99 protein-coding genes, 1 tRNA gene and 1 other RNA gene (2 of these 101 only partly in view) are annotated in these 113,325 nt (G+C 63.2%); 61 read left to right on the top strand and 40 right to left on the bottom strand.

Features of this window, described 5'->3' with window-relative positions; genetic code table 11:
- Nucleotides 1–1,643, bottom strand: the 5' portion of a protein-coding gene (locus ACX3OZ_RS02790; protein WP_459094954.1) for an aminopeptidase P family protein. 181 nt of this gene lie to the left of the window's left edge; 1,643 of the gene's 1,824 nt are visible here — the first part of the coding sequence; it begins with the start codon at nt 1,641–1,643; its stop codon lies beyond the left edge, outside the window.
- Nucleotides 1,644–1,758: 115 nt separating this feature from the next.
- On the opposite strand from ACX3OZ_RS02790, the gene ACX3OZ_RS02785 reads away from it, so the two are divergent.
- Together ACX3OZ_RS02785 and ACX3OZ_RS02780 are read left to right on the top strand one after the other, a co-directional pair.
- Nucleotides 1,759–1,890, top strand: coding sequence for a hypothetical protein (locus tag ACX3OZ_RS02785; RefSeq protein ID WP_459094955.1), 132 nt, complete (start codon nt 1,759–1,761; stop codon nt 1,888–1,890).
- 126 nt (nt 1,891–2,016) lie between these two features.
- Complete coding sequence (locus ACX3OZ_RS02780) at nt 2,017–2,148, top strand: hypothetical protein (protein ID WP_459094956.1); 132 nt, start codon at nt 2,017–2,019, stop codon at nt 2,146–2,148.
- Nucleotides 2,149–2,278: 130 nt separating this feature from the next.
- On the opposite strand, the gene ACX3OZ_RS02775 is transcribed toward ACX3OZ_RS02780, so the two are convergent.
- Nucleotides 2,279–3,148 carry a 50S ribosomal protein L11 methyltransferase gene (locus ACX3OZ_RS02775; protein ID WP_459094957.1) on the bottom strand — a complete coding sequence of 290 codons (870 nt, stop codon included), beginning with the start codon at nt 3,146–3,148 and terminating at the stop codon, nt 2,279–2,281.
- 105 nt (nt 3,149–3,253) lie between these two features.
- On the opposite strand from ACX3OZ_RS02775, the gene ACX3OZ_RS02770 reads away from it, so the two are divergent.
- A complete protein-coding gene (locus ACX3OZ_RS02770) occupies nt 3,254–3,553 on the top strand; it encodes a putative quinol monooxygenase (protein WP_459103768.1) in 300 nt (99 codons plus the stop codon).
- Here the strand turns inward: ACX3OZ_RS02770 and ACX3OZ_RS02765 are convergent.
- Entirely contained in the window at nt 3,540–5,879 is a 2,340-nt protein-coding gene (locus ACX3OZ_RS02765; protein ID WP_459103767.1) for an ATP-dependent helicase, read from the bottom strand. The two genes, ACX3OZ_RS02770 and ACX3OZ_RS02765, sit on opposite strands and share 14 nt — an antisense overlap.
- 201 nt (nt 5,880–6,080) lie before the next feature.
- Here ACX3OZ_RS02765 and ACX3OZ_RS02760 point away from each other — a divergent pair, with 201 nt between their 5' ends.
- Nucleotides 6,081–8,252, top strand: coding sequence for an esterase-like activity of phytase family protein (locus ACX3OZ_RS02760; protein WP_459103766.1), 2,172 nt, complete (start codon nt 6,081–6,083; stop codon nt 8,250–8,252).
- Between the two features lie 112 nt (nt 8,253–8,364).
- Nucleotides 8,365–12,039, top strand: a complete 3,675-nt coding sequence (locus ACX3OZ_RS02755) for an AsmA family protein (RefSeq protein ID WP_459103765.1) — start codon at nt 8,365–8,367, stop codon at nt 12,037–12,039.
- A 27-nt stretch (nt 12,040–12,066) separates the two neighbouring features.
- On the opposite strand, the gene ACX3OZ_RS02750 is transcribed toward ACX3OZ_RS02755, so the two are convergent.
- The 3 genes from ACX3OZ_RS02750 to ssrA all read right to left on the bottom strand — a co-directional run bounded on the left by ACX3OZ_RS02750 (nt 12,067) and on the right by ssrA (nt 13,253).
- Complete coding sequence (locus ACX3OZ_RS02750) at nt 12,067–12,288, bottom strand: ribbon-helix-helix domain-containing protein (protein WP_459094962.1); 222 nt, start codon at nt 12,286–12,288, stop codon at nt 12,067–12,069.
- Nucleotides 12,289–12,297: 9 nt separating this feature from the next.
- Complete coding sequence (locus ACX3OZ_RS02745; RefSeq protein WP_459094963.1) at nt 12,298–12,786, bottom strand: SspB family protein; 489 nt, start codon at nt 12,784–12,786, stop codon at nt 12,298–12,300.
- A gap of 109 nt (nt 12,787–12,895) precedes the next feature.
- Nucleotides 12,896–13,253: a transfer-messenger RNA gene (gene ssrA / locus ACX3OZ_RS02740) on the bottom strand.
- Between the two features lie 124 nt (nt 13,254–13,377).
- On the opposite strand from ssrA, the gene ACX3OZ_RS02735 reads away from it, so the two are divergent.
- A complete protein-coding gene (locus ACX3OZ_RS02735) occupies nt 13,378–13,920 on the top strand; it encodes a thermonuclease family protein (protein WP_459094964.1) in 543 nt (180 codons plus the stop codon).
- Nucleotides 13,921–13,924: 4 nt separating this feature from the next.
- Here the strand turns inward: ACX3OZ_RS02735 and ACX3OZ_RS02730 are convergent, their stop codons facing one another.
- Nucleotides 13,925–14,164, bottom strand: a complete 240-nt coding sequence (locus ACX3OZ_RS02730; RefSeq protein ID WP_459094965.1) for a YdeI/OmpD-associated family protein — start codon at nt 14,162–14,164, stop codon at nt 13,925–13,927.
- Nucleotides 14,161–14,559, bottom strand: coding sequence for a RidA family protein (locus tag ACX3OZ_RS02725; protein WP_459094966.1), 399 nt, complete (start codon nt 14,557–14,559; stop codon nt 14,161–14,163). Before ACX3OZ_RS02725 ends, ACX3OZ_RS02730 begins: the two co-directional genes overlap by 4 nt.
- Before the next feature lie 164 nt (nt 14,560–14,723).
- Here ACX3OZ_RS02725 and ACX3OZ_RS02720 point away from each other — a divergent pair, with 164 nt between their 5' ends.
- The 7 genes from ACX3OZ_RS02720 to hflC all read left to right on the top strand — a co-directional run bounded on the left by ACX3OZ_RS02720 (nt 14,724) and on the right by hflC (nt 20,472).
- Nucleotides 14,724–15,308: a DUF1003 domain-containing protein gene (locus tag ACX3OZ_RS02720; RefSeq protein WP_459094967.1), complete on the top strand. Its 585-nt coding sequence runs from the start codon at nt 14,724–14,726 to the stop codon at nt 15,306–15,308.
- A gap of 9 nt (nt 15,309–15,317) precedes the next feature.
- Nucleotides 15,318–16,112, top strand: a complete 795-nt coding sequence (locus ACX3OZ_RS02715; RefSeq protein WP_459103764.1) for a thymidylate synthase — start codon at nt 15,318–15,320, stop codon at nt 16,110–16,112.
- A 72-nt stretch (nt 16,113–16,184) separates the two neighbouring features.
- Entirely contained in the window at nt 16,185–17,192 is a 1,008-nt protein-coding gene (locus ACX3OZ_RS02710; protein WP_459094969.1) for a DUF4424 domain-containing protein, read from the top strand.
- Between the two features lie 21 nt (nt 17,193–17,213).
- A complete protein-coding gene (locus ACX3OZ_RS02705; protein ID WP_459103763.1) occupies nt 17,214–17,699 on the top strand; it encodes a GNAT family N-acetyltransferase in 486 nt (161 codons plus the stop codon).
- Entirely contained in the window at nt 17,699–18,220 is a 522-nt protein-coding gene (locus ACX3OZ_RS02700; RefSeq protein ID WP_459103762.1) for a dihydrofolate reductase, read from the top strand. The genes ACX3OZ_RS02705 and ACX3OZ_RS02700 overlap by 1 nt, the downstream gene beginning before the upstream one ends.
- Before the next feature lie 59 nt (nt 18,221–18,279).
- Nucleotides 18,280–19,386 carry an FtsH protease activity modulator HflK gene (hflK, locus tag ACX3OZ_RS02695; RefSeq protein ID WP_459095464.1) on the top strand — a complete coding sequence of 369 codons (1,107 nt, stop codon included), beginning with the start codon at nt 18,280–18,282 and terminating at the stop codon, nt 19,384–19,386.
- Nucleotides 19,387–19,389: 3 nt separating this feature from the next.
- Nucleotides 19,390–20,472, top strand: a complete 1,083-nt coding sequence (gene hflC, locus ACX3OZ_RS02690; protein ID WP_459094972.1) for a protease modulator HflC — start codon at nt 19,390–19,392, stop codon at nt 20,470–20,472.
- Nucleotides 20,473–20,538: 66 nt separating this feature from the next.
- Here hflC and serB read toward each other — a convergent pair whose 3' ends face one another.
- Nucleotides 20,539–21,411 (bottom strand): phosphoserine phosphatase SerB, encoded by an 873-nt coding sequence (gene serB / locus ACX3OZ_RS02685; RefSeq protein WP_459094973.1) that lies wholly within the window; start codon nt 21,409–21,411, stop codon nt 20,539–20,541.
- Nucleotides 21,412–21,435: 24 nt separating this feature from the next.
- Between serB and miaA the strand changes: the two genes are divergently transcribed.
- A complete protein-coding gene (gene miaA, locus ACX3OZ_RS02680) occupies nt 21,436–22,314 on the top strand; it encodes a tRNA (adenosine(37)-N6)-dimethylallyltransferase MiaA (protein WP_459103761.1) in 879 nt (292 codons plus the stop codon).
- A 144-nt stretch (nt 22,315–22,458) separates the two neighbouring features.
- Here the strand turns inward: miaA and ACX3OZ_RS02675 are convergent, their stop codons facing one another.
- Nucleotides 22,459–23,871 carry an MATE family efflux transporter gene (locus ACX3OZ_RS02675; RefSeq protein ID WP_459094975.1) on the bottom strand — a complete coding sequence of 471 codons (1,413 nt, stop codon included), beginning with the start codon at nt 23,869–23,871 and terminating at the stop codon, nt 22,459–22,461.
- A gap of 146 nt (nt 23,872–24,017) precedes the next feature.
- Here ACX3OZ_RS02675 and ACX3OZ_RS02670 point away from each other — a divergent pair, with 146 nt between their 5' ends.
- The 4 genes from ACX3OZ_RS02670 to ACX3OZ_RS02655 all read left to right on the top strand — a co-directional run bounded on the left by ACX3OZ_RS02670 (nt 24,018) and on the right by ACX3OZ_RS02655 (nt 25,854).
- Complete coding sequence (locus tag ACX3OZ_RS02670; protein WP_459094976.1) at nt 24,018–24,386, top strand: DUF423 domain-containing protein; 369 nt, start codon at nt 24,018–24,020, stop codon at nt 24,384–24,386.
- An 87-nt stretch (nt 24,387–24,473) separates the two neighbouring features.
- Entirely contained in the window at nt 24,474–24,749 is a 276-nt protein-coding gene (locus ACX3OZ_RS02665) for a glycine zipper domain-containing protein (RefSeq protein ID WP_459094977.1), read from the top strand.
- Between the two features lie 297 nt (nt 24,750–25,046).
- On the top strand, nt 25,047–25,262 hold the full coding sequence (locus tag ACX3OZ_RS02660; protein WP_459094978.1) for a cold-shock protein: 216 nt from the start codon (nt 25,047–25,049) through the stop codon (nt 25,260–25,262).
- A 124-nt stretch (nt 25,263–25,386) separates the two neighbouring features.
- A complete protein-coding gene (locus ACX3OZ_RS02655) occupies nt 25,387–25,854 on the top strand; it encodes an NUDIX hydrolase (RefSeq protein ID WP_459094979.1) in 468 nt (155 codons plus the stop codon).
- Nucleotides 25,855–26,172: 318 nt separating this feature from the next.
- Here ACX3OZ_RS02655 and ACX3OZ_RS02650 read toward each other — a convergent pair whose 3' ends face one another.
- The gene (locus tag ACX3OZ_RS02650) at nt 26,173–27,675 is read right to left on the bottom strand and encodes an inorganic phosphate transporter (protein WP_459094980.1); all 1,503 of its coding nucleotides are present in this window, start codon (nt 27,673–27,675) and stop codon (nt 26,173–26,175) included.
- 363 nt (nt 27,676–28,038) lie between these two features.
- On the opposite strand from ACX3OZ_RS02650, the gene ACX3OZ_RS02645 reads away from it, so the two are divergent.
- The 3 genes from ACX3OZ_RS02645 to ACX3OZ_RS02635 all read left to right on the top strand — a co-directional run bounded on the left by ACX3OZ_RS02645 (nt 28,039) and on the right by ACX3OZ_RS02635 (nt 31,384).
- On the top strand, nt 28,039–29,808 hold the full coding sequence (locus tag ACX3OZ_RS02645; protein WP_459094981.1) for an acetolactate synthase 3 large subunit: 1,770 nt from the start codon (nt 28,039–28,041) through the stop codon (nt 29,806–29,808).
- Nucleotides 29,809–29,947: 139 nt separating this feature from the next.
- Nucleotides 29,948–30,502, top strand: a complete 555-nt coding sequence (gene ilvN, locus ACX3OZ_RS02640; protein WP_459094982.1) for an acetolactate synthase small subunit — start codon at nt 29,948–29,950, stop codon at nt 30,500–30,502.
- A gap of 90 nt (nt 30,503–30,592) precedes the next feature.
- Nucleotides 30,593–31,384, top strand: a complete 792-nt coding sequence (locus ACX3OZ_RS02635; protein ID WP_459103760.1) for a pyridoxine 5'-phosphate synthase — start codon at nt 30,593–30,595, stop codon at nt 31,382–31,384.
- 211 nt (nt 31,385–31,595) lie between these two features.
- Here the strand turns inward: ACX3OZ_RS02635 and ACX3OZ_RS02630 are convergent, their stop codons facing one another.
- Entirely contained in the window at nt 31,596–31,922 is a 327-nt protein-coding gene (locus ACX3OZ_RS02630) for a hypothetical protein (protein ID WP_459103759.1), read from the bottom strand.
- A gap of 327 nt (nt 31,923–32,249) precedes the next feature.
- On the opposite strand from ACX3OZ_RS02630, the gene ACX3OZ_RS02625 reads away from it, so the two are divergent.
- Entirely contained in the window at nt 32,250–32,864 is a 615-nt protein-coding gene (locus ACX3OZ_RS02625; protein ID WP_459094985.1) for an NADPH-dependent FMN reductase, read from the top strand.
- Nucleotides 32,865–33,170: 306 nt separating this feature from the next.
- Entirely contained in the window at nt 33,171–35,105 is a 1,935-nt protein-coding gene (locus ACX3OZ_RS02620; protein ID WP_459094986.1) for a potassium transporter Kup, read from the top strand.
- A 9-nt stretch (nt 35,106–35,114) separates the two neighbouring features.
- Here the strand turns inward: ACX3OZ_RS02620 and ACX3OZ_RS02615 are convergent, their stop codons facing one another.
- Nucleotides 35,115–35,543 (bottom strand): hypothetical protein, encoded by a 429-nt coding sequence (locus ACX3OZ_RS02615; protein ID WP_459094987.1) that lies wholly within the window; start codon nt 35,541–35,543, stop codon nt 35,115–35,117.
- Between the two features lie 83 nt (nt 35,544–35,626).
- The gene (locus tag ACX3OZ_RS02610; protein ID WP_459103758.1) at nt 35,627–36,757 is read right to left on the bottom strand and encodes an NADH:flavin oxidoreductase/NADH oxidase; all 1,131 of its coding nucleotides are present in this window, start codon (nt 36,755–36,757) and stop codon (nt 35,627–35,629) included.
- Nucleotides 36,758–36,942: 185 nt separating this feature from the next.
- On the opposite strand from ACX3OZ_RS02610, the gene ACX3OZ_RS02605 reads away from it, so the two are divergent.
- Nucleotides 36,943–37,845 carry a hypothetical protein gene (locus ACX3OZ_RS02605; protein ID WP_459094989.1) on the top strand — a complete coding sequence of 301 codons (903 nt, stop codon included), beginning with the start codon at nt 36,943–36,945 and terminating at the stop codon, nt 37,843–37,845.
- A 3-nt stretch (nt 37,846–37,848) separates the two neighbouring features.
- A complete protein-coding gene (locus ACX3OZ_RS02600; RefSeq protein ID WP_459094990.1) occupies nt 37,849–38,733 on the top strand; it encodes an alpha/beta hydrolase family protein in 885 nt (294 codons plus the stop codon).
- 60 nt (nt 38,734–38,793) lie between these two features.
- Here the strand turns inward: ACX3OZ_RS02600 and ACX3OZ_RS02595 are convergent, their stop codons facing one another.
- Entirely contained in the window at nt 38,794–40,227 is a 1,434-nt protein-coding gene (locus ACX3OZ_RS02595; RefSeq protein WP_459094991.1) for a glucose/sorbosone family PQQ-dependent dehydrogenase, read from the bottom strand.
- A 520-nt stretch (nt 40,228–40,747) separates the two neighbouring features.
- On the opposite strand from ACX3OZ_RS02595, the gene ACX3OZ_RS02590 reads away from it, so the two are divergent.
- The 6 genes from ACX3OZ_RS02590 (at nt 40,748) to ACX3OZ_RS02565 (ending at nt 45,915) form a co-directional block, all read left to right on the top strand.
- Nucleotides 40,748–41,395, top strand: a complete 648-nt coding sequence (locus tag ACX3OZ_RS02590) for a TetR/AcrR family transcriptional regulator (protein WP_459094992.1) — start codon at nt 40,748–40,750, stop codon at nt 41,393–41,395.
- Nucleotides 41,396–41,418: 23 nt separating this feature from the next.
- The gene (gene ilvC, locus ACX3OZ_RS02585) at nt 41,419–42,438 is read left to right on the top strand and encodes a ketol-acid reductoisomerase (RefSeq protein WP_459094993.1); all 1,020 of its coding nucleotides are present in this window, start codon (nt 41,419–41,421) and stop codon (nt 42,436–42,438) included.
- A gap of 112 nt (nt 42,439–42,550) precedes the next feature.
- Nucleotides 42,551–43,042, top strand: coding sequence for a heme-degrading domain-containing protein (locus ACX3OZ_RS02580; protein ID WP_459094994.1), 492 nt, complete (start codon nt 42,551–42,553; stop codon nt 43,040–43,042).
- Between the two features lie 72 nt (nt 43,043–43,114).
- Nucleotides 43,115–44,002, top strand: a complete 888-nt coding sequence (locus ACX3OZ_RS02575) for a PhzF family phenazine biosynthesis protein (protein WP_459094995.1) — start codon at nt 43,115–43,117, stop codon at nt 44,000–44,002.
- Nucleotides 43,999–44,241 (top strand): hypothetical protein, encoded by a 243-nt coding sequence (locus ACX3OZ_RS02570; protein WP_459103757.1) that lies wholly within the window; start codon nt 43,999–44,001, stop codon nt 44,239–44,241. The genes ACX3OZ_RS02575 and ACX3OZ_RS02570 overlap by 4 nt, the downstream gene beginning before the upstream one ends.
- A 114-nt stretch (nt 44,242–44,355) precedes the next feature.
- Nucleotides 44,356–45,915, top strand: coding sequence for a 2-isopropylmalate synthase (locus tag ACX3OZ_RS02565; RefSeq protein ID WP_459094997.1), 1,560 nt, complete (start codon nt 44,356–44,358; stop codon nt 45,913–45,915).
- A 350-nt stretch (nt 45,916–46,265) separates the two neighbouring features.
- On the opposite strand, the gene ACX3OZ_RS02560 is transcribed toward ACX3OZ_RS02565, so the two are convergent.
- Nucleotides 46,266–47,369: a pyridoxal phosphate-dependent aminotransferase gene (locus ACX3OZ_RS02560; RefSeq protein WP_459094998.1), complete on the bottom strand. Its 1,104-nt coding sequence runs from the start codon at nt 47,367–47,369 to the stop codon at nt 46,266–46,268.
- A 354-nt stretch (nt 47,370–47,723) separates the two neighbouring features.
- Between ACX3OZ_RS02560 and ACX3OZ_RS02555 the strand changes: the two genes are divergently transcribed.
- Complete coding sequence (locus ACX3OZ_RS02555) at nt 47,724–47,930, top strand: hypothetical protein (protein ID WP_459094999.1); 207 nt, start codon at nt 47,724–47,726, stop codon at nt 47,928–47,930.
- A gap of 48 nt (nt 47,931–47,978) precedes the next feature.
- On the opposite strand, the gene ACX3OZ_RS02550 is transcribed toward ACX3OZ_RS02555, so the two are convergent.
- A complete protein-coding gene (locus ACX3OZ_RS02550) occupies nt 47,979–48,812 on the bottom strand; it encodes a mechanosensitive ion channel family protein (RefSeq protein WP_459103756.1) in 834 nt (277 codons plus the stop codon).
- Nucleotides 48,813–48,963: 151 nt separating this feature from the next.
- Here ACX3OZ_RS02550 and ACX3OZ_RS02545 point away from each other — a divergent pair.
- From ACX3OZ_RS02545 to ACX3OZ_RS02530, 4 genes are all read left to right on the top strand, one after another.
- A tRNA-Lys gene (locus ACX3OZ_RS02545) sits at nt 48,964–49,039 on the top strand.
- Nucleotides 49,040–49,293: 254 nt separating this feature from the next.
- Nucleotides 49,294–49,998, top strand: a complete 705-nt coding sequence (locus tag ACX3OZ_RS02540; protein WP_459095001.1) for a YjbE family putative metal transport protein — start codon at nt 49,294–49,296, stop codon at nt 49,996–49,998.
- A 111-nt stretch (nt 49,999–50,109) separates the two neighbouring features.
- Nucleotides 50,110–51,288, top strand: a complete 1,179-nt coding sequence (locus ACX3OZ_RS02535; protein ID WP_459103755.1) for a lipid II:glycine glycyltransferase FemX — start codon at nt 50,110–50,112, stop codon at nt 51,286–51,288.
- Nucleotides 51,285–52,610, top strand: a complete 1,326-nt coding sequence (locus ACX3OZ_RS02530; protein ID WP_459103754.1) for a lipopolysaccharide biosynthesis protein — start codon at nt 51,285–51,287, stop codon at nt 52,608–52,610. The genes ACX3OZ_RS02535 and ACX3OZ_RS02530 overlap by 4 nt, the downstream gene beginning before the upstream one ends.
- Here the strand turns inward: ACX3OZ_RS02530 and ACX3OZ_RS02525 are convergent, their stop codons facing one another.
- A complete protein-coding gene (locus ACX3OZ_RS02525; protein ID WP_459103753.1) occupies nt 52,611–53,228 on the bottom strand; it encodes a GNAT family N-acetyltransferase in 618 nt (205 codons plus the stop codon).
- A 191-nt stretch (nt 53,229–53,419) separates the two neighbouring features.
- Here ACX3OZ_RS02525 and acs point away from each other — a divergent pair, with 191 nt between their 5' ends.
- From acs to ACX3OZ_RS02500, 5 genes are all read left to right on the top strand, one after another.
- The gene (gene acs / locus ACX3OZ_RS02520) at nt 53,420–55,363 is read left to right on the top strand and encodes an acetate--CoA ligase (RefSeq protein ID WP_459103752.1); all 1,944 of its coding nucleotides are present in this window, start codon (nt 53,420–53,422) and stop codon (nt 55,361–55,363) included.
- A 449-nt stretch (nt 55,364–55,812) separates the two neighbouring features.
- On the top strand, nt 55,813–56,904 hold the full coding sequence (locus ACX3OZ_RS02515; protein ID WP_459103836.1) for a glycoside hydrolase family 3 N-terminal domain-containing protein: 1,092 nt from the start codon (nt 55,813–55,815) through the stop codon (nt 56,902–56,904).
- Between the two features lie 110 nt (nt 56,905–57,014).
- Nucleotides 57,015–57,812, top strand: a complete 798-nt coding sequence (locus tag ACX3OZ_RS02510) for a UDP-2,3-diacylglucosamine diphosphatase (protein WP_459103835.1) — start codon at nt 57,015–57,017, stop codon at nt 57,810–57,812.
- 251 nt (nt 57,813–58,063) lie between these two features.
- Nucleotides 58,064–59,245 carry an MFS transporter gene (locus ACX3OZ_RS02505; protein ID WP_459095007.1) on the top strand — a complete coding sequence of 394 codons (1,182 nt, stop codon included), beginning with the start codon at nt 58,064–58,066 and terminating at the stop codon, nt 59,243–59,245.
- 95 nt (nt 59,246–59,340) lie between these two features.
- Complete coding sequence (locus ACX3OZ_RS02500; RefSeq protein WP_459095008.1) at nt 59,341–60,543, top strand: MFS transporter; 1,203 nt, start codon at nt 59,341–59,343, stop codon at nt 60,541–60,543.
- Nucleotides 60,544–60,636: 93 nt separating this feature from the next.
- On the opposite strand, the gene ACX3OZ_RS02495 is transcribed toward ACX3OZ_RS02500, so the two are convergent.
- Nucleotides 60,637–66,102, bottom strand: coding sequence for an apolipoprotein A1/A4/E domain-containing protein (locus ACX3OZ_RS02495; RefSeq protein WP_459103751.1), 5,466 nt, complete (start codon nt 66,100–66,102; stop codon nt 60,637–60,639).
- A gap of 361 nt (nt 66,103–66,463) precedes the next feature.
- Between ACX3OZ_RS02495 and ACX3OZ_RS02490 the strand changes: the two genes are divergently transcribed.
- The 10 genes from ACX3OZ_RS02490 to ACX3OZ_RS02445 all read left to right on the top strand — a co-directional run bounded on the left by ACX3OZ_RS02490 (nt 66,464) and on the right by ACX3OZ_RS02445 (nt 76,637).
- Complete coding sequence (locus ACX3OZ_RS02490; protein ID WP_459095010.1) at nt 66,464–66,856, top strand: Hpt domain-containing protein; 393 nt, start codon at nt 66,464–66,466, stop codon at nt 66,854–66,856.
- Nucleotides 66,857–66,976: 120 nt separating this feature from the next.
- Entirely contained in the window at nt 66,977–68,578 is a 1,602-nt protein-coding gene (locus ACX3OZ_RS02485) for a peptide chain release factor 3 (RefSeq protein ID WP_459095011.1), read from the top strand.
- Nucleotides 68,575–69,753 carry a class I SAM-dependent methyltransferase gene (locus ACX3OZ_RS02480; RefSeq protein ID WP_459103750.1) on the top strand — a complete coding sequence of 393 codons (1,179 nt, stop codon included), beginning with the start codon at nt 68,575–68,577 and terminating at the stop codon, nt 69,751–69,753. The genes ACX3OZ_RS02485 and ACX3OZ_RS02480 overlap by 4 nt, the downstream gene beginning before the upstream one ends.
- Nucleotides 69,754–69,834: 81 nt before the next feature.
- Nucleotides 69,835–70,155, top strand: a complete 321-nt coding sequence (locus ACX3OZ_RS02475; RefSeq protein WP_459095013.1) for a 2Fe-2S iron-sulfur cluster-binding protein — start codon at nt 69,835–69,837, stop codon at nt 70,153–70,155.
- Between the two features lie 235 nt (nt 70,156–70,390).
- The gene (gene cysG / locus ACX3OZ_RS02470) at nt 70,391–71,785 is read left to right on the top strand and encodes a siroheme synthase CysG (RefSeq protein ID WP_459103749.1); all 1,395 of its coding nucleotides are present in this window, start codon (nt 70,391–70,393) and stop codon (nt 71,783–71,785) included.
- Nucleotide 71,786: 1 nt separating this feature from the next.
- On the top strand, nt 71,787–72,110 hold the full coding sequence (locus ACX3OZ_RS02465; protein ID WP_459095015.1) for a DUF2849 domain-containing protein: 324 nt from the start codon (nt 71,787–71,789) through the stop codon (nt 72,108–72,110).
- Complete coding sequence (locus tag ACX3OZ_RS02460; RefSeq protein ID WP_459095016.1) at nt 72,097–73,755, top strand: nitrite/sulfite reductase; 1,659 nt, start codon at nt 72,097–72,099, stop codon at nt 73,753–73,755. Before ACX3OZ_RS02465 ends, ACX3OZ_RS02460 begins: the two co-directional genes overlap by 14 nt.
- Before the next feature lie 191 nt (nt 73,756–73,946).
- Entirely contained in the window at nt 73,947–75,215 is a 1,269-nt protein-coding gene (locus tag ACX3OZ_RS02455; protein WP_459095017.1) for a phosphoadenylyl-sulfate reductase, read from the top strand.
- A 72-nt stretch (nt 75,216–75,287) separates the two neighbouring features.
- Nucleotides 75,288–76,313 carry an NAD(P)/FAD-dependent oxidoreductase gene (locus ACX3OZ_RS02450; RefSeq protein ID WP_459095018.1) on the top strand — a complete coding sequence of 342 codons (1,026 nt, stop codon included), beginning with the start codon at nt 75,288–75,290 and terminating at the stop codon, nt 76,311–76,313.
- A 3-nt stretch (nt 76,314–76,316) separates the two neighbouring features.
- Nucleotides 76,317–76,637: a 2Fe-2S iron-sulfur cluster-binding protein gene (locus ACX3OZ_RS02445; protein ID WP_459095019.1), complete on the top strand. Its 321-nt coding sequence runs from the start codon at nt 76,317–76,319 to the stop codon at nt 76,635–76,637.
- A gap of 30 nt (nt 76,638–76,667) precedes the next feature.
- Here the strand turns inward: ACX3OZ_RS02445 and ACX3OZ_RS02440 are convergent, their stop codons facing one another.
- The 5 genes from ACX3OZ_RS02440 to ACX3OZ_RS02420 all read right to left on the bottom strand — a co-directional run bounded on the left by ACX3OZ_RS02440 (nt 76,668) and on the right by ACX3OZ_RS02420 (nt 81,748).
- Entirely contained in the window at nt 76,668–77,240 is a 573-nt protein-coding gene (locus tag ACX3OZ_RS02440; RefSeq protein ID WP_459095020.1) for an NADPH-dependent FMN reductase, read from the bottom strand.
- An 82-nt stretch (nt 77,241–77,322) separates the two neighbouring features.
- Nucleotides 77,323–78,336: a YcjF family protein gene (locus ACX3OZ_RS02435; RefSeq protein ID WP_459103748.1), complete on the bottom strand. Its 1,014-nt coding sequence runs from the start codon at nt 78,334–78,336 to the stop codon at nt 77,323–77,325.
- Nucleotides 78,333–79,784 carry a YcjX family GTP-binding protein gene (locus ACX3OZ_RS02430; protein WP_459095022.1) on the bottom strand — a complete coding sequence of 484 codons (1,452 nt, stop codon included), beginning with the start codon at nt 79,782–79,784 and terminating at the stop codon, nt 78,333–78,335. The genes ACX3OZ_RS02435 and ACX3OZ_RS02430 overlap by 4 nt, the downstream gene beginning before the upstream one ends.
- A gap of 117 nt (nt 79,785–79,901) precedes the next feature.
- Nucleotides 79,902–80,813 carry a homoserine O-succinyltransferase gene (locus ACX3OZ_RS02425; RefSeq protein WP_459095023.1) on the bottom strand — a complete coding sequence of 304 codons (912 nt, stop codon included), beginning with the start codon at nt 80,811–80,813 and terminating at the stop codon, nt 79,902–79,904.
- Nucleotides 80,814–80,881: 68 nt separating this feature from the next.
- Nucleotides 80,882–81,748 (bottom strand): ATPase, encoded by an 867-nt coding sequence (locus ACX3OZ_RS02420; RefSeq protein ID WP_459095024.1) that lies wholly within the window; start codon nt 81,746–81,748, stop codon nt 80,882–80,884.
- A 262-nt stretch (nt 81,749–82,010) separates the two neighbouring features.
- Between ACX3OZ_RS02420 and ACX3OZ_RS02415 the strand changes: the two genes are divergently transcribed.
- The 3 genes from ACX3OZ_RS02415 to ACX3OZ_RS02405 all read left to right on the top strand — a co-directional run bounded on the left by ACX3OZ_RS02415 (nt 82,011) and on the right by ACX3OZ_RS02405 (nt 87,687).
- Entirely contained in the window at nt 82,011–83,762 is a 1,752-nt protein-coding gene (locus ACX3OZ_RS02415) for a flagellar hook protein FlgE (protein ID WP_459095025.1), read from the top strand.
- 71 nt (nt 83,763–83,833) lie between these two features.
- On the top strand, nt 83,834–85,666 hold the full coding sequence (flgK, locus tag ACX3OZ_RS02410; protein WP_459095026.1) for a flagellar hook-associated protein FlgK: 1,833 nt from the start codon (nt 83,834–83,836) through the stop codon (nt 85,664–85,666).
- Between the two features lie 14 nt (nt 85,667–85,680).
- A complete protein-coding gene (locus ACX3OZ_RS02405) occupies nt 85,681–87,687 on the top strand; it encodes a hypothetical protein (protein WP_459103747.1) in 2,007 nt (668 codons plus the stop codon).
- Nucleotides 87,688–87,816: 129 nt separating this feature from the next.
- On the opposite strand, the gene flaF is transcribed toward ACX3OZ_RS02405, so the two are convergent.
- From flaF to ACX3OZ_RS02370, 7 genes are all read right to left on the bottom strand, one after another.
- Nucleotides 87,817–88,188 (bottom strand): flagellar biosynthesis regulator FlaF, encoded by a 372-nt coding sequence (gene flaF / locus ACX3OZ_RS02400; RefSeq protein WP_459095028.1) that lies wholly within the window; start codon nt 88,186–88,188, stop codon nt 87,817–87,819.
- A complete protein-coding gene (gene flbT / locus ACX3OZ_RS02395) occupies nt 88,139–88,564 on the bottom strand; it encodes a flagellar biosynthesis repressor FlbT (protein WP_459095029.1) in 426 nt (141 codons plus the stop codon). Before flbT ends, flaF begins: the two co-directional genes overlap by 50 nt.
- A 116-nt stretch (nt 88,565–88,680) precedes the next feature.
- Nucleotides 88,681–90,420, bottom strand: coding sequence for a flagellin N-terminal helical domain-containing protein (locus ACX3OZ_RS02390; protein WP_459095030.1), 1,740 nt, complete (start codon nt 90,418–90,420; stop codon nt 88,681–88,683).
- Nucleotides 90,421–90,709: 289 nt separating this feature from the next.
- On the bottom strand, nt 90,710–91,057 hold the full coding sequence (locus ACX3OZ_RS02385; RefSeq protein WP_459095031.1) for a hypothetical protein: 348 nt from the start codon (nt 91,055–91,057) through the stop codon (nt 90,710–90,712).
- 105 nt (nt 91,058–91,162) lie between these two features.
- The gene (locus ACX3OZ_RS02380; RefSeq protein ID WP_459095032.1) at nt 91,163–91,630 is read right to left on the bottom strand and encodes a flagellar protein FlgN; all 468 of its coding nucleotides are present in this window, start codon (nt 91,628–91,630) and stop codon (nt 91,163–91,165) included.
- Nucleotides 91,627–91,944, bottom strand: coding sequence for a rod-binding protein (locus ACX3OZ_RS02375; protein WP_459095033.1), 318 nt, complete (start codon nt 91,942–91,944; stop codon nt 91,627–91,629). Before ACX3OZ_RS02375 ends, ACX3OZ_RS02380 begins: the two co-directional genes overlap by 4 nt.
- Complete coding sequence (locus ACX3OZ_RS02370) at nt 91,944–93,023, bottom strand: flagellar basal body P-ring protein FlgI (protein WP_459095466.1); 1,080 nt, start codon at nt 93,021–93,023, stop codon at nt 91,944–91,946. The genes ACX3OZ_RS02375 and ACX3OZ_RS02370 overlap by 1 nt, the downstream gene beginning before the upstream one ends.
- 292 nt (nt 93,024–93,315) lie before the next feature.
- Here ACX3OZ_RS02370 and ACX3OZ_RS02365 point away from each other — a divergent pair, with 292 nt between their 5' ends.
- From ACX3OZ_RS02365 to pbpC, 4 genes are all read left to right on the top strand, one after another.
- Nucleotides 93,316–93,735 carry a flagellar assembly protein FliX gene (locus tag ACX3OZ_RS02365; protein ID WP_459095034.1) on the top strand — a complete coding sequence of 140 codons (420 nt, stop codon included), beginning with the start codon at nt 93,316–93,318 and terminating at the stop codon, nt 93,733–93,735.
- Between the two features lie 152 nt (nt 93,736–93,887).
- Entirely contained in the window at nt 93,888–94,307 is a 420-nt protein-coding gene (gene dksA / locus ACX3OZ_RS02360) for an RNA polymerase-binding protein DksA (RefSeq protein ID WP_459095035.1), read from the top strand.
- A gap of 187 nt (nt 94,308–94,494) precedes the next feature.
- The gene (locus ACX3OZ_RS02355; RefSeq protein WP_459103746.1) at nt 94,495–99,990 is read left to right on the top strand and encodes an alpha-2-macroglobulin family protein; all 5,496 of its coding nucleotides are present in this window, start codon (nt 94,495–94,497) and stop codon (nt 99,988–99,990) included.
- The gene (gene pbpC / locus ACX3OZ_RS02350; RefSeq protein ID WP_459095037.1) at nt 99,987–102,128 is read left to right on the top strand and encodes a penicillin-binding protein 1C; all 2,142 of its coding nucleotides are present in this window, start codon (nt 99,987–99,989) and stop codon (nt 102,126–102,128) included. The genes ACX3OZ_RS02355 and pbpC overlap by 4 nt, the downstream gene beginning before the upstream one ends.
- A gap of 3 nt (nt 102,129–102,131) precedes the next feature.
- Here pbpC and ACX3OZ_RS02345 read toward each other — a convergent pair whose 3' ends face one another.
- The 9 genes from ACX3OZ_RS02345 to flgF form a co-directional block, all read right to left on the bottom strand.
- Complete coding sequence (locus ACX3OZ_RS02345; RefSeq protein WP_459095038.1) at nt 102,132–102,551, bottom strand: curlin; 420 nt, start codon at nt 102,549–102,551, stop codon at nt 102,132–102,134.
- Between the two features lie 179 nt (nt 102,552–102,730).
- Nucleotides 102,731–103,117, bottom strand: coding sequence for a curli-like amyloid fiber formation chaperone CsgH (csgH, locus tag ACX3OZ_RS02340; RefSeq protein ID WP_459103745.1), 387 nt, complete (start codon nt 103,115–103,117; stop codon nt 102,731–102,733).
- Nucleotides 103,118–103,184: 67 nt separating this feature from the next.
- Nucleotides 103,185–103,619, bottom strand: coding sequence for a curlin (locus ACX3OZ_RS02335; RefSeq protein ID WP_459095040.1), 435 nt, complete (start codon nt 103,617–103,619; stop codon nt 103,185–103,187).
- Nucleotides 103,620–103,715: 96 nt separating this feature from the next.
- Nucleotides 103,716–105,302 (bottom strand): ABC-F family ATP-binding cassette domain-containing protein, encoded by a 1,587-nt coding sequence (locus ACX3OZ_RS02330; protein ID WP_459103744.1) that lies wholly within the window; start codon nt 105,300–105,302, stop codon nt 103,716–103,718.
- A gap of 265 nt (nt 105,303–105,567) precedes the next feature.
- A complete protein-coding gene (locus ACX3OZ_RS02325; protein ID WP_459103743.1) occupies nt 105,568–107,058 on the bottom strand; it encodes a carboxypeptidase M32 in 1,491 nt (496 codons plus the stop codon).
- Nucleotides 107,059–107,795: 737 nt separating this feature from the next.
- Nucleotides 107,796–108,533 carry a flagellar basal body L-ring protein FlgH gene (gene flgH / locus ACX3OZ_RS02320; RefSeq protein ID WP_459103742.1) on the bottom strand — a complete coding sequence of 246 codons (738 nt, stop codon included), beginning with the start codon at nt 108,531–108,533 and terminating at the stop codon, nt 107,796–107,798.
- A 21-nt stretch (nt 108,534–108,554) separates the two neighbouring features.
- Nucleotides 108,555–109,496, bottom strand: coding sequence for a flagellar basal body P-ring formation chaperone FlgA (gene flgA, locus ACX3OZ_RS02315; protein ID WP_459103741.1), 942 nt, complete (start codon nt 109,494–109,496; stop codon nt 108,555–108,557).
- A 13-nt stretch (nt 109,497–109,509) separates the two neighbouring features.
- Nucleotides 109,510–110,295, bottom strand: coding sequence for a flagellar basal-body rod protein FlgG (gene flgG, locus ACX3OZ_RS02310; protein ID WP_459095045.1), 786 nt, complete (start codon nt 110,293–110,295; stop codon nt 109,510–109,512).
- A 15-nt stretch (nt 110,296–110,310) separates the two neighbouring features.
- Entirely contained in the window at nt 110,311–111,048 is a 738-nt protein-coding gene (gene flgF, locus ACX3OZ_RS02305; protein WP_459103834.1) for a flagellar basal-body rod protein FlgF, read from the bottom strand.
- A 290-nt stretch (nt 111,049–111,338) separates the two neighbouring features.
- On the opposite strand from flgF, the gene ACX3OZ_RS02300 reads away from it, so the two are divergent.
- The 3 genes in view from ACX3OZ_RS02300 to ACX3OZ_RS02290 are tightly spaced (each overlapping or abutting the next) and all read left to right on the top strand, a layout consistent with a single transcriptional unit that may run on beyond the window.
- Nucleotides 111,339–111,848, top strand: a complete 510-nt coding sequence (locus ACX3OZ_RS02300; RefSeq protein WP_459095046.1) for a flagellar basal body-associated FliL family protein — start codon at nt 111,339–111,341, stop codon at nt 111,846–111,848.
- Complete coding sequence (fliM, locus tag ACX3OZ_RS02295) at nt 111,848–113,023, top strand: flagellar motor switch protein FliM (RefSeq protein WP_459095047.1); 1,176 nt, start codon at nt 111,848–111,850, stop codon at nt 113,021–113,023. The genes ACX3OZ_RS02300 and fliM overlap by 1 nt, the downstream gene beginning before the upstream one ends.
- On the top strand, nt 113,023–113,325 hold the 5' portion of the coding sequence (locus ACX3OZ_RS02290) for a DUF6468 domain-containing protein (protein WP_459095048.1). Its footprint extends 126 nt past the window's final position; only the first 303 of its 429 coding nucleotides appear in the window; the start codon lies at nt 113,023–113,025; its stop codon lies beyond the right edge, outside the window. The genes fliM and ACX3OZ_RS02290 overlap by 1 nt, the downstream gene beginning before the upstream one ends.

Below are 113,325 nucleotides of genomic sequence, written 5' to 3'. Positions count from 1 at the left end.
TAGCCGGGGAATTCGGTGCTCTCGATCACGGTGATCAGGTTTTCGACGCGGATGCCGTATTCGCCGGTCTTGTAGTAGCCCGGCTCGTTGGAGATGACGTTGCCCGCTTCGAACGGGATGGTGTAACGCGGCGAAATCCCCACCGGGCCTTCATGTACGCCGAGATAGGCGCCGACGCCGTGGCCGGTGCCGTGATTATAGGTGACGCCCGCCTGCCAGAGAAACTGGCGCGCCAGAATATCGAGCTGGGCGCCGGTGGTGGCCTTGGGGAAGCGCGCCATGGAAATGGCGATCATGCCCTTGAGCACCCGGGTGTAGCGGTCGCGCTGTTCCGCGGTCGGGGTGCCGGTGGATAGGGTGCGGGTAATGTCGGTGGTGCCGGCCAGATATTGTGCGCCGCTATCCACCAGCATGAGTTCGCCGGGGTTGAGCCGGCGGTCGGTCTTGGTGGTCACCCGGTAGTGGACGATGGCGCCATTGGGGCCGGCGCCGGAAATCGTATCGAAGCTGGCGTCGACGCAGCTCTCGTCCTCGCGGCGGAAGGCCTCCAGGGCGGTGACGATGCCGATTTCAGTCAATTCGCCGCCCGGCGCCGTCGCATCGAACCAGGCGAGGAATTTGGCCATGGCCACCCCGTCCAAAACATGCGCTTCGCGCATGCCGGCCAGCTCGGCCGGGTTCTTGCGCGATTTCGGCAGCAAGACCGGGTCGCGCTTTTCGACCAGCGTTGCGCCGGCCTCGCTCAGCGCTGCTACGATGGCCTCGGGCGCGCTGGCAGGGTCGATCAGCACGGTCTTGCCGGCCTTGCCCAGCTTGGCCAGCGCGGCTGGCAGGGACGGGCTGCTGGCCAGCTTGGCCACGCCGTCCAGTGCGGTATGCACCGCATCGGTGATCTTGGCCGGGTCGAGATAAAGCGTCGGCTGGCCCTTTTGCGGCACGATGGCAAAGCCGAGCACGAAGGGGGTGTTAGGCACGTCGCGGCCGCGCATGTTGAACAGCCAGCAGATCGATTCCGGCAGCGTCAGCACGGTTGCGTCGGCATGGTCGGCGGCCAGTGCCGCCTGGATTTCGGAAATCTTGTCGGGGGCAGCCTGGCCGGCCCGGTTGTGGCCGAGAAATTCGATGGTCGAGACTGGGGGGGCCGGGCGGTCGGGCCAGACGGTGTCAACCAAATTGGGGCCGGGCACTAGTTTCGCCCGGCCCTCGAGCTTGGCGGCCAGGTCGCGGATTTCGCCGGGCGTATGCAGCCAGGGATCATAGGCAATGGTGCCGAGCTTGGGCACATAGTCGGCCACCTGGGGCGACAACCCGCCCAGCAGCCACTCATGAACGGTGAATTTAGCGGTATCGGTCTGGGCCGGAGCCTGCAGCGTATAGCGGCTATCGACGAACAAGCCGGCCTTCTTGGCGCCCACCATGGCCAGCCCGGCCGAACCGGTAAAGCCGGTAAGCCAGGCCAGTCGTGCTTCGCTGGCCGGCACCGATTCGCCACGATGCGCGTCAGCGCGGGGGATGAGGAAGCCATCCACCCCGGCCTGACTCATCGCTTCGCGCAATGCGGCAAGACGCGGAGCGACTGTCTTGCTGTCGGTTTTTTCCTCAAAGCTCTGGAAAATGGTGGCTGGAAAGCTCTTTGCGGTCATGAACGGATCGGTTCCTTGCGCCGGGCTGCGCCCCGGACATGGCTGTTGTGCGGCTTTGGGCATGGCATATCGCCCACTACCGCCTACCTTAGTCGCAGAACCAAGGAGAACGAAGATGGGCAAGGACAAGAATTTCGTAGCGCGGGCATTTGACGCGCTGATCGCCGGCCGCGAGCGCGAAGCACGCCTCTATGTCGAGCGCTTCGAGCGCAGCTACCCGCGCCTGAACAACAAATTTACCAAATAGTAACGGGACTTGCGGGGGACGCAGGGCTGGTCTGAGACAAAGGACCTAACCAAATCCTACCCGCCAGCCTAAACAGAGCATGACGGCGGCAACAGACTTCCGTCATCGCGTGCATGGAGACAGAAAATGACCGAGAGCAAGAACGATTTCCGCAAGGCCCTGGGCTCCGTCCTCGACGCCCGTGGTCGTGAATCGAACCGCCAGGTCAGCTATCGCATGCAGCACCAGCTGATCGGCGCGTTCACCAAGCGTCCGTAAGGATGCCGCAGGAATTGCTGACGACACTGTCGATCCCCGGAGCCCGCTTCGGGGATTTTGCTTTTTAGGCAGGGTGATCTGGGGATGGGCCCCGGCTCAAGGCCGGGGTGACACTGTGGGTGGAAAGGCGTCAGGGCCGTTCGAGGATCAGCGTCGACCATTCCTTGCGCTGCAACTGCTCGTTCAGCACCAGCCCTTCGCGCGTATAGGCATCGATGACGCCGGGGGCCTGATGCTCCAAGATACCGGACAGGATTACCGTCGCGCCGGGCTGGGCCACAGCGGCCATGGCCGGGGCCAGCGCCATTAGCGGGCCGGCCAGAATATTGGCCACGAGCAGATCATAAGGCGCATTTTTCTGGATTTCGGGGTGGTCGACGCCGGTCGCTTCCAGCGCGACGATCTGCGGACCGACACCGTTGTGGACGGCATTGTCGATGGTGGTGGTCACCGAAATTGGGTCGATATCGCTGGCGATCACCGTCAGCTGGGTCCGCTTGGCCAGCGCGATGGCGAGCACGCCGGTGCCGGTGCCGACGTCGATCATGCGCTGCGGCGAGCGGCGCTTGAGCACTTTGTCGATGGCTTCGAGGCACCCGGTGGTGGTTTCGTGGTGACCGGTGCCAAAGGCTTGTGCCGCATCGATTTTCATCGGGGTCAGCCCTTCGGGAATTGGCCCGGTTTCATGGCTGCCATAAACGTAAAAGCCACCCGCGATGACCGGTGCCAGGCCTTCCAGCGACTTGGCGACCCAGTTGATGTCGGGATCGATGGGGGCGACGGAAAATTCCACCACGCCGCCCAGGGTCTGCCGCGCCAGCTCAACAAAGGCATCTACATTGGGCGGGCTCTCGCAGGTTGCTTCGAAAAACCATTCCCCGGTCTCTTCATTCTCATGCGCCGAGGCGGTCAGCGCCAGATCGTCCCGCTCCATGACGGCATCGACCAGGGCATAGGCCTGATCCTTGGTGAGCGGGGCGGAGAGCTGGTCGACGGCCATGGGGAAATCCTCTGTTCAGCGCCTAGTTGCGATAAGTCCATCGCTAGGTCAATCTGACTTATCCCCGCATCGGCCGGGATGCGCCAGATTTGATGGAGGCAGGCAATGTTTGGATTGATGGGCAGGATGCTGGCACCGCCGGGCAAGCGCGAGGAATTGCTCACGATCATGCTTGAGGGCAACGCGCCCATGCCGGGCTGCCGTAGCTATGTCATCGCTCGCGATCTGGTCAGCGCTGAGGGCATCTGGATCACCGAAGTTTGGGACAGCAAGGACAGCCACGCCGCATCGCTCAAGCTGCCGCAGGTGCAGGCCACTATCGCCAAGGCGCGGCCGCTCATTGCCGGCTTTGACCAGCAGATCGAAACCGAGCCGCTGGGCGGAATCGGGCTTATGCCTTCTTGATAAAACTCTCCAGCACCTTCTTGCGGCCGGCCTTTTCAAAATCGATGGTCAGCTTGTTGCCCTCGATATCGGCAATGGCGCCGTAGCCAAATTTGAGGTGGAACACCCGCTCGCCCATGCCGAAGGCCGAGCGGTCATTGCCCAGGTCAACCGAGCGGGCTACGAGATCGCCATCGATGGTCAGCGGGCCGCCGCCCTTGCGGCTGGCCTGTTGGGCGCGGGCGCGAGCCCAGCCGGGGGTTTCGTAGACACTCTCGAATGGGTCGGCCTTGTTGAAGCGGCTGCTGGCGCCGCCGCCATAGCCATAGCCGCCATAGGATGAGCCGGTATCGGTGACTTCCACCGCATCGGCGGGGAGTTCATCGAGAAAGCGGGAAGGAATGGCCGATTGCCAAAGGCCGTGGATGCGGCGGTTTTGCGCGGCGGAGATGCGCACGCGCTTGCGGCCACGGGTGATGCCGACATAGGCGAGACGACGTTCCTCCTCGAGCCCAGCTCGGCCGCTTTCATCCATCGACCGCTGGCTGGGGAAGGTGCCTTCTTCCCAGCCGGGCAGGAAGACAGTGTTGAACTCAAGCCCCTTGGCGCCATGCAGGGTCATGATGGTGACGGCGTCGGCGGCATCGGCGTTATCGCGGTCCATGACCAGGGCGATGTGTTCGAGGAAGCCACCAAGGGTGTCGAATTCTCCCATGGCGCGGCTCAGTTCCTTGAGGTTTTCCTTGCGGCCCTCGGACTCAACGGATTTGTCGGCGCTGAGCATGTCGGTGTAGCCGCTCTCTTCGAGGATCTGCTCAACGAGTTCGAAAGGCTGCAACGTCGCGGTGCGGAACGCCCAGTCTTCGAACTGGCCTACCAGGCTACCCAAGGTCGTGCGCTGCTTGGACTTGAGTTCCTCGGTTTCGAGCAGCAGGCGGGTGGCTGCCAGCAGCGGCATGTTCTGGTGCCGCGCCGTCTCCATCAGCATTTTTAGCGTGGCGTCGCCTATGCCGCGCTTGGGAACATTGATGATGCGTTCGAAGGCAAGATCGTCGGCAGGTTGGGCGACGAGACGCAGATAGGCCAGAGCGTCCCGGATTTCCTTGCGCTCGTAAAAGCGCGGGCCGCCGATGACGCGGTAATTGAGGCCGAGGGTAATGAAGCGCTCTTCGAACTCGCGCATCTGAAAGGAGGCACGGACCAGAATTGCCATGGAGTTGAGGCTCTCGCCCCCGCGCTGATATTGTTCGATCTCTTCGCCGACCGTGCGCGCCTCTTCCTCGCTGTCCCAGACTTGGGTGACAGAGACTGGCTCGCCAGTTTCGCCCACATCGGTCTGCAGCGTCTTGCCGAGGCGGCTTTCGTTGAAGGCGATGATGTTGGAGGCGGCCTTGAGGATGTTCGAGGTCGAGCGGTAGTTGCGCTCGAGCTTTATGACCTTGGCGCCCGGAAAGTCCTTTTCGAAGCGCAGGATGTTGTCGACCTCGGCGCCACGCCAGCCATAGATCGACTGATCGTCGTCGCCCACGACGCAGATATTGGCTTCGCTGGCTGGTTTCCCCTGAGCCAGCAGGCGCAGCCAGAGATATTGGGCGACGTTGCTGTCCTGATATTCGTCCACCAGCATGTATTTGAACTTGCGATGGTACTCCGCCAGCACGTCCGGATTTTCCTTGAACAGCCGGATACACTCCAGCAGCAGGTCGCCAAAATCGGCGGCGTTCAGCGCTTTAAGCCGGGCCTGGTAGGCGGCGTAGAGCTTGCCGCCACGACCATTGGCATAGCTGCCGCTATCGGCCGGCGACACATCCTTTGGCAGCAGGCCCTTGTTCTTCCATCCATCCATCATTCCGGCGAACTGCTTGGCGGGCCAACGCTTCTCATCGATATTGTCGGCGACGAGCAACTGCTTGATCAGCCGGATTTGATCGTCGGTATCCACGATGGTGAAGGAGCTGGTCAGGCCCACCAGCCCGGCGTGCTGACGCAGGATGCGGGCGCCGATCGAGTGGAAGGTGCCCATCCAGGGCATGGCATCGAGCCGCGGCACGAGCTTTTCGATGCGCTCCTTCATTTCCCGGGCGGCCTTGTTGGTAAAGGTCACCGATAGGATCTGGCCTGGCCAGGCGCGGTTGGTATTGATGATGTGGGCGATGCGGGTGGTCAGTACCCGTGTTTTGCCGGTGCCGGCGCCGGCCAGCACAAGCAACGGGCCTTCGATGGACTCCACGGCATCGCGCTGTTCCTCATTGAGGCCGCTCAGATAGTCGGGCGCCTGGTTCCGTTTGAACTGGCTGGTAATCGACCCGGCAGCGGGGCGATCGAGTGGGTGAGCATCACCGGACATTGAGGGCCTTTCCATCGCGGCGTCCGGGGCAGGACGCACTGCGCGGGCATTGACGAATCTTATTTTGTTCTCGTTGGGCAATATAGGGATTGGCGGGTGCGGTGTATAGAACGCGGGCGCTGTCACCGATCCGTCATGGTGGCGTCATGGGACTGTCTCGTGCCCACCCTATGCGGAGCCTATTCCAACCGAGGCTCCATCATGTTCAAGCCAAAATACCTGGCCGCCATCACGGCGGCGTTGCTGGCCACGACCGGTACGGTCGCCGCTGCCGAGTATTTCAACCGCATTGCCAGCTTCCCGGTCGCACTGAATACGCCCGATGCCGAAGAGGGGGCCGAGAACTCGGCCGAAATCATCACCGCAACCGAAGACGGCATGACGCTGGTTTATTCCAATGCGCTGCTGGGTGGCATTGGCTTTATCGATATCACCGACCCGACCGCGCCCAAGCCGGCCGGCTTCGTGGCGCTGGATGGCGGCCCTACCTCGGTGGCGGTGATCGGCGGCAAGGCGCTGGTGACCTCGGACACCACGACAGACTTCACCGCCCCTACGGGTTATCTGGCGATCATCGACATTGCCACCAAGACCATCGAGGCGACCTGCGATCTGGGCGGCCAGCCCGACGCCATTGCCAAGAATTTCGACGCGTCGCTGATTGCCATTTCGATGGAAAACCAGCGCGACGAAGACCTCAATGACGGCGTGATCCCGCAACTGCCCAGCGGCAATATCACCTTCTTCGACGTGGCCGGCGGCAGCGTCGATTGCGGCACCATGCGGGTCACCGAACTGGCCGGTGTTGCTGATTTCGCCGGCGATGATGCCGAACCGGAATATACCGACTTCAACAGCCTCAACGAATTGGCGGTGACGCTGCAGGAAAACAACCACATCGTCATCCTCAATGGCGAAACCGGCAAAATCATCAGCGATTTCAGCGCCGGCAGTGTTGACCTGGACGGCATCGACGCCACCGAAGATGGTCGTCTGAGCTTCACCGAGAGCCAGCATGGCCGCAAGCGCGAGCCCGACGCAATCCAGTGGCTCGATAGTGACCGCGTCGTCATCGCCAATGAAGGCGACTACGAAGGCGGCTCGCGCGGTTTCACCATCTTCCACAAGGACGGCACCGAACTCTATGAGAGCGGGTCGTCGATGGAATATATCGCCGCCCAGCTCGGCCACTATCCGGAAGGCCGCTCGGACGCCAAAGGTGTCGAGCCCGAAGGCATGGAAGTGGGCAAGTTCGGCGACACCAACTTCATCTTCGTCAACCAGGAGCGTTCCTCGCTGGTGGCGATCTACAAGGACACCGGTGGCGAGCCCGAATATTGGCAGTCCGTGCCCTCGGGCATTGGCCCGGAAGGCGCCTTGGCCATTCCGTCGCGCAATCTCTATGTCACGGCCAACGAGACCGATCTGTCGCCCGACGGGCTGGCTGGTTCGCATGTGATGATCTTTGAACTCGCTGAAGGCGAGCCGGCCTATCCCCAGATCATGTCGGATCTCGATGCCGACGGTAAACCGATCGGCTGGGCCGCGTTGTCCGGCGCCGTGGGTGATGCCGAACAGCCGGGCATTCTCTATGCCGTCAGCGACAGCGCGTTCAGCGAAGCGGCGGTCTACACCATTGACGCGACGGCCAAGCCGGCCCGCATCGTCAAGAAGACCGTGGTTACCCGCAATGGCGTGCCGGCCCAGAAGCTCGACCTGGAAGGCATCACGCTGGACGGCGAAGGCGGTTTCTGGCTGGCTTCGGAAGGCGACACCGCCAAGTTGACGCCGCATGCGCTGTTCCACGTCAATGCGGATGGCGAGATCGAGGATGAGGTCGCTTTCCCGGCAGCGCTACTGGCCGGCGAGACCCGTTCGGGTTCGGAAGGCATTGCCAAAATTGGCGACACGCTGTGGATCGCCATTCAGCGCGAATGGAAGGATGATCCCAAGGGTCTGGTGAAGCTGGTTTCCTACAACACCGAAGCCAAAGAATGGGGCGCGGTGCATTATCCGCTCGAGGCGGCCGCCGAAGGCACCTGGGTCGGGCTCAGCGAAATCACCGTGCAGGGCGACTACGCCTACATCATCGAGCGCGACAACCAGATCGCCGACAATGCAGCCCTCAAGGCAATCTACCGCGTGCCGGTAAGCGAACTGGTCGCGGCCCCGCTGGGCGGCGAGTTGCCGACCGTCAGCAAGGAACTGGTGCGAGACCTGGTTCCCGACCTCAAGGCCAATAATGGCTATGTGGTCGACAAGGTGGAGAGTTTCGCTGTCGACGCCGCCGGCCATGGCTATGTCATCACCGACAATGATGGCGTGGACGACTCCTCGGGCGAGACCTTCTTCTGGTCGATCGGCGCGCTCTGATCCTGCCGAATTGCCATGGATGGCCGGGCGGCGACGCCCGGTCATCGCTATTTAATCGCCGCCGCCATTTCGTGTCGTGTATTCAAGGCAATGGCGGGGTTGCGCGGGGCGCGTGCTTGCCTACACTCTGCCGCGGGAAATCGGGTGGCCGCGTGCAGTGCTGAACCGCATCTACATCATTGTCGGAACGCTGGCGATCATCGTGCTCGCCGGGGCTTTCATCGTGCCGTACTTCATCCAATGGAGCGATTATCGCACCCGGATGGAGGAACTGGCGACCAGCGTGCTGGGCACGCCGGTGACGGTGCGCGGCGATATTGAGTTCACCCTGCTGCCGCAGCCGCGCCTGCTGTTTTCCAATGTGCTGGTGGGCTCGCCCGAGGAGCCGGCGGCGACCGTCGACAGCGTCGAAGCCGAATTCTCGCTGATGGATTTCCTGCGCGATAATTACAACGTCACCCGTCTGGTGCTGCGCCAGCCGGTGATCGATTTCACCATTGATGAAAGCGGCTTTTTCGGCAGCGGCGTTTCGGTGGTTGGCGGCAATGGCAGCGTCGGGTTGGGGCAGGCCAGCGTCGTCGGGGCCACCATTCGGCTGATGGATCGCCGCTCCGGCGAGACTTTTGTGGCCGACAAGGTCAGCGGCGAATTCAAGCTTGGCAATTTGAACGGCCCGTTCGCATTTCAGGGCACAGGCGCCTTTCGCGGCCAAAGCTATGGCCTGCGCTTCAACTCGGCGGCGGCAGATGCGAGTGGCAAGGCGCAGGTGTCGATGTTCGTGCAGCCGGTTTCGGCGGCGTTTTCGCTGTCTGCCGAAGGCACGCTGGCGCCCGGCATGGCGCCCAAATTTGACGGCGCCGTCACCTATCGCCAGAAGCCGCCGGCTACCACGGTGGCCACCGATATTCGCGGCGATCTGGTGCTGGAAAGCAAGGTCACCGGCTCGACCGACCGCATCGTGCTGTCCGGCTATACGCTGCGCCCCGACGAGAACCGCGCCGGCACGCGGCTGACCGGGGCGGCGAGCATTCAGCTGGGTGCAGCCCATAGTTTCGATGCGGTGATTTCGGGCGGCGTCTTCTCGCTGCCGCCGCGCGACGCCAAGGAAGATGCATCGACATTGCCCTATGAGGCGGTGCGGCTGCTGGCGGAACTGCCGGCGCCGATCATCCCGCCGATGGCGGGGCGGGTGGGTATCGATCTGGCTGAAGTGACCCTGCGCGGCTTCGCGCTGCGCAATGTGCGGATGGACGCCAGGACCGATGGCCGGGTCTGGCAGATCGAGCAGTTTATCGGCCAGTTGCCCGGCGATACAGAGCTGCGCGCCAGTGGCCAATTGACCAGCGAGAAGGAGCGCCCGGCCTTCCAGGGTCAGGTCTCGCTGAACAGTGCCCGGCTCGACGGGCTGGCGGCGCTGTGGCGCAAGCCGTCCGATGACAATCCACTGTTCAACCAGCCGGGCAGGCTGGATGGCAAGGTGATGCTGGCCGGGGACGCGCTGGGGCTTGTCGGCGGCGTGGTGACGCTGGCCGAGCGCAGCCATGGCGTCGAAATCCGGCTGGGGTTTGGCGAGGAAAAGCGCCTCGATCTGGTGGCGCATTTCGACGCGCTGGGCCGGCCGGGCAGCGCCATGCTGGCGGCGCTGCTGCCCAATGTTGCGGCCGAGCCATCCTTTGGCATCAGTTTTCCCTTTGGCAGCTTTTCGCTGACCGGCAAGGAAGCGCGCGTGCTGGGCTTCGACGGCAGGGAATTGGTGGCTGAGGGCCAGTGGCGCAACAACATGGTCAGCTTTTCGCGGCTGGCGGCCGAGGCATGGGGCGGCATCGGTCTTGATGCAAAGCTGACCGCCGGTGGCACCGCGGTGGCGCCGGACCTCTCGGGTTCGGGCACGCTGCGCATTGCCGTCGCTGATGCGCCGGCGCTGCTGGGGCTGTATGATCTGCTGGACATGCCGCAAAGCTGGCGCGATTTTCTGGCGCTGTCGGCGCCGGCGGATTTGACCGTCGATATCGGCGGCATATTCGACCGCGCGCAAACGGTGACCTTGGGCGGCAAGCTCGGCGCCAGCGATCTCAATCTGCGGGCTGAACTCGGCGGGGGCATTGGCGGCCTGATCACGGCGCCGCTCAGCATCATCGGGGCGCTGGAATCGACCGACATTGCCGGGCTGACCCGGCAGATCGGCTTTGGCGATACAGCGCTGTTTGGCGGCGATGGCTCGATGCTGGTCAGTCTCGGCTTCGAGGGCACGCCTCGCGACAGCCTCCAAACCAGCCTGACCGCCAGCCTGGGCGATGAGAGCGTCAGCTATGCCGGCACGCTGCTGGCGGCCGGCAATGGCGAAATTCAGGGCACCGGTCGGCTGGATATCGCGCTGGCCGATGCCGGCGGTCTGGCGCGGATTGTTGGCGCGCGCGGGCTGAGCCTGCCGATGGCCACGGGCACGGCGCAGTTGCATTTTGAAGGCAGCCGGTTGGCGCGGCTGACCGACATCACCGGAACTTCGGGCGACACCGGCTTTGCCGGCGAATTGTCACTGTCGCGCACTGGCACCACAGCCGCGGTGGCGGGCGATGTGGCGATTGATACCGTCTCTGTAGAGGGGCTGGCGGCGACGTTGTTTGGTCGGGCGGCGCTGGTGAGCGGTGGCGGGATATGGCCGGAAGGCCCGATTGCGCTGGGCGATCAGGCGCGCCAGACGCGTGGCACCGTGGCGGTGACGGCAGGGGCCGTTTCGGCTGGCGGCATCGAGCGGCTGGGCAAGACCAGTTTTGAATTGAGTTGGGACGAAACCAGGCTGCGGCTGGCGCGGTTTGAGGCGGTGGCCGGCGCGGGGCAGTTGGGCCTCGATATGGTGGTGTGCTGCGCTGGGCCGTTGGTGGACAAGACGGTCAGCGGCCGGATGACGATCACAGGCATGCCCGTCGACGCGCTGGCGCCTGCACCGGTCGGCACGATGCTCGATGGAGTGCTGGCCGGTGGCATGCGCTTTGAGGGCACCGGCGCCAGCATTGGCGAGGTGTTGGCAGTGGCCTCGGGCGAGGGCAATTTCACCCTGAGCGATTTTTCGGCCACGCAATTGTCGCCCAATGTGTTCCCTACCGTCGCCCGATTGACCGACGTGCTCAATTTGGACGCCGACGCCATGGCGGCAATCATGGGGCTGGCGCTGGGGCAGGGGCCGTTCAATGCGCCCGCTGCCACCGGGGCCTTCACCATTGCCGGCGGCGTGGTCCGGCTGGCCAATTTCATTGTCGAGGGCGATGGTGCCGGGCTGGCCGGAAGTGTCAATCTGGCGCTGAATTCGCTCGGCCTCAATGGCAGTTTCGTCATGACGCCGCGCGGTTTTGAGGACGAAAATGGCCTGGTCGGGCCGGACACCTCGCGCATTATCACCCGGCTGGGCGGCACGTTGCCGGCACCGGAGGTGACGCTGGATCTGGGCGAGATGATCGGGGCTATTCTGGTCCGCGCCAACGAGCTTGAGGTTGATCGCCTCGAAATCCTGCGCGCCGAGGATGCCGAGCGGCAACGCGCCGCCGCCGAGGAGCGCAATCGGCTGATCGAGGAACAGCGGCGCAAGGCAGCTGAGGCCGCCGCAAAACTGGCCGCAGAGGAAGCCGCAAGATTGGCCGCCGAGGAAGAGGCAAGGCGGCTGGAGCAGGAACAATTGCAACTGCAGCGCCCGCCGCCTCCGACGCCGTTCAATCTGTCGGTCCAGCGCCCGCTGGACCTTGGACTCCAGCCGATGGGCCCATCCTCGGGAATGGGGCAGCCGCTGTTTTAGGGGGGAGAGGGTTGGTCGGCGATCAGGCTAAAGCCCGCCCGCTTCAATCTTGCTCTGATACCAACTTAACACCGCCAGCCGCGCGGCCGACGACAGATTATTGGTCTGCCGGTTTTCGTCGATGTGGCGGATCAGGCCGGCCATGGTCTGGGCCTGCTCGGCCGCCATGGCGTCGAGCGCGGCCCAGAATTCAGGCTCAAGCGCGATGGAGGTGCGGTGGCCGGCGATGGACAGGGAGCGCTTGTCCATCGGTGCAGGTCAGGGCTTCTTGCGGAAAGCGTCGAGGCTGACGACTTTTTCGCCGGCGTTTTCTTCGGTACCGCTGGGCGCGCTGGCGGTGGCTTCCAGCTCGGCGTCGGCGCCGGCTTCAACCGCAGCAGCGCCGGGCGCGGTTGCGGGATCGAACTGCAGGCCGAACTGCACGGACGGATCGAAGAAGCCTTTGACGGCTGAGAAGGGGATCACCAGCGTTTCGGGGATGCCGTCAAACGACAGGCCGACTTCAAAGCCGGTTTCGGAAACCCTCAGGTCCCAATACTGGTTCTGGATGACGATGGTCATTTCCTTGTCATACTGGCCGAGCAGTTTCTCGCTCAGGCGCACGCCAGGGGCGCGAGTGACGAAGGAAATGAAGAAGTGATGTTCACCGGGCAGTCCGGTTTTGGCAACCTCGGCCAGCACCTTGCGCACGACGCCGCGCAGGGCTTCCTGGGCGAGAATGTCGTATCGCATGTGATCTTCGGCCATGAGCAATCTTCCAGGTCGTAGGTTAGTCTTGGGCATCGAATCCCGAACGATCCATATCAGCCTCACGTTCCGCGAGAATTCAAGGATAAAGGCATCGAAAGGGAGGTTAGGTGCAGGCTTCTGTTGCCAGGTGCCTGCGGACCCCGCCTGTCGCCCGGCTAGGAGCGGAGGACTTAATTTCCCAATGCTAGCACTGCTTACGCAGCGAGAGCGACTGGAGCCTTATGGTTGTCATTTGCAACTATAAGTTTCGGACCGATAACGGTGGTACCTCACCGAGCAAAAGCACACCCTTTACGCCCTCGTCGATCCTGTTTCGCCCCCATTGGCTGCCCCGTTTCCGGGGAAGATGGTGGAGGCGCCGGGTACTGCCCCCGGGTCCGAAAGGTTTATTACGATGACAATTTATCGCCATAGCTCTTGCGAGCACTCCCTATATAGGCCGGACCGGGCGGGGCTGAAAGAGGGTATGGGCATTTTTGTGCCGGCTGCCGCTACGCGCTGATGCGATTGGCGCTTTTCCCACAGGTGTTCAACCGGGCTTAACGCCTGCTCGCCATGCTGTCACCCAACTGACAGGAGGGCCGGGGCATGGCGATATCGAGAACAGTCAGGCGTTGGCGCAACGGCACGCGGCGTGGCGCTACGGCCGGCTGGCCGCTGCTGCTGCTGGCCTTTGCCATCGGCGGCGGGGTGGGCGGAATCGCTTTGGGGGCGCTGCCTGGCCTCAATCTGTCCGATTGGTTGCTCGAGGCGCCCGCACCTAGGGCGTTGGTGGCGAACGTGCCGTCCCGGAGCTTCCCGATTTGCTCGGGCGGCGGCCGCATCAATTGCGTGGTCGACGGCGATACCTTCTGGCTCGATGGCACCAAGATCCGCATCGCCGATATCGATACGCCCGAAGTGGGCCAGCCGAGCTGCGCGGCCGAGAAGGCGCTCGGACAACGGGCTACGACACGGCTGCAGGAACTGTTGAATGCCGGGCCGTTCGACTTGCAGGCGGCCGATCGCGATGAAGACCGCTATGGCCGCAAGCTGCGGATCGTCGAGCGCCAAGGGCGGTCGCTGGGCGATACCCTGGTAGCCGAGGGACTGGCGCATCGCTGGGGTGGGCGCCAGCAAAACTGGTGCTGAATGCTCAGCCGTTCCAGGCCATGCACATATAGACGCCACCGGCCTCCAGCTCATCGAGCATCTGCGCCAGGTGTTTTTGCTTGGTGTCGTCGCGTCTGACCTTGTTGATCCACAGCAGATAATCGTTGCGCTGATAGGGCGGCCTCGCATCATATTGCTCGCGCAGGCCGCGCGCTTCCAGCGCCTCACGGACGAAATCGGGCATGTCCTGGCGCGGCCGCAACGGGCGCAGCACCGGGCTCATGGCAAGACGGCCTGCGCCTCGATCTCGATAAGGAAATCGGGGTTGGCGAGGCCGGCGACGCGCATGCCGGTCACGGTCGGCGGGTTGGTGCGCTGGCCCCACACCGCCATCCAGCTGCGAAACGCGGCCTGCAGATCCGCATCCTGATGGATGATGACAGTCACCTTCACCAGATCCTCCAGCCCCGCCCCGGCGGCGGCCAGCACCAGCTGCATATTGCTCAGCGCCTTTTGGGCTTGCGCGGCCACGTCACCCTTGCCGACAATCTGCCCATTGGCGTCGACAGCGTTCTGCCCGCCGATCAGCAACAGCCGCGCACCCGCCGGCAGGATGATGCCCTGCGAGAACACCGGGCTGCGGTACATTCCGGCAGGATTGAGATGTTCAATGCTCATGCTCGTCTCTCCTTGGTTTCGGGGCGATGCTAGACCGTCCTGCTGACACCGCCTGTCAGGACGCGATGGGGTATTCTATTACCTGAGGCGGCGGGGCGCTTTCCGTTTTCCGCTGCAAACAGAAAATCGGTGTAGGCTGACGATGACAAGCCAAGAGAAGCACCATGACCGACAATTCGACTGACAGATTGATCCACGCCGCCGAGCGGTTTCTGGGCAAGGGCGAGACAGCGCTGTCGAAGACAGAGCGGCAGGTGCTGCAGCAGGCGCTCAGCAAGAAGGCGCTGGCGCTCGATACCAGTGCGGTATTCGATGAGAAATCGACCTTTGGCCAGCGCCTGGCCGATGGGGTCGCCGCCTTTGGCGGGTCGTGGACCTTTCTCATCAGCTTTGGCGTGGTGCTGCTGGCCTGGGTGGGGTTCAACCTGCTGCTGACCCAGACGGCGCCTGACCCCTATCCGTTTATCTTTCTCAATCTGCTGCTGTCGATGCTGGCGGCGGTGCAGGCCCCGGTGATCATGATGAGCCAGAACCGGCAGGCGGCGAAGGACCGGCTGGTGACCGGCCATGATTATGAGTGCAATCTGAAGGCCGAAATCGAGATCATGGCGCTGCATGACAAGGTCGACCAGATGCGCAATGACGATCTCAAGCAGCTGATCGCCAAACAGCAGGAGCAGATCGACCTGCTATTGCGGATCGTGGAAACTCGGCTCGGCACGGGGGCAGCGCCGGGCGAATCGCACTAGGGTGAGGCCATGCAGCCCTATCTGAAACTTCTCGCCGACATTCTCGAAACCGGGACCGACAAGTCCGACCGTACCGGCACCGGCACGCGCTCGCTATTCGGCTACCAGATGCGCTTTGATCTCAGCCAGGGTTTTCCCCTGCTGACGACCAAGAAACTGCACCTCAAATCCATCGTCTATGAATTGCTGTGGTTCATCCGCGGCGAGACCAATGTGCGCTGGCTGCAGGAGCATGGCGTCAAGATCTGGGACGAGTGGGCCGACGAAAACGGCGATCTTGGGCCGGTCTATGGCAGCCAGTGGCGCAGCTGGCCGGCGCCGAATGGCCGCAAGATCGACCAGATCGCCAATGTCATTGAATCCATCAAAACCAAGCCGGATTCTCGGCGTCATATCGTGTCGGCGTGGAATCCCGCCGAAGTCGACGAGATGGCGCTGCCGCCCTGCCACTGCCTGTTCCAGTTCTATGTGGCCAATGGCAAATTGAGCTGCCAGCTTTACCAGCGCTCGGCCGATACGTTTCTCGGCGTGCCGTTCAACATCGCCTCCTATGCGCTGCTGACCCATATGGTGGCGCAGGTGACCGGGCTAGAGGTCGGCGATTTCGTCCATACCTTCGGCGACGTGCATCTCTACTCGAACCATTTCGAGCAGGCCCAGCTGCAACTATCGCGCGAGCCTCGGCCGCTGCCGACCCTCAAGATCAATCCGGCGGTGATGCGGCTGGAGGATTTCGTGTTCGAGGATTTCACCTTCGAGGGCTACGATCCGCATCCCCATATCAAGGCAGCGGTGGCGGTGTAAGCTCAGGTATCGGAGGAGAGTCTGCGGCACCTAGCAAGTTATTGAAACGACTTGATGATCTGGAGGCGGGCGATGAAGTCCATAGCAGTTTTGGGGCTGTCGCTGCTGGTCAGCGCGCCGGCGCTTGCCAACGATACCTCGGCCGTTTTGACCACCGGCGGGCTGGAGTTTATCAGCAGCCAGGACATCGTGATGGAGCGGGAAGACCTTTTCATCTCGCAGGACGAAATCCGCGTGGTCTATCAGTTCCGCAATAGCGGCGAGACCGACCAGGACATCCTGGTCGCCTTCCCGATGCCCGATATCGTGCCGAATTTCTTTTCGCCGGTGGCCTTTCCCAGCGGGCCCGACGACAATCTGTTCGAGTTCAAAACCACCTTCAACGGCACGCCGGTCGAGGCGACGCTGCATGAATATGCCTATGCGCATGGCGTCGACCGGACCAAGACCATCAAGCAACTCGGCCTGCCGCTGGTGCCGATCTCCGAACGGGCGAGCGACGCGACCGATGCGCTCGACGCCGAAACCCGCGACCGCCTGCTGCATCTGGGACTGCTGGTGCCGGATGCATATGATGCCGGGCAGGGCTGGGAAAAGCACTATTATCCGGCCTGGACCTATAAGGCGACCTACACTTGGGAAGGCCACTTTCCGGCCGGTAAAACGGTCACGGTGGAACACCGCTACAAGCCCAGCGTCGGCGGCACGGTGGGCGTCACCTTCCTCAGCGAGCCATTTGAGGGATACGACCCGGCGTCGGAATACCGGACCAAATACTGTACCGATGATGCCTTTGTCGCAGCGGTGCGCAAGACGCTGCCCAATCCAGATGAACCCTGGGGTGCGCCGTTTTACGAACACTGGATTTCCTACATCCTGACCACCGGCGGCAATTGGAGCGGTGGCAGCATCGGCACCTTCCGCCTGGTCATCGACAAGGGCAGCACCGACAATCTGGTGTCGTTCTGCGGCGATGGCATCAAGAAGATCGGCCCGACCAGCTTCGAAATGGTCAAGACCGATTTCTGGCCCGACAAGGAGCTGGATATTCTGATCCTCGAACGGCAGCCGCCGAACTGAGACGCCGTGAAAGGGCGCGATTTGACCGACCAACTTTCTATTCGCCCCGCCACCGAAGCCGATGCCGGGCTGATTATCCGCTTCATAGCCGCGCTGGCTGAATATGAAAAACTCAGCCACGAGGCCAAGGCGAGCGAGGCCGATATCGTCCGCGACCTGTTCGGCGCCGCGCCTGAGGTGTTTTGTGAGATCGCCGAATGGGAGGGTGAGCCGGTCGGCTTCACGCTCTGGTTCTATACCTATTCCACCTTTCAGGGGCGGCATGGCATCTGGCTGGAAGATCTGTTCGTCAGTCCGGAGTTGCGCGGCAAGGGTATCGGCAAGGCGCTGCTGGTCAATCTGGCCCAACGCTGCGTGGCCGAAGGGCTGGGGCGCTTTGAATGGTGGGTGCTCGACTGGAACGAGCCCTCCATCGAGTTCTACAAATCACAGGGCGGAATCATGCAGGACGAATGGACCAAGGTGCGCGTCGAAGGCGCTGAGTTGCTGCAGCTGGGAGCCGCGTGATGATCCGCATCGCCATGATCGCCGGCGTGGCGGAAAACGGGGTCATCGGCAGTGACCAGACCATTCCCTGGCGCGTGCCGTCCGACATGGCCTTCTTCAAGAGGGCGACGATGGGCAAGCCGATCGTCATGGGGCGCAAGCAATTTGAGACGGTGGGCCGCCCGCTGCCGGGCCGGGCCAATATCGTCATCACCCGCCAGCAGGACTATCAGCCCGAAGGCGTTCTGGTGGTGCACAGCATCGATGCAGCCATCGAGCAGGCGCGCCAGATCGCCGAGGTCGATGGTGTTGATGAGATCATGGTTATCGGTGGTGGCGAGCTATATGCCCAGCTGATGGACCGGGCCGACCGGCTCTATATCAGCCATATCGACCTGGCTCCGGCCGGCGATGTGGTGTTCCCGACCATTGCGCCCGAGCAATGGGTGGTAGTGGATCTGCCCGAGGTGACGCCGTCCCCCAAGGATGAAGCCACCTACCGCGTCAAAGTGTATGATCGCCGGACGGCCACTGCGCATTGATCGCGTGAGCCCCTTGCCTATATAAGTCCTCAACGCAGCGTATAACTGAAAGAGACATGATGCCGTGGGAGAATAACGGAGGCGGAGGTGGCCGCAATAATAATGGCGGCCCCTGGGGGCAAGCGCCCGGTGGCGGTGGTAGCGGTGGTCCGCGCCGCCCAGGTGGCGGCAATACGCCCAACCTCGAGGATATTCTCAATCGCGGTCGCGATCAGTTCAGCGGCGGCATTCCGGGTGGCCGGTGGGCTTTGGTCGGTGGGCTCCTCGCGCTGGTCGCCTTTTGGGGCCTCAACGCGATCTACACCGTCGATCCGCAGGAAGTCGGCGTCGAGTTGCGCTTCGGCGCGCCCAAGCCAGACCTGTCCATGCCGGGCCTGCATTTCCATCTCTGGCCCATCGAGACTGTGGAAAAGGTTGCCGTTACCGAAAACCAGACCCAGATCGGTGTTGCCAATACCAGCGCGTCGTCGAATTCACGCGCTGAAGGCCTGATGCTGTCGGGCGACCAGAACATCGTCAACGTGCAGTTCTCGGTGCTGTGGTCGGTCAATGACGCCGTGGCCTATCTGTTCAACGTGCGCGATCCCGAATCCATGGTGCGTTATGCCGCCGAAAGCGCGATGCGCGAAGTGGTTGGCCGCCGCCCGGCACAGGACATCTATAGCGATGACCGCCAGGGCATTGCCGGCGAGGTGTTCACCATCACGCAGGGGATTTTGGAAAGCTACGGCATGGGCGTGCAGGTCAGCCAGTTGCTGATCGAAAATGCCGGCCCGCCGGCCGAAGTTATCGACGCCTTTAACGAAGTGCAGCGTGCCCGTCAGGACGAGACCCGCCTGCAGGAAGAAGCGCGTTCCTATGCCAACACCCTGCTCGGCGATGCCCGTGGCCGGGCAGCGGCACTGCGCGAAGAAGGGGCCGCCTACACCAACCGCGTGGTGCAGGAAGCAACCGGTGAATCCGAGCGCTTCAACGCCATCTATGCCGAATATGTCAACGCCCCCGAAGTGACCCGCAAGCGCCTGTTCCTTGAAACCATGGAACAGGTTATCGGCAACTCGGAAAAAGTGCTGGTCGAGACCGGAGCCGGCGGGCAGGGGGTGATCCCCTATCTGCCACTGCCTGAACTGCGCCCCGGCGCCAATACCAGCACGACGGGGAACTAAGTCATGAACAATCGTCTGATCATTCTTGGCGTTGTCATTCTGGGCGCCCTCTACGTCTTCTTCTCCACCATCTACGTGGTCAACGAGCGCGAGCAGGCTATCGTCATGCGCTTCGGCCAGATTACCGATGTGCGCACCGAGCCGGGGATCTACTTCAAGATCCCGACCGATATCGTCGACAGCGTGCAGATCGTCGAAGATCGCCTGCTGCGCTACGACATCGCCAATATGCGCGTGCAGGTCTCCGGCAACGCCTTCTATCAGGTGGACGCTTTCCTCACCTACCGCATCTCCAACCCGCGCCTGTTCCGTGAACGCGCTCTGGGTCAGCTGTCGGTGGCCGAGGATCGTATCGGCACTCGTTTCGATTCGGCCCTGCGTCAGGTCTATGGTCTGCGCGAGTTCAATGCCGCTTTGTCCGAACAGCGCCCGCAGATGATGGCTGAAGCCCGCGACCTGATCCGCCCGGATCTGGAAGAGCTTGGCATCACTGTCGTTGACGTGCGTATCCTGCGCACCGATCTGGAAGCCGACGTGTCGGCGACCACCTTTGAGCGGATGAGGGCCGAACGCCTTGCCGAAGCCGCGCTGCTGCGTGCTCGTGGCCAGGAACAGGCCCAGAGCCTGCGCGCCATCGCCGACCGTCAGGCCGTCGAAATCGTCGCCGCTGCCACCCGTGACGCGGAAATTATCCGTGGTACGGGCGATGCGGAACGCAACCGGCTGTTTGCTGCCGCCTATGGTCAGGATCAGGAATTCTTCGAGTTCTATCGCTCGATGGAAGCCTATCGTACCGCGCTGGTGAATACCGGCACGACCATGCTGCTATCGCCCGAAAGCGAGTTCTTCCGCTATTTCGGTTCTAATGGCGAAATGCCGGCCGCCAACACTAATCTGGCGACGCCGATCCAGCCCACGGCCGCGCCGATCACGGCACCAGCCAGCAGCGGGCCGGCACTGGATGGCTTGGGCATCGAGGAGAGCACCATCCCTAGCATCACGCTGGAAGATGGCTCGGAGCTGACCCCGACGATTGGCACCGAAGTTCCGGCGCCTGCCGAGGCACCCGCTGCCGTAGCGCAGTAGGTTTTAGGCTCGCAAATGAAAAGGCCGGCGCTGAGCGCCGGCCTTTTTTGTTGTCGCTGTCGAGCTTTAGCGGACGATATCGTCCTCGTTGAAACCCTGCAGATAGAGCAGGGCGGTCAAATCGCCGTGGTCGATGCGGATGCCGGCCTGGGCGGCAACGGCGGGCTTGGCATGCAGGGCGACGCCGAAGCCAGCGATGGCGATCATGTCGAGGTCGTTGGCGCCGTCGCCAACGGCGATGGTCTGGCTCAGCGGCAGGTTGCGCTCGGCTGCCAGGGCGGTCAGGCGGTCGCGCTTGGTGGCCTTGTCGACGATGGGCTTGCTGACCGTGCCAGTGAGGCGGTCGCCGTCAAATTCGAGAGTGTTGGCAATGGCTTCGTGGAAGCCGATACGCTTGGCGAAATAGTCGGCAAAGAAGGTGAAGCCGCCCGAAACCAGCGAGGTATAGGCGCCATATTCCTTCATGGTCTGGATCAAAGCGCGGCCACCCGGCGCCAGCGTGATATGCTCCCGGCGGACTTCCTCAATGACGTGTCTTTCCAAGCCTTTAAGCAGGGCGACGCGGGTGTCGAGGGCCTGGCCGAAATCGAGCTCGCCGCGCATGGCGCGGTCGGTGATTTCGGCGACCTGGTCCTTGATGCCGAGGGCGGCGGCGAGTTCGTCGATGCATTCCTCGTTGATCATGGTGGAATCCATGTCGGCGACGAGGATCTGCTTGCGGCGGTTTTCGCTCGGCACCAGGGCGGCGTCGACCCGCTGCGTGCCGATGACTTCGCGCGCGATGGCGAGGGCGTCGGTTGACTTCGGGTCGATGATCTCGCAGGCAATAGAGTGGTTTAGCCAGTTCAGCTCACCGCCCGTCTGCTGTATGACGGCGGCGGCCAGAGCCGGATCAAGTTCGGAATCGGTGGGGTTGGCGATGAGGCAAAGGACGGGCATGGGGTCTTTTCATAGGAGGAAAAATTGACAGCCCGCAGGCGCGCCGTTTTGATAGCGGGTCCGACTGCCAGCGGCAAGTCGGCGCTGGCGTTGGCCATGGCGCGGGAGCGGGATGGCGTGATCGTCAATGCCGACTCGATGCAGATTTACGATACGTTGCAAGTGGTTACGGCGCGGCCGAGTGATGCGGAGACGGCGCAGGCGGAGCATCGCCTCTATGGCAGCGTACCAGCAGCACAGCGGTTTTCGACTGGACAATGGCTGCAGGCGGTTGGGGCCGTTATCGAGCAGGTTGATCCGGCGCGGCCCTTGATTTTCGTGGGTGGGACCGGGCTGTATTTCGATGCGTTGCTCAATGGCTTTGCCGATGTGCCGGCGGTTCCGGCAGCGGTGACGCTGCAAGTTCAACAAGAGATTCAAGCGCTTGATGCCGAGCAACGGCTGGCGCTGCTGGAGCGGGAGGACCCGGCGGCGGCGGCGCGGCTCAAGGTGGTGGACCCGCAGCGGCTGATCCGGGCGCTGGCGGTCAAGCGCCATACGGGTCGAAAACTGTCGGATTTCCAGCAAGCAAGCGCTGCCAGCATGCTGGCATATTTCTTGCTGGAAAAGCTGATTTTGGACCCGGAGCGGGATGTACTGCGGCAGCGCATCGCGATGCGGTTTGAGCAGATGTTTGACGGTGGGGCGGTGGCGGAGGTGGAAGCGCTTCGCGCGCTCGATCTCGACCCGGCATTACCGGTGATGAAAGCGATTGGGGTGCGCGAAATCGGCGACTGGCTCGATGGGGTTTTGCGCCGGGACGAGGCGATTGGGTTGGCGACGATTGCCACCCAGCAATATGCGAAAAGGCAGCGGACGTGGTTTCGCAATCGGTTTGCGGATTGGCCGCGGCGGGGGAGCTGAAACGCGGGTTCGTCTAATCTCGCCGTTGGTGGGTGGGTGTCGCTTTCACTGACACGGGGTGTGTGGATCCCACGACACCCCCACCCTAACCCTCCCCTCAAGGGGGAGGGGATGGCATTGGGGCTCGCTAGCAGCGAGGACTTCTCAGTGCGGGCGGAGGAGGCCGAGGCGTTCGCGCATGGCGAAGCGGGCGACGAGGACGATGGCGACAGCGGCGAGGCCGGCGGCGAGGCCGAGCCAGATGCCGACGCCGCGCCAGCCGACGACAAAGCCGAGAACCCAGGCCAGGGGGAAGCCGACGGCCCAATAGCCCAGAATGGCGAAGACCATCGGGATCTTGGTGTCGCTGAGCCCGCGTAGCGCGTGGGCGGCGACGACCTGTGCGCCATCGACGAGCTGGAACAGGCCGGCAACGACGAGGAAGGTGCCGGCCAGCATCAGGGCGTTGGCGTTTTCGGGGACGCGCGGATCAAGGAACAGCGAGACGATGGACGGGCCCAGCGTCAGGAACAGGGTGCAGGACACCACCATGAAGGAGGTGCCCAGGGCAAAGGCGGTCCAGCCGGCCTTGCGGACGCCCTCGGGATCGCCGCGACCATAGGCCATGCCCACCCGCACCGTGGCGGCAATGCCGAGCCCCAGCGGCACCATGAAGGCCATGGAGGCGCATTGCAGGGCGATGGCGTGGGCGGCGACTTCGTCGGTGCCGAGCAGGCCCATCAGCAGGGCCGCGGCGGTGAACAGGCCGACTTCGGCCAGCACGGTGAGCCCGATGGGGGTGCCGATGCGGAAGATTTCGCGGAAGCGCGGCCAATCGGGCTTCCAGAAGCGCATCAGCACATAGAAGCGCTTGAAGCGGCGCTGGCGCAGCACATAGGCCAGCATCAGGACAAACATGACGATATTGGCCAGCACGGTGGCGATGGCGGCGCCGCGCAGTTCGAGGCGCGGAAAGCCGAAATTGCCGAAGATCAGCGCATAATTGACGAAGGCGTTGAACAGCACGCCGCCGACGGTGATCAGCAGGATGATGCGGGTGGCGTCGAAGGCCGAGAGCAGTGAGCGCAGGGCGATGATGGCGAGCGCCGGAAACAGCATCCAGACGCCGGCGTGAATATATTGCTCGGCCATCAGCGTGGTGACCGGGTCCTGGCCGAGCGCGGCATAGATATGGCGGATCTGCCAGAGGATGGGGATGAACAGGATGGCCAGCGCAATCGCCGCCCACAGGCCCTGCCGGACGACACGGCGCACCGCCTTGATGTCACGGGCGCCGCGCGCCTGCGCCACCAGCGGGGCGACGGCCCCGACAATGCCGATGCCGCACACCAGGAAAGGCATGATGAAGGTGGTGGCCAGCGTGCCGCCGGCCAGATAGGTCGGGCCGAGCCAGCCCAGCATGATGACGTCGGTGGCGGTCAGCGCGTTCTGCGCCAGCTGGGCAACGACCAGCGGCCAGGCCAGCGCAAAGGTGGCGCGCAGTTCGGCGCCCCAGGTGCCGGCGGGGGAATGGCTGACGGCGACCGCGCCGGGCGCAGCCGTGGCTGGCTCGTTCATCTCAAATATCCTGCTTGTGGGGATTGCTCCGGAATAGGTTGAGGTGCAGCCTGCGTCAGCTACAGTCCCGGTATCCACCAAATCTCACTCTCCCTCGTAGATGAAACGGCAAGCCAACGAAAGAGGGCTGGCCGGAGACCAGACAAATGACTGACCCCAATATAGTTTTACCGCGCCTGACCCTGGCGGCGGCCGGAATCATTGGCGCCATCGGCGTGGTGGCGGCAGCAGGCGCTTCCCATGGCGAGCTGTCGCGCAATCTGGCGGCGATTGCCGCTATCGGGCTGGCGCATGGGCCGGCGCTGCTGGCGCTGGGGCTGGCGGGGCGCGGCCGGGTGCTGAGCGCGGCGGCGGCGCTGCTGGCGCTGGGCACGCTGGTGTTTATCGGCGACCTGGGGATGCGGGAATGGCAGGGGCATGGACTGTTTGCCGGTGCGGCGCCGCTGGGTGGGCTGGGCATGATCACCGGCTGGTTGACGGTGGCTGCAGCGGCGCTAGTCTGGCGACGCGGCTGATTTATTTTCAAATTTTGTCAAACTCATCGCGGAACCAAAAGCCTGGCCGCGAGTTCTTGCCCTCGATGAGTTTTGGAAGGTTACCACATGCATAAGATTTTGATCATCGCCGCGACCTGCCTGTCGCTGGCTGCCTGCACCACCACCCAGCAAGGTGCTGTGGTTGGCGGGCTGGGCGGTGCCGTTATCGGTGCCGGCGTGACGGGCGGGAGTGCTGTAGGGACGTTGGTCGGCGCGGGCGTTGGCGCTGTCGCCGGCGCAGCTGTTGGCGACGTGATCGGCCGTGTCGATAACTCGAGCAACATGTGTATCTATCAGGGCCGCAATGGCAGGACCTACCGCGACACCTGCCCGCGCGGCTAACGACGTTGCAGCATCGCCCCATGCTGCACGCGCCTTCGGGCGCCCTGGCCCTCGATCCGGAGTCCCTCCTGGATCGAGGGCTTCTCTATGACCAGTCATCGACCAGCGAAATCGCCTTGAATTGCCCAAAGATGGCAGCCATAATTTTGACTTCGACGTCACTATCGCGCGCTATCTGAACGACCGGCATAAAGTCGGAACCTTGGCTACGTCTGATCGGTGAATCGTTTAGACCGGACTTCACGGTCCGTTTTCAACCTCAGCCGTCTCGGCGGCGACTACGCAAGAGGACATGCTATGGCTGTCATCACCGGTACTGTTAAATTCTTCAATACCACCAAGGGCTTCGGCTTTATCTCGCCCGAGGGTGGCGGCAAGGATGCCTTCGTGCATATTTCCGCTGTCCAGCGCTCGGGCCTGCAGGGGCTCTATGAGAACGACAAGGTGACCTATGAGCTCGAGACCGGCCGCGACGGCAAGGAATCGGCGGTCAACCTGACCCTGCTCGACTAAAGCAGCGCCAGCAGACATCGAAGGGCCCTACGGGGCCCTTTTTGCTGGGCAGAGGCGCGGAGCCGCATCGACTCGCAGGCGCTGACCGTGCGATTAGAAAACTCCCATAGACGGAGGCCAGCCGATGCTGCGCGAATTTCTCAGCAACTGGAGTCCGAAGGTCGAAACCACGCCGGGCCAGCGACAGGCCGGGGCGCTGCCCTACGCCATGGTCGAGGGACGGACGGTGTTTCTGCTGATCACCTCACGGCGCACCGGGCGCTGGATTTTTCCCAAGGGCGATATCGAGCTTGGCATGACGGCCTGGGAAAGCGCCGCGGCGGAAGCGCTGGAAGAGGCGGGCGTGACCGGTCAGATCGACACCACGCCGATCGGCAGCTACCGCACCAGCGCCAACACCGATGGCTCGAGCCTGGTGGATGTCGATCTCTATCCGCTGCATGTGGAGACCCAGCTCGATGTGTGGAAGGAAATGGACCAGCGCCTGCGCCATTGGGCCGTGCTGCCCGAAGCGCGGCGGCTGCTGAATGATCCGGCCCTGTCGCGACTGGCGGCGGCGCTGAAGGCGCGGTTGCGGGCGGGGCGTCTGTAATTTGTTGGCACAGGGCAGTGGTTTTGGCTTTTGCGCATGCTGGAAGTGAGCGTGCGCGGAGGCTTGTTCACCCCTCACCCTAACCCTCTCCCCTGAGGGGCGAGGGGATTTTGCCTGGTGGTTAGGCACAAATCTGGCACCACACTCGATCAGTCCCCTCGCCCCTCAGGGGAGAGGGTTAGGGTGAGGGGTGCGATGCTGGGGTTTGCCTGATGTGGCGACCGGGCCCGAGCGGTAGCGGCTCAATCTCGGGATGGGCCCCGGCTCAAGGCCGGGGTGACATCGGGGGGGGGTGAGGGTTGTTGGCAGCGCGCTGCCTCAGGCGCCGATGAGCATGTCGAGGCCCCAGAACAACAGTGCAGCCAGCACCGCCGAGGCGGGGACGGTGACGATCCAGGCGGCGGCGATGCCGGTGACGTGCTGGCGGCGGACCAGCTTGCGGCGCTCGCTCTTGCGTTCCTTGGAGAGGGCGGCTTCGGGCGTGGCGTTGAGGGCGGCCGGGTCGATATGCTTGGCGTGGATCGGCACGGCGGCGTAGTCGAGGTCGCGGCGGGAATAATATTCGCGCAGGAACCCGACACCGAAAATGCCGCCCACGGCGATGTGGGTGGACGAGACCGGCAGGCCCAGTGCCGAGGCGACCAGCACCGTCACCGCCGCCGAGAGCGCCACGCAGAAGGCGCGGATTTCATTGAGCTTGGTGATCTGCTCGCCGACGGTGCGGATCAGGCGGGGGCCGAACAAAGCCAGCCCCAGCGAGATGCCGATGGCGCCGATGGCCAGCACCCAGAGCGGCAGGGCGACGCCGGCGGATTCCATATGACCCGACTGTAGCGTCGTGACGATGGCCGCGAACGGGCCGACCGCATTGGCTACGTCATTGGCGCCATGGGCAAAGGACAGCACGGCGGCGGCAGCGACCAGCGGCAGGCGGAACAGGGTCGCGACATGCTTCTTGCGGTTTTCCAGGCCCATGGACTGGTAACGCACCAGCGGCATGGCGCCGATCCAGCCGAGCGCGGCGAAGGCGATGCCCAGCGCGATCACGGCGGGCATGCTCGGCGTCCACACCCGGCTCAGGCCCTTGGTGGCGATATACATGGCGAAAATGCCGGTCATGCCGGCGACCAGGATCGGCACCCAGACGCGGGCGGCGGACACTTTGTCGATGCGGTCGGTGATGGTGTAGTTGATCAGCGACAGCAGCATTGCCGCAGCGATGCCGCCGAGCACGGGCGAAATCACCCAGCTGGCGGCGATGGTGCCGATGGTGGGCCAGGCGACGGCGCTAAAGCCGGCCGCCGCAACGCCGGCGCCGACCACGCCGCCAACCACGGCATGGGTGGTGGAGACCGGGGCGCCGATATAGGTGGCCAGATTGACCCAGAGGGCCGAGGCGAGCAGCGCCGCCATCATCAGCAGCACGAATTGTTCGGCGGGAATGGAGTCGCTGGTCAGCAGGTCGCGGGCCACGGTATTGACCACGTCGCCGCCGGCGAGCAGGGCGCCCGAGGCCTCGAAGATCACGGCGATGGCCAGTGCGCCGCCCATGGTGAGGGCCTTGGAGCCGACGGCCGGTCCCATATTGTTGGCGACGTCATTGGCGCCGACATTGAGCGCCATATAGCCGGCGATGGCGGCGGCGATGACCACCAGATAGCTCATCGGGCCATCGGTGACGACGAAGCTGGCCCAGACTGCTGCCAGCAGCAGGAAGACCAGGGCAAGGCCCGGCGCCGCGATGGAGCGGGCCAGATCGTGGGTGGCGTCTTCCAGCCCGGAAACCCGCTGCAAGTCCTGATCGAGGGCGCTTTTGGCCATGTCTATTCAAACCGTCATAAAACTGTCTCCGGGGCCATAGCATTGTCTGGGCCGTTGGCCACGTGTTTTGCGTGCCGCAATTGCCGCACTCCCCCGGCTTTTCGTCATTGGTGGGGCGGCAGGGGCTGCGATCCGGCCTTGACAGCTTCGCGGCAATGAACCTATCAATGCCGCAGAATTTTAATTTGGAGAGGTCCCGTGCGGGCACTCATTCTCGTAGTAGGCAGGCGCATCGGCAACGTGGGGTGAAACCCCGCGCGTAAGCTGGTGCGCCGAAAACAGGTCCCGAATGGGGCCTTTTTTATTGCCCGGTTTTTGCCGCTGTGAGACTGGGCCAAGTGGGATCGAGGAAGGACTTTTATTATGGGCGAGAAAATGACCGGCGCCGAAATGGTGATCCAGGCGCTGATTGATCAGGGGGTCGAGCATATTTTCGGCTATCCGGGCGGCGCGGCCCTGCCGATCTATGACGCGATGTTCCAGCAGGACGCGCTGCAGCATATTCTGGTGCGGCACGAGCAGGGCGCGACCCACATGGCCGAAGGCTATGCGCGCTCCACCGGCAAGCCCGGCGTGGTGCTGGTCACCTCCGGCCCCGGCGCGACCAATGCGGTCACCGGCCTCACCGACGCGCTGATGGACTCGATCCCGCTGGTCTGCATCACCGCCCAGGTGCCGACGACGCTGATCGGCACCGACGCGTTCCAGGAATGCGATACGGTCGGTATCACCCGCAGCTGCACCAAGTATAATTACCTGGTGAAGCGCGTCGAAGACCTGCCGCGCATCATGCATGAAGCCTTCCGCATCGCCACGACCGGTCGCCCCGGCCCGGTGGTGATCGATATTCCCAAGGACGTGCAGTTCGCGGTTGGCGATTATTACCAGCCCGACCACGATACGCTGCGCCACCAGAGCTATCGTCCGCAGATGGATGGCGATGCGGCGGCCATCGAGGCGGCGGTGGAGCTGATGCTCAAGGCCGAGCGGCCGATTTTCTACACCGGCGGCGGCGTGATCAATGCCGGGCCGGAAGCGTCCGAGCAGTTGCGCGAGCTTGCTGAACTCACCGGCTTTCCGGTGACCTCCACGCTGATGGGGCTGGGCGCGTTTCCGGCCTCCAACAAGCAGTGGATGGGCATGCTGGGGATGCACGGCACTTATGAAGCCAATCTGGCGATGCATGATTGCGACGTTATGATCAATATCGGGGCGCGGTTCGACGACCGCATCACCGGCCGCATCGACGCGTTCTCGCCCAATAGCCGCAAGATCCATGTCGATATCGATCCCAGCTCGATCAACAAGGTAGTCAATGTCGACGTGCCGATCATCGGCGACTGTGCGCGGGTGCTCAGCGAAATGGTGCGCGTCTGGCGCAGCAAGACCAACCAGCCGCGCAGCGAGGCGCTGGCGCCGTGGTGGAAGCAGATCGAGACCTGGCGCGCGGTGGATTCGCTCGGCTACAAGAATTCCGACACGGTGATCAAGCCGCAATACGCCATCGAGCGGCTGTATGCAGCGACCAAGAAGCAGGCCAAGGAGGTGTATATCACCACCGAAGTTGGCCAGCATCAGATGTGGGCGGCGCAGCATTTCCATTTTGATCAGCCGAACCGCTGGATGACCTCGGGCGGGCTCGGCACCATGGGCTATGGCCTGCCGGCCGCTGTGGGCGTGCAGGTGGCGCATCCCGACGCGCTGGTGATCGACATTGCCGGCGAAGCCTCGGTGCAGATGACGATGCAGGAAATGTCGACGGCGGTGCAATATCGCCTGCCGATCAAGATCTTCATTCTCAACAACGAGCGCATGGGCATGGTCCGGCAGTGGCAGGACCTGCTGCATGGTTCGCGTTATGCGCATTCCTATTCGGAATCGCTGCCCGACTTCGTCAAGCTGGCGGAAGCCTATGGCGGCAAGGGCATTCGTTGCAGCAATCCGGCCGAGCTGGATGCGGCGATTGCCGAGATGCTGGATTATGACGGTCCGGTGCTGTTCGACGTGCTGGTCGAGAAGGACGAGAACTGCCTGCCGATGATCCCATCCGGCAAGCCGCATAACGAGATCATTTTGCCCGATACGGCCAATATCGGGGACATCATCGACGAGAAGGGACGGGCTTTGGTCTGATTGCAGCCACACCCACCGTGTCACCCCGGGCTCGACCCGGGGCCCATCCTGAGATCTCAAGATGGGTCCCGGCTCAAGGCCGGGATGACACCGAGTGTGGGGGATGTCTGGGGTCAACCAAGCTTTGAGGAACAAAACCATGAACGCACATTTGCAGCCGACGGGGTCGGCGTATTTCCTGACCAAGGAAACCCAGGAGATCGAGCGCCACACGCTGTCGGTGCTGGTCGATAACGAGCCGGGGATTCTGGCGCGGGTGGTCGGGCTGTTTTCGGCGCGCGGCTACAATATTGAAAGCCTGACCGTCAGTGAGACCGAACACGGCCGTCGACTTAGTCGCATCACCGTTGTCGTCATTGCCACGCCGCGCACGCTGATTCAGATCAAGCTGCAGCTGGAGCGGCTGGTGCCGGTGCACAAGGTGCATGATCTGACCGCCGAGGGCGCGTCGCTCGAGCGGGAGCTGGCGCTGATCAAGGTGGCCGGTTCGGGCGAGCATCGGGCGGAAACGCTGCGGCTGGCTGATGCCTTCCGCGCGCAGATCGTCGATGCCAGTGTCGAAAGCTTTGTCTTTGAAGTCACCGGCAAGCCGGCCAAGATCGACAGCTTCATCGCGCTGATGCAGCCGCTCGGGCTGGTCGAAGTGGTGCGCACGGGGCTTGCTGCCATCTCGCGCGGTCCGCAGAGCATGTAACCAAAACCGGCCGATCTCCGCCCAAGGTTGCTGTGGGCGGGTCGGCTGGCGTGGTGTATGGCTGGCCCATTATCGTTTGAAGGCGCGACCATGACTTTGCTTTCCGTCAATCTCAATGCCGTGGCGCAGTTGCGCAATCGTCGCAATCTGCCATGGCCGAGCGTGGTCGGGCTGGCGCGGGTGGTGCTCGATGCCGGGGCCAGCGGGGTGACTGTGCATCCGCGCCCCGATGAGCGGCATATTCGCAAGACCGACGTGTTCGATCTGGCTGAGTTGCTGGCGGAAGAGTATCCGGCGGCCGAGTTCAATATCGAGGGCTATCCGAGCGAGGATTTCTTTGCGCTGGTTGATGCGGTCAAGCCGCAGCAGGTAACGCTGGTGCCGGATGATCCGGCGCAGGCCACTTCGGACCATGGCTGGGACTTTCGCGGCAAGGGCAATTTCCTGACCTCGGTGGTGCAGCGGCTCAAGGCGCCCAACCGGCGGATTTCGCTGTTTTGCGACCCCGATGCCGGCGTTGAAGGCGTGGCGGCGGCCAAGGCGACCGGCGCCGACCGGATCGAGCTTTATACCGGGCCCTATGGCGGCTGCTATGACGATCCCGACCGGGCGGTGCGTGAGCTGGCGGCGCTGGCGCATACCGCGCAGGCGGCGGCGCGGGCCGGGCTGGGCGTCAATGCCGGGCATGATCTGACGCTGGCCAATCTGCCGGCATTCCAATCGGCAGTGCCGGGCGTGGCGGAAGTGTCGATCGGCCATGGGCTGACGGCGGATGCGCTGCTGCTGGGCTTTGCCGAGGCGGTGCAGCAGTATCGGGCGGTGCTTGAGCCGGGCGCAATTGAGCAGAGCCAACCTATAAACTCGGTGTCATCCCGGCCCTGAGCCGGGATCCATCCTGACATGGCTGTCGATACGCGATCTCAGGATGGGCCCCGGCTCAAGGCCGGGGTGACACCGTGGGTGGGTTGGATTTAGCCAAGCCGGCAGATTGAAAACTGGGTGTTTGCTCTGACCTGTTACCCCTCACCCCTTCGGGGAGAGGGCTAGGGTGAGGGGGCGATGCCTGGCCTCACCCCGCGCCTGCCGGCACAGCTCAATTGGTAAAATTGAACTGGCTGAGTTCGCAGACATTGTTGTCGGACGAGGTCACCTCGTCACCATCGGCGAAGACGGCGAGGAAGTCGTATTTGCAGTAGCCGGTGCCATCGTCGATATTGATCACGACGCTATTGCCGGCCGGCAGGATGTTGCGGCCGAGGATATCTTCTTCCCATGACTTGCTGTCGGTGTTCGAGGCGTAGAACTCGACGATATCATAGGATGATTTGTTGTTGATCTGTACCCTGCGGTCCAGCGCCAGCGCCTCTATGGTGCCGACCGCAAGTATCGACAGCGCCAGGGCGGTCGAAAGAGTCCTCATCATGTCCCTCGTTATTTGAAACGGCCTCGTGCCAGAGTAAATCCCTAGTAGAGGCAGCCCGCAAGATGGATTCTTATGCGGGCGCAGACGGCGCGTGGCGATTGCAATGGCTCCAGTGAACAGTGCGTCAGCGGCTCGTGCCCATTCGTGCTGACACCCTACTCATTTGGTCGAGAATGACCATAAAACCCAGACTTTCCCTATACTTACAGAAATGTGCCCTAGGCATGGATCTGTCGCCGCACCACAATTTGGTGCCTCCTTGCGGGTTTTCGGTGCAGGCACATATATCGCCTCAGTTACGATTTGTTACCAAGGAGGGCTCAAATGTCCAAACTCAAGATTGCCGTCATTATCTCGTCCACCCGCCCGACCCGCTTTGGCGACGTTCCGGCCAAGTGGATCGCCGAAAAGATCAACGAGCGCGCCGAGCTGAGCGCAGAGATCGTTGACCTGCGCGACTTCGACCTGCCGTTCTTCGACGAAATGGCCTCCAATGCCTGGATGCCGTCGGCCAACCAGAACGCCGTCAAGTGGCAGAACAAGATCGGCGAATTCGACGGCTATGTCTTCGTCGTTGCCGAGTACAATCGCTCGATCACCGGCGCCCTGAAGAATGCCCTTGATCAGGCTTATACCGAGTGGACCAAGAAGCCATTTGGCATGGTTGCCTATGGCAGTGTTGGCGGCACGCGTGCTGCTGAACACCTGCGCACCATCGGCATCGAGCTGCAGATGGTTTCGACCCGTTCGGCCGTGCATATCGGCGGTGCTGACTTCGCGGCGGTCCATCCCGGCTTCGGCGGCACCAAGACGCTGAACGAGCTGGAAGCCTCGATCGGCAATTCGACCAAGGACATGCTGGACCAGTTGACCTGGTGGGGCAACGCCACCAAGGCTGCGCGTGCCGACGACGCCGACATCGCCCAGGCTGCTGAGTAAGTCTGACTAGCCCCGAAGGGCTCCCTCCCCTTTGAGGAGAGGGCGTGGGTGGGGGTGTCGTGGTGCCCCCAGGCTTGATGTGTGTGGAGGTCACGACACCCCCACCCTAACCCTCCCCTCAAGGGGGAGGGGATGGCATCGAGGCTCCCCGGCACTTCGGCAAGATCTCCAAAATCGTCATTCACCACAAGGGTCGTCCGCAAGGGCGGCCCTTGTTGGTTTGAACCATTGTGATAGCCGAGTGTTGTGTGTGACGATGGCGGGGTGTATAGCGGCGCCCGCCTATGAGCGGAGAGCACAAGGTTCATGACGCAGACGAATTCGACTGGCGCCACCGGCGCCGGTGTCGAGGCCAAGCCGCTCACGAGCGAAACTCCCGCCCGAAAAGACCTGCCACTTTTGCTGATGGGCGCTTTGGGCGTCGTGTTCGGCGATATTGGCACCAGCCCGATCTATGCCTTTCGCGAGGCCATCAATATCCGCGCGGGGCAGACCTCCACGGCCGCCGAAGTGCTGGGGCTGCTGTCGCTGATCGTCTGGGGGCTGACCCTGACGGTGACGCTCAAATATGTGTTCTTCGTCACCCGCGCCGACAATAATGGCGAAGGCGGCACGCTGTCGCTGATGGCGCTGGCGCGCAAGACGTTTACCAAGCCGCCGGTGTGGATCACCGTGCTCGGGGTGATGGGTGCGGCGATGTTCTTCGGCGATGCCATCATTACGCCGGCGATGTCGGTGCTGTCGGCCGTGGAAGGCGTCAAGCTGGTGGCGCCGCATCTGGAACGCTTCATCGTGCCGATGACGCTGGTGATCATTGTCGGGCTGTTTGCGGTGCAACGGTTTGGCACGGCGAAGGTGTCGGTGGTGTTCGGGCCGGTGACCGGGCTGTGGTTCCTGGTGCTGGGCGTGTCGGGGCTGAGCCATATCGTGCAGAATCCCGAAGTGCTGTGGGCGCTCAATCCGCTGCTTGGCGCGCAGTTCGTCGCCATGCATCCTGAATTGGCCTTTGTGGTGCTGGGCGCGACCTTTCTGGCGGTGACCGGTGCGGAAGCGCTTTATGTCGATCTGGGCCATTTCGGCCGCAAGCCGATTGTCATTGTCTGGTTCGCGCTGGTGTTTCCCTGCCTGCTGCTGAATTATTTCGGGCAGGGGGCGTTTGTGCTGCAGGTCGGGGCCGATCATGTCGGCAGTCCGATTTTTGAAATGCAGCCCGAATGGGCCATTGGTCCCTTCGTTATTCTGGCAACGGCGGCGACGATCATTGCCAGCCAGGCAGTGATTTCGGGCACGTTCAGCCTGGCGCAGCAGGCGATTGCGCTGAACATGATGCCGCGCATGCTGGTGCAGCACACGTCGGCGACGCAGAGCGGGCAGATCTACATGCCGCAGATCAACACGCTGCTGATGTTCGGGGTGTTGCTGCTAGTGCTGGCCTTTGGCAGCTCCAGCGCGCTGTCGCATGCCTATGGCATTGCGGTGTCGGGCGTCATGGTGATGACGCTGACGCTGCTGGTGGTGGTGATGTGGCGCAACTGGAAATGGCACCCGCTGGCGGTGATCAGTTTCGGTATTGTCTTCGCGCTGATCGATGGCGGGTTTTTCGTCGCCAATGCCACCAAGCTGTTCCAGGGCGGCTGGGTGCCGGCGGTGGTGGCGATGCTAGTGGGCGTGGTGATGTGGAGCTGGATGGCGGGTCGCCGGCGGCTGTCGGAGAAGACGCGCCGCGATGAGGTGCCGCTGCAGTTTCTGGTCGACAATCTGGCCAAGAAGAAGCCGACGCTGGTGCCGGGCACGGCAGTGTTCCTGACCAGCGATATCGAAGGCGCGCCGACCGCATTGCTGCATAGTCTCAAGCACTACAAGGTGCTGCATGAGCAGAATGTGATCCTGACCGTGCGCACCTCGGTGTCGCCGCGCGTGCCGGACGACGAGAAGGTGACCATCGACGCTTATAACGAGCTGTTCAGCCGGGTGATCGTCACCTTCGGCTATATGGAAAGCCCCAATATTCCAAAGGCGCTGGCGCTGGGCCGCAAGCTGGGGTGGAAGTTCGACATCATGTCGACCTCGTTCTTCCTGTCGCGGCGGTCGCTGAAGCTGGGCGAAAATCGCGGCAATCTGCTGCGCTTCTGGCAGGATCGGCTGTTCGTGCGGCTGGCGCGCAATGCCAGCGACGCGACGGAATATTTCCATATTCCCACCGGGCGCGTGGTGGAGATCGGGACGCAGGTGGTGTTGTAGGGCGGGGCCCTACTTCACCATATCCGGGCATACATAGGGGACGGTGGCCAGGACGAAGCGCTGTTCCTGCACGTCGCTACCCAGCTTGAGACTGAGCACCAATTCGTCGGCCGTGAGGCTGGCGATATCGGCATTGATGGTCATGCCGTCCTCTTCCCAACTGATGGCGCTGTCGGAGACCTGCTGCCATTTCGACAGGCGGTAGGTTTCCCAGCAGCTGTCGCTGACCAGCGTGCCGTCGCCGAGAAAAATCTGCATCGGGCCCGGCAGCGCCGCATCGGCGTCGCTGCGGACCCAGACCTTGTTGAGCAGCGGATTATCCTCGCCCGGCTCGGCCTCGGCGGCAGCGTCCATGTCCTGCGCTGCGGCGGGCAGGGTGGCGCAGGCGCCGACCCCCCACATGCTCATCAGGGCGAGGATTGCGGCTTTGGTATCCATTGCACGTCTCCCGGTTCGGCGGTGGCCTACAGTGCAAGACCAATCGCGGCAATTTTGCGTTGCCGCGATCAATAGCTGTTGGATCAGGAGGCGGTGTAGCCGCCCCGGCCCAGCACGCGGTCGCGCTCGCGCACGCGGTCGGTCTGTTTGGGCCACAGCGCATAGTCGGTGGCGCCCAATGCGTGCTGCGCATGCAGCGGCCAGTTGGGGTCGTCGAGTGCGCCGCGCGCCAAAGCGATGAAATCGGCTTCGCCGCTGACGAGGATCTCTTCGGCGCGGGCTGCGTCGCCGAGCAGGCCCACGGCGATGGTGGGCAGGCCGCCTTCATTGCGCAGGGCGGTGGCGAAGGGCACCTGGTACTCGGCGGCCACGGCAATTTGTGCGCCTTCAAAGCCGCCGCTCGAGGCGTGGATGGCGTCGACGCCGAGGGTTTTGAGTTCGCGGGTCAGGGCGATGCTATCTTCGACCTGCCAGCCATCGGGATGCCAGTCGCTGACCGAGAGGCGCACCAGTAGCGGCTTGCCTTCAGGCCAGACGGAGCGCACCGCTTCGGTGACTTCGAGCAGCAGGCGCATGCGGTTTTCGCGGGAGCCGCCATAGCGGTCGGTGCGCTTGTTGGCGAGGGGAGAGAGAAACTCGTTGAGCAGGTAGCCGTGGGCGGCGTGGATTTCGATGGTGTCAAAGCCGGCCCGGTCGGCGCGGCGTGCGGCGGCGACGAAGGAGTCGATGACGTGGCGAATGCCGGCTTCGTCCAGCGCCGTGGGGGTGGTGAAATTCTTGCCTTCGGCGTGGATCTCGGCGCTGGGGGCGACTGGGGTCCAGGCTTCGAAATGCAGATCGATCTTTTCCTGCTCGGTCTCGTTAAAGCCCTTGCGCCACGGCACGGGCGTCGAGGCCTTGCGCCCGGCATGGGCGAGCTGGATGCCGGCGGCGGCGCCCTGGCTGTGCAGGAAATCGACGATGCGGGCGAGGGGGGCGATGTGCTCGTCCTTCCACAGGCCCAGATCGCCATAGCTGATGCGGCCCTCGGGGGTGACGGCAGAGGCTTCCAGAATCACCAGCCCGAAGCCGCCAATGGCAAAACGTCCGAGATGGACGAAATGCCAGTCATTGGCGAAACCATCCTGCGCCGAATACTGGCACATCGGCGCGACGACCGTGCGGTTGCGCAGGGGAAGGTCGCGCAGGGTGGTGGGGGAAAACAGCTGGGACATGAACGGCTCTTTGTTGGCTCGACCGGGGGTGGCGCCGCATAGATGATCTCTTTGTGCTCCATCGGCAAGTGCCGATGAACGAAACACGGTGTTGCGCAGGATGTTGATGGCGCAAAGTTTTGCCCCGATGTGCTGTTCCGGTCGGGCAGCTTGCTCTAGGGTCCGGGCCGGATAGGGAGACTGGCATGAAGATTACGCTCGATCTGGACACCCTGGTTGCCGATGGCAAGCTCTCGGCGGCGGAGGCCGAGCGGCTGAAAGGCTTCGCGGCGGCCGATACCGGGCTGCTTGGCACCAATGTGCTGCTGGCGCTGGGGGCGGCGGCGGTGGCCACCGGCGTTGGCGTGCTGGTGCCGACGGTCGGGACGGCCATTGCGCTGGGGGCGATGCTGTTCGTGGCCGGCTTCTGCCTGCTGCTGCTGCGCATCGAGCGCTGGGCGGTGTTTGCGCAGATCGTCATGGTGATCGGCGCGCTGGCGCTGGTCAGCGGCATTTTTGCGCTGTGGGGCGAACTGGTCTGGGTGCGGGCGGCACTGACGCTGGGACTGGCGGTGGCCGCGGTGTTTGCGCTGTCGGGACTGCTGACCGCGCTGGCGGTGCTGGCCTTTGCGGCCACCATCACCCTCGATATGGAGATGATGGCGCCGACGCATTTTCTCACCTTGGCCATCGTGGCGCTGTCGGCGCTGGTGCTGGGGCTCTATCTGCTGTCGCTGCGACTGCCGGCCGCCTATGAGCGGCTGGCCATCATCGCCATGCGGACGGCGATCATCCTGGTCAATGTTGCCTTCTTTATCGGCTCGCTCGCCGGCGATGAGGCGCTGGGCTGGTCGAGCACCGGCTTTGCCGTCGCCTGGGCGCTGGCGCTCTTGGCCTTCGGCAGCTGGGCGGTGTTCGCCAATCGGCGCTGGGTGGTCAATATCGTGGCGATCTTCGGCGCTATTCACTTCTTCACCCAATGGTTCATGGTGCTGGGCGCGCAGCCGTTGTCGATTTTGGGCGGGGGGCTGCTGCTGATCGGTTTTGGCCTGGCGCTGGCGCGGTTCAACAGCTGGGTCGGGACGCGACGCAGCGTCAGGGAGGACTAGGATTTGGCGATCAGCCGGACGAGATTGCGGGAATTGATCGGCCTGGCCGAGCCGGCGGTGGAGCTGGTGTCGCGCCGCGAAGAGGCGGTGGATAATTATGTGGTCGAGCATCTGGTGCTGCGGCTCGGCGAGACCGAGGTGCGGGGCCTGCTGACCCGGCCCATCGACAATGGCCAGCGCCGGCCGGCGATTCTTTACGGCCATGCGCATGGCGGGCGCTACGATATCGGCGCCAGTGAATTGCTCGATGGCCGGCCCTGCCTGCTCGATCCGCCGGGACCGGCTTTTGCCCGGGCCGGCTATGTGACGCTGTGCATCGATATGCCGACCTTCGGTGAACGGGCGACGGTCAGCGAGAATTTCGCGGCCAAGGCGCTGCTCTGGCACGGCAAGTCGCTATTCGGAGAAATGCTGTCCGATCACGCGGCGGCGCTGACCTATCTGGCGGGGCGCGACGATGTCGATCCGGCGCGCATTGGCGCCTTCGGCATTTCGATGGGTTGTACGCTGAGCTATTGGCTGGCGGCGATGGATGGGCGGATCGCTGCGGTGGCGCAGCTCTGCTGTTTCGCCGATTTCCGCACCATGATCGCGCTGGGCGCGCATGACGGCCACGGCATTTATCTCACCGTGCCGGGGCTGCTGAACGAGGCCGATGGCGGCAGTATTGCTGCTCTGGTCGCGCCGCGCCCGCAATTGGTGACCATTGGCGAAGACGACAGCCTGACCCCGCCGGCCGCCTTCGCGGTGGCGTGGGAGGAGCTGCAGGCCGCCTATGCGGACACGCCCGATATGTTGGAACTGGTGAGCGAGCCGGGCATCGGCCACCAGGAAACGGCGCGGATGCGCACAGCGACGCTGGCGTTTTTTGCCGAGCATCTGGGGTAGCGATCAGGCAATAAAAAACGGGCCAGAGCGTTGCCGCCCTGACCCGCAGGATTTGTGGTGTTACTTGGCCGTGTAGACCAGGATCGCGCCGGGGTTCTCCAGCTCGGAGGCGGCTTCGCCTGCCGCATTCAGCACGCCGCCGCCCGAGTCGGTGACGAGGTAGATGGTCTTGCCGCCATCGGCGATGTCGAGGTCACGCAGGCGGTTCTGGCCAAGATAGTACTTGGTGAACTTGGCGTCGTCGCCAGTGGCCACCGGGTCGATGGTGTAGATGGCGCCGTGCTTCATCGCGGTGGAGAGCAGGCGATTGGCCAGCTCGGGAACCGCATCGCCTTCATAGTAAGCGATGGAGGACGGGCCGACGGTCGGGCGCTCGAAATAGCCGAAATTGATTTCTTCATCGGCGGCTACGGTGAACAGGGTGGCGAGCGGAAGCTTCATGTCTGCCGCGCCGGCCCAGTCGCTTTCCTTTTCGACGCTGACTTCAGCCGGGAAGCCGTCTTCTGGCTGGTTGAAGGTCAGGGTCGACGGATCGACGCTGGCAGCGGACCAGTTGCCATAGGCATAGTGGCTGTCATCGACGAGACCCGAGACGTTGGGCCAGCCGTAATTGCCGCCGGAAACCAGAACGTTGATTTCGTCGTCGCTGCTGGGGCCGTGCTCATTGGCATAGATGGTGCCATCGGGCGCCACGGTGATGCCCTGGGCGTTGCGGTGGCCGAGCGTGAAAATGTGGCTCTGCACGCCATCGAGCGTCGGGTTGTCGGAGGGAACCGAACCGTCGACGTTGAAGCGCAAGACCTTGCCCTGATAGGCGAAGTGATCGCCTTCAGCCAGTTCGGCGGCGGTCGGCAGGCGCTGGGATTCGATCGGACGGGTGTAGTTGACCAGCTGGTTGTGACCCTGGTCACCCACGGTCAGATACAGCTTGCCATCCTGGCCGAAGACAATGCGGCCCGAATTGTGATCGTTATTGGCCGGAATGCCGGTCAGCACGTCGGTCGAGCCGGTCACGGTTTCAGTGGCGGCATCCCAATCGAGGGCGACGACCTTCTGGAACAGCTTGTGATACGGATCGCTCGCATCGGGGTGGGTCGGATCGGTGCGGTCGGCGTCTTCATAGGTATGGACGACGAAAATCTGGTCGCTGCCCTTGCCGAAATCGGGGTGGAAGGCAAAGCCCATTACGCCGGTCTGGGCGCCATCGAGCACGTCGGGAATAGCGAATTCAAAGGCGGACTTGGTGGCGCCGGTCTCGGGGTTCACCCGGATCAGGCGCTTGCCGATGCGCTCGGTGACCCAGAGCTGGCCATCAGTGCCAAGCTTGATTTCGTGGGGCGCGCTGAGGCCTTCCACCAATACGGACTTTTCGAAGGGGAACGCCGCTTCGATGACATCGGCAGGCGACTGCTGGGCAGCGGCGCTACCGGCAGACAGCATCAGACCGGTAACAAGGGCGGCGAGGCTGGCACTCAAATAGGACTTACGAGACAATCTATATACTCCGATCATGCTGCGTCTGACGGGAAGCGAATCTGCTTTTCGGCAGCGGCGCATTCAGTGCGGTCAGGCACATTTGGGTTTTGCGCTCACATCCTCAGAAGCGGGATGCATGCGGCGTCGAACCCGTTGGGGTGACCAACATGTAGGGTATGAGGTGGCGTTCGACGCCCCCCTGAATGGGCGACGCATTGTGCGTCAATCGCGAACAGTGACGGAAATGTGCTGTATAATTTGGTAACAAATTCGCAATTGTTCAGGTTACATGAACGATGCCGACAATCAGATCTGTGCCTGCGGCAGGCGGCGACAGCGCTGCCGGCGTCGGCGGGCAGGGCGCCTATGGGGTGGGGGCCGGCGGAGCAGCGCCAAAGCGGGGCTCAGGATGGGTGCCGCGGACGCTACGAATCCCTGCGGAGAGTGCAAATAGGGGCTTGCACAGAACCGTACCGTACGGTACGCCTGCGGACGGAAATGGCCGAAACCGTTCGGCTGGAAGCGTCAGGATACACCCGTGCCACTGACCATCAAGGTCAACGAAGAGATTTTCACTCCGCGTCAGCAGGCTGTGCTGACCGCGGCGCTGGATCTGCTCGTGGAAAATGGCGATGGGCTGACCATGACGGCGGTGGCGCGCCGCGCCTCGTGCTCCAAGGAAACGCTCTATAAGTGGTTCGGCGACCGTGACGGTCTGCTGACGGCGACCGTGCAGTGGCAGGCGGCCAAGGTGCGGATGCCGCTGGTGGATCGCAGCCATCTCAATGCCAAGGCCCTGCGCCTGAGCATCGAGCAGTTCGCGCGCGACCTGCTGACGGTGATCGTGGGCGAGGTGTCGGTGACGCTGAACCGCACCGCCGTGACCCATGCGGCGCAGGAAAAAGACCGGCTCGGCGCCATCGTGCTGGAAAATGGTCCGCTGGCCATTCGCCGGCGGCTCAAGCCGATCCTCGAAGCGGGGCGCGATGCGCGGCTGCTGCGCTTCGACTCCAGCGAAGACGCCTATCGGACCTTTTTCGGCCTGGTGGTGCGCGACGTGCAAATCCGCCTGTTGCTGGGCGATAAATCGCTCACCCAGAGCAATATCGAATCCAATATCGAGGCCGATGTAAAGGCCGCGACGGATCAGTTCCTCGCCCTCTACGGGGCGAAAGCCAACCTATAAATCTGCATATTCAGGAGAACCCCATGCGCGTTTATTATGATCGTGATGCCGATCTCAACATCATCAAATCCCGGAAAGTGGCCATTGTCGGCTACGGTTCGCAGGGCCACGCCCATGTGCTGAACCTGCGCGACTCGGGCGTCACCGACGTCGTCGTGGCGCTGCGCCCCGGTTCCCCGTCGGCCAAGAAGGCCGAGGGCGAAGGCCTCAAGGTCATGTCGGTTGCCGACGCCTCCAAGTGGGCCGACGTCATCATGATGCTGACCCCGGACGAGCTGCAGGCCGATATCTACAAAGAGCATATCGAGCCCAACATCCGTGACGGCGCGGCGCTGGCTTTCGCGCATGGCCTCAACGTCCACTTCAACCTGATCGAGCCCAAGTCGACCGTCGACGTGATCATGATCGCGCCGAAGGGCCCGGGCCACACCGTGCGTGGCGAATACCAGAAGGGTGGCGGCGTGCCGTGCCTGATCGCTGTGCATCAGGACGCGTCGGGCAATGCCCATGACATCGCGCTGGCCTATGCTTCGGGTGTTGGCGGCGGCCGTTCGGGCGTCATCGAGACCAATTTCCGCGAAGAATGCGAAACCGATCTGTTCGGCGAGCAGGCTGTGCTCTGCGGTGGCGTGGTCGAGCTGATCCGTGCTGGCTTCGAGACGCTGGTGGAAGCCGGCTATGCGCCTGAAATGGCCTATTTCGAGTGCCTGCATGAAGTGAAGCTGATCGTCGACCTGATCTACCAGGGCGGCATCGCCAACATGAACTACTCGATCTCGAACACCGCCGAGTGGGGCGAGTATGTCTCGGGCCCGCGCGTCATCACCTCGGAAACCAAGGCCGAGATGAAGCGCATCCTGACCGACATCCAGACCGGCAAGTTCACCTCCGAGTGGATGCAGGAAATCAAGGCTGGCGGCGCCCGCTTCAAGGCGACCCGTCGCCTGGCCGACGAGCATCCGATCGAGGAAGTCGGCGCCAAGCTGCGCGACATGATGCCCTGGATCAAGGCCGGCGCGCTGGTCGACAAGGCAAAGAACTAAGAATTAGGACGGGGGCTTCGGCCCCCGTTTTCTTTTGTGGGCTGGCTCTACTCAGCCCGGCGCGGCTGCTCTAGGCTCGCGGCGCATATTCGAGTCGCAGGGGGGAGCCGATATGGCCACAGATACCGACATCGCGCTGGTGAAGCACCAGGAACAGCAATTGGTGCTGAGCCAGTTCGATGAGAATGTGGCGTTTGAGCTGGGCTCGGCCATTCGCGCGCGGGCGCTGGCCGAGGGGCTGGGGCTGGTGGTGGATATCCGCAGCTGGGACCGGCAGATGTTTTTTGCCGCCACCGCCGGCACCAGCGCCGACAATGCCGAATGGGTGCGGCGCAAGATCAACAGCGTGCGCCGGTTTCAGCGCGCCAGCTATCGGCTGGTGCTGGAGCGGGGCGAAGCGCCGTTCGCGCCGCAGGCCGGTGCCGATCCGGCCGATTATGTGATTGCCGGGGGCGGCTTTCCGATCCGGGTCCAGGGCGCCGGGATTATCGGCTGCCTGACGATTTCGGGCTTGCCGGGGCGCAGCGATCATGGCGTGGCCGTCGATGCGCTGTGCGATCATCTCGGGCTCGACAAGGTTTTGTTTGCCCTGCCGAAAGAATAGTCCCTGCGGGCAAACGCCAGGGCGGTAGATGGGATGCGGACGATCCGGTCCGGCTATATTTGAGGGTGTGGCGTGAAGCTCAATTATCTGTTGCTCGACGTGTTCACCCGCGAGCGGCTCAAGGGCAACCAGCTGGCGGTGGTGACCAACGCCAATGGGTTGCTCGATGGCGAAATGCAGGCCATTGCGCGCGAGTTCAACCTCAGCGAGACGGTGTTCATCCTCAAGCCGCAGGCCGAGCGCAACACGGCGGCGATCCGGATTTTCACGCCGCATACCGAGCTGCCCTTTGCCGGCCATCCCACGGTGGGTGCGGCGGTGGTGCTGGGGCTGCACAACAAGGTCAGCGCCGTCCGGCTGGAAGAAAAAGTCGGGCTGATCACCGCTTTGTTCGAGAAGGCCGACAAGCGCTCGGGCGAGGCGCGGTTTGCGCTGCCACGCCTGCCGGTGCGTCTGGCGCCGCTGAATGACCGGCTCGGCCTGGCGCAGGCGCTGGGCATCGAGGTCGAAGATATCGGCTGTGAGCTGTATCAGCCGGCGGTGTTTTCCGCCGGTGTCACCTTTCATCTGGTGCCGGTGCGCAATGCGGCGGTGCTGCGCCGGATCAAGGTCAATGCCGGCATCTGGAACAGCGTCTTCGCGCATGACCACCACTCGGCCTATGTGTTCACCCAGACGCCCGAGGAAGCCGACAACGATCTGGCCGCCCGCATGTTCGGCATGGATGTCGGTGAAGACCCCGGCACCGGCTCGGCCGCGGCGGCGCTGATCGGGCTGCTGTCCGAGCACGCCAATCTGGCCAGCGGGCAGGCCGATTTCGTGCTGCGGCAAGGCCATGAAATGGGGCGGCCCTGCCGCATCACCATCCAGCTCAAAAAAGAAAATGACGTGCTGGTGCATGGCGGCATTGGCGGGCATGCGGTGATCGTGGGTGAGGGCGTGCTCGATCTAGGGGATTGAGGCTCTGGTTCACCTTGGGTGGTGAATTGATCGAGTGCGCCAAAAAACTGTGCCTTGGGCTTGCACCTTCCGTTGGTTTCGCGCATGCTCACATCGAACTCGGGACTAAATCCATGCAGCGCAAGCGCGCAATTGCCATCGCCATGACACAACGCCAGGAACGCGCCCGCGTCCTGACGATTGCTGCTGGCCTGCTATTGCTGCCCGCTGCACTGCTCCTCCTTCTTATCAGCCCCTGATCACCGGCAGCTCGTAACCGAGCGGGTCGTCAGGGGATATCGCCATCAGCCGAACAGTAAATGTCCGGCCTGCAGAGGCACGACCTCTGGGCCGCCCGATAGGAATGACCGATAATGTCCGCCGTAACCGACACCAATAAAGACCGCGTTTTCATCTTCGACACCACGCTGCGCGATGGTGAGCAATCGCCCGGCGCCACCATGACGCTGGAAGAAAAGCTGCAGGTCGCCGAAGCGCTCGACGACATGGGCGTCGATATCATCGAAGCCGGTTTCCCGATTGCCTCGGTGGGCGATTTCGACTCGGTGGTGGCCGTGGCCAAGCAGGTCAAGCGCGCCACCGTGGCCGGGCTGGCCCGCGCCATCACCGCCGATATCGAGCGGGCCGGCGAAGCGGTGCGCCACGCGCAGCGCGGCCGCATCCATACCTTCGTTTCCACCTCGCCGATCCACCTGGCTCACCAGATGAAGAAGACCGAGGACGAGGTGATCGAGATCATCGCCAAGACGGTGGCGCATGCGCGCAACCTGATCGACGATGTGGAATGGTCGGCAATGGACGCCACCCGCACGCCGCTGGAATTCCTCAAGCGCTGCGTCGAAACCGCCATCAAGGCCGGCGCCACCACCATCAACCTGCCCGATACGGTCGGCTATGCCGTGCCCGACGAGCACGAGGCGATGTTCCGTACCATCATCACTTCGGTGCCGGGCGCCGACAAGGCGATCTTCTCGGCGCATTGCCACAATGATCTGGGCCTCGCCGTCGCCAATTCGCTGGCCGCCGTGCGCGGCGGCGCGCGGCAGGTGGAATGCACCATTAACGGGCTGGGCGAACGCGCCGGCAATGCCGCGCTGGAAGAGATCGTCATGGCGCTGCGCACGCGCGGCGATATTCTGCCCTACCACACCGAAATCGACAGCACCCATCTGGCCCGCGCCAGCAAGATCGTCTCGGCGGCGGCCAATTTCCCGGTGCAGTATAACAAGGCCATCGTCGGCAAGAATGCGTTCGCGCATGAGAGCGGCATCCATCAGGACGGCATGCTCAAGAATGCCGAAACCTATGAAATCATGACCCCGGCCAGCGTTGGCATCAAGGCGACGACGCTGGTGATGGGCAAGCATTCGGGCCGCGCCGCGTTCAAGGACAAGCTGCGCGAGCTGGGCTATGAACTGGGCGACAACTCGTTCCAGGAGGCCTTTGTGCGCTTCAAGGATCTGGCCGACCGCAAGAAGCATGTCTATGACGCCGATATCGTGGCGCTGGTCGATGACGAAGTCGGCTCGGTCGGCGACCGCATCAAGCTGGTCGATATGGAAGTCGTGTCCAAGACCGGTGGCGTGCACAAGGCCAATATGACGCTCTCCATCGACGGCGAGGAAACCAGCGTCAGCTATGAAGGCACCGGCTCGGTCGACGCCATTTTCAACGCCATCAAGCAGGCCGTGGGGCAGGAGCCGCATCTGGTGCTCTATGCCGTGGACGGCGTGACCGGCGGCACCGACGCGCAGGCCAGCGCCCATGTGCGGCTGGAAATGAATGGCCGGATCGTCTCGGGCAATGCGGCGGAGCCGGATACGCTGGTGGCGTCGGCGCGGGCGTATCTCAATGCGTATAATCGGCTGCTGATTGATCGTGGCGCTTCGGCGCAGGGGGCGATGGCTGGCTGATTGAGGCTGGGCGTTTCGTTATGCAATGGGGTGTGGTGGTAGCACCGCACCCCTCACCCTGGCCCTCTCCCCGGAGGGGCGAGGGGACGCATGGGGGCGGGCAGGGGACTGCCACTGCGATTGGTGATGAGCACCGCTATGCAAATGAGCTCCAACCCACCTCGCCCGACGCGGGCCAATACACCATTCCAATATCTAAACGCAGTGTCATCCCGGCCTTGAGCCGGGACCCATCCTGAGATGGGTGTGCTGGCCTGATCGGGGGATGGGCCCCGGCTCAAGGCCGGGGTGACACCGTGGGTGGGGAGGGGCTGGTGCAGGTGCCGCAGACCTGCGCGATCGGGTGTCGCTTACCGCAGTTCCGCCAGCACTGTTCCCAGCGCTTCATCCAGCAGCGCCCGATCGGCCGCCGTGCCGGCGCTGATGCGGATGCAGCGGTTGAGGCCGGCTACCGCCGGTTTGCGGACGAAGATTCCGTGTTGGGCCAGGCCGTCGAGAATCGCCTGGGCATGGGCGGCGTCGCGGTTGCAATCGACAGCCAGGAAATTGGTGGCGGTGGGAAGCGGGGTGAGGCCGTGGCGCAGTACGATGGCGGCCGTGTCCCCCAGCGAGGCCCGAACGGCCGCCAGTGACTGCGCCAGGTGCGCCGTATCGGCCAAGGCGGCGATGCCGGCGGCCTGGGCGACGTTGGAAATGCCGAAATGATTGCGGATGCGGTTGAAGGCCGAAATGTTGCGGGCTTCGCCGATGACATAGCCGACGCGGGCACCGGCCAGGCCATAGGCCTTGGAGAAGGTGCGCATGCGCAGCAGATTGCGCCGCGTCATGTCGAGCGGCGGCAGCGTGCCCGGCGGGGCGAATTCGCCATAGGCCTCGTCGAGAATGATCATGGTGGTGTCGGGAACGGCGGCGATGAAGCGTTCCACGGAGGCGGCATCCCACCAGCTGCCCATCGGATTGTCCGGGTTGGCGAGGTAAACCATCGACGCATTGGTGTCGCGGGCGGCGCGGGCCAGGGCGTCGATGTCTTCGCGGTCGCCGATATAGGACACGGTGTGCATCTGCGCCCCGTAGCCGAGGATGTGGTAGTTGAAGGTGGGGTAGCCGCCCAGCGAGGTGACCACCGTGCTGCCGGGGGCTGCAAACAGCCGCACGGCCATGCCGAGGATCGCGTCCACCCCTTCGCCCGGCATCACATTGGCAAAGTCGATGCCCAGATGCTCGGCAATGGCGGCGCGCAGATCGTGATTTTCCGGGTCGCCATAATGCCAGCTCTCCGCTGCTGCCGCCGTCATGGCCGCGAGCACCGATGGCGCCGGGCCGAACGGGCTTTCATTGGCGCCGATTCGCGCCCGCAACGGCACGCCGCTGCGGCGGACAATGGTCTCGGGGCCGACAAAGGGCACGGTTTCGGACAGGGCGGCGGCGATGGGGGAGAGCTGGGGAGCGGACACGGCAAAGCGACTCACTGTTGGACAGGCCGATCCTAGCCACCCCGGGCCGAAAAGCGCATCGGCAAAGCGGCTGGAAACGAATCGCCGGGGCCGGAAAATTAGCCCGGAGGGGTGTCGCGGTGGCTGGGGTGGGGTCGCGCGGCGACGCGAAATTTCACGTACATGGTTTTTGCACAGGTCAATAAAATCATCGACGCGGCGAGGAGGCTGGATTTCGGGGGGTCTCCGGCAAAACCGCCAGATCGGTCGCATTTGAACTAAATGCAACCGGCCCCAGCAAGTTTGAAGAAGGCATGTCCGGGCACCTTGTGGCTCGCGTCACAACCTCCCAAAACGATTCCCTAGGAGCCTCCCATGCCCCCGACTTACGTCCTTGCCCGTGACCATTTGCAACGTGCCGTGACGATTCTGCAGGGCGCGGATAGCCGCTCGCGCCAGTTTCGTTACATCATCGAACGGACCATCACCCTGATGGACGAAGTGCAGCAGGAGCCGATCTCGATGGCCGATAATGTGTTCAGCCTGTCGGCCTTCCGCGAGCGTCGCGCCAACTACGAATAAGCTAACCAAGACGCTGGCCGGCCAAGCCCGCCAGCGTCTTCGTATCGGCTAGTTTCCCGCCTGGGTTTCGGGGCCCGGATTGGCGGGGTTAGGGGTTACGGTGATGCCGGCCTTATCGGCCTTGCTGCCAACCAGTTCGCGGTTCAGCGCGATCTTGGCTTCTTCGGTCAGCGCATAGAGCGTTGCCAGATAATTGGGGGTGGCGACCCAGGCGCGCAATTGCAGGTTCACTGCGGCGCCGGAAAAGCTTTCCACATGCACATTGGGCTCGGGCTTGGCCTGCACCCGCTTATCGGCATTGGCGATGCGCAGCAGGATGTTGCGCGATTTGGCGATGTCGATGCTGTCGGGCACGCTGATATTGACGTCGATGCGCCGGTGCGGCTCGCGGCTGTGATTGGTGATGGCCGAGGACCATAGCTTCTGGTTGGGCGTGAAGATGTAGAGCCCGCTCGAGGAGCGCAGCCGCGTGCCGAACAGGCCGATTTCCACCACGACCCCGGCCACGCCGTCGCCCTGAATGAATTCGCCGATGGCGATGGGGCGCAGCCAGATCAGCATGATTCCCGCCGCGATATTGGCCAGCGTGCCTTGCAGCGCCAGGGCGATGGCCAGTCCGGCGGCGCCAAGCACGGTGAGAATCGAGGCATTGGAAACGCCGAGCAGGTTCAGCGCAGTCATCAATGCGAAAATAATGATGCCGTAGCGCGCCACCTGCGACAGCAGCGGGGCGAAATTGTTGTCGACGCCGGACGCGCGCGGCAGCAATTGCCGGATCGCGCGAGCCGCAAGGCGGGCCAGATACCAGCCGGCAACAAGCACGGCGAGGGCGACCAGCAGGCTGATGGCGTTGCTGGCAAGCCAGGCGAGGGGGATGCTCAAAAAATCTGGAATGGTCGTAACCCCTGGTTTTGCTGGCGCTCGACGCGCCTGCGACATTCTAGCAAAGCATTGCGATGAGGAAAGTGAAAGGGAGCGCTTGCCAGCGCGAAAAGCCTTTGCTAGACAGCGCCTACTTTGGAAGCTCCAGTAGGGGCGAGTAGCTCAGCTGGTAGAGCAGACGACTCTTAATCGTCGGGTCCACGGTTCGAATCCGTGCTCGCCCACCAAAGCTCCAATAAGGCCCCGCAACGCGGGGCCTTTTGCTTTTCCGGGTATTGCGGCTCCGGTCCGTGACCAGATGGCAATGGAAGCGCAGCATTGCGCGTTTGGTGGTCCAGTCTGTCACCAAGCTGTCAAATCGTGCTCAAACCATCACAAATCCTCAGACTTTCGTTTATTTCGCACGAAGCGGACTTTTCAGCCTGCGGGTGGAGGTCTATAGGGCAAAACTCCCCCAGCCTTTCACAAGGACGCTCCACCCATGTTCGGCATCGACCCGAGTTTTCTAAGCTCGCTAGTTCAGGTTATCCTGATTGACCTCGTCCTCGCCGGCGACAATGCGGTGGTAATCGGGCTGGCGGCTGCCGGCCTGGCGACCGATGTGCGGCGCAAGGCGATTCTGATCGGTATTCTGGCAGCGACGCTGCTGCGTATTTTCTTCGCGCTGATCACCACGGAATTGCTGGCGCTTGGTGGCGGCCTGCTGATCGCCGGTGGCCTGCTGCTGCTCTATGTGTGCTGGAAGATGTTCCGCGAGCTGAGCACCTCGCAGGAGGAAGAGCACGACGCGCAGGAAGCGCTGCAGGACGCTGATCTCAATGCCGATGGTACTGTCGCCGGCAAGCCGCGCAAGACGCTGCGCCAGGCGGTCATCCAGATCATCATTGCCGACGTCTCGATGTCGCTCGACAACGTGCTGGCTGTGGCCGGTGCGGCTGCACATCACATCGAAGCGCTGATTTTCGGTCTGGCGCTGTCGGTGGTGATGATGGGCGTGGCGGCGACCTTTATCGCCGGCCTGTTGCACAAGCATCGCTGGATTGCCTGGGTCGGCCTGGTGATCATCCTGTTTGTGGCGATCCGCATGACCCTCGAAGGCCTTGGCGCTTTCGTTGCGATCCCGGAAATCCCGTTCATCTACACGCCGCATGCGGTGGTGAGTGAAGCTGCGGTTGTCGCGCAATAGCCTTTGGTAACCACGGCTTGAACTTTGCGGCATTTGCCGAGCAGCAATAGGGATTTGCTCACTTCATGGGACTAGCGTCCCGCTCAATTGATCTGAGCGGGAACTGGTTCGATGTCCCTGATTGCCGATAGACTGACCCATGCCGACGATGCCAGCGCGACGCTCGGTGCCGTCGGCCGGTTTGCCCGGCTGGAAACGCGCCTGGTGGATGGCGGCGAGTGGGACCGGATTATCGCCGGTTTCGACGAGGTCTGCCAGGAACAGCTGCATGCCTTCGCGGTGACGCGCTGGCCCTCGGCCAAGCAGGAGCCGATGCTGTTTCTGCTCGATGGAGCGGTGGTTGGCGGCGCGCTGGTGATGGTGCAGCGGCTGCCGCTGGGGCTAGGCCATATCGCCGTTGCCAAATGGGCGCCGATGCTGGCCGATGCGGCCCATCCCGAAGCCGCGGCCATCCATGCCGGCATGGTCGAGGCCATGGTGGCCGAATATGCCGAGCGGCGCGGGCAGATGCTGTCGGTGCTGCCCAGGGCTTCAATCACACCGGTCAATGGGGAATATGAGCGGCTGGTGGCGCGCGGCTTCAAGCGCGGCTCGGTGCTGGGCTTTCCCAGTCGCTATATCGTCAATCTGCGCCTTAGCGACGACGAGCAGCGCAAGAGCCTGCAGCAGACCTGGCGGCGGCAACTCAATAAATCGGAAAAATCCGGGCTCAGCTTCGAGCATGCCGGTCCCGAACAGATCGAGGCGTTCACCACGCTTTATACGGCGATGACCGATCGCAAGCAGTTCTCCGATCATTCGGCTTATGAAACGCTGTCGGATCTGATGAATATCGCGGTGCCCGCTTTGCGGCCCGAGCTGTTTTTCGTGCGGCACGAGGGCGAGCTGGTGGCCGGGGCGCTGATTTTCAAGGCGGGCGACCGGGCCGTCTACCTCTATGGCGCCACCAATGACAAGGCGCTGCCGCTGCGGGCCGGCTATTTCATGCATTGGCACATCATCCGCTGGCTGCGCGACAACACCACGGCCGGTTGGTACGATCTCGGCGGCACCGATGGCTTTCAGGGGCTGCACCAGTTCAAGAAGGGCATGGTAGGGACGGCGGGGGTGATCCAGCCGGTGCCGCCGGTGGCCAATTATGCCAGCCGGAAGCTGGCCTATCTGATGGGCGCCGGTGCCTTTGCCGCCCGCGACGCCGTGCATGCGCTGCAACGGGCGATTGATGGCTGGCGCAACCCCAAGACCAGACCGACCCAGACCAAAGCCAGCAGTGACGAGGCGGGCGAATGAGCCTGCACCGCCGCTTGGCATCGCAGTCCGGCATCATCTTCGGCGCGCGACTGGCCGGGGCGGGGCTGATCTTCCTGGTGCAGGCGCTGATTGCGCGGCTATGGGGGCCGGAACTGCTCGGCGAATATCTGATCGTTATCGCGGCGGTCAATCTGATCGCGGTGGCGATGCCGCTGGGCTTTCATACGGTGGGCACCTATTTCGCCGCCGAGTACCGGGCGCGGGGGCAGCGCCGCCAGTTCATTGTGTTTCTGAGCCACTCTTATGGGCATGTGGTGGGGGCGTTGGCGCTGTTGCTGCTGCTGGGGCGGCCGGTGCTGGGCTGGATCGGGCAGGGGAGCAGCGTGCTGGCCGATCATTTCGTGCCGGTGGTGCTGCTCGCCTTCGGTACGGCGCTGGTCTATGTCAACGGCGCGCTGCTGGTCGGGCTCAAGCGGCCCTTCGCCGGGTTTTTCGCCGATACCATGTTCCGGCCGATGATCGTGATGGGGGCGTTTCTCGTCACCCTGGGCTTTGCGACGCCGGTGGAGGGCTTTTCGGCGATGCTGTGGCTGATCGCCATCGGCTACGTCGTCATCGCCTTGGTGCATTTCGGCTTCGTCGTCACCTCATTCGACCGCATATCCGACACTATGCCCGTCCAGCCGCTGGAGCAGCGGCGGTGGTGGCGTTTCGCGCTGCCCTGGGTGCTGATCTCGCTGGCCACCGATTTCTTCTTCGATATCGATCTGCTGTTGCTCAGCCATACGCTCAGCCGCGAAGAACTGGCGATCTTTGGCGTCTGCACCCGCATTTTTTCGCTGATCTCATTTGGCGTGGCGGCGGTCTATGCGGTGACCATGCCCGATATGTTCGAGAGCGAGGCCAAGGCCGACCGGCAGGCGTTCAAGCGCAAGGTCGGCGACGCCAATTTCGTTGCCAGTATCATTTCGATCGTGTTGTTCGGACTGGTGGCGCTGGTGGGGCCCTTCGCGCTGATGCTGTTCGGGCCGAGCTTTTCGGTCGGCGCCGCGCCGCTGGCGGTGTTGTGCCTGGCGCTGGTGGTCCGTTCGGTGATGGGGCCGGCCTCGCTGGTGCTGTCGATCCACGACCGGCCCTATGCCAGCCTGCCGACGGTTGGCGTGGGCATCGGCGCGCTGGTGCTGGGCAACTGGCTGCTGGTACCGCCGCTAGGCCTGATGGGAGCGGCCCTGGCGGCCATCATCGCCATTTCGGTGTGGTCGGTGGGCTTGTGGTGGATTGCCCTGCGCACCGCCCAGATGGATGTGTCCATCCTGCAATGGTTCCGCAACCGCCGCGCCGATGCGGTGCCGGCGGAATAGCTACCGCATGAAGGCCAGCTTCAGCGCCCGCGTCAGCCGGTTCAGCAGGCCGCCGCTGGTGCCGTGGTCGTAGCCCGGCTCCAGCTTGGTCAGCGGGCGCTCCAGCAGTTGATAATCTTCGCCGAAAATATGCTGGGGCAGGGTGATGAGGTGCTGGAAGCCCATGCGGCTCAGAATGGTGGTCGAGGCGGTATTGGCGGGCTTGGTATAGGTGGCGATCTTGTGGAAGCGGCCATTGTCCCAATGGTTGATGAAGGCGCGCAGAGCGGTGACGGCCAGGGTCGAGCGCCGGTTTTCGGGAAAAATATAGGACCAGTAAAGCCACAGCGTCCCCAGTTCTGGCCCCGAAATCATGAAGCCGCCAATCTCCCCCTCGCGGAGCAGCAGCATGACGTGGTGCGGATCGGCGTCGATCAGGCTTGCCAGATAGCTTCTGGTCAGGCGCGCGGTTTCATAGGCTTTGAACTGGTCGTTGTAAAAAGGCGAGGTCAGGATGGCTTCGTGCAGCCGGGCATGCACCAGCGGAATATCGCCATAGCTGGCCGGGCGCAGAATGCGCGGGCGCGGCGCGGCAATGGGGACGCTGGCGGTTGCAGAATGGAAGGTGGTGACGCTCATTGCCGAGGTTTTATCCAGTGAAGCTAGACCATAGCAGAGCGACCGGAGCGGCCGAAGCGTCGATCCCCGGTGCAGTTAATGCTGCCTAGCGGCAAATAGGGGGGAACTACGCATTAAGTCGCGAGCCCAAGGCCTTGCCCGGCGCGGACCTGACCAGTAGAACGGGTCCGGGAGAGACCAAGGAGGACAGTATGAGCGAGCAGCTCGTATTTCAGCCGAGTGCGGCTGCGATCGCACGCACCCATGTTACCAAGAGCCAGTATGACGCGATGTATGCGCGTTCGATCAGCGACCCCAACGGGTTCTGGGCCGAGCAGGCGCAGCGCATCGACTGGATCACGCCCTTCACCAAGGTGAAGAACACCAGTTTTGCCTATCCCGATGTCTCGATCAAATGGTTCGAGGACGGGGTGCTCAACATTTCCGCCAACTGCATCGACCGGCATCTGGCGACGCGTGGCGATGAGGTTGCGATCATCTGGGAGGGCGACACGCCCGGCACCGATGAGAAAATCACCTATAAGCAGCTGCATGAGCGGGTCTGCCGCTTTGCCAACGTGCTCAAGGCCCAGGGCGTCAAGAAGGGCGACCGCGTCACCATCTACATGCCGATGATTCCGGCAGCGAGCTACGCCATGCTGGCCTGCGCCCGCATCGGCGCGGTGCATTCGGTGGTGTTTGGCGGCTTCTCGCCTGAAGCCCTCGCCGGCCGCATCGATGACTGCCAGTCCAAGGTGGTCATCACCGCCGACGAAGGCCGTCGCGGTGGCAAGACGATTCCGCTCAAGACCAATGTCGACAAGGCCCTGGAAGGCCACTCGACGGCTGAATCGGTCATCGTGGTGCACAGCACCGGCGCCGATGTGCCGATGACTTCAGGCCGCGACGTCTGGCTGCATGAAGCCGAGACCAATGTCTCTGCCGATTGCGCGCCCGAGCCGATGAATGCGGAAGATCCGCTGTTCGTGCTCTACACCTCCGGTTCGACCGGCAAGCCCAAGGGCGTGCTGCACACCACCGGCGGCTATATTGTGTGGGCTTCGCTCACCCATGAGCTGAATTTCGACTATCGCCCGGGCGAGGTGTTCTGGTGCACGGCCGACGTCGGCTGGGTCACCGGGCACACCTATATCGTCTATGGCCCGCTGGCCAATGGCGCGACCACGCTGATGTTCGAAGGCATTCCGAACTACCCCAATGTGGGCCGGTTCTGGGATGTGGTGGATAAGCACAAGGTCAATATCTTCCACACCGCCCCCACGGCGATCCGTGCCCTGATGGGCGCTGGCACCGAATATCTGGAAAAGGCCGATCTCAGCTCGCTGCGCCTGTTGGGCACGGTGGGTGAGCCGATCAATCCGGAAGCCTGGCTGTGGTATCACAAGAATGTCGGGCGCGGCCGCTGCGGCATCGTCGACACCTGGTGGCAGACCGAGACCGGCGGCGTGATGATCACCCCGCTGCCCGGCGCGACCGCGACCAAGCCGGGTTCGGCAACCCTGCCATTCTTCGGCGTCCAGCCGGTGGTGCTGTCGCCCGAGGGCGTGCTGCAGACCGAGACGGTGGCCGAAGGCGTGCTGGCGATCAAGGATAGCTGGCCGGGGCAGGCGCGCACCATCTGGGGCGATCATGATCGCTTCGTCTCGACCTATTTCGAGACCTATAAGGGCTATTATTTCAGCGGCGACGGCTGCCGCCGTGATGAGGATGGCTATTTGTGGATCACCGGTCGCGTCGATGACGTGATTAACGTATCCGGCCACCGCATGGGCACCGCCGAAGTTGAAAGCGCGCTGGTCAGCCATCCCAAGGTCAGCGAAGCGGCCGTGGTCGGCTATCCGCACGACATCAAGGGGCAGGGCATTTATTGCTATGTCAGTCTGATGGAAGGCGAAGTGGGCGACGATACGCTCAAGGCCGAGCTCAAGGCCTGGGTGCGCAAGCAGATCGGGCCGATCGCCACGCCGGACCTGCTGCAGTGGGCGCCGGGCCTGCCCAAGACCCGCTCCGGCAAAATCATGCGCCGCATCCTGCGCAAGGTTGCCGAGAATGAGTTCGGCTCGCTCGGCGATACCTCGACGCTGGCCGATCCCGGCGTGGTCAATGAATTGATCGAGAACCGGCAGAACCGCTAGGGTTTTACGGACTGATATAGGTCGCCCGCCCGGACGCGCTCCGGGCGGGCGGCTTTTTTTTTGTGGCGTGGTGGTGGGCGGCCGCAGTGAGATGGGGGCACCGGCAGATCTCAGAATTGGCCCCCACACCCTGGTTGGGGCGATATCTCAAGACGCGCCCATGCCGTGCAGCCCGCAGCCAGTTAGGCGCTCTCGCGCGACAACGCTCAAAAATTGCTGGTGCTGGAAAATGAGTAGGGCGGGGCTCCCAAGTTCCCCGCCCGAGGTAACGACGTTGTGGACCGAAAGGTTGAAAAACGGTCCACGCCCCTAGTCACCAATCTTTAAATTGCCACATAGTTCAACGTGGCACATCCCCCAAATGGGGGAGTCGCGGGGCTGCCATTGTTTTGGCTGCTTTAGCCGGTCATCGTCACATAGTGATTCGAGTCCGGACGGCCCCCCAAGTGATGTTGTATTTCCGCTGCCTTGCCGCTGCCTTCGCCCTGCTGGTGCTACCTGTCGCCACCAGCAGCGCCGCGACCCTGGAACAGATGGCCGGGCAGATGATCGTGGTGGGTTTCCAGGGCACCAGCGTCTATGCCGCGCCGGTCGCGGCGCTGCGCGAGGAACTGGCCGCGGGTCGACTGGGCGGCATCATGATGCTCAAGACCAATGTGAAGAGCCTGCCGGCGGTGGCGGCGATGAATGCGGCGTTCCGCGAGGCGTCGCCTGAGTTGCCGCCGTTCATCACCCTTGATCAGGAGGGCGGGGCGGTCGAACGGCTGACCAAGGATGTGGGGTTCAAGGAAATCCCCACTGCCGCCAGCATCGCCGCCAACAACACGCCGGCCGAGGCCGAAGCCATCTATGCCGGCATGGCGGACGCCATCGCCGAGCTGGGATTTACCGTCAATTTCGGCCCGGTGGCCGATATCAAGCTCAACCCCAACAATCAGGTCATCGCCAAATTTGGCCGCGCCTATGGCAGCGATGCGGCGACCGTGGCGGCCTACGATGCAGCATTCATCAAGGCGCATCGCGCGGCGGGCCTGCTGACGGCGCTCAAGCATTTTCCCGGCCACGGTTCTTCGACTGCCGATAGCCATGAAGGCTTTGTCGACATCACCCAGACCTGGCAGGAGAGCGAACTCGAGCCCTATCGCCTGCTGCTGGCCGATGATCTGGTCGATATGGTGATGGTGGGCCATCTCTATCATGCCGATTATGCCGATGCGGGGGCCAAGACCCCGTCATCGCTGTCGCCGCAATGGATCGACGGCGTGCTGCGGAAGGACCTCGGCTTTGAAGGCGTCGTTATCAGCGACGATCTGGAAATGGGTGCGATCCGCGATCATTTCACGCTGGAGCAGACCGTCACCATGGCGGTGCGCGCCGGCATGGATGTGCTGTTGTTCTCCAACACGGCGAAATACCGCGCCAGCCTGGGGCAGGAAATCCTCGATATTCTCGTCGCCGAAGCCGAGGCCGATCCGGCTTTCGCTGCGCGCATCAAAGCCAGCTACGACCGGATCGTGGCGCTGAAGACAGGGATTCGCTGAGCGCCCGGAACGCCAGTCCCCAGGCTTTCCCCACCTTCTCGTCATCAGCGGTTCCCTCCCGGGCCAAGCGCGGATAAAGTGCGCCTCCTTGAAGCAGGAGTTTTTGCTTGATGGCGGATGACCGCGAAGTCCGACAGGTCCGGGCGATATTCATTTCGGACGTACACCTGGGCATGAAGCCAATCCGGGTCGGACAACTCATCGAATTCCTGCGTGCGCATGACGCCGAGACCATTTATCTGGTCGGCGACATCCTCGATGGTTGGCGGCTGGCCAAAACCTGGCGCTGGCCGACCGAGTATAATGTGCTGGTGCAGATCCTGCTCGACAAGGCCAATGCCGGTACGCGCATCATCTACCTGCCGGGCAATCACGACGAGTTTCTGCGCGAATATCTCGGCACCTATTTCGGCGAGGTCGAATTTGTCGACCGCACCATCCACACCTCGGCCTCGGGCAAGACCTACCTGGTGATCCATGGCGACCAGTTCGACGTGGTGGTGATGCATGCCAAATGGCTCGCCCATGTCGGCGACTGGGCCTACAACGCTGCCCTGCGCATCAATATCGCCATCAACTGGGTGCGGCGCCGGTTGGGCCTGCAATATTGGTCGCTGAGCGCCTGGGCCAAGCAGAAGGTCAAGAACGCCGTCTCGGTGATCGGGCGCTTCGAGGAAGCGCTGGTGCATGAGGCCAAGGAAACCGGCGTCGATGGCGTCATCTGCGGCCATATCCACTTTGCCGACATGCATGACCGGCTGGGCATTCACTACATCAATACCGGCGACTGGGTCGAAAGCTGCACCGCCATTGTCGAGAATTTCGATGGTGCGTTCGAGCTGCTGAAATGGACCGAGATGGTGGTCGGCGAACCCAAGAAATTCCGCCTGCGCAAGGCTGTGGGCTGAGGGCGACGTTAGGTTCGGCGGTCGGTCATAGTATCCAAACGCGCTGTCATCCTGGCCTTGAGCCGGGATCTAGCCTGAGATCTATTCACCGGCACGATCTCAGGATGGGCCTCGGCTCAAGGCCGGGGTGATGCCGTGGGTGGGGCGAGGTTCGCGGTTGGCCGCCGGCCGTGACCTGCTCCCTCTTGTAATGTCGGACAATGCGGGGCACGAAGGGTTCTGGGCGCTGATTTGCCCGGAGTTTATTCCCCATGCCTGCGGCACTTACGCGTTCGGCCAGCCCCGAGCTGCGCGCTTCGCTATACCAGTTCACCGTCTATCTGCCCGGCGCAGTCAGTTCGGTGTTTCTTGGCATCTGGCTGAGCCAGCGCGGGCTGCCGGCCGACCAGATCGGCATCGTCAATGCCGTTCCCATGCTGTGCCTGCTGGCCGTCAATATGCTGGTGGGGCGCTTGGCCGATCGCGCCAAGGACTGGCGCAATGTCATCATCATCCTGTCGCTGATCGGCGCGGCGGTCCCGATCGGGCTGTTCTTCGTCAATGAATTCTGGGGCATCGTTCTGGTCTGGGCGCTGTGCACCATGAGCAACGGCCTGATCCCGCCGATCATCGATGCGGCGACGGTGCGGATGACGCGGCGCAATGGCAGCGATTTCGGTACCATCCGCGCCTGGGCCACGGTGGGCTATGTGGTGGGCGCCGGCGGCATCGGCACGCTGCTGGCGGTGTTCGGGGCCGAGGCCTTCGTGCCGCTGTTCGTCGCCATGTCGCTGCTGCGCGCGGTGATTGGCCTGCTGCTGCCGCGCTTTCGCGCGCCGGATCATCAGAAAACGCTGGGCCAGGCCGGTCCCGGGCCAAAGCTGCGCGACTCGCTGAAACTGTGGTTCGTGCTGCCGCTGCTGGCTTTTGCGCTGATCAACTCCAGCCATGCGCTGATCGGCGGCTTTGGCGGGTTGTTGTGGGTGCAGAACGGGGTGCCCGACTATTTCATCGGCCCGCTGCTGGCGGTGGCGGCCTTTGCCGAGGCCATCGTGATGTTCGCGTGGCGGCGTTTTGGCGGTCGCATCACGGCGCGCAACATGATCCTGGCCGCCTGCATCGCCTCGCTGTTGCGCTTCATGGTGATGGCGTTCAATCCGCCGGTGGTGCTGCTGTTCTTCGTGCAGATGCTGCATGCCATCAGCTTTGGCGTCGGCTATTTCGGCGTGGTGCATTTCATCGCCAACTGGACCGACGAATCCAATGCTGCCGAGGCGCAGGGCTTTGCCAATATGCTGCAGCAGGGCGCCTCGGTGCTGTCGCTCGCCGCTTTTGGCTGGCTGGTGGTGCATTTTGGCAGCGCGGCCTTCTTGGCTTCGGCCGTGGTGGCGGTTCTGGGCGTGGTTTGCGTGCTGGTTTCGCTGCGCATCCGCCCGCCCAAGGACGCACATTGACTGCCTTGCTGAAATCGATATGGCTGGTCGGGGTCTGACCAGCTCCTGATTTGTCACCGGCGCTGCTGAGCGCGCTCATTTTCCGAGTATTAGCCATGTCGCTGCCTGCGGCGCCTGCCCGTATGACGCCCGAATTGCGCACCACGGCGTTCTATTTCACCTATTTCATGGGGCCGGGCGCGGCCGTGATGTTCCTGCCGATCTGGCTGAGCGAAAAGGGCATCTCGCCCGAGCAGATTGGCCTGATTAATGCCGTGCCGGTCTTCGCCATTCTGGCGCTCAACCTGATCGTCGGCCGGGTCGCTGACCGGGCCAAGGACTGGCGGCAGGTCATCATCATCGGCGCGCTGATTGCCGGCATCGTCCCGATCGGGCTGTTTTTCGTCAATGAATTCTGGGGCATCCTGTTGTTCTGGACCCTGGCCAGCCTGCCGGGCGGCGCCGTGGGGCCGGTGCTCGACGCCGCCACCATGCGAATGACGCGTCGCAATGGCAGCGATTTCGGCACCATCCGCGCCTGGGGCACGGTGGGCTATATGCTGTTCAACGCGCTGACCGGGTTTCTGGTGGTGTGGTACGGCTCGGATATTTTCGTGCCGCTCTTTGTCGGCCTGGCTTTGCTGCGCGCCGTCGTGTCGCTGCAATTGCCGGCGTTTCGCGCGCCGCCGGGGCAACCGACGATTGCCGGGGTGCGGCCGGTGGCGGGCAAGCTGACCGAGATCATCGTCAAGCCCTGGTTCTTCCTGCCGCTGGTCGGGTTTTCCCTCATCTATGGCACGCACCATATTCTGAATGCCTTCGGCTCGCTGCTGTGGAAGGAGCAGGGCATTTCCGAAAGCATTATCGGTCCGCTGATCGCGTTGGGCTCGGCTTCCGAGGCGGCGATGATGTTTGCGTGGCGGCGCTTTGGCGGGCGCGTCTCGGCGAGGCATATGATTCTCATTGCGGCGCTGGCCTCGGTGCTGCGCTGGGGTGCGATGGCGTTTTCGCCGCCGGTCGCGGTGCTGATACTGCTGCAGCTCACCCATGGCCTCAGTTTCGCGCTGGGCTATCTCGGCTGCGTGCATTTCATTGCCAACTGGACCAGCGAGGACATTGCCGCCGAAACGCAGAGCCTGTTCACGGTGGCGCAACAGGTGGCGTCGGTGGCGGCGCTGGTGGGTTTTGGCTGGGCGGTCGGCCTGTTCGGCGCCCACGCCTATTTCTTCTCGGCCCTGGCCGCCATCGTCGGCGCGCTCTGCATCTGGCTTTCCCTCCGCATGGTGCAGCCCAAGGATGACACGATCCAGACCGGGTGAGGGGAGCGTTGCTCCCGCCCCGGTCTCCTTTCATCTCCCCAAACAAAAACGGCCCCGGTTTCCCGGGGCCGTTTTTTGATCTGGAGGCTGAGCTTAGCTCAGGCGGCCGCTGGCGTGGGCAAGGGTGGTGTAGACCTTGCCGCGATCGCTGAGCAGATATTCGCGGGTCTCGGCAGCGGGGTGGGCGCCCGCGGCGGCGCGCTTCAGCAACTGTTCGAATTCGCTCATATAGGCCTGTGCGGTGCGGGCGAAGTCGGGCTCGCGCTGCAGCTTCTTGCGCACGTCATCATAAGTGCCCTGGCCAGCCAGGGTGTAGATGCGGCGCGAGAACACATTGGACTCGCCAGCCTGATAGCGGGCCCAGGCATCGCCCAGCGCCGCGTCGTCGATCGAGCGAGCGATCTCTTCGGTCAGGCCCGACAAGCCGTTCTGCGGCTGCTGGGGCTGGCTGCTCTGCTGCTTGGCCGTGGCGTTGCGCAGCACGTCACGCAGCCATCCACCGGCCTCGGCAGGCGCTGCTTCGGCTTCGGCGACCGGCTGGGGGACCGGCTGCTGCACGGGCTCGGGCGGACGCTCCATGGTGCGGATCGGGTCGGCCAGCGTCTGGCGGGCCGGCTCGGGGCGATAGGCCTCGCGTGCGGGGGCCGGCTCGGGCTGACGCGGCGGCTGATAGGCCGGGGCTTCGGCACGCGGGGCAGGGCGCGGCGAGGGGCGACGATCATTGAGATCATGCGTCGCCGGCTGGCTGCGCACGATGGCATTGAGTTCGCTCAGCGCTTCGATCTGCTCGGCCACGACGCGGCGCATGGCAGCGGCGCTGGCGCGGGTTTCCTCGGGCAGTTCGTTGACGCCGCGCGCCAGTTCGGCGCGGGTGGCTTCCAGCTCGCTGCCCACTTCCTTGGCCGTCTCGCGCATGGCGCGGGCGGTGTCGTTGAAGCGCAGGGTGGCTTCTTCGATGGCGCGCTGCATTTCGGCGACCATGTGCTGCTGGGCCTGCTGCAGGGCAGCATTGGCGCGGCGGCCTTCTGCATCGGCAGCACCGCGGAATTCGCCGAGACGGTCGCTGACCTCGCCCGAAGTCTCGTCCAGCGCCTGGCGGAAGGTGCCGGTGGTCTGGTCGATGGCGGAGCGGAGCTGGCCGATATTGGCGGTGACGGCGCTGCGCACCGAGGCCGAGCTGTCGTTGATGGTGTCGGCCAGCGTGCCGGTGGTGGCGTTGAGCACATCGGTGACATTGCTGGCGGTTGCGGCCAGCACATCGCTGACGCGGTGAGCATTGTCCTCGAGGGCGCTGTTGACCTGGTTGGTCTGGTCGCTGAGGGCCAGGCGCACCGTGGAGGCGGTCTGGTTGAGGGCGGTGGCAGCGGCATCGGCGGCGCGCTGCACGGCGCCATCGACCTGGCTGGCATTGCTCGACAGGGTCGAGGTGAAGCGCTCATTGGTGGAGTAGAGCGCGTCGGTGACGCTATTGGTCGAGGCCTGGATGGCTTCGGTGATGGTGCCGGTGGTCTGCTCCAGGGTTTCCACAACCGTGCCGGTGGTGGCGGTGAGCGCCTCGTCCATGGCGCGGCGGGCACCAATCAGGCGGCGTTCGGTATCGTTGACGGTATCGGCAATCGACTGGGCGAACATGCGCATGCGGCCATCGATATCGTCGGCGCGCGAGGCAAAGCTCTGTGCCAGCGCATCCATGGCACCACGGCGGTCTTCCAGCGTCTGCAGGGCATCGTCGCTGGTGAGGGCCAGGGCATTGGTGGCCTGGGCCATGTTGGCGGCTTCGCCATCGAGACGGCCCAGCACGCTGGAGAATTCGCCGACCATGCCGCGAATGGTGGCCTGCAGGGCCTCCACATGCTGGCTGACCATGGTGCCGGCCTGTTCGGTCTGGCCGATGGCCTCGCGCACGGTGCTGGAATAGGTCGAGGTCTGCTGGGCGACGCTGGTTTCCAGGTTCGCAAGATTGGCCGTGGAGGCGTCGAGCACGCGCTGCAGCAGCAGATTGGAGTCGTTGAGCTTGCCCAGTGCCGCCGTGACATCGGTGAGGATGCGGGAGGTCGACACGGCCATGATGGCCTCGGCTTCCTTGGCGTTTTCGCCCAGGGCGTCACGCAGCAGATTGCCATGGCTGTTGAGGGCGCCCTGCAACTGATCGGACTTTTCGCTGACCAGTGCGGCAAAGGCATTGGTGTGCTGCTCGACCGAGCGATTGATGGTGGTCAGGCGGGTCTCGATGGTGTCGACGGCGTCGACGGCCTTGACCGTCAGCAGCTGGTCGATATCGGTCGCGGCCACGCGGATCTGCTCCAGCGCGATGCGGACGGCCGAGTCCATGTGGTTGGCCGTGTTGGTGATGTCGGACGCGATATTCTGCGTCGCCGCGGTGATGCGGGTGGCGATGGTTTCTTCGATGCGGTCGGCGCCGGCTTCGAGATCGGCCATCGACTGGGTGATGGAGGTGTTGATCGAGGCATTGAGGGCGGCGAGGCGCTCGGCGGTGATGTCGGCGCGAGCGGTGATCGCCTCGGGGAGGGTGCCCAGACGCGAATCCACCATGTCGGTGATCGCCTTGCGGGCCGAGTTGACGCCGGTCTCGATGAGGTCGGCGGCGCGGCGGGCGCTTTCGCCAACTGTGTTGCTGGCGGCATCGATGCGCGCGGTGACGCCGTTTTCGGCATCGGAAATGCGGGCGATGGCGCTGTCGAGGCCCTGGCCGAGATTGCTGTTCAGCTCGGCCACCTTGTCGGTGATCAGCGACGACATGGTGGTGACGCGCTCGCCCATAGTGTCGGTGGCGGTGCGTAGCGAGCCGTCGATCTTGGCGCGGGCTTCCTCGCCCTGCTGGGCAATGGTGTCGGCCAGTTCGCTGGTGCGTAGGCCGATGGTTTCGCCGATCGAGGCGGTGTGGGTCGCCAGCGTGTCGCTGAGCGCCTGGGTGCGGTTGCCGAGGGCTTCGGACAATTGCTGGGTACGGGTGCCGACGGTCTGGGCCAGATGCTGGGTGCCGCCATCAAGGGTTGCACGCAGTTCGGCCGAGCGGCTGTCGAGTTCGCCGGTCAGCGTGCTGGTGCGCTCGCCGATTTTCGACGCGAGCAGGGTGGTGCGTTCTTCCAGCTGGCTGACCATGGAGGCCGTGCGCTCATCGAGCTGGCTGGCCATGGTGCCGGTGCGGTCGTCGAGCTGGGTGACCAGCGAGGCCGTGCGGCCATCGAGCTGATCGGCCAGGGTGGCAGTACGCTCGTCGAGCTGGCTGACCATGGTGGTGGTGCGCTCATCGAGCTGGGTGACCATGGTGCCGGTACGGTCATCAAGCTGAGTGACCAGCGAAGTGGTGCGTTCGTCGAGCTGGCTGGCCAGGGCGCCGGTGCGCTGCTCGAGTTCGAGCGACAGCGTGGTGGTCTTTTGGCTCAGCGTATCGGCGAGGCGCTGGGTGCGGCCGGCAATCGCCTGATCGAAGGCGCTGGTGCTGCTCGACAGGGTTTCGCCGAGTTCCTGGCTGCGCAGGCGGATGGCTTCGCTCATGTCGCGGCTGCGGCCGCCCAGGGTTTCGTCGAGTTCGAGTGCGCGGGTTTCAAGCGTGCTGGCGAGTTCGCCAGTACGGGCGTCGAGCGCACCGGTCAGTTCGCTGGTGCGGGTGGCCAGAATGTCGTCAATCGCCTTGGTGCGACCGTCTAGGGCTTCGGCGATGATGCCGGCATGGCCTTCCAGCGAATCCGAGATTTCGCGGCTGCGATTGGTCAGGCTTTCGGTAATGGCCTTGGTGCGGGCGCCGAGCACTTCGCTCAGCTCGCGGGTGCGGTCGGCCACGACATCGTTGAAGCGACCCGATTCCTCGTTGAGTGCCATTTCGAGCACATTGGCGCGGGCGGCAAAGCTGGTGCCCTGCGCTTCGAGGCGGGCAATGAGATTGTCGCCCTTGTCGCCGATGACGCCGTCCAGCGAATGCAGGCGGGTATCCAGAATGGCGGCGATTTCATTGAGGCGGGCGTCGAACTGGCCCAGCGAATCCTGGCCGGCGGTGGCCAGCGTGATGCGGGCGCGTTCCGAAGTGTCGTCCAGCGCGCCGTTGATTTCGATGACCGCCGATTGCAGGCGGCTATCCATGGCGTTGAGCTGGATGGAAACGGATTCGTCGAGCTGACGGGTGAGGGCGCTGAGCAGGACCTCGGCTTCGCGCGAGCGGCCGGTAATGTCGTCGGCAATGCGCTGGCCGATCATGTCCAGCCCGCCGGTGACTTCGTGGCCGCGTTCGCGCAACTGGTCGAGCAGCGAGGCGCCGCCATCGGTCAGCAGCGTCGACAGCGATTGAGTGCGCTCATCAAGAGCAGCCGAGAGTTCGCCGGTGCGCTGTTCGATCAGCCCGGCAATCGCGCCGGTGCGGTCTTCGAACGAGCCGGTGAGGGCGGCGGTGCGGGCTTCGATCTGCTGGGTGCGCGAATCGATGGCATCGGCAATCGAGTGCGAATGGCTGTCCAGCGCGTCGGTCAGCGAGGCGATGCGGCTTTCAACGCCGGCATTGAGGTCGGCGGCGCGCGCGTCGAGCGTGCGGGCCATGGCGCCCGTCTGGTCCTCGAAGGTCAGGGCCAGGCGGCTGGCGCTGTCATCGAGCGAGGAGATGAAGTCGGTGGTGCGATTGTCGACCAGCGCAACAAAGCTCTCGGTGCGCTCGCCAAAGGAATTGGTCAGCGTGTTGCCGGCGGTTTCAAGCGCGCGGGTCAGATTGCCCCCGCTTTCAACGATGGTGCCAGAAATGCGCTGGCTGATCATGTCGAGGTCAAACACCAGACCGGTATGGCTCTCGGTGATGGCTTCGCGCACGCGCTCGGTATTGGTGAGCACGCTTTCGCGCTGGCTGGCCAGTTCGGCGATCAGCGCACGCATGCGCGATTCATTGTCCGAATAGGTGCGTTCGAGCGCGGTGACTTCGTTGTGGATCATCACTTCGAGTTCGCCGGCACGCGACAACGCGCGTTCCAGCCCATCGCCCAGTGCATTGACTTCGCGGCGCACGGCTTGGCCGACGGAAGCGACCTTGTCGGCGGCGGTGACTTCGGGCTCGGCCAGGCGAATGGCGGCCTGGGTGATGGAAGAGGCGGCGTTGCGCAGATCCTGCGCGCGGCGGAACAGGGTGGCGACGGCAAAAAAGCCGAGCACGGGCAGGAACAGGATGGCGACCAGAGCAATGAAGTCGATGGTGCCCATGAACTGGCCGAAATTGCCCATTTGCGGGCCATAGCGCAGCCAGGCGACGGCGCCGGCGACGGCTAGCCAGACAATCGACAGCACCAGCGCAATCCAGGCCGGGGCGGCCGAGGAGCGATTCTGCAGATTGTAGAGCAGCTTGGAGGTGGGGAAGCGGTCGTCATTGGCGACGCTGCCGGCCTGCTGGGCGATCTTGTCGGCGGCGCGCAGACGCTCGGAGCGGGCGCTATCTGACGGCTTCTTTTCCGTAGCCTGCGGGGGAGTGCTGTCGAGGTTGAACACCGACTCCTTGAGGGCATCTTCGACGGCTGAGAAGGCCAGCGCGGCGGGATCGTTACTGGGGGTCAGATTCTTCGCCATACTCTTTACAACTCTCGCGTCGGCTTCACAGCGATCAGGCGGACGATGGAAGTTGTCATGACTCTCCACCCGTTTCCGGGCTGGTGGTCATTTGGAAACAATTCGATGCAAATGCCCCGCATCATTCCCCAACCGTCGCCGCCGCGCGCTGGTTCAAAGCCCATTAATACATTCAATTTTACGCAAACCGAGCGCAAACTTACCCAAAGGTTAATTTTTTGGGGAAGGTCGGCGCCATCACAAACCGCAAACAAAGGCGAAGATGTGGCTTAATCACCTGTTCACCCGGCCGATTTACGTTGGAGGCGTGGTATTGTCCGGCTGTTTCGGACGCGTCGCCGCACGAGTACAGGAGCCAAGAATGGCGCAGCAATCCGCAGCGATCGATGATCTCGATCAGGCCCCCCATGCGCGGGCCATGCGCCCCATCGACATGGTTCATCTGGCCAAGCAATGCCTTGGCGATGAATATCTCGAATATGAAATCCTGCGGCTGTTCGACACCACGATCAGCACCTATTTCACCCGGCTCGAACTGGCGAGCAGCTATGACGATCTGGCGCTGAACCTGCATTCGATCAAGGGTGCGGCCAGCGGCGTCGGCGCCTGGACCATTGCCGATCTGGCCAAGGCCGCCGAAGTCGAAATCCAGGCCGGCCGCCCCCTGGCTCCTGAACACATTGCCGACATGGCGGTCGCCATTGAAGAGGTGCGCGCCTTTATCGCCCGCAAGCTGGCCGACGCGCCCGAGTGATGCGAGGGAATCAAATGGGGCGGACACCCCGCCACATTTGACCCGTTTCCTGGCTTCCCTTATACAGCGCGCAATATCGACGCGCCGCCTGTGTTGCGGCCTAACCGTCCAGCAGTTCCCATGACCCCATCCACTGCCGCCGAGGTCGCAGCCCGCTCGACCGCCGAGCCGTTCCGCACCCGCCGTACCTTTGCCATCATTTCGCACCCGGACGCGGGCAAGACCACGCTGACCGAACGGTTGCTCGCGGCCGCTGGTGCGATCCAGTCGGCCGGGCTGGTGCGCGGCAAATCGGGCGTGCGCGCCACGCGGTCGGACTGGATGGAGATGGAGCAGCAGCGCGGCATTTCCATCACCTCGTCGGTGATGACCTTCGACTATGACGGGCTGACGCTGAACCTGCTCGATACGCCGGGCCACTCGGACTTTTCCGAGGACACCTATCGCACGCTGACCGCTGTCGACGCGGCCATCATGGTCATCGACTCGGCCAAGGGCATCGAGGCGCAGACGCTCAAGCTGTTTGAAGTCTGCCGTCTGCGCGACATCCCGATCATCACCTTCATCAACAAGATCGACCGCGAGGGCCTGAGCCCGCTCGACCTGATCGATGAAATCCAGAGCAAGCTGGCGCTCGATCTGACGCCGGTGCTGTGGCCGATCGGGCAGGGCGTCGATTTCCGGGGTTATCTCGACCTGCTGGAAAAGCGCGTGCTCAGCCCGCAGGGCAAGATCATCGCCGAATATGACGCGCTGGAAGACCTGCTCGACAATGAAGCGCTGGTCGACGATCCGATATTCATGATTGCGCTGGAGACGCTGGAGATGGCGCGCGCCATGCTGCCGGTGTTCGATCTCAAGACTTTTCATGCCGGCCATCTCAGCCCGGTGCTGTTCGGTTCGGCGCTCAAGGGCATTTCCGTGGCTGAGCTGCTGCGCACGCTGGGCGAGTGGGGCCCCGAGCCGCGCCCGCAACCGGCGATTCCGGCGCCGATCGATCCATCGGACAAGAAGGTCACCGGCTTCGTGTTCAAGGTGCAGGCGAATATGGACGCCAACCACCGCGACCGCATCGCCTTTGTGCGGCTGTGCTCGGGGACGTTTGTCCGTGGCATGCGGCTCAAGAATGTGCGTTCGGGCAAGGATATGGCCGTCTCCAACCCGATGTTCTTTTTCGGGCATGATCGCGAACTGGCCGATTCCGCGGTCGCCGGCGATATTGTCGGCATTCCCAATCACGGCACGCTGTCGGTTGGCGATACGCTGACCGAAGGCGCGACGATCAATGTGACGGGCATTCCCAATTTCGCGCCGGAAATCATCCGCCGCGTCCGTCTGACTGATCACATGAAGACCAAGCAGATGGCCAAGGCGCTGTCCGACCTCTCCGAGGAGGGCGTGACCCAGGTGTTCCGCCGCATGGTTGGCGCCGACTGGATCGTCGGCGTGGTGGGTCAACTGCAGCTCGAAGTGCTCAGCTCGCGCGTCGGCAAGGAATATGGCGTGCCGATCACCTTCGAGAGCCTCAATTATGAGGTGGCCCGCTGGATCGAAAGTGACGAGCCGGCCGAACTCAACCGCTTCATCACCGCGCAGAAAATGAACATCGCCGAGGACCGCACCGGCGCGCCGGTATTTCTGGCGCAGAACGCCTGGTGGGCCGACCGCGCTAAGCAGGATTTCCCGAAAATCCGCTTCCTCACCACCAAGGAACGACATTGAGCGCCCCCGATCGCGTCGAAGAGCTGTTGAATGCGGTCAAGGCCGCCTTCATGGATGGGTCGCTGATCCGGATGAAGCTGGGCGGCTATCACGGCGACGAGCCGGAGCTGAAGTCGGTCGAGATCAAGAAGATCAGTGTGAAGGGGGGCGACAAATTCTCCTTCACCTATCGCTACAAGACACGCGACATCATCAAGAATTTCATCCAGCCCGAAGCGCTGGCTTTGCTGCGCAGCGGGCTCAGGCAAGAATTCCGCAGCGCCCAGCTGGCGACCACCGAGTTCGATCTGAGCTTTGAGCGCAATGGCGACAAGATTCGCCTCAAGCGCACTCAAGTGAGCGGCCGCGAAGCGCCTGCCGCCGGGCATGATCGTGCCAAGAACCGCCCGCTGACCGTCACCGACAAGCCGTATCTGCATGCGCTGGGCATCACCGGCAAGGATGGCGCGGTGCGCAATGATGCGCAGGACAAGTTCCGTCAAATCAACAAGATGGTCGAAATCTTCGCGCCACTGATTCAGGTGCTTAAAGCAGAGAATCCGCGCATTATCGATATGGGCGCCGGCAAGGGCTATCTCGATTTCGCGCTGTATGACTATCTGGCCAATGTCGCCAACCGCTCCGCCGAGATCATTGGCGTCGAGCTGCGCGAGAAGCTGGTGGAAGATGGCAACGCCACCGCCGCTGCCTCCGGTTTTAGCGGGCTGAGCTTCGTCTCTGGCTCCATTCTTGATTCTGACGCCAGCGGCGCCGACGCCGTCATCGCGCTGCATGCGTGTGACACGGCCACCGACGACGCCATCTTCAAGGGCATTGCCGCCGGTGCGGCTTTGATCGCGGTGGCGCCCTGCTGCCACAAGCAGATCCGCCGCCAGATGGAAGCGGGCAAGCCCGAAGACAAGCTTGCGGTGCTGTTGCGCCACGGCATCTTCATGGAGCGGCAGGCCGAGATGGTCACCGATACGCTGCGGGCGCTGCTGCTCGAGCTGAGCGGCTATCGCACCAAGATTTTCGAGTTCGTCTCCGACGCGCATACGCCCAAGAACAATCTGATCGTCGCCGAAAAGGATGGCCGCTTCGGCCGTGACCGTGACGCGGTGCTCAAGCAGATCGCCGAGACCAAGGCGATGTTCGGCATTGAGCGGCATTATCTGGAGGGGCTGCTGGGGTTGTGAACGCGGTGCGTGTTGTCGCACGGTGGTTCCAAACCGCTGCCCCATCCCCTATATCGGTTACGAACAGCAAGCCCGAGACCCATGACCAAGATTACATTCGTCCAAGCGGACGGCGAACGCATCGAAACCGAGGGTGAAAACGGCGCCACGGTGATGGAGACCGCTATTATGAATGGCGTGCCCGGCATCGTCGCCGAATGCGGCGGCGCCTGCACCTGCGCCACCTGCCATGTCTATGTCGATGACGCCTGGACCGAAACGGTCGGCGGCCCCTCGATGATGGAAGAAGACATGCTCGATTTCGCCTTCGACGTGAAAACGAGTAGCCGGCTGAGCTGCCAGATCAAGGTTAAGGACGAGCTCGAAGGGCTTGTCGTCCACGTGCCGAGCCGTCAGGGCTAGGCCCACCAACCACGCCACCTGGGGGCGGATGGATCGCGCGCAGCGCCCCTTCGAGCGAAGCAAAATTTGCTTGGGCGCTCCCCGCCACAGATTCATTTAGCGGCGTTTGCCCATTCCCATCAGTGGCGTTCCACGCGCGACGGCGGAAGGGAAATAAAAAAGCTATTGAATTTCAACACCTTGCTGCAAGTGACCGGTTTGGATTATTTTCCTGCCTAGTCAGGCAAGGGTTCCAATGGGTCACCTCAACACATTTCCGTTGAGCTACAAGGTACAGGGTCAGCGCATCGCCATCATCGGCGGTAACGACGAAGCCCTCAACAAAGCCCGCCTGGTAACTAAGACGACCGCGCAGGTCGTGATTATCTCCCCTCAGTTTGAAGCCGATTTCAGCGGGTTTGATATCGAGTTGGTCGAGCGCGGTTTCGTGCCGTCCGATCTCGATGGCGTGGCGCTGGTCTTTGTCGCCGCCACCGGGCCGGATGCCGAACTGGCCAAAGCCACTGCGCGGGCCAGAAACATTCCCCTCAATGTGGTCGATGTGCCGGGTGAATGCGATTTCTATACCCCCTCCATTGTCGACCGCGCGCCGCTGACCGTGGCCATCTCCACCGAGGGCGATGCGCCGGTGCTGGCGCGGCTGGTGCGGGCGCGCATCGAGGCCATGCTGTCGCCGTGCCTCGGTAAAATTGCGAGTCTGGCCGGGCGGTTACGGCATTCCGCCGAACGCCTGATTGACGACAACGCCGCCCGCCGACGCTTCTATGAGGCGCTGGTCACCTCGCCGGCGATTGAAGTTGCCGAGCTTGCGGGGCAGGGGCAGGCTGCCGGCGAAGCGCTGCTGGCCAGCCATGCGCAAGGCAATAGCGCCGGCATGGTCTGGCTGATCGGGGCCGGTCCCGGCTCGGAAGATTTGCTCACCCTGCGCGCCCAGCGGCTGCTGCAGGAGGCCGATGTGATCGTGCATGATCAGCTGGTGCCCGGCGTGGTGGTCGATATGGGCCGCCGCGATGCCGAGCGTATCGATGTCGGCAAGGCCAAGGGCCATCACAGTTTTTCGCAGGCGCAGATCAACAATCTGCTGGTGCGGCTGGCCTTGCAGGGCAAGCGCGTGGCGCGGCTCAAATCGGGCGATCCGATGATCTTTGGCCGGGCCGGCGAAGAAATCGCCGCCTTGCGCCAGGCCAATATCGCCTTCCAGATCGTCCCCGGCATCAGTGCCGCATTGGCCGCCGCTGCCGATACGGCAACCCCGGTGACGCTGCGCAAAGTATCGAGCGGCTTTGTCATGGCCACGGCGCATGGCGCCGACGATAGCGACCTCACCCATTGGGCGGCGCTAGCCCGCTCGGGGCTGACGCTGGCGCTCTATATGGGCAAGTCCATCGCCAACGACGTCGCGGCACGTCTGATTGCCAATGGTGCGGCGGCGAGCCTGCCGGTGGGCGTCGTGGTCAATGCCGGCCGGGCCGACAAATCCACCTATGCCGGCACGCTGGCCAGCCTCGCCTCGGGCGAGTTGGCCTTCAGTGACGGCCCGGCGATCATCTTTGTCGGTGAAGCCGTGGCGGCAGGCGATTGGGCCGCTGCCACCCCCTTTGCCCTTCCCAGTAAATCCGAGGCCGCGTGACATGGAAATTCTGACGGGCAACGAACTGACCTCCGGCGCCACGGTTTATCTGAGCGAAACCGGACTATGGGCGGTCGATCTGCAGGCAGCGCGGCTGTTTTCCAAGGACGAGACGGAAGAGCGTGATGCGGCACTGGCAGCGAGCAAGGCGACTGGCCGCATCGTGAGTCTGGAAATCGAAGATGTGACCGTGGAGGCCGGAGCCATCGTGCCTAAGCGCCTGCGCGAACGGATCAGGGCCGCGGGACCCACCGCGCCCTATAGTTTGAACGGCGCAAGCCACAACCGCCAGCATCTGGATGAGGACGGTTATGTATCGATATGACGAATTCGACTCGGCTTTCGTGGCCGGGCGCACCGCGCAATTTGCCGATCAAGTGAAGCGTCGCCTGTCGGGCGAAATGAGCGAAGAGCAGTTCCGGCCGCTGCGGCTGATGAACGGGCTCTATCTGCAATTGCATGCCTATATGCTGCGCATCGCCGTGCCCTATGGCACGCTGTCCTCGCGGCAGATGCGCAAATTTGCCCATATCGCCCGCACCTATGATCGCAGCTACGGCCACTTCACTACGCGGCAGAATATCCAGTTCAACTGGCCCAAGCTGCGTGATGTGCCGAAGATCCTTGAGGAGCTGGCGAGCGTAGAAATGCACGCCATCCAGACCTCGGGCAATTGCATTCGCAACGTCACCGCTGATCATTTCGCCGGCGCCGCTGCCGATGAAATCATCGATCCGCGGCCCATCGCCGAAATCCTGCGGCAATGGTCGAGCCTGCATCCCGAATTTTCCTATCTGCCGCGCAAGTTCAAGATTGCCATCACCGGCGCGACCAGCGATCGCGCCGCCATCCGCTTCCACGATATCGGCTTGCAGGCCGCCACCAATGGGGCCGGCGAGATCGGCTGGGAAGTATGGGTTGGCGGCGGGTTGGGGCGCACGCCGATGATCGGCAAGCTGATCAACAGCTATGTGCCCAACGAAAATCTGCTGGCCTATCTCGAAGCGATCATGCGCGTTTACAACCGCTATGGACGCCGCGACAACAAGTTCAAGGCGCGCATCAAGATCCTGGTGCATGAGGAAGGGCTCGAGACCATCAAGGGGCAGGTCGAAGCCGAATTCGCTGAATTGCGCGGCGGCGTGCTGACGCTGCCCGCAGACGAAGTCGACCGCATCACCACCTATTTCGCGCCGCCGCCGCTCAAGCCGCAGAGTGTCACCAAGATCGAGGTGGCTTACCAGTCGATCATCGACCCGGCCTATGGCCGTTGGCTCGACCGCAACATCAATGCCCACCGCGAACCGGGCTATGCCTCGGTGACGATTTCGCTGAAGCCGGTGGGCGGCGCACCGGGCGATGCCACCGACAAGCAGATGGATGACATCGCCGATATCGCCGAGGCCTATGCCTACGGCGAGCTGCGCGTCACTCATGAGCAAAATCTGGTGCTGCCGCATGTGGCGCTCGCCGATCTGCGCGCCGTGTTTGATGCACTGGTCGCAACCGGCTTTGCCGATGGCAATGCCGGGCTGATCACCGACATGATCTGCTGCCCCGGGCTCGATTTCTGCGCCCTGGCCAATGCCCGCTCGATCCCCATCGCGCAGGACATCGCCCGCCAGTTCGCGTCGCCCGAGCGGCAGGCCGAAATCGGCGAGCTCAAGATCAAGATTTCCGGCTGCATCAATGCCTGCGGGCATCATCACGTCGGCCATATCGGGATTTTGGGCGTCGAGAAAAAGGGCGGCGAGCTGTACCAGATCACCCTGGGCGGCGACGCCACCGAGCAGGCTGCCGTGGGCAAGATCATCGGCCCCGGCTTTGAAGCCGAGCAGGTGCCGGCGGCGATCGAAACTTTGGTGGACACCTATATCGCCAACCGCCGTGGGCCAGAGGAAACCTTCATCGCCGCGTATCGCCGGTTGGGTGAAGCTCCGTTCAAGCAGGCGCTTTATGGCAATGCTTGAGGTTTCTCTCTTCCCTTCTCCCCTTGAGGGAGAAGCTGCCCCGAAGGGGCGGATGAGGGGTTTTGCGGCCGCCGCGACGTTGAAGCATGGGGGAGCGCAGCACCCCTCACCCTGCTGCTCCGCTGAACGCGGATCAGCAGTCCCTCTCCCTCAGGGGGCGAGGGGAAGTCCGGTGTTCTTGGAGACTATTCATGGCCTTGCCTAACCCCGCCCACGCCCCCTCGCATGACAAGCTGCGTGCTCTTGGCATTGTGGCGCTCAATGGCATGTTTGACGAAATGGATGCGGTGGGGGTGCTGCGCTATGCCACCAGCGAGGTGCTGCCGGGCGATCTGGCGATTGTCTCGTCCTTCGGCGCGGATTCAGCCGTGCTGCTGCATCTGGTGGCGCAGGTCGATCCGTCGATGCCGGTGTATTTCCTCGAAACCGGCAAGCATTTTGCCGAGACGCTGGCCTATGTGGAAACGCTCAAGCAGCATCTCGGCCTGATCAATGTCCACGCCATCCATCCCAGCCCCGCCGATGTGGCGCGCTTCGATCCCAAGGGCGACCTCTGGGAGACTGACCCCGATTCTTGCTGCCATATTCGCAAGACCGAGCCGCTGGAGCCGATCACCGAGCAGTATGGTGGCTGGGTCACGGGCCGGAAGCGCTTCCAGACCAAGGAGCGCGGCGTGCTGCCGCATTTCGAGCTGACCACCGACGAGCGCATCAAGGTCAATCCGCTGGCCTATTTCAATGATGCCGATGTCAATCAGTACAAGATCGAGCACGGTCTGCCCGAGCATCCGTTGTTCGCCAAGGGCTACAAGTCGATTGGCTGCGCGCCCTGCACCTCGGTGGTGGCCGAGGGCGAAGACCCGCGCGCTGGACGGTGGCGCGGCCTCAACAAGAAGGAATGCGGCATCCATTACGATTTCAGCGGCGCTATCGCCTCGCCGATGCAGGCAGCCCGGCATAATTTGTGGAAGGATGGCGGCTTCATCGCCGATCCGTTCCATGACTGGACCGAGGACAGCGATGCGGCCACGGCCAGCTATCTGCATGTGCCGCTGGCGGTGTTCCTGACCAATCGCGCCGCGTTTCTTGCCAACCCGCATCCGCTCGGGCTGCTGGTGTCACCGGGCGACCCCGTCGAGAGTGTCGAGCAGGACCTGGGACGCTTTGCCTCAGTGGCGATCAAATTTCCTGCATTCACCGATGGGCGCGGCTATTCCACCGCCCGTTTGTTGCGTGAACGCTACCAATACGGTAATGAAATCAGGGCCGTTGGCGACGTTTTGCAGGATCAGATTCCGCTGATGCGCCGCTGCGGCATCACCGCATTCGTGGTCACTCACGAGCCGACGCGGCAGGCCCTGATCGAAAACCGGCTGCCTGAGGTGGCGATTTTCTACCAGCCGGCCGGCACCACGGAAATTCCGCTCGGGACGCGCCCCTTCCTTCGTCGCGTCTCCTGAGGTAAGTGGAACGCGTTTATCAACTATTCACGGCGGCATTTGTCATGCGCGCCGGGACACATTGAGATTGTTATGAGCACTGAAATTACCACCGATGTCGTTGTGATCGGCGCGGGCCCCTGCGGGCTGTTCGCGGCCTTCGAACTCGGGCTGCTCGATCTCAAATGCCATTTCATCGACATTCTGGACCGCCCCGGCGGGCAGTGCGCCGAGCTGTATCCCGAGAAGCCGATCTACGATATCCCCGGCTTCCCTGTGATCACCGGCCAGCATCTGACCGACAATCTGATGGCCCAGATTGCGCCGTTTGCGCCCGAATTTCATTTCAACCGGATGGTCAATTCGATCCAGAAGCTGGACGACGGCTCGTTCAAGCTGGAAACCGACGCCGACGAGATTTTCTACGCCAAGGTCGTGGTGATCGCGGCTGGCGGTGGCTCGTTCCAGCCCAAGCGCCCGCCGGTTGATGGCATCGAAGCCTTTGAAAACAAGTCGGTTTTCTATTCGGTCCGCAAGATGGACGACTTCAAGGGCCAGGACGTGGTGATCGTCGGCGGCGGCGACTCGGCGCTCGACTGGACGCTGAATTTGCAGCCCATCGTTCGCTCGCTGACCCTGGTGCACCGTCGCGCCGTGTTCAAGGCGGCCCCGGCCTCGGTCAACAAGATGCAGGAGTTGGTGGGCGAGGGGAAAGTCAATTTCCTCACCGGCCAGATTGCCCGCCTTGATGGCGCGGACGGCCAGATCGATCACGTCCATCTGGCCACCGATGCCGGTGATGTGGCCTTGCCGGCGACGCGGCTGCTGCCGTTTTTCGGCCTGACCATGAAGCTGGGTCCGGTCGCCGATTGGGGCCTTGAGCTGAACGACAACACCATCGTCGTCGATACCGAGAAGTTCCAGACCTCGGTGCCGGGAATTTTTGCCATCGGCGATATCAATTCATACCCGGGCAAGCTCAAACTGATCCTCTCCGGTTTCCACGAAGCCGCGCTGATGGCACAGGCCGCCAAGGCGATTGTGTCGCCGGGCGAGCGGGTGATTTTCCAATACACCACCAGCTCCACCAAGCTGCAGAAGAAGCTGGGTGTCGCCTGAACCATGAAAATTCTGGTCACCGATCAAACCGGTGAAAATCACGAGCTCGAAGGGCTCGAAGGCTGGCGCGTGATGGAGGTCATCCGTGACTGGGGCCTCAACATCAAGGCCGAATGCGGCGGCGCGCTGAGCTGCGCCACCTGCCATGTCTATGTCGATCAGGACTGGCTCGACGTGGTCGGCCTGCCCAGCGACGAGGAAGAGGACATGCTCGACAGCGTCGGCGATGTCCGGGCCAATTCGCGCCTCTGTTGCCAGATATTGATGAGCGACGCGCTGGACGGGCTCAAGGTGACATTGGCCCCAAGCGCCGCCAAGGAATGACAAAAAAGCCGGGCAATGCCCGGCTTTTTCTTATTCGGCAGCGAGTTTGACGGCGTGATCGCCGTGGCGCTCGACGAAGGCGGCAAACTTCTGCACGAAGCCGAGCAGCAGGGCCTTGGTCTCGGGGCTGGTGATGTTGAACTCCGCGTCGATCAGCTCGGGCGACGATTTCAGGAAAATCTCCGGCTGGCCCATCAGCACCATGTCAAGATGCGGCAGGATCACGCGCAATTGGGTCTGGGCTACGGCGGTGCCGATGGCGCCGCCCGAGGTGCCGGTGACGGCCACGGGCTTGCCGCCCCAGGAGCTTTTGCCCCATGGGCGCGAACCCCATTCCAGTGCGGTCTTGATGACGGCCGAGAAGGAGCGGTTATATTCCGGCGTCACGATCAGCACGCCATCGGCGGCTTCGATCTTGCGCTTGAGGTCCAGCACCGCGGCAGGCGGATTGGCCCACAGATCATTGTTGTAGTGCGGCAAGGCGCTGAGATCGACAAAGTCGAACTCCAGCAGCGGAGAGGCCAGCTTGGCCAACGCCTTGGCGTATTTCAGGTTGATCGAGGACGCGGACAGGCTGCCGATGAGCACGGCAATGGTAGTCATGGACAAACTCTAACTGTTGGGAGACGCGCCGAAGCTATCGGCGAGGCGGAGGCCAGGCTCAACGCGGCAGATTGCAGCACGTTCAGGCTTTGCCCGCGTCGCCGGCCAGTTTGGTCAGCTCGGGAATATAGTCGCGCACGGTGGGTTGGGTCTGGGTCTCAAAGGGCAGGGGGCGCACCACCCGCATGGCGGCGATGCCGACGCGCACAGTCATCAGCCCATTGACCACGCCTTCGCCCAGCCGGGCGGAGAGCTTGGCTGCCAGACCCTGGCCGACCAATTGCTCCACCACCCCGTCGGTGAGCACCAGGCCGCCGGTGACGGCTAAATGGGTCAGGATGGCGCCGGTAAGCCTCCACGAGCCAAAAAAGCCTGGGCGGGCTCCGTAGAGCCGTGCAATGGCCCCCGAGAGGCGAAAGCTCTCATAGATGACGAAGGCAATGTCGACCAAGGCGCGCGGCGACACGGCGGTGACCAGTGCCACGCGGCGGGCGGAAGAGGCGGTGAGGGCCTTGGCCTTGGCGTCGAGCGGGGCCATCAGGCTGCGTTCGGCGAGGGCGACGATTTCGTGGCCGTCGAACAGATGCGGCAGGTTCTGTTTGACGTGTTCGCGGGCTCGCGCCAGATCGGGGCGGCTGGCGTAGATGTCCTCCAACTGCTCGGCGACCTTGTGGGCAAGCTTCTGATCATTGTCGGCGGTGGCTGTGGCGGCTTGCCGGCGCAGCGCATCGAGCACGCGCAGCCGGCGCAACGACAGCATTTCGCGCCCGGCCAGCACGATGAGCGCCAGCACCAGCAGCGCCAGGACCACCAGCCCGGCCCAGCCCAGAATTTCATAGCGAGCGAACAGATCGCGGATCAGTCGGTCGGCGGCCAGGGCGAGGCCGGCCGACACCAGAATGCTCGCCGTGGTCCAGGTCAGCTTGCCGACCCAGCCGAGGCGGCGCGGTGGCGGGGCGATCAGGTCATCATCTTGCGTGGCGTCAAAACTAGGTTCGGCGATTTGCACCGCCGAGGGCTCAAAGGCGCGGGGCGCGCGGACCGCTATGGTTTCGTCGGTCACGGTGGCGGTGGGGCGAGCGACGGGCTGTTTCATGCGAGCCAGTCTCCCACAAGATAGTCGAGCGCCCGGTCGAAGCGGATATGGGGCAGGATGATGTCGCCATTGGCGTTGCGGTCGAGCTGTTGCGGCGGGGTGAAGCGCAAGAAGTTCAGCGCGACCGGTGTGCCGTCCTCGAACAATGAATCCGGTCGTGCCGGCAAGTCTCCGGGAAACAAGGCGATTTCGGTTTTGCCGTCATAGGTGGTGTTGCCCAGCATCTCGCCTGCCATCGGCGTGCCGATAATGGTGGGCAGGGTTTCGCCGCTTTCGGTGATGCTGCCTTCACGCGTCGCGCGAATGCCGGCCAGCGCCATGGATTTGGCCTCGGCCCCGGCGAAGCGCGCGCGCTTGCCGGCATTGGCGACGAGGCGATTGAGAATGGCCTCGAGCCGGTCGTGGCTGGTGTGATGGACGTGGTCGGCCTTGGTGGCGGCAAACAGGATGCGATCAATTTTGCGCACGAAGGGGCGTAGCAGCGGATTGGTTTCGCCCTGGCGGAAACAGCCGAGCACGGCGGTCAGCGCGGTTTCCAGATCGGCTACGGCGGTGGGGCCGGCATTGAGGGCGCGCAGCGTATCGACCAGCACGATCTGGCGGTCGAGGCGGGCGAAATGATCACGGAAGAAGGGCCGCACGATGCGATCCTTATAGGCCTCGTAGCGGTGCTCCAGCATGGCGTAGAGGCTGTCATTGCGGACGCGCTGGCTCGGTGGCGGCAGCGGCGCAAAGGTGAGGGCGGGCGAGCCTTCCAGGTCGCCGGGCAGCAGGAACCGCCCTGGGGGCAGGGTGGACAGCGCGCCATGTTCGCGGCTGCGGCGCAGATAGTCGGTGAAGGCGGTGGCCAGCCGCTCGGCGTCGGGGTCATTGGCGGGCTTGAGCGGGTCGATGCCGGCAAGTTCTTCGAGAAAGGGCGTGGCTTCCTTGCCCGAGCCGGGACGGTGCGCCCGCTCCAGCGCCTCGGTGCTCCACTCGGCAAAGGACAGGCCGAGCAGCGGCAGGTCGAGCAGCCACTCACCGGGATAGTCGACGATATCGAGGTTCAGCGTCGAGGGGCCACTCAGGCCGGAATACCAGCGTTTCGACTGATATTTCAGCACCACCCGCAGCTGAGAGATGCGCCGCGTACTTTCGGGCCAGACCGGGGTCTTTCCGGTCAGCGCGTCGAGATGCTGCTCATAGGCAAAGCGGGGAATGGTGGCGTCGGGATATTCGGCCAGTTTGGCGCCAATAAAGCGGCCCTCGGCCATCGGCGTGAAGCCGGGCAGGCGGCCGCCGGTCAACAGATTGTGCACCAGCGCGGTGATGAAAATGGTTTTGCCGGCACGGCTGAGGCCGGTGACGCCCAGCCGCAGCGTCGGCGTGAACGCGCCGGTGGCGGTGTCGGCCAGATTGGAGAGGGCGATGCCCAATTCGTCGACAATGGTCGTAGGAAGCTGGGGCACGCGCGGGTCTCTCGATCAGACCGGAAGATAGGGATTTGTGGCGCGTGTTCAAGCGGGTAGGCGGCTAGCGCCCTCTGTGTCATCCCAGCTCAAGGCTGGGATGACAGGGTGGGAAGCCTACTGGCCGATCTTGTTCCGGTCGTAGGGCGTGGTCTGGTAGATTTCGTTGATCCAGTTCTGGAACAGCAGATGAGCGTGGCTGCGCCAGCGGTTCTCTGGTGTCTTGCTGGTGTCGCCATCGGGATAGACGTTTGCCGGGGCCGGAATGTCCAGCCCGGCATTGACGTCGCGCTCATATTCGTCGGCCAGCGAACGGTTGTCATATTCGAGGTGATTGAGGAAATGCACCGCCCGGTGCTTCTGGTCACCCAGCATCGAGACGCCGATCTCCGAATTGTCGATCAGCACTTCGAGTTCGGGGCCCAGCGTCGTCCGGTCGATGTCGTTATAGCGCGACACCGGGATCATCGGGCTGTCCGAAAAACCGCGCAGGAAGGGCGAGCGTGGGTTGATCACCTGGTGGCGGAACACGCCGAAAGCCTTCTCGTCCATGCGGTAGCGCTTGGCGCTGTGGAAATGATGCAATGCCGCCTGGGCGCCCCAGCAGATGAACATGGTGTGGTGCACATTGGTCTGTGTCCAATCCATGATTTCGAGCATTTCGGGCCAGTAGCGGACTTCCTCGAAGGGCATGTTGGCGATCGGAGCACCGGTGACGATGAAGCCGTCGAACTTCTGCTCCCGCACCTCTTCCCAGGTCTTGTAGAAGGTATTGAGATAGTCCTCGGAGGTGTGCTTGGACTGGTGCTCGGTGATGCGCACCAGCGTCAGGTCGACCTGCAGCGGGGTCGAGCCGATCAGGCGGGTGAACTGGGTCTCGGTCCGCTCCTTGTTGGGCATCAGATTGAGCAGGCCGATTTCGAGCGGGCGGATATCCTGCCGCGCGGCGCGGGTGGAATCCATCACATAGACGCCCTCGTCTTCGAGGGTCTTGCGGGCGGGCAGGTTGTCGGGAATTCTGATAGGCATATCAGCCTCTTGAGCAGGTTTGATCGAATTGCGATGCAGACAATGCGCGTCTCCCCGTGGGAAACGCGCTATCGCATTCGCTGCTCGATCGCGGCGGCCATGAGATCGATGAATTCGTCGCCGTCGCGCACCATGGCGAGGTCGGAGGCCTCCACCACATAGCCGAAATTATCGGCCAATTGCTGATAGCGCGGCAGGCGGTCATGCAGCAGGGCTTCAAAGCCCCAGGCGCCGAAGCCGAGCGGATCGACGTCGCAATCCTCGATGATGCCGTTGATCAGCTTGTACTCGGCCCATTTCTCCACGAGGAAGGGCGGGCGGTAATACATCGGTTTGGGCGACTGGCGGAAGCGGCGCACCAGCTCGGCGGTGTCCTTCGCCGTGCCGCGAATATAGAGCAGCATGGTCGAGGCCGCGAGCGTCTTGATCACCGGGTCTTCGGGATCGGTGGGGTCGGCAACCTCGATCAGCGAGCCGCCAGTGTCGGCGATGAAGTCCTCATAGCCATAGAGCGCCTTGGCGCGCTCGATGAAGTGCGGCACATCGTGCAGGGCTGCGACTTCGGCGATGCGATGCTGCTCCTGGCGGCGCTGATATTCGGCCAGCGGCAACCCGCCCTTGTCGGGATTGCCCGGCGTGCCGAGATAGGTCGAGAGCGGATCGAGATTGTCGAAGGTCAGGTTGGACGAGATGTAGATCGAGTCCGAGCGCAGCAGCTCGGCCAGGAACGGCACCTTCATCGCCTCGCGCTTGAAATTGTCGACGATGTACTCGCCCATATAGCGCGTGCCGATGCGGTAATCGGCCGAGTAGTGGAACCAGTTGCTGGCGCGCAGCATGGCGCTGAGCCGGGTCTTGCCGACGCCGGCCATGCCGAACACCGTCACCGCCCGGCGCGGGGATTTCACAAACTCATCGGCGCTCGAAAACAACATCGCTGCTCACCACGTCGTGCCCACGCAAGCGGGAATGACGCCGCGGGAAAACTCCACCTGCGTTTACTGCAAGCGCTCTGCCTTCACAAGCGGGCGGCAATTTCTGCCGGTGACAAGGACGCTTCTGCCGAGATGTCGCCACATTCGGCCTCGGTAAAAGCAGAAAGCCCAGCAAAATCAATGCCAGGACGAGTTGGCATCATGCTTGCATCGTTCCTGTCGAATGCGTCTGACGGCGCGAATTGGGTTTACGGAGTTTCTCATGGGCATTTATGGCGCTCTTTCCAGTGCAGTGACCGGTCTTCGGGCCCAGGCGCACGCGCTGGAAAACATTTCGGGCAATATCGCGAACTCGCAGACCACCGGCTATAAGCGCATCGAGACCGATTTTCTCGATCTGATCGCCGATGCGCCGATTTCGCGCCAGGTGCCCGGCGCCGTGCTGGCCCAGTCGCGTGGCACCAATGATATTGGTGGCGACATCAAGACGGTGTCGAACGAGACCTTCATCGCGCTGAACTCCAACGGCTTCTTCGTCGTCGAGCCCAAGATCGGCCAGACGGACGGCAAGGCGGTGTTTGCCGATACCAACTTCTTCACCCGCCGTGGCGATTTCGAAATCGACAAGGACGGCATGCTGGTCAACGGCGCCGGCTACTATCTCAAGGGTCTGCCGATCGATACCCGGACCGGCAATATTTCGGGCTCGGTGCCCGAGGTGATCAAGCTATCCAACAGCTTCCTGGCTGCGCAGCAGTCCAACCGCATCAACTATCAGGCCAACCTGCCGCAGCTGCCCAAGACCACCGGCTATGACAAGGCCACCTTCAATAGCGAGCTGATGCAGCCACACAATTATCCCGGATCGGTGTGGGCGCCGGCGAGTGTCACCGGTACGGTGCCTATGCCTGACGGCACGGTGCCGGCCGCTTCGTTTTTTGTGCCGGGCGAAACCGTCACGCTCAAGATTAACGGCACAAGCACGGTCTTCGAGTTCAATACGACGGTCCCTTATACCGGCACCAACCAGCCGGTGGATGTCTCGGGCGACCTGAATTCGGCAGTGACCAATCTTGAAGCTGCCATTCGCGCAAATGGCGGTCCCTCGGCTGCTTCGGCAACGGTTGATATTGCCAGTGGTGCGCTGAAAATCACGCTGGGTAAAGACAGCTACGCCGACCTCTCGATTGAGAGTGCCCACGCCGCTTCGGGGTTGACTGCTGGCGCGGCGGTGACCGGCCCGAGCCGGCTGAGCATCGATAGCATTGCTGAAGACAAGAACACCCAGTTCCTGGCTAACTCGATCTCTGGCGGCGCCGTGACCGTCTATGCCGAGAACGGCGCCCCGGCCAACGTTCAACTGCGCTGGGCCAAGGTGTCGAGTTCGCAGGCCGGGGGGACGGACACCTGGAACCTCTATTACATGTCCGATAGCCGGGCGACCGGCAGCGCGGAGATGTGGAAGCGCGTTCCGAATGACTTCACCTTCGGCCCGGATGGCTCGCTAAAATCGCCAACAGAACCCTCGGTGCCGTTGACCAATCTCTCCATCAACGGCGTGGCCGTGGGCACTGTCGAGTTCCGCTTCGAAACCAACGGCCTCAGCCAGTTTGCTGACGTCAACGGCACCGCCAACGTGTCCACGCTCAACCAGAACGGCTATGGCGCCGGCGAGTTCGTGTCGGTGGCCATCAACGACAATGGCCGCGTCACCGCGACCTATTCCAATGGCGAGCGCATCGATATGGCACAGGTGGTGACGGCGGAGTTCAACGCCATCAACAAACTGAAGCGTCTGGACGGCGGCGTGTTCTCTTCCACCTCGGAATCGGGCGAGGCCATTCTTGATCTCTCCGGCTCGGGCATTATCGGGGGCGCGCTCGAAGCCTCCAACACCGATATTTCGGACGAATTCACCAAGCTGATCGTGACGCAGCAGGCCTATGCGGCCGGCACCCGCATCGTCAGCACCGCCGACGAGATGCTGCAGGAAGCGCTCAACATGGTCCGCTGAGGCGGGGCTAGACACTAGGGTTCGGGGCAGGACGCCCCGGACTTGGCTTTCTCCGTAAGGAGTCCCACACAATGGGCCTGACGACGTCTCTCACCAATGCTGTATCGGGTTTGCGGGTCAATCAGGATGGCCTCGACATCCTGAGCCGCAACATCGCCAATTCCGGCACGCCGGGATACCACAAGCAGTCGCTGAACGTCGTCGATTACAACGCCCAGAACAGCGCCTATGCGCGGACGGTCGGGGCCAATCGGGCGTTCAACAGCAGCCTGCAGACCTATTATACCCGCCAGGTATCCGACACTGCCAATTCGGGCGTGCAGGCCGGCTATCTCGATCGCTTGCAGGGTTTCCTTGGCAAACCCGGCAGCGCCGGCTCGCTCGATACCATCTTCGGCAATTTGAAGAATGCCCTGCAGGGCATCGCCACCAGCCCGGACGACTATACCGCCCGTTCGCAGGCAGTGTCGGCAGCTGAAAACATGGTCGAAACCCTCAACCGGCTGTCCGGCACCATTCAGGGGTTGCGGCAGGAGACCGAGGCGCAGATCGCCTCGAACGTCAACAATCTCAACGGCATGCTCAATTCGCTGTCCGAGGTCAATCAGCGCCTGCTCGATCTGGGCATGACCGACAGCGCCCGCGCGGCGCTGCAGGATCAGCGCGACCGGCTGGTGTCCTCGGTCGCTGAAATCATCGACGTGCAGGCCGATTATCGCCCCAACGGCACCGTGGCGCTGATGACGCGCTCGGGCGTCGGCCTGCTCGACAATGGCGTTTCCCACTTCAGCTTCGAGAGCGCCGGCAATCTGTCGCCGAACTCGAAATTCAACTACGATCCTGAATTGACCAGGGTGGGGAAACTGACGCTGACGACGCCGTCAGGGCTGACCATCGATCTGGTGACCCAGGGCGTGTTGCAGGGCGGGGAACTGGGCGGGCTGGTTACGCTGCGCGACAAGACGCTGGTCGAGGCGCAGGACCAGCTCGACGAGATCGCCGCCAATCTGGCGCAGGCCTTTTCCACCATCCAGACCCCCGGCACGGCGGTGGAGGTCGGCGCGACGAAGGGCATGGACATTGATCTGTCCAACATGCAGCCCGGCAATGACGTGCTGCTGAACTATACGCAAAATGGCGTCGACAAGCGCGTGCGCATCGTCAACACCAAGGAGGCGTCCGACTATATCGACGCCACCGGCCAGCGGGTTATCGGTGTCGACATGTCGGCCGGCAACACCGCTGTCGTCGACCGGCTCAAGACCCTGCTCCCGGGGCTGGCAGTCACCGAAAACGCCGGCAATCTGCGCATCATGGACGATGGCGGGGTTAAGAGCAGCATCCAAACTGCCGTCGCGCGGACAACCTCAAAAGGCCTGCAGGGCGCTGGGCTGGGCTTCAACCTCTTTGTCGACCAGGGCAATTCGGCCTTCACCAACAATCTCGATGGCAATCCGCCGCAGCGGCAGGGTTTTGCCGCACGCATCTCGGTCAATACCGCCATCCTGACCGATAACCGGCTGATCGTGCAGCACGAGGTCGGCGGCACGCTGGGCGATGCCGACCGCGCCAACTATGTCATCGACCAGCTGGAAAAGATGAAGTTCGTCTCGGGCGGCACGCCGAGCGAAAATGCCAACCGGTTCCAGCTCAGCGGCAATCTGAGCGAGTTCATCTCCCAGGTGGTCGGCTTTCAGGGCTCGACGATCAATGCCGCGCTGACCAAGCGAGACGACCGCCAGCTCACGCTCGACACCATCATCGACCAGATGGAAAGCGAATACGGCGTCAATGTCGACGAGGAAATGGCGCGGCTGATGGAATTGCAGAATGCCTATGCCGCCAATGCGCGGGTGGTGTCAGTGGTCAAGGAACTGCTCGATACCCTGTTCTCGGCGGTTTGAAGGAGTAGCGTAAGATGATCGTCAACAAGTCGATGTTCCCGCTGCAGACCGGGTTCGGTGTCATTTCCAAGATGCAGGACCGCTTTGCCACGCTGCAGATGCAGCTCGGCACCGGCGACAAGGCATCCAAGCTATCCGAAATGGGCCGCGATCTGCCGATGTCGCTGTCGGTGCGCGCGCGCCTGGCCAAGATCGAGGGCTTTTCCGCCAATATCGACACCGTCAATCTGCGCCTCAGCTTCCTCGACCAGACCATGGTGCGCTTCGACAAGATGGAAGGCGAAGCGCGCAATTCGGCCACTCAGGGCCAATACGGCACCAACAACATCAACATGGCGACGCTGCCGGGCCTGTCCCATGCGCGGCTGGACGAACTGGTGACGCTGCTCAATTCCGAGGTCGCGGGACGCTATCTGTTCGGCGGTTCCAATACTGATAAAGCGCCGCTCCCCACCACCGATGTGTTGCTCAATGGCCAGGGCGGCAAGGCCGGCTACAACACCGTTCTGGGCGAGCGCATTGCCGCCGATGCCGGTGCCCAGGGCATGGGGCGCCTCATAAGCGCGGTCGGAGCGGCCCCCGCCAACACCGTCACCCTGACCGAAGATGGTATTCATCCGTTCGGCCTCAAGCTGTCGAACGTTACCAGCAATGCTGGTGCAGCCGTCGATCTGGGCCAGGTGGCAGCGTCGGCAACCGCTGCTCCACAACTCGGCAACACCCGGACCCTGTCCTTCAACGCCGACCCCGACAAGCAGATGCGACCGGGTGAGACGATCAGCCTGGGCTTCACGCTGCCCGATGGTTCGACGACCCAGATTGTCATGACCGCTATTGCGGCGGCGGATGGGCCGGCCGCGCCCGGCCAGTTTATCGTCACCGACGATCCCGAGGCCAATGCCGCCAGCTTCGGCGCAGCGCTCGACATCAGGCTCAAGTCAGTCGTGGATGGCGAGTTGGAAGCTGCCTCAACCTTTGCCGCGGCGAAGAATTTCTTCAATGGCCCCGGCGAGCCGGTGATGCGGGTTGACGGCGATCCGGCAAGCGCGACTGGTCTGAAGGTCGCTTCCGCCACTGACACCGTGATGTGGTATGGCGGGCAGTCACCAGCCGTATCGGCAGACAATATGGGCCGGCTGGACATTACCAGCACGGCCGTACCGGTGCCGCTCTCGGTACCTGAGGTGTTCACCCATGAGGTGACGTTGGCACAACAGGCGCCGACCTCGACGGCGCATGGTTTCCAGATTGACGGGATTCCTGCCAACACCGCCAGCATGACCGCAACCTCGCCGGGTGGTCCGGGCAATGCGGTCAAGGTCGCATTCTCGGCAACCGTGGCCACGGTGCCAGGCGAAATGATTGAGTTCACGCTCAAGGAGCCAGCGCCCAGCACTGTCGAGCGCAAGGTGGCGCTGACTGCGGTCAATGGCAAGCCCGGGCCGGGGCAGTTCACCATTGGCGCCAATCCAGCCGAGACCGCGGACAATTTCGCCAAGGCGCTCGACGGAGCGCTCACGACCGCGGCGATGGCCGCCGAGGGCAGCCCACGCCAGAGCGTCACAGCGCAAGTCGATGAGTCGACGCGGGTGAATTATGGCATGGAGGCCAATGAATCGGGCTTTCTGGCGCTGGTGCGCACCATGGCCGCCTTGTCGGCCACCAGCTATCCCAGCCCCGCCGACCCCAGCAAGATCGATCCGGCGCAGGACCAGCGCAATCGCGACCGCTTTGATGCGATGGCGACGCGCCAGCAAAGCGAGCTCTCGGAGGGACACAATTCCGAGCGCGGCTCCATCGAAATCCTGACCATGGAGCTGGGCGTTGCGCGCGGTACGTTGGAAAACGCCTCCAAGCGGCATGTCGACTACAAGGCGCAGCTCGACAATTTGCTGAGTGACATCGAGACGGTGAGCAAGGAAGACGTTGCCATGGAAATCATGGCGCTGCAGACCCGGTTGCAGGCCAGCTACCAGGCGACCGCGATGGTCAGCAAACTGAGCCTGGTGAACTTCCTCTAAGGCGCCCACTCGCCCTTCGCAGATGTCCCAATCCCCGCGTCAGCGGGGATTTTTCTGTGCCGTTAGGCTCCCCAAAAGCAAAGGCCCCGCATCGCTGCGAGGCCTGAAAATTCTCGATATCGGCACTAATCAGTTGCCGCGCAGGCCGGCTGCGAGCTGGCGGTTGATGTTGATCATGCCATCCAGGAACTGTGGCTGCGGATTGGGCTCGACCAACATGTCGCGGGTCTGGTTGAGAACGAACAGGCCGAGATTGACGATGTTCTGGCGGGTCTGCTGGGGCAGGGCGCTGTTTTCGCCATTGGCCGCGCTCATGAAAATGGTCCAGAGCTTGCGGTTGAAGGTCAGGGCGCGGTTCATCTGCCCGAAATCGGCAGGCCAGTCATCGCGGATCGCCTGCAGTCCGGCTGCGGCTTTGATCAGCAGCGCGGCTTCACGTTCGCGCGGGGTTTCAACCGTTTTGGTCGTCTGCTGGTAGGCGAGCGCCCCGTGATGCTGCATTTTGGAAGAGGTCCTGTTCGAACTGAATGAGCTGCTTGGCTGACTTCAGAGCTTTGTACAGGGCGCCAGTTAAGATGTCGTTATTGATCCTGTCGACAATTGCCATACTTGAGGGGGCCGCGGCGACGATGTCGTTGATCAGCGAAAAGTATTCCTGCCGCAAAATTTCGGTATTGTTCTCGATATACATCAATTGCACCGCCAGATAGACCCGCTTGGCCGGGGTGTCGGCGGTGGTGGGGGTGAGAATGTCCTTCTCGCGCAGGATCGGCGCCTGTCCCTCGATGAACAGCCGCGTGCGCTGGTCGGAATTTGTGATGATGCAATTGCCCACCAGCAGCTTCTCGCCCGGCCGCAATTCAACCTTGAGCGCCATTTTGCCTGCCTCCGAGCGGAATCAACTGATGCTTGTTGTAGCCCAGTGCTGCCGGGCGGGCAAAAAGAAGAAGGCGGGCCTGGGCCCGCCTTCCTGATTGGCTGATGCCGCCGCGATTAACGGAGCAGCTGCAGCACGCCCTGGTCGGCCTGGTTGGCCATCGACAGGGTCGAGGAGGCCAGCGACTGACGGGTCTGGAGAGCCATCATGTTGGCAGCTTCCTGGTTCATGTCGGCCAGGGTCAGGTTGCCAGCACCGGTTTCCAGCGTGTTGATCATGTTTTTGGTGAAGTCCTGACGGTTCTGCACGATCGACAGGTTCGAGCCGAAGGCGGAAGCCTGCGAACGAACTGCGTTCAAAGCACCCTTGATCTGGTCGAGGAACTTGTCGATTCCAGCATCGCTATCCAAATCAGCGGATTCTAGCGACGTCTCGATCTTCAGATTTGATGCGTTGACCGACTTGGCGCCCTTAGTCTGAATATCGACGGAAGACGTGCCGTTTTCGTTGAACGTGATCTTAAGATTGTCGCCACGCAGCAGGTTGATACCGTTGAAAGACGCGTCATCCGACATTTTATCGAGCTGATCGCGAAGTTCATTGTACTGGGTGGCAAGGTCCGTACGCACGTCATTACCGTTGATCTTCTTGGAGGCGCTGGAAATCCCGTCAAGCGTGCCGTTCGTATTAACGCCCTTGATATCCATTTCCTTGGTCGAGAGATTCTCGATACGGAGTTTGCCGTTGTCGTTGGTGGCGCGAACCTTGCCATCGAACACGGCGTTGTTGGAAATCTCAGAAACGAGATCGTTGACAGTTTTTGTCACGCGAGTGCTCTCTGCGCCCGTGGGGTCAGTTGAGCTGGCAGTGAAGCCAAGTGCGGAAGTGCCAATCCGCAATGCGGAGTTGGTGTCGATCTGAGTTAGGCGGAGGCCTGCTTGGTTACCTGCGGTCCCGCTGTCGACGTCGGCAATCACTTCGGCTTTGACACCGGCACCGGCGGCGTTGATGGCCTCCATAGCCTGCTGAGCCGTCGCGCCAGCTGCGATCTCGATCTTAGTGTCGTTGATGGTAAGGCTGGTGGCGGCGGCCGGCGCAGTATACTCGGTGCCGGTCTGAGTGGCCGCCACCTTGGATGTGGTTGCATTGGTCAGACCGAGGGCAGCCGTTGCTCCTTCGACGAGAATGTTGCTTCCGGTGCTGGTCGAAGTCAGCTTGATACCGTTCTGGTCGCCGGCGGTGGCGCCATCGACGTCGGTGACCAGTTCTGCCTTAACGCCGGCGCCGGCATCGTTGATGGCCTTCACTGCCTCTTCGCTGGTCGTGCCGTTGGCAAGCTTGATGTTCTTACCGTTGATGGTGATCTCGGCATCGGCCGCGAGGGCGTTGGCCGTGCCGAAGGCCGTGCCGGTGCGTGTGGCGCGATACTCAACCTTGGTGAGGTCAATGTTCTGGGCCGCGGTATCGAACTGACCACCAGAGATAGACATCTTCTCGCTGCCGGTCAGCGTATTGCCGAGCGCTACCGAGAAGGACTCGGTCTGGAAGGACTTATCCTGACGAGCCTGACGCAGAGTGGACTGCATCGACTCCAAGGTTTTAGTGATCGAGGTCAAGCCATTGTTGGCAGCTTCGATGGTCTTGATGCCGTTGGCCATCGAGTCCATCAGATTGTTCAGATCGCCGGCGCGGCTGTTGAGCGAGCTGGCGGTGAAGAAGTTGGTCGGATTGTCCAGCGCCGAGTTGACCTTGTTGCCGGTCGACAGGCGGTCCTGGGTCTTGGCCATCAGGGTCGCGGTATTCTGCAGCGACGAAAGGTTGGAGCGGACGGCTTTGGAGAGATTGATATCGGCCATGATGGCTTCCTTTTCTAGGATTCGATTTTAAAACGCCTCATCCTGAGACGGTTGGATGCTTGACTGTTACGTCATAAATTTTCGTTAAACGGGCGACGCAGATGCTGTTCAAATCAACAATATCGCTGCTGGGTTAACGAGACATAAAGCCCGGTTTGACCGGGTCTGCCGGCAGAAAGAGGGGCTGATTGCGGTCCGGCATTTTGCCGCCGCGCCAACGCCTTGCGCGACCTGACGGGATCAGGTCGCGGGCCACTCCTGCGGTAGTGGTAGGGTGGGGTCTCGCGGGCTAGGCCAGCAAATCCTTGAGCCGCGCTTGCGACTCCTCGGGGATCGTACTGATGCCGATGCGCTGGATCAGCTCTTCCATGGTCTGCGGCGTGGGCGGCAGGGCGCCGGCGATCACCGCGGCGGCAAACATCGAGGCGGTGTCGGGGCGCGTTGGTTCCGGCTGGGGCGCGGGTTTGCGGTCATCGGGTTGCGCGAATTGGCTGTCATTGCCGGCGCCGGCATTTTTTGCGGCCATCGGCGTGCTGTTATGCAGCAGAGGGCGGGCGCCCGGCGTCGTGCGGTGGCGGTAGTCGGCCATATGGGCGCCGCCAGCAATGGCCGGGTCAGTGGTGATCGGCAGAATCATGGCACCGTCCCTGCAAATGGATAAAGACTATCTATCCGCTCTACGCTGCAGTTGTTGTGCCCTGATTACTGGGTTGGCGACGAATTGACTTAAATTAATACCAAATTAAAGCGCCCGGTTGACTGCGATGCCGCGCGCCGCATTGGCGGGGTCTGCTGCGATGGTGCCGGCGCGGCCATAGGTCTTGGCCCGGTTTTGCTGGCCGACGACCTTGGCGACATCGGTCAGCAGGTCTTCGGTGACCATGCGGGCCGTGGCGAGCACGCGCAGATTTTCCGCCATCTGGGTGGCCAGTCGCTCATGGCCGAGCCGCAAGCGCTCAATGGCGTCCGGCGCCTGAGTCTTGAGGCGGTCGCCCTGGCGCTGCACCGAGCGGGCAAAGCCCACATAGTCCTGGGCCAAGCGGGTTTTATCCGGGGTCAGGATGCCGGCCTGGCGCATATGGCCGGCGCGCAGCAGGGTGGTTTCCTGGTTCATCACATCGACCAGGGCGGCCAGGGCAATTTCGGCCATCTGGCAGAGTTCGTTGGCCGGGAGGCTATCGAGGGCGGCGAGGCGGGCAGCTGCGGTCATTTATAGGCTCCGGGCAATTTGTTCTGGTTATTGGCGGCTTCCTGCAAGGCCAACAGGTCGGGAAGCAGTTGTTCGGCGATGCCCAACCCGCCATTCTGGGCCATGGCTCCGGCCAGATGCTCGGACTGCATCGAGCGCCAGGTTTCTTCGCCGAAGCCGCCGCCCATGACGCTCTCGTCGGTCTTGAGGCTGGCAAACATTTCCTTGGTCAGCGTGTTGAGGAACACGCCTTCGAATTCTTCGGCCTGCTGGCGCACGCGGGCGATCTGGCCTGGCGTCAGGCTGGAGCCGGGCAGCGGCTTGATGATGTCCATCACAGCACCTCGATTTCGGCTTGCAGGGCGCCGGTGGCCTTGATGGCCTGGAGGATGGCGATCAAGTCGCGCGGCGAGATGCCCAGCGCGTTGAGGCCGTCGACCAGTTCCTGTAGCGACACCGACTCATTGACCATCGCCAAGGCGGTCTCGGAGAGGTTGGCATTGAGATCGGTACTGGGCTCGACCGCCGTGACGCCCAGGCTCAGCGGGTTGGGCTGCACCACAGTTGGGTTCTCGGCGATGGTGACGGTGAGGTTGGACTGCGCCACGGCCACGCTTGAGACCCGCACATCCTTGCCCATGACGATGATGCCGGAGTTCTCGTCGATGACGATCTTGGCAGTCTGGTCGGTTTCCACCATCAGCTGTTCGATGTCGGTCAACAGGTCGACGATATTGCCGTTAAAGCCGGGGGGCAGGGTGACGCGCACCGTGGCCGGGTCTTCGGGGGTGGCCGTGGGGGCGCCAATGAAGTCATTGACCGCCAGCGCGATGCGACGGGCAGTGGTCAGGTCGGGATTGCGCAGGGCCAGCCGCAGTGAGGTTTGGCTGCCGAGGTGAAAGTCGATTTCCCGCTCGATCATCGCGCCGGAGGAAATCCGGCCGGTGGTCGGCACGCCCGAGATAATGGTGGCCGCATCGCCCTGCGCCTTGAAGCCATTGATGGCGACCGGCCCCTGGGCAATGGCATAGACCTCACCATCGGCGCCAACCAGCGGCGTCACCAGCAGGGTGCCGCCCTGCAGGCTGTCGGAGTCGCCAAGCGCGGCGACCGACACATCCATGCGCGAGCCCTGGGTGGCGAAGGGGGGCAGATTGGCCGTGACCATCACTGCGGCGACGTTGGCGGTGCGGACGTTTTCGCCGGCGGTGTTGACGCCAAGGCGCTCCAGCATCGACTGCAGCGACTGCTTGGTGAAGGGGGAGTTGTTGAGGCTGTCGCCGGTGCCGTTAAGGCCGACCACCAGGCCGTAGCCGACCAGCTGGTTTTCGCGGACGCCTTCGAAGTCGACAATGTCCTTGATGCGGGCGGCCGCAGCATGGGCCTGGATGGTCGGCAGCAGCACCATGGTCATGGTGAGTGCTCCGGCAAGCAGCGTGCGCAGCAGTGATTTGGTCATCCGGCATCCCCGTCGTCTGGCCGTGCCATCCCCATGGCGCAGCATTCGACGACAGCATTGCGAAAACCGTGCCAGTTTTGATTTTCGGGTGCAGGCTATTGAGATGTATGGGTTTTTGGTCGGGGGAGTGCTGCGAAATGGTCCCGGATGTGGTAGGGTGAGCAATTCTTGCCGGGTGCGTTAATGTCTTATTAACTGCTGGCGGCAGATTTTGCCGGTGACACCCGCTAACTGAACGAGTCCAAGCTTGCGCATCGATACCACTAACCGAACCTCAGGCGTTGGCCGCGGCAGTGCCGCCGGCCGCTCTGGCTCGGGCGTGGATTTCGTGCCGGCCGGCGGTGGGGCGCCGGCGCGCGTGGCCGGCAATATGCCGATGCAGGCGATGGCCGGGATCGACTCCATTCTGGCGCTGCAGGCGGTGGAGGAGCCGCTGACCGCCAAAAAGAAGGTGGTGCGTCGGGGAGCGTCGCTGCTCGACCTGCTCGATGAGATCAAGAGTGACCTGTTGATTGGCCGGGTTAGCACTGACCAGTTGGACCAGATGGTTTCAGTGCTTTCCGAGATGAGGGATCGCTCGCTGCCGGGCCTTGATTCGCTGCTCGATGACATCGAGCTGCGGGTTAGAGTTGAACTCGCCAAATTCGGACGATTTCCGGCGATTTGAGCCTCCGTCATCAAAAAGTTGTCAATATCGCGCTAGGCGTCTGACGCGCCGGAGCTTTCCTGTGTTAAGGACCGCCGCTTTGCGTGCTTGCCGGAGGAGGCTGGCGCGCATATATAGGCCGCCTTAGAGGTGCATTGGAGTTGAGTCTACTAATGTCTTCGGTTGCAGAAATGATTGAATACCGGCCCGACGAGAACGAGCCGTTCATGAACCCGCGCCAGCGCGAGTATTTCCGGGCAAAGCTCAACGCGTGGAAAGAGGATATCCTCCGCGAGAGCCGTGAAACTCTCGAGAACCTCCAGGAAGAAAGCCAGAACCACCCGGACATGGCCGACCGGGCCAGCTCGGAGAGCGATCGCTCGCTTGAACTGCGGACGCGCGATCGTCAGCGCAAGCTGATCTCCAAGATCGACGCCGCGCTCAAGCGTATCGACGACAATACCTATGGCTATTGCGAGGAAACCGGCGAGCCCATCGGCATTGCCCGGCTCGACGCCCGCCCCATCGCCACGCTCAGCCTGGAAGCCCAGGAAATGCATGAGCGTCGCGAAAAGGTATATCGGGACGAATAAGCCCACAAATTTAGGCAAAGGCCCGCAGCGATGCGGGCCTTTTTCTTTAGGTATCCAAATGCGTGGTCACCGCATGGGTGGGGCGAAGCTAAAGCGCTGGCTGCAGTGAAAATTCGAAGTGTATTGCAGCCTTGTTTCCGCCGCAGCTTCTCGTCCATATTATCACCTTGAGCTTGGGAGGGTAGGAATGGGTCGTTTCGCCACGAATCTGCGTTGGCTGGGTCTGGCTGTCTTGCTGGGGCTCGGAACCCCCGCCGCGCTGGCCGCCGACCAGAAGATAACCCTGCTCGAACACACCGACCTGCCGGGCTTCGATTACGCCATTATCCGCGATACCGATCTCGATGCCTGCACCTCCGCTTGTGCCGAGGACGAGATCTGCCGGGCCTTCACCTTCAATACCCAATCCAAATGGTGCTTCCTCAAGGGCAGCGTCGGCGAAGAGACCGAGTTTGCCGGGGCCACCTCTGGACGCGTCAGTCGCGCACCCTCGCCGGCCGTCACCGAGGCCGTGCGCCAGGCTGAACTGCCATTTCCGGCGCAGGCCGTTATCGAGAATGCGCAGCGTTTCGCTGCCAACCTCCCCATCACCGATGCGCCACCGCCCAAAGGGGTCTATGTCAATCTTGTTGCCGCTGGCGATGAGGCCGCCGCTGCTGGCGATCAGGTCAGCGCCATGGTGGCCTATCGCCAGGCGCTGGCGGTCAATGCCAATGATCGCGCGGTGTGGCAGTCCTTGGCGCAGGCTGCGCTGAGCCGGGCCGAGGCCGTTGCCGGCCAGACCCAGGGCGAGACGAGCGGCGACCTGGCACAGGTCGCCACCTCTGCCGCCATGAACGCCTTCCTGCGCTCCAGCGACAAGCAGGATCGCGCCGATGCGCTGGCCGCGCTGGCCAACGGCTTGGAATATCGTGAGTACTGGCGGCAGGCCATCGCCAGCTATCGGCTGAGCCTTAGTCTGGCGCCAAATGCGGCCGTTGCCACCCATCTTGAGGATGTGGTGGCCCAGCACGGCTTCCGCGTGACCAATCATGTGGTTGATGCCGATGCCGCCGCGCCCCGCGTCTGCGCCGAATTCTCCGATCCACTGCCCTATGGCCACACCGATTTGTCGGCTTTTGTCGTGGTGGCCGATACGCCGCAGGCGGCGGTGGAGCCCGAGCAGCAGCAGATTTGTGTCGAGGGCCTGCAGCATGGCGGGCGCTATTCCATTCGGCTGCGCGCCGGCCTGCCGTCTGCCGATGGCGAAACGCTGGGCCGCGACGTGGTGCTCGACGTCTATATTCCCGACCGCTCGCCCTTTGTCGGCTTTGCCAATAATGCCTATGTGATGCCCGCCGGCCTCGGCGGCGGTCTGCCGATCACCTCGGTCAATGCCGATACTGCGGAAGTCATGATCTATCGCGTCGGCGACCGTTCGATTGCCACCGCCGTGCGCGACGGCATTTTCCAGGGCAGCCTGACCGAATATGACGCCGAGGACATTGCCGACCGCGTCGGCGAGCAGGTGTGGACCGGCGAGGTCGATCTGGCGCGGGGCGAACCCAATGCCCTGACCACCACCGCTATTCCGGTGGCCGAGACGCTGGGCGATATGCCGGCCGGCGCCTATGTCATCACGGCCAAGATCAAGGACAAGGTCTCCGAATATTGGGATAGCATGGCCACGCAGTGGTTCATCGTCACCGATCTGGGCCTGACCACTATTGCCGGCAATGATGGCGTGCATGCCTTTGTGCGCGGTCTCACCGATGCTCAGCCCATTGCTGGCGCCAGCGTTCGGCTGGTAGCGGTCAATAATGAAATCCTCGGCGAAACCACAACCGATGCTGATGGCCGTGCCGTCTTCGCGCCCGGTCTGGCCCGGGGCAAGGGGGGCAGGGCACCGCAATTGCTGGTGGCCGAAACTGCCACTGGCGATTACGCCTTCCTCGATCTAAGCCGTACGGCCTTCGATCTGACTGATCGCGGCGTCGAGGGCCGACCGTCGCCCGGTCCACTGGACCTGTTCGCCACCACTGAACGCGGCGTCTATCGCCCCGGCGAAACCGTGTATCTCACGGCGCTGCTGCGCGACGAACGCGCCGAGGCCGTCACTGGCCTCAAGCTGACCCTTGAGGTGGAGCGCCCCGATGGCGTGGTCGCCAGCCGGCAGGTGCTGAGCGATGAAGGCGCCGGCGGCTATTTCGTCGCCCTGCCGATGGTTGAAGAGGCGATGCGCGGCTCGTGGACCGCTCGGCTCTATGCCGATCCCAAGGCGGCAGCGCTGTCGAGCACCAGCTTCCTCGTAGAAGATTTTGAGCCCGAGCGGCTGGCCTTCGATATCACCGCCGCTGATGCGCCGTTGGAAATCGGCGCCGTCACCGAAGTCGATGTCGCCGCAAAATATCTCTACGGCGCCACTGCGCCAGGCCTCGATATCGAGGCCGACGCGATCATCCGCCCGGTGACGACGCTGACCGGCTTCCCCGGCTACACTTTCGGCCGGACTGACGACACCATCGAAACCAGCCGCGAACCGCTCGGCGTGGTCGGTACCACCGACGAATCCGGCAATGCCGTGGCCGAACTGACCCTGCCCGAACCGCAGGCCACCACCCGCCCGCTCCAGGCGCAATTGCTGCTGCGGCTGGTCGACACCAATGGCCGCACCATCGAGCGCAGTCTCAGCCGGCCGGTGCTGGCTGAAGGCGACCGCCTTGGCATCAAGCCGGTCTTCGCTGATCCTTCGGGGTTGGAGGAGGGCAGTGAGGCCCAGTTCCAGATCGTCGCCGTCTCGCCCGAGGGTGACGCAGTGGCCAAGTCCGGCCTCAACTGGACCATCTCCCGCATCGAAACCCGCTATCAGTGGTATCGCAATGGCAGTTCTTGGCAGTGGGAAGCCATCACCACCAGCCGCGACGTCGACAGCGGCACCGTGGACACCCCCGACGGCGGCCCGGTCACCATCGGCGCCAATGTCGATTGGGGCCGCTACCGCGTCGAGGTGGCCAGCACCGGTGAGGACGCCACCTCGTCCAACTATGAATTCTATGCCGGCTATTATTACGCCGATGCCGGCAGCGACACGCCCGATACCTTGCAGGTGGCGCTCGATAAGCCGGCCTATCGGGTCGGCGAAACCGCACAGCTCAAGCTCGATCCGCAATTCGCCGGCACCGCGCTGGTGATGGTGATGGATAATCGCGTCATCGCCATGCAGGCGGTGGAAGTCCCCGCTGGTGGCACCACCGTGCCGCTGGAGGTCACCGACGAATGGGGCCTCGGCGCCTATGTCACGGCGATCCTCTATCGCCCCGCCGACGCCACCGAAAAGCGCATGCCCTCGCGGGCTTTGGGCCTGGCCTTTGCCGATGTCGACCCCGGCGACCGTCAGCTCGACGTCAAGCTGACGACGCCCGACGTCACCCTGCCGCGCCAGAGTTTCACCACAAAGGTAGAACTGGGCAATCTGGCCGCCGGCCAGACGGCGTATGTCGCCGTCGCGGCGGTGGATCTGGGCATTCTCAACCTCACCAATTTCAAGGTGCCGGACCCTGACGGCTGGTATTTCGGCCAGCGTCAGCTCGGCATGGAGATCCGCGACCTCTATGGCTCGCTGATCGATCCGACCCAGGGCTTGGCCGGGGCCATGCGCTCCGGCGGTGACGGTGGCGGGGCGCGCCTCGGCACGCCTCCGCCCACCTCGGTCCTGGTGGCGCTGCATTCCGGCATCGTTCAGGTCGACGCTGACGGCAAGGCCAGCATCACCTTCGACATGCCTGACTTCTCCGGCACGGTGCGGGTCATGGCCATGGCCTGGACCGACACCGCCGTTGGCCATGCCTCGGCTGATGTGATCGTCCGCGATCCGGTCGTCGTCACCCTCAGCCCGCCGCGCTTCCTCCGCGTGGGCGATGAATCGCGCCTGCTGGTCGAGGTCAATAATCTCGACGGCGCCGCGGGGACTTACGGCGTTGCGCTCGCCACCGGGGACGGCATTGCCACCCCCGATGAGAGCAATGATGTCGAACTCGCCAAGGGCGACCGCACATCCTTCAATCTGGCGCTGAACGGCATGCAGATCGGCGATTGGCCGCTCGTCGTCACCATTACCGCGCCCGATGGCAGCACCCAGACCAAGGAACTCCTCCTCGGCGTGCGGCCGACCAGCGCGCCGATGACCACCAGCCGCCTGCTGCCGATTCCGGCCGGCGACAGTGTCACCGTGAGCAGCGATGTCTTTGACAGCCTGATGGCCAATACCGGCTCGATCACGCTGGCGATTGGTCCGCTGGCGCGGCTCGACGTGCCCGGCCTGCTGCTGTCGCTCGACCGTTATCCCTATGGCTGTTCCGAACAGATTTCGAGCCGTGCGCTGCCGCTGCTCTATCTCAACGATGTGGCCAAGCTGATCGGTACCGAAACCGATGACAGTCTGCGCCAGACCGTCACCGATGCCATTGCCACGCTGCTGTCCAAGCAGAGTTCCGGCGGCGGGTTTGGCCTGTGGGCGCCATTCGATGGCGGCGATCTATGGCTCGACGGCTTCGTCACCGACTTCCTGCTACGCGCCAAGGCAGGGGGCTACACGGTGCCGGAACAGGCCATGACCATGGCGCTGGATAACCTGTCCAACCAGCTGTCCTACGCTGCCGATTTCGACAATGGCGGCGAAGACGTGGCCTATGCGCTCTACGATCTGGCGCGCGCCGGCCGGGCCGCCATGGGCGATCTGCGCTACTATCACGAGGCCCGCCTCAAGGCCTTCGGTTCGCCGCTCGCCCAGGCGCAACTGGGTGCCGCTCTGGCGCTTTATGGCGATACCACCCGCGCCAACTCCGCCTTTGCGGCGGCGATGGACGGGCTGGCCGCAGCCGACAACCCGCGCAAATATCGCCGCGACTATGGCAGCCATTTGCGCGACACCGCTGGCGTGCTGGCACTGGCGGCCGAGTTCAAGCCGCAAAGCGTCGATGTGGGCGCGTTGGCCAATCAACTGGCCAAGCTGCGCGACCGGGCCACTTACACCTCCACCCAGGAGGATAGCTGGACCCTTATGGCCGCAGCGGCACTCGGCGCGGCGGCCAGCGATGGCTCGATCATGCTCGATGGCGAGGCGCTCACCGGCCAGGTCTATCGCCGCTACGAGCAAGCTGGCTTCACTCCGGTGGAGATTGCCAACACGGGCGCCAATGCCACCGAGGCCAAGCTGTCGGTGACCGGCTATCCCGCCACCCCACCCGATGAATCCAGCAATGGCTTCACCCTGATCCGCGAATATTTCCTGCCCGATGGCACGCCGATTGATCCCGAGGCAGCTCCCATCGCGCAGAATGAGCGGTTGGTGGTGGTGCTGACGGTGCGGCCACAGAATCTTGGCTCGGGCCAGTATCTGCTGGCCGATCCGCTGCCGGCGGGCTTCGAGATCGAAAATCCCGACCTGTCGGCTGCCGGTGGCGTCTCCGACTTCAGCTGGCTCGATCTCGACGGCGCCAACCATGTGGAATCGCGCACCGACCAATATGTTGCCGCCTTCCGCTACTTTGATGACTCCGGCAGTTTTACCACCGCCTATCTGGTGCGGGCGGTGTCGCCCGGTCAATTCGTGCTGCCCGGCGCCACGGTGGAAGACATGTATCGCCCCGAATTCCGGGCGAACACTGCCGCCGGCAGCATCGAGGTCACGCCGACCGGGCCATGAGTGACACGGCGGTAAATTCGCTCGAACCAACGCCGCGTCAGCCCCGCAAAGGGCTGGCGCGGTGGCTGACACTGACCGGCTTCGCGCTGTTTGTCGCTGCAGCGGCAAGTGCGATCCAGCTTAATTCCGTCATTTCGGACATCGCCTCTACCCTGCCGCCAACGCCTGAGCTGGCCACTATGCCGGTGTCGGTCGCCGTCACGGACCGCAACGGCTTGTTGCTGCGCCCCTTCACCACGCGCGATGGCCGCTGGCGGCTGCCGGTGGATCGCACGGCCGTCGATCCGCGCTTTCTCGATATGCTGATCGCTTATGAGGATCGAGGCTTTGCCGAGCATGGCGGTATCGCCTGGTCGTCCATGCTGCGCGCCGCCAGCCAGTTCGTTGGCGCCGGGGGCAGGGTGGTGTCGGGCGGCTCGACGCTGACCATGCAGGTGGCCCGACTGATCGAAGGCCAGCCGACGCGCGACGCCTGGGGCAAACTGCGCCAGATGGTGCATGCCGACCGGCTGGAGCGTGCGCTCGACAAGGACCAAATCCTCGATCTCTATCTCACGCTGGCCCCCTATGGCGGCAATATCGAGGGCATTCGCGCCGCGAGTCTGGCCTATTTCGGCAAGGAGCCGACCCGGCTCACCACCGCCGAAGCCGCCTTGCTGGTGGCCCTGCCGCAATCGCCCGAGGCCCGCCGCCCCGACCGCGATCCGCTGGCCGCCCAGCGCAGCCGAGACATGGTGCTCGACCGGCTGGTGGCTCTGGGCACTTTGGCCGAGGAAGAAGCCATTGCCGCCAAGCGCGAGCCGGTGCCCAGTGCCCGCCGCGACTTCCCCATGCTGGCCGCCCATATGGCGGAGCAGGCCACTCGCGCTCAGCCGACAGCGCGCAGCGTGGCCCTCACCATCGACAAGCGCCTGCAGGATGCGCTCGAACGGCTGGCCGCCGGCCGGGCGCGGCTGATCGATCCCAAAGTGTCGGTGGCCATCGTCGCCGCCGATATTGCTAGCGGCGAAATCCTCGCCTCGGTGGGTTCCGCCGGGTTGTTCAGTGCCGAGAGCGCTGGCTATGTCGACATGACCAACGCCATCCGCTCGCCCGGCTCGACGCTCAAACCATTGATCTATGGCCTCGCCTTCGAACTGGGCTTGGCCCATCCGCAAAGCCTGATCGAAGATCGCCCCACCGCCTTTGGCGCCTACGTGCCGGTTAATTTCGACGGCTTTAGTCGCGGCACCGTTTCCATTCACGATGCGCTGACGGAATCGTTGAATATTCCCGCCGTGGTGGTGCTCGACGCGGTCGGCCCGGCCCGATTGGTGTCGCGCCTGCGCCGGGCCCATGCCGATCCGCGTCTGCCGGTCGATACTGCCCCCAGCCTTGCTGTTGGTTTGGGCGGCGTTGGCATCACCTTGCGCGATCTGGTGGCCGTCTATGGCGCCATCGGCAATGGCGGGGTGCCGATCCAGCTGCATGATGGCATTCGGCCCGCGCCGCTGCCTGAACTGGCTGCGCCGGTGCTCGATCCGCTTTCGGCCTGGTATGTCGCCGACATTCTGGCCGACGTGCCGCCGCCGCTCAATGGCTCGCCGGGGCGCATCGCCTACAAGACCGGCACCTCCTATGGCTATCGCGATGCCTGGTCGATCGGCTTTGACGGCAAGACGGTGATCGGTGTCTGGGTCGGCCGCCCCGATGGTGCGCCAGTGCCGGGCCTGTCGGGCATTTTTGGCGCCGCGCCGATCCTGTTCGAGGCCTTCGACCGGCTGGGCAATCGCAAAGCCCCGTTGCCGCGCGCCCCGGCCGGCGCCATCTTTGCCTCCAACACCGAGCTGCCGGCCCCGCTGCGCCGCTTTCGCCACCCCAATGAATCGGTGGTTGCCCGTCATGCCGCGCCGCAGATTGCCTTTCCCGGCGATGGCGTCGATGTCGATCTGGGGCTGGCTTCGGGCGATATCTCGCCGCTGATGATCAAGGTGCGCAACGGCGTGCCGCCCTTCACCTTCTTCGCCAATGGTGCGCCCTTCGGTCGCCCCGATTTCGCCCGGCAAAGCCTGTGGGAGCCCGATGGGCCCGGCTATGTGACGCTATCGGTGGTCGACGCCGAAGGGCGGGGTGACACGGTGACGGTGTTTTTGAACTAACGCTTAAAATCCGAACACGGTGGTCAGGCTCGACTGGCCATTGCCGTTCTGGTTGCACTGGGCATTGGTGTTCTGGCCGAACTGGAACAGGCCACAATTATTGTTGTTGCCGTTCTGCTGGATGGTGCCCTGGTGGCCATTGCCCTCCTGCACGATCAGCCCGTGATTGCCGGAACCGGACTGGTTGAAGCCCGCGGCATTGAAGCTGCCATTCTGGCTGACATTGGCGCCGCTGGCCGAGAGGCCCTTGAACAGCGAGAACATCTGCAGCCCCATGCCCAGCGCCTGCTGCTGGTCGGGATCGCTGGGGGTGAAACTGATCGACACCTGCCCGGCGGCCATGGCGGGGGCGGTGAGGCTGGCAGCGCCGATGACGATGGCGGCAAAAACGGCGGCGGCGGTTTTGGTGAATTTGGTGGTCATGTCTCTCTCCCTGAGGTGCTTGGCTTTGCTGGGTGTTCCAGCCGATGACTTGACTTTAGAGGGGGCTGACTGAACCGATCTGGAGTGGGTTATTCAGATTTCGTTCACCGATTTCTTTGCGCCAAACTAAAGAGGCCCCAGTCGCCTGGAGCCCCTTCAGCTAGTGTGATGGTGTAGATTCACGTCAGACTCGCAACATCCTGATCGCACATGATTTTTTGGCCGCCGGCGGTGATTTCCAGACTGACATCATAGTTGGCGCCGGCATTGAGCATCACGTTGCCCAGCGCCGTCACTTCATTGGCGGCGGCGGTGAAATGGCCGCCCTGGCTGATATTGGACGAGCCGCCATTGCTGGAACTGCGAATGGCGAAGCGGTAGTCGCCGCTCACGGCCACCGGGCTCAGAATGCTGCCTTCGAGGGTCAGCATGCCGTGTTCGGTGGTGCTGGTGACGCCGCATTTTGTGGCGGCGGCGGTGGAGTTGGCGAGGCCGGCGCCGGCGGCGATGGTGGCGAGCGCCAGGCCGAGCAGGATGGCGCTGCTGCGCCGGGTTGGGATGGTCATGGTTTCCTCCTCAAACGCGCCGGAGGGCAAAGCCCTGCCGGCCATTGGCAATGCATGTCAGCACTGATCAGGGGCAGGCCTGGACGAAGGCGGTGACGTTGCCGGCGCCGTGCTGAACCACATTGGCGTTGCAGCCATTGCCCACCTGCACGCCGGCAGCGATGTTGCCATTGCCGTCCTGGGTGATCACGGCGGTGTGGTTGTTGCCGAACTGGCCGACGCCGCCGGCATTGTTCCAGCCGTTCTGCCAGACATCGCCATAGTTGTTATTGCCCTGCTGGCCGATGGCGCTGACATTGTTGCCGCCGGTCTGGTTGGAAATGCCGGTGTTCCAATTGCCGGTCTGCTTGACGCCAAACTTGTTGTTCCAGCCACTCTGGGCGCCGCCGACGGCGTTGCCGAAGCCGAACTGGTCGATGAAAATGTCGTTGGCCATGGTGGGGGCAGCAGCGCCAGCAAGGGCGACGACAGCGACGGTGGCGATGATGAGCTTGCGGATCATTTGGTCTCTCCTGTTTGGCTGCGCTCCCTCCGAGCGCTTCTTGCCGATGACACGAGGATTAGCCGATTGATTTGGAACGGCTTCTGAGCGGCGAATTCAGTTTGCGTTCATCGGCAAGGCAATGCTCCGGGTCATGCCGATGGCTTCGAGAAAATCGGCGTCGTGGCTCACCACCAGCAGCGCCCCGTCATAGCCCCGCAGCCCGGCTTCGACCTGCTCGATGGCCTGGATATCGAGGTGGTTGGTGGGCTCGTCGAGGATCAGCAATTGCGGCGGATGATTGCCGCCAATGGTGCAGGCCAGCCCGGCGCGCAGCATTTCGCCGCCGCTCAGCGTGCCGGCCAGTTGCAAGGCCGCATCGGCGCGGAACATGAAGCGGGCCAGCGCCGAGCGACAGGTGTTTTCGTCGGCATCGGGATTGAGCGCGCGGAAATTGTCGCGGATGCTCAGCGTTGGGTCGAGCAGGCTCACACTCTGGTCGAGCATGGCATGGGGCACCAGAATGCGGGCCACGCCGGCGGTGGCCGGCAGGGCGCCGGTCAGCAGCCGCAGCAAAGTGGTTTTGCCCGAGCCATTGGGACCGGTAATCGCCACCCGTTCAGGACCGATCAGCGTCAGCGACAGGTCGCGGATGATCGTGCCGGGCCCGCCGCTCAGCCCATCGGCCTGCAGCACAGTGCGGCCGGCGGGCAGGCCGGTCGGCGTCAGCGTCACCGACAAAGGGGTCAGGATTTCCACCTTGGAGCGGGCGTCCCTCGCCGCGTTGGCGGCATCGCCGCGCAGGCGGTTGGCGAGGCGAGCGCCTTCACCGCTGGTGTTCTCGGCATTTTCCTTCATGCCGCCCAGCATGATCTTCGGGATATCGCCCTTGGCCGCCTTGCGCTTGCCGGCGCCGTCCTTGCGCGCCTGCTTTTCGGCGACTGCCTGGATTTTGCGCTCGATCTCGGCGACCTTACGTTCAGCGGTGCTGAGGTCGTGTTCGGCCGAGGCCAGTTCGAGCGCCTTGCGCTCGGCATAATGGTCCCAATTGCCGCCATAGGTTTTTGCGCCCAGCGTGGTCAGCTCGACAATGGCATCCATTTCGCGCAGCAAAGCGCGGTCATGGCTGACGACAATGGCGGCGCCGCGCCAACGATGCAGCAGATCGACCACCGCCTGCCGTCCATCCGCATCGAGATTGTTGGTCGGCTCATCGAGCAGGATGATGGCTGGAGCGCTCAGGATCAGCCGGGCCAAAGCCAGCCTGGTGCGTTGGCCGCCACTTAGCGTGGTCAGCAGGCGGTCGGGCGCATAGGCGGGCAGGCCGACTTCGGCCAAAGCAGCCTCGATGCGGCCCGGCAGGGTCCAATCGGCCTCGCCGGCATCATCGACGCTACCCAGCCCTTGTTCGAGCCGGTCGAGCCGGGCCAGCGCAGCGCTGACGCCCAGGTGGTCGGCGACACTATCGTCGGGCAGTACCTGCACAGATTGTTCCAACATCCCGATGCTGCCCTGGATCGTAACCGATCCGGCAGTGGGTTGGATAAGTCCGGCGATGAGGCGGAGCAGGGTGGATTTGCCCGTGCCGTTGCGGCCGATCAGCCCGGTGCGTTGATGGCCGAAGGCGAGGTCGAGACCGGAAAAGAGCGGCTGGTTAGCGGGCGTCGAATAGGTGAGCTGGTGCAGGGAAACGGAGGCGGACATGGGCGGATTCCAGATGAGCGATGCAAGCGAGGCAGTCGTTCATCGTGAATTCCATGTTGTACCGTCCGGTCAGTGCTGCGTGTGAGGGGAAAATAGGGCAGGGGGCGGGGATGTCAAGGTTGGGCCTCTCACCTCTCCCTTTGGGGGGAGAGGTCGGCGCGCAGCGCCGGGTGAGGGGGCCTTTTCTAAATACCGTATTCTGCGAAGGCCCCCTCACCCGACCCAAGAGGGTCGACCTCTCCCCCAAGGGAGAGGTGAAGGGCGACTACGCCAGATAGCGCCGCTGCAAATGGGTTTTGAAGAACTCGGCATTCAGCGGTTCGCCGGTGGCGCGGGTGATCAGGTCGGGGGTCGACCAGCGCGAGCCCTGGCTCCAGATGTTGTCGCTGCGCCATTGGTTGACGCCGCTGAAGTCGCCGCCGGCGATGTCGTTGCGCAGATTGGGCTGCGCCTTTTCCAGCGCCGCCCATTGCTGGGCCGCAATCATGGCGCCCAGCGTGTAGCTGGGGAAATAGCCGAAGGCGCCGCCGGGCCAATGCACGTCCTGCATCGGGCCGTCCTTGGGATCGTTGATGGTGGAAATGCCGAGATATTCGGTCATCTTGGCGTCCCAGGCCTCGGGAATCTGGCTGGCCTCCAGCTTGCCATTGACCAGATCCTGTTCCAGCTCGTAGCGCAGGATGACATGCAGCGGGTAGGTGACCTCGTCGGCATCGACGCGGATATAGCCGCGCTGGACGAAATTCACTTCGCTCAGAATATCGGTGATGTCCCAGCCGTGGATGGCGTCATCGCCGAGATGGGTGTGCACCAGCGGCAGGGCGAATTCCCAGAATTCGGGGCTGCGGGCCAGCTGCATTTCCACGAACAGGCTCTGGCTTTCATGGATGCCCATGCCGCGCGCCTTGCCGAGCGGCCAATGCGACCACTCCTTGGGCAGGCCCTGCTCGTAAAGCGCGTGGCCGGTTTCGTGCAACACGCCCATCAGTGACGACAGGAATTCATCGGTGCGATAGCGCGTGGTCATGCGCACGTCGCTGGGCACGCCGCCGCAGAAGGGGTGATGCGAAACGGCGAGCGAGCCATGGGTGAAATCAAACCCGACGGCGCGCATGGCGGCCAGCCCGAGTTCGCGCTGTTTCTCGATCGGGTAGGGACCGTTGAGCGTCTTGCGCGGACGGCGGGCCAGCCGAGCCTCCTGCGCGGTGAGGGCGGCGGGCACGAAGCCTTTGAGGAAGCTCTTGAGATCGGCGAACACGCCATCCAACTCGGCGGTGCGGTTGCCGGGATCATACTGGTCCATCAACGCGTCGTAAGGGGCCAGACCCAGCGCGTCGGCACGCAATTGGGCTTCCTCACGCACGAGGCTGACAACGCCTTCCAGCGCCGGCAGGAAACTGTCCCAATCGCCCTTGGCGCGCAGTTCGCGCCAGAGCTGTTCGGAGCGCATGGTGGCGGCGGTGCGGCGCTCGACAAATTCGGTCGGCAGGCAGGTGGCGTTGATATATTGCCGCTTGAACTCGGCCAGAGCGAGGGTCTGGTCCTCGCTTTCGGGTTTGGCGGCGTCGATCCAGTCGGCGATTTCCGGGGCGGTGGCCTGGGCGTGATACATGCCGGCCAGATTGGCCATGGCCTCGGCGCGTTTCTCGCCGCCGCCGACCGCCATATGGGTGGCTTCGTCGGCCCCCAGAATGGACAGCGCATGCTCCAGCGCTTCGAGCTTGCGGCCGAGATCATCGAGTTTCTGGAAGGACATGGCAGACTCCTGAAGATAGAAACTGTGATGTTCCACAGCGCGGCGCAGGGGGCAAGCGTGCCGAAGCGCCGCCCGGCTGGTGCGGGGCGGTTATGATAGACGAGCGGAGCCCCGAGGCGGCTGTCGCCTCTGGTAAAGTAAAATAGTGAGGCAATAGTCGCCTCGGGGCGTCGGGTTTTTCTCGGAAGGCAGACCGCAAGCCCCAGCATGGACCCGTAGCCCCATGCCAGAAAGCCCCATCCGCGCAGCCCAGGGCGGAGCGCGACCTCCACCCTCCCGACCGTCTTGCCGGACACCGGTCGCTGCAGCGCCGCTCGTATCCCGGAAGATGAGGGGGAGTATGCGGGAGGAATTGGGGGCGGGGATAAGATGGATAAGTTGGGGTGTTCCGGGCTCGCCACAAACGCAATGTCATCCCGGCCTTGAGCCGGGACCCATCCTGAGATGGGTGGGCCGACCACCTTGCGGCGGTGACGCGATCTCGGGATGGGCCCCGGCTCAAGGCCGGGGTGACATCGTGGGTGAGGCTGCATCTACCAAACACTGCATTCGCAGGGGGATCCGCCCCAAGCGCAATCAAGAGTGCGGCTGCATCGGCGGTCGCACCGAGAGCCGTACCCGAAAAGGGGACGAGGCGCAGCCGGGGGGACTGCGCCTCTGGGGATAGGGCCTTCTGGCCCTGTCGGGGAGCCCTGCCGCGCCATTGGGGGAATGCGCGGCAGAGAATGCGGGGATGGTTAGAAGGGGAGGATGGCGTCCAGAGCCTGCTGGCCGTAACGGGGCTGCTGCACATCGGTGATCTGGCCGCGACCGCCATAGGCGATGCGGGCTTCGGCGATCTTGGACGAGTGGATGGTGTTGTTGGCCTGGATATCGGAGGGGCGGACGATGCCGGCGACGATCAGGTCGCGGACTTCGAAATTCACCCGCACTTCCTGGCGGCCTTCGATCACCAGATTGCCGTTGGGCAGGATCTGGGTGACCACGGCGGCAACCGAGGTGGCCAGGCTTTCCGAGCGGTTGACCGAGCCATTGCCGCGATTGGACATGCCCGAGTCGAATTCGATGGCGGCCGAGGGGTCGATGCTGCCGGCGCTGACATCGTTGATGGCGGCGCCCAGGATGCCGCCCATGCCGGCAGAGTTGCTCGAGGAGCGCGTCGACTGGGTGGTGTTGGCGATCTTGGCGCTGTCATTGACCGTGACCATGACGGTCAGGATGTCGCCGATGCGGTGGGCGCGCTCATCCTTGAAGAAGCCACGGGCCGAGGTGCGATACAGGGAATTGGCCTGGTAAGTGTCGGCGATGGCCTCGGGCATCGGCATGTTCACCGGCTGGTAGCCGGCCATGGTGGTCGGGTTGGTGATGGCGGTCAGCGGCGGGGCGCTGCCGACCGAAGCCAGCCGATCCATGGTGTTGCAGCCGGCGAGAGCGGCGGTCAGCGTCAGGAGCGTGGCGATTTTGATGAGGTTCATGGGACTGGTTCCTGAAGACTGCTAGAGGCCCGCGAGGGCGAGCGGATCGGCGTTGACTTCGACGGCGCCGGCAGAGAGCACGGCGGCGCTGATGACGCGCTTGGACATGAGATTGAGCACCTGCACCCGGCCGCCAGCGGCGGCGCCGGTGATGGCCTGCCCCTTGACGGTCAGGGTCAGCGGGCCCTTGCGGAAATAGATGGTCACGAGGTCGTTCTTGGCCACCAGCAGCGGCACCGCCACATCGGAGGGCTTGAGCAGCATGCCGTCGCGGCTCTGGCGCAGCAGGGTCTTGCCGACAAGGTCTTCCACCCGGGCCACGCCGGTGCTTTCGACGAATTTCAGCGGCACGGGGCGCAGCTGGATATTGTCGGCGGTGAGCAGCGTGCCGGCGGGCAGGTTGGCGGTGATGTGGGGGACCGCGACCATCAGCTCGATGCTGCCCGACAGGTCGAGCGGCTGCGCCAGACCGGCGATGGCGAAGCGGGCGGTGAAGGCGCCGTTGCCGGGCAGGTAGCGCAAATTGATCAGGCTGGCCGGCTGGCCGACGGCTTCGGCGTAGATCGGCGCGACGCTGCCGCTGAACATGGTATCGACGGTCATGTCGCTGGTGATGATGCCGCGCGACGCCAGATCGGCGGCGATCAGGCTGGAGAGCACAGTCTCATCGACGACGGCAGCGGTGCGGCTGACGCGGACGCTGGCTAGGCCATTGGCGGAGAATTGCTCGATGCCGATACGGCCCAGGGCAGCGTCGATATCGACGAGGCTGACCAGACCACTGGTGCCCGGCTTGGGGGCGCGGAACAATGGCTGTTCGGCCGCGAGGCCAGCATCGTCGAACATGTCGCCGACGGTGACGACCGACGCGGAAACGACGATGTCGGCCTTGAGCACCGGGGCGGCGCAGGCGGCGCCGGCGAGCAGCAGGCTGGTCAAGGCGGCGAGAGTGAAACGCAGCATGGTCATCGCTCCCTTAGCGCAACTGGCTCGTCGCCTGCATCATCTCGTCGGCGCCGGAGATAACGCGAGCGTTCATCTCGTAGGCGCGCTGAGCGGCGATGAGGTCGGCGATTTCGGTGACGGAATTGACGTTGGCCATTTCCAGGTAATTCTGCAGCAAATTGCCGGTGCCGTCGGCCTGGGGCACGCCGACCTGGGCCGGGCCGCTGGCGGCGGTTTCGACAAACAGATTGTCGCCCAGCGCTTCCAGGCCCGACTTGTTGACGAAGCGGGCGAGCTGGAGCTGACCGAGCTGGGTGGGGATGGTTTCGTTGTCGAGATAGGCGCTGACGATACCGTCCTGCGAGATGGCGATCGAGGTGGCGGTGCCCGGCACGACGATGCCCGGTTCGATCGGATAGCCGGTCGAGGTGACGATCTCGCCCTCGGCCGAACGCTCGAACGAGCCGTCGCGGGTATAGGCGGTGCGGCCATCGGGCATCTGCACCATGAAGAAGCCTTCGCCACGAATGGCGACGTCGAGTTCGCGCTCGGTGATGTTGACCGAACCCTGGCTCATGACGCGCGGGGTGGAGACGGTGCGCACGCCCGAACCGATTTCCAGGCCCGCCGGCACCATGGTGCCCTGCTGGGAGGTCGGGGAGCCGGCGCGGGTGATCTGCTGATACAACAGGTCCTCGAACTCAGCGCGCTGGCGCTTGTAGCCCGTGGTCCGCATGTTGGCGATATTGTTGGAGATGACTTCGACGTTGCGTTCCTGGGCGCTCATGCCGGTCGATGCGATGTAAAGAGCTTTCATGGCAGGTCCTCAGGCTTAAGCGTTCGTGTCGCCGAGACGCTGGATGGCGTTGCGGCGCAACTCATCCTGCTTCTGGGCCAGGCTGGCGGCGGATTCATAGGCGCGGGTGACGCGGATCATCTCGGCCATTTCGCTCACGCCGGAGACGTTGGACTTCTCGATGAAGCCCTGCATGACGCGGGTATTGGTGGCAGCCACCGGGACGCCGCCGGAAAACAGATTGTTGCCTTCGCGGCTGAGGGCCTGCGGGTTGTCGAATTCGACGATGCGCAGGCGGCCCTTGATGCCGACGCTGGAGCTGACCGAGCCATCGGCGGCGATCAGGATATCGGTTTCCTCGGGGCCGAACTGGATCGGGCCACCTTCGCCGAGCACGGCATTACCGTTGAGGTCGACCAGCGTGCCATTGGCGCTGAGCTGGAAGGCGCCGGAGCGGGTGAAGCGTTCGCCGCCAGGAGTCTGCACGGCAAAGAAGCCGTCGCCATTGAGGCCGACATCGAATTCGCTGCCGGTCTGAACCATGGCGCCGCCGGACAGATCGTGGATGGTGGCCCAGTCCTGCACATAAGAGAGGGGCTGGTCGAGGCGGGGGAAATTCTGGTCGCGGGCGACCGGCATGACAAATTCTTCGAACAGAATCTGTTCGCCCTTGAAGCCGGTGGTGTTGATGTTGGCCATATTATTGGCCACCACATCCATCTGCCGCTGCAGCGCCATCTGCCGGCTGAGGCTGATCAGTTGCGCATTTTCGATCATTGCTGATCCCCGGAAAGTTAACGTCCCCGAGACCGCCGACTTCCCCAAGCCAACCGCCTCGCCCTTAACATTGCAGAAACCATGCCAGACCGGAATATTTAATAAAATCAGATAGATAGCTGTGCGTACTGGTTAAGCCTGCCGGATCAATGCTGCCGGATGCGGCAAAAGCTGCCCGGCAAATTTTGCCGCTTTGGGTCGGTTTGTAACCAATCGTTAACCATCGGGCGCTTAGCTGGGCGCAGTACCGGAATCGCCCGGGAAGCCTCAAATCTGGCAGGGTTGGCATGGCCGCTGAAGCAGAAGTCGACGAAAGCGCCCCAGCCAAAAAGGGGATTCCCAAGCTCTTCATCATCATTGGTGCCGCGGCGCTCGTGGTGCTGCTGGCCGGAGCAGGGCTGTATGTCTTTCTGAGTTCGTCCGCCGCGCCCACCGAAGAGGCTGCCCAGGCGGCGGCTGATGGCGGGCATGGCGCTGCGCCGGCTGCGGGCAATACCTTCATCTTCAACCTGCCGCCGATGATGGTGAATCTCAAAAATGACGGCGACGGCAGCGCGTTCATGAAGCTGCAGCTGGCGCTGGAAGTCGCCAATCAGGAGATGATGGTCGAAATCCAGCCGCGTATGGCCAAGGTGGTCGATGCGTTTCAGGTCTATCTGCGCGAGCTGCGCAAGTCGGACCTTGAAGGCTCGGCCGGGGTCTATCGCCTCAAGGAAGAGCTGCTGCGCCGCGTCAATGTCGCGATCTATCCCAGCCGCGTTGAATCCATCCTGTTCAAGGAAATCCTGGTGCAGTAATGACAGGCCCTACCGATCAGGACAAACTTGCTGACACTTGGGGGCTCGACGATGTCGCGGCCGCGCCATTGTCGGAAGACGAGATGACCGACGAGCAGAAGGCCGCTGCGGCCACTGCCGAATGGGCGGCCATGCTCGAAGGCACCGACGCCGATGGCGATGGCGGTGCCGACCGGGTGCTCAACCAGGACGAAATCGACAGCCTGCTGGGGTTTGACGCCAGCATCGGCAGCAATGTCGAGCTGACCGGCGTCCAGGCGCTGATCAATTCGGCGCTGGTGAGCTATGAACGCCTGCCGATGCTCGAAATCGTCTTCGACCGCCTGGTGCGGCTGGCGACGACGTCGTTGCGCAATTTCACCAGCGACAACGTCGAAGTCACCATGGATTCGATCTCCTCGGTGCGCTTTGGCGATTACCTCAATTCCATTCCGCTGCCCGCCATTCTCTCGGTCATCAAGGCCGAGGAATGGGAGAATTATGGCCTGCTGACGGTCGATTCCAGCCTGATCTATTCGATGATCGACGTGCTGCTGGGCGGGCGTCGGATCGGCGGCAATATCCGCGTCGAGGGCCGGCCTTACACCACCATCGAAATGGCGTTGGCCCGCAAGATGATCGAGATCATTCTTGAGGACACCCATCGCGCTTTTGAGCCGGTGACCAATGTCAATTTCAAGCTTGAGCGGATGGAGACCAATCCGCGTTTCGCCGCGATTTCCCGGCCCGGCAATGCCGCCATTCTGATCGAGCTGCGCATCGAGATGGATGATCGCGGCGGCAAGATCGAAATCCTGCTGCCCTACGCCACCATCGAGCCGATCCGCGAGCAATTGCTGCAGATGTTCATGGGCGAAAAATTCGGCCGTGACCCGATCTGGGAAGGCCATCTCGCCACCGAAATCTATGCCGCCGACGTCGAAATCGAAGCCGTGTTGCATGAGCAGAACCTGCCGCTGTCGCGCGTGTTGGCGATGAAGCCCGGCGACACGGTGATGTTCGAGCGTTCGCCCTCCGATCCGGTGCGCCTGCGTTGCGGCGATGTCGATCTTACCGAGGCCATTATGGGCCATATCGGAAATCATGTTTCGGTGCGGGTTTCCCGGCCGCTCAACCAGCCCAAGGTCACCATGGCGGCCTTTGAGGCGATCGACGAGAAACTGGAAGGACGATGATGTTCGGCTTGCCCCTAGGCCTGTTTGTGGAAGGCGCTGTCGCCATTCTGCTGGCGCTGACAATCGGCTATTGCGTCATCCTCAATGAGCGCCTCAAACGCCTGCATGCCGATAAGGACGTGATGCGCCAGATGGTGGCCGATCTGGTGGGCGCCACCAATCTCGCCAATCAGGCGATCAAGGAACTCAAGCAGACCGCCGTCGAGGCCGATCTGTCGCTGAATTCGCGGCTGGAAGAGGCCGAGCGTTTCGGCATCGAGCTGGCCCACCACGTCAATGCCGGCACGGTATTGATGGAGCGC

This window comes from Devosia sp. A369, assembly GCF_054489345.1.
Note: the sequence above shows the minus strand (reverse complement) of the source record. Positions and strands in the feature narration are given on the sequence as shown.

What these genes read in the sequence shown, in the direction of transcription:
- ACX3OZ_RS02785 (WP_459094955.1), top strand. Translation starts at nt 1,759, where the DNA reads ATGGGCAAGGACAAGAATTTCGTAGCGCGGGCATTTGACGCGCTGATC.
- ACX3OZ_RS02780 (WP_459094956.1), top strand. Translation starts at nt 2,017, where the DNA reads ATGACCGAGAGCAAGAACGATTTCCGCAAGGCCCTGGGCTCCGTCCTC.
- ACX3OZ_RS02775 (WP_459094957.1), bottom strand. Translation starts at nt 3,148, where the DNA reads ATGGCCGTCGACCAGCTCTCCGCCCCGCTCACCAAGGATCAGGCCTAT.
- ACX3OZ_RS02770 (WP_459103768.1), top strand. Translation starts at nt 3,254, where the DNA reads ATGTTTGGATTGATGGGCAGGATGCTGGCACCGCCGGGCAAGCGCGAG.
- ACX3OZ_RS02765 (WP_459103767.1), bottom strand. Translation starts at nt 5,879, where the DNA reads ATGTCCGGTGATGCTCACCCACTCGATCGCCCCGCTGCCGGGTCGATT.
- ACX3OZ_RS02760 (WP_459103766.1), top strand. Translation starts at nt 6,081, where the DNA reads ATGTTCAAGCCAAAATACCTGGCCGCCATCACGGCGGCGTTGCTGGCC.
- ACX3OZ_RS02750 (WP_459094962.1), bottom strand. Translation starts at nt 12,288, where the DNA reads ATGGACAAGCGCTCCCTGTCCATCGCCGGCCACCGCACCTCCATCGCG.
- ACX3OZ_RS02745 (WP_459094963.1), bottom strand. Translation starts at nt 12,786, where the DNA reads ATGGCCGAAGATCACATGCGATACGACATTCTCGCCCAGGAAGCCCTG.
- ACX3OZ_RS02735 (WP_459094964.1), top strand. Translation starts at nt 13,378, where the DNA reads ATGGCGATATCGAGAACAGTCAGGCGTTGGCGCAACGGCACGCGGCGT.
- ACX3OZ_RS02730 (WP_459094965.1), bottom strand. Translation starts at nt 14,164, where the DNA reads ATGAGCCCGGTGCTGCGCCCGTTGCGGCCGCGCCAGGACATGCCCGAT.
- ACX3OZ_RS02725 (WP_459094966.1), bottom strand. Translation starts at nt 14,559, where the DNA reads ATGAGCATTGAACATCTCAATCCTGCCGGAATGTACCGCAGCCCGGTG.
- ACX3OZ_RS02720 (WP_459094967.1), top strand. Translation starts at nt 14,724, where the DNA reads ATGACCGACAATTCGACTGACAGATTGATCCACGCCGCCGAGCGGTTT.
- ACX3OZ_RS02715 (WP_459103764.1), top strand. Translation starts at nt 15,318, where the DNA reads ATGCAGCCCTATCTGAAACTTCTCGCCGACATTCTCGAAACCGGGACC.
- ACX3OZ_RS02710 (WP_459094969.1), top strand. Translation starts at nt 16,185, where the DNA reads ATGAAGTCCATAGCAGTTTTGGGGCTGTCGCTGCTGGTCAGCGCGCCG.
- ACX3OZ_RS02700 (WP_459103762.1), top strand. Translation starts at nt 17,699, where the DNA reads ATGATCCGCATCGCCATGATCGCCGGCGTGGCGGAAAACGGGGTCATC.
- hflK (WP_459095464.1), top strand. Translation starts at nt 18,280, where the DNA reads ATGCCGTGGGAGAATAACGGAGGCGGAGGTGGCCGCAATAATAATGGC.
- hflC (WP_459094972.1), top strand. Translation starts at nt 19,390, where the DNA reads ATGAACAATCGTCTGATCATTCTTGGCGTTGTCATTCTGGGCGCCCTC.
- serB (WP_459094973.1), bottom strand. Translation starts at nt 21,411, where the DNA reads ATGCCCGTCCTTTGCCTCATCGCCAACCCCACCGATTCCGAACTTGAT.
- ACX3OZ_RS02675 (WP_459094975.1), bottom strand. Translation starts at nt 23,871, where the DNA reads ATGAACGAGCCAGCCACGGCTGCGCCCGGCGCGGTCGCCGTCAGCCAT.
- ACX3OZ_RS02670 (WP_459094976.1), top strand. Translation starts at nt 24,018, where the DNA reads ATGACTGACCCCAATATAGTTTTACCGCGCCTGACCCTGGCGGCGGCC.
- ACX3OZ_RS02665 (WP_459094977.1), top strand. Translation starts at nt 24,474, where the DNA reads ATGCATAAGATTTTGATCATCGCCGCGACCTGCCTGTCGCTGGCTGCC.
- ACX3OZ_RS02660 (WP_459094978.1), top strand. Translation starts at nt 25,047, where the DNA reads ATGGCTGTCATCACCGGTACTGTTAAATTCTTCAATACCACCAAGGGC.
- ACX3OZ_RS02655 (WP_459094979.1), top strand. Translation starts at nt 25,387, where the DNA reads ATGCTGCGCGAATTTCTCAGCAACTGGAGTCCGAAGGTCGAAACCACG.
- ACX3OZ_RS02650 (WP_459094980.1), bottom strand. Translation starts at nt 27,675, where the DNA reads ATGGCCAAAAGCGCCCTCGATCAGGACTTGCAGCGGGTTTCCGGGCTG.
- ACX3OZ_RS02645 (WP_459094981.1), top strand. Translation starts at nt 28,039, where the DNA reads ATGGGCGAGAAAATGACCGGCGCCGAAATGGTGATCCAGGCGCTGATT.
- ilvN (WP_459094982.1), top strand. Translation starts at nt 29,948, where the DNA reads ATGAACGCACATTTGCAGCCGACGGGGTCGGCGTATTTCCTGACCAAG.
- ACX3OZ_RS02635 (WP_459103760.1), top strand. Translation starts at nt 30,593, where the DNA reads ATGACTTTGCTTTCCGTCAATCTCAATGCCGTGGCGCAGTTGCGCAAT.
- ACX3OZ_RS02630 (WP_459103759.1), bottom strand. Translation starts at nt 31,922, where the DNA reads ATGAGGACTCTTTCGACCGCCCTGGCGCTGTCGATACTTGCGGTCGGC.
- ACX3OZ_RS02625 (WP_459094985.1), top strand. Translation starts at nt 32,250, where the DNA reads ATGTCCAAACTCAAGATTGCCGTCATTATCTCGTCCACCCGCCCGACC.
- ACX3OZ_RS02620 (WP_459094986.1), top strand. Translation starts at nt 33,171, where the DNA reads ATGACGCAGACGAATTCGACTGGCGCCACCGGCGCCGGTGTCGAGGCC.
- ACX3OZ_RS02615 (WP_459094987.1), bottom strand. Translation starts at nt 35,543, where the DNA reads ATGGATACCAAAGCCGCAATCCTCGCCCTGATGAGCATGTGGGGGGTC.
- ACX3OZ_RS02610 (WP_459103758.1), bottom strand. Translation starts at nt 36,757, where the DNA reads ATGTCCCAGCTGTTTTCCCCCACCACCCTGCGCGACCTTCCCCTGCGC.
- ACX3OZ_RS02605 (WP_459094989.1), top strand. Translation starts at nt 36,943, where the DNA reads ATGAAGATTACGCTCGATCTGGACACCCTGGTTGCCGATGGCAAGCTC.
- ilvC (WP_459094993.1), top strand. Translation starts at nt 41,419, where the DNA reads ATGCGCGTTTATTATGATCGTGATGCCGATCTCAACATCATCAAATCC.
- ACX3OZ_RS02580 (WP_459094994.1), top strand. Translation starts at nt 42,551, where the DNA reads ATGGCCACAGATACCGACATCGCGCTGGTGAAGCACCAGGAACAGCAA.
- ACX3OZ_RS02565 (WP_459094997.1), top strand. Translation starts at nt 44,356, where the DNA reads ATGTCCGCCGTAACCGACACCAATAAAGACCGCGTTTTCATCTTCGAC.
- ACX3OZ_RS02555 (WP_459094999.1), top strand. Translation starts at nt 47,724, where the DNA reads ATGCCCCCGACTTACGTCCTTGCCCGTGACCATTTGCAACGTGCCGTG.
- ACX3OZ_RS02540 (WP_459095001.1), top strand. Translation starts at nt 49,294, where the DNA reads ATGTTCGGCATCGACCCGAGTTTTCTAAGCTCGCTAGTTCAGGTTATC.
- ACX3OZ_RS02535 (WP_459103755.1), top strand. Translation starts at nt 50,110, where the DNA reads ATGTCCCTGATTGCCGATAGACTGACCCATGCCGACGATGCCAGCGCG.
- ACX3OZ_RS02530 (WP_459103754.1), top strand. Translation starts at nt 51,285, where the DNA reads ATGAGCCTGCACCGCCGCTTGGCATCGCAGTCCGGCATCATCTTCGGC.
- ACX3OZ_RS02525 (WP_459103753.1), bottom strand. Translation starts at nt 53,228, where the DNA reads ATGAGCGTCACCACCTTCCATTCTGCAACCGCCAGCGTCCCCATTGCC.
- acs (WP_459103752.1), top strand. Translation starts at nt 53,420, where the DNA reads ATGAGCGAGCAGCTCGTATTTCAGCCGAGTGCGGCTGCGATCGCACGC.
- ACX3OZ_RS02515 (WP_459103836.1), top strand. Translation starts at nt 55,813, where the DNA reads ATGTTGTATTTCCGCTGCCTTGCCGCTGCCTTCGCCCTGCTGGTGCTA.
- ACX3OZ_RS02510 (WP_459103835.1), top strand. Translation starts at nt 57,015, where the DNA reads ATGGCGGATGACCGCGAAGTCCGACAGGTCCGGGCGATATTCATTTCG.
- ACX3OZ_RS02505 (WP_459095007.1), top strand. Translation starts at nt 58,064, where the DNA reads ATGCCTGCGGCACTTACGCGTTCGGCCAGCCCCGAGCTGCGCGCTTCG.
- ACX3OZ_RS02500 (WP_459095008.1), top strand. Translation starts at nt 59,341, where the DNA reads ATGTCGCTGCCTGCGGCGCCTGCCCGTATGACGCCCGAATTGCGCACC.
- ACX3OZ_RS02495 (WP_459103751.1), bottom strand. Translation starts at nt 66,102, where the DNA reads ATGGCGAAGAATCTGACCCCCAGTAACGATCCCGCCGCGCTGGCCTTC.
- ACX3OZ_RS02490 (WP_459095010.1), top strand. Translation starts at nt 66,464, where the DNA reads ATGGCGCAGCAATCCGCAGCGATCGATGATCTCGATCAGGCCCCCCAT.
- ACX3OZ_RS02485 (WP_459095011.1), top strand. Translation starts at nt 66,977, where the DNA reads ATGACCCCATCCACTGCCGCCGAGGTCGCAGCCCGCTCGACCGCCGAG.
- ACX3OZ_RS02475 (WP_459095013.1), top strand. Translation starts at nt 69,835, where the DNA reads ATGACCAAGATTACATTCGTCCAAGCGGACGGCGAACGCATCGAAACC.
- cysG (WP_459103749.1), top strand. Translation starts at nt 70,391, where the DNA reads ATGGGTCACCTCAACACATTTCCGTTGAGCTACAAGGTACAGGGTCAG.
- ACX3OZ_RS02465 (WP_459095015.1), top strand. Translation starts at nt 71,787, where the DNA reads ATGGAAATTCTGACGGGCAACGAACTGACCTCCGGCGCCACGGTTTAT.
- ACX3OZ_RS02460 (WP_459095016.1), top strand. Translation starts at nt 72,097, where the DNA reads ATGTATCGATATGACGAATTCGACTCGGCTTTCGTGGCCGGGCGCACC.
- ACX3OZ_RS02455 (WP_459095017.1), top strand. Translation starts at nt 73,947, where the DNA reads ATGGCCTTGCCTAACCCCGCCCACGCCCCCTCGCATGACAAGCTGCGT.
- ACX3OZ_RS02450 (WP_459095018.1), top strand. Translation starts at nt 75,288, where the DNA reads ATGAGCACTGAAATTACCACCGATGTCGTTGTGATCGGCGCGGGCCCC.
- ACX3OZ_RS02445 (WP_459095019.1), top strand. Translation starts at nt 76,317, where the DNA reads ATGAAAATTCTGGTCACCGATCAAACCGGTGAAAATCACGAGCTCGAA.
- ACX3OZ_RS02440 (WP_459095020.1), bottom strand. Translation starts at nt 77,240, where the DNA reads ATGACTACCATTGCCGTGCTCATCGGCAGCCTGTCCGCGTCCTCGATC.
- ACX3OZ_RS02435 (WP_459103748.1), bottom strand. Translation starts at nt 78,336, where the DNA reads ATGAAACAGCCCGTCGCTCGCCCCACCGCCACCGTGACCGACGAAACC.
- ACX3OZ_RS02425 (WP_459095023.1), bottom strand. Translation starts at nt 80,813, where the DNA reads ATGCCTATCAGAATTCCCGACAACCTGCCCGCCCGCAAGACCCTCGAA.
- ACX3OZ_RS02420 (WP_459095024.1), bottom strand. Translation starts at nt 81,748, where the DNA reads ATGTTGTTTTCGAGCGCCGATGAGTTTGTGAAATCCCCGCGCCGGGCG.
- ACX3OZ_RS02415 (WP_459095025.1), top strand. Translation starts at nt 82,011, where the DNA reads ATGGGCATTTATGGCGCTCTTTCCAGTGCAGTGACCGGTCTTCGGGCC.
- flgK (WP_459095026.1), top strand. Translation starts at nt 83,834, where the DNA reads ATGGGCCTGACGACGTCTCTCACCAATGCTGTATCGGGTTTGCGGGTC.
- ACX3OZ_RS02405 (WP_459103747.1), top strand. Translation starts at nt 85,681, where the DNA reads ATGATCGTCAACAAGTCGATGTTCCCGCTGCAGACCGGGTTCGGTGTC.
- flaF (WP_459095028.1), bottom strand. Translation starts at nt 88,188, where the DNA reads ATGCAGCATCACGGGGCGCTCGCCTACCAGCAGACGACCAAAACGGTT.
- flbT (WP_459095029.1), bottom strand. Translation starts at nt 88,564, where the DNA reads ATGGCGCTCAAGGTTGAATTGCGGCCGGGCGAGAAGCTGCTGGTGGGC.
- ACX3OZ_RS02390 (WP_459095030.1), bottom strand. Translation starts at nt 90,420, where the DNA reads ATGGCCGATATCAATCTCTCCAAAGCCGTCCGCTCCAACCTTTCGTCG.
- ACX3OZ_RS02385 (WP_459095031.1), bottom strand. Translation starts at nt 91,057, where the DNA reads ATGATTCTGCCGATCACCACTGACCCGGCCATTGCTGGCGGCGCCCAT.
- ACX3OZ_RS02380 (WP_459095032.1), bottom strand. Translation starts at nt 91,630, where the DNA reads ATGACCGCAGCTGCCCGCCTCGCCGCCCTCGATAGCCTCCCGGCCAAC.
- ACX3OZ_RS02375 (WP_459095033.1), bottom strand. Translation starts at nt 91,944, where the DNA reads ATGGACATCATCAAGCCGCTGCCCGGCTCCAGCCTGACGCCAGGCCAG.
- ACX3OZ_RS02370 (WP_459095466.1), bottom strand. Translation starts at nt 93,023, where the DNA reads ATGACCATGGTGCTGCTGCCGACCATCCAGGCCCATGCTGCGGCCGCC.
- dksA (WP_459095035.1), top strand. Translation starts at nt 93,888, where the DNA reads ATGTCTTCGGTTGCAGAAATGATTGAATACCGGCCCGACGAGAACGAG.
- ACX3OZ_RS02355 (WP_459103746.1), top strand. Translation starts at nt 94,495, where the DNA reads ATGGGTCGTTTCGCCACGAATCTGCGTTGGCTGGGTCTGGCTGTCTTG.
- pbpC (WP_459095037.1), top strand. Translation starts at nt 99,987, where the DNA reads ATGAGTGACACGGCGGTAAATTCGCTCGAACCAACGCCGCGTCAGCCC.
- ACX3OZ_RS02345 (WP_459095038.1), bottom strand. Translation starts at nt 102,551, where the DNA reads ATGACCACCAAATTCACCAAAACCGCCGCCGCCGTTTTTGCCGCCATC.
- csgH (WP_459103745.1), bottom strand. Translation starts at nt 103,117, where the DNA reads ATGACCATCCCAACCCGGCGCAGCAGCGCCATCCTGCTCGGCCTGGCG.
- ACX3OZ_RS02335 (WP_459095040.1), bottom strand. Translation starts at nt 103,619, where the DNA reads ATGATCCGCAAGCTCATCATCGCCACCGTCGCTGTCGTCGCCCTTGCT.
- ACX3OZ_RS02330 (WP_459103744.1), bottom strand. Translation starts at nt 105,302, where the DNA reads ATGTCCGCCTCCGTTTCCCTGCACCAGCTCACCTATTCGACGCCCGCT.
- ACX3OZ_RS02325 (WP_459103743.1), bottom strand. Translation starts at nt 107,058, where the DNA reads ATGTCCTTCCAGAAACTCGATGATCTCGGCCGCAAGCTCGAAGCGCTG.
- flgH (WP_459103742.1), bottom strand. Translation starts at nt 108,533, where the DNA reads ATGAACCTCATCAAAATCGCCACGCTCCTGACGCTGACCGCCGCTCTC.
- flgA (WP_459103741.1), bottom strand. Translation starts at nt 109,496, where the DNA reads ATGCTGCGTTTCACTCTCGCCGCCTTGACCAGCCTGCTGCTCGCCGGC.
- flgG (WP_459095045.1), bottom strand. Translation starts at nt 110,295, where the DNA reads ATGAAAGCTCTTTACATCGCATCGACCGGCATGAGCGCCCAGGAACGC.
- ACX3OZ_RS02300 (WP_459095046.1), top strand. Translation starts at nt 111,339, where the DNA reads ATGGCCGCTGAAGCAGAAGTCGACGAAAGCGCCCCAGCCAAAAAGGGG.
- fliM (WP_459095047.1), top strand. Translation starts at nt 111,848, where the DNA reads ATGACAGGCCCTACCGATCAGGACAAACTTGCTGACACTTGGGGGCTC.